The 115343-nt window shown below is 41.9% G+C and carries 99 protein-coding genes and 2 tRNA genes (1 of these 101 running past the window's edge); 32 read left to right on the top strand and 69 right to left on the bottom strand.

Annotated elements, in window-relative coordinates; translation table 11 throughout:
• Nucleotides 1-2030, bottom strand: the 5' portion of a protein-coding gene (locus M9899_07465) for an OmpA family protein (GenBank protein ID MCO5113997.1). Its footprint begins 154 nt before the window's first position; only the first 2030 of its 2184 coding nucleotides appear in the window; its start codon is at nucleotides 2028-2030; its stop codon lies beyond the left edge, outside the window.
• 259 nt (nucleotides 2031-2289) lie between these two features.
• On the opposite strand from M9899_07465, the gene M9899_07460 reads away from it, so the two are divergent.
• Both M9899_07460 and M9899_07455 read left to right on the top strand, forming a co-directional pair.
• Nucleotides 2290-3204, top strand: a complete 915-nt coding sequence (locus M9899_07460; protein MCO5113996.1) for a murein L,D-transpeptidase catalytic domain family protein — start codon at nucleotides 2290-2292, stop codon at nucleotides 3202-3204.
• Nucleotides 3205-3217: 13 nt separating this feature from the next.
• The gene (locus M9899_07455) at nucleotides 3218-3787 is read left to right on the top strand and encodes a hypothetical protein (protein MCO5113995.1); all 570 of its coding nucleotides are present in this window, start codon (nucleotides 3218-3220) and stop codon (nucleotides 3785-3787) included.
• A gap of 1 nt (nucleotide 3788) precedes the next feature.
• Here M9899_07455 and M9899_07450 read toward each other — a convergent pair whose 3' ends face one another.
• From M9899_07450 to M9899_07440, 3 genes are read right to left on the bottom strand one after another with little or no spacing between them, the layout of a single operon-like run.
• A complete protein-coding gene (locus tag M9899_07450) occupies nucleotides 3789-4088 on the bottom strand; it encodes a hypothetical protein (protein ID MCO5113994.1) in 300 nt (99 codons plus the stop codon).
• Nucleotides 4089-4096: 8 nt separating this feature from the next.
• A complete protein-coding gene (gene glpX, locus M9899_07445; GenBank protein MCO5113993.1) occupies nucleotides 4097-5083 on the bottom strand; it encodes a class II fructose-bisphosphatase in 987 nt (328 codons plus the stop codon).
• On the bottom strand, nucleotides 5053-5490 hold the full coding sequence (locus tag M9899_07440; protein ID MCO5113992.1) for an acyl-CoA thioesterase: 438 nt from the start codon (nucleotides 5488-5490) through the stop codon (nucleotides 5053-5055). Before M9899_07440 ends, glpX begins: the two co-directional genes overlap by 31 nt.
• A 91-nt stretch (nucleotides 5491-5581) precedes the next feature.
• On the opposite strand from M9899_07440, the gene pgsA reads away from it, so the two are divergent.
• Nucleotides 5582-6124 (top strand): CDP-diacylglycerol--glycerol-3-phosphate 3-phosphatidyltransferase, encoded by a 543-nt coding sequence (pgsA, locus tag M9899_07435; protein MCO5113991.1) that lies wholly within the window; start codon nucleotides 5582-5584, stop codon nucleotides 6122-6124.
• Nucleotides 6125-6163: 39 nt separating this feature from the next.
• A tRNA-Gly gene (locus tag M9899_07430) sits at nucleotides 6164-6239 on the top strand.
• Nucleotides 6240-6247: 8 nt separating this feature from the next.
• On the opposite strand, the gene M9899_07425 is transcribed toward M9899_07430, so the two are convergent.
• The 4 genes from M9899_07425 to M9899_07410 all read right to left on the bottom strand — a co-directional run bounded on the left by M9899_07425 (nucleotide 6248) and on the right by M9899_07410 (nucleotide 10074).
• The gene (locus tag M9899_07425) at nucleotides 6248-7708 is read right to left on the bottom strand and encodes a hypothetical protein (protein ID MCO5113990.1); all 1461 of its coding nucleotides are present in this window, start codon (nucleotides 7706-7708) and stop codon (nucleotides 6248-6250) included.
• 4 nt (nucleotides 7709-7712) lie between these two features.
• A complete protein-coding gene (locus M9899_07420) occupies nucleotides 7713-8240 on the bottom strand; it encodes a hypothetical protein (GenBank protein ID MCO5113989.1) in 528 nt (175 codons plus the stop codon).
• A 191-nt stretch (nucleotides 8241-8431) separates the two neighbouring features.
• Nucleotides 8432-8914, bottom strand: coding sequence for a hypothetical protein (locus M9899_07415; protein MCO5113988.1), 483 nt, complete (start codon nucleotides 8912-8914; stop codon nucleotides 8432-8434).
• A gap of 257 nt (nucleotides 8915-9171) precedes the next feature.
• Nucleotides 9172-10074, bottom strand: a complete 903-nt coding sequence (locus M9899_07410) for a class I SAM-dependent methyltransferase (protein MCO5113987.1) — start codon at nucleotides 10072-10074, stop codon at nucleotides 9172-9174.
• Between the two features lie 28 nt (nucleotides 10075-10102).
• On the opposite strand from M9899_07410, the gene M9899_07405 reads away from it, so the two are divergent.
• The 4 genes from M9899_07405 to M9899_07390 all read left to right on the top strand — a co-directional run bounded on the left by M9899_07405 (nucleotide 10103) and on the right by M9899_07390 (nucleotide 14266).
• Nucleotides 10103-10576, top strand: a complete 474-nt coding sequence (locus tag M9899_07405; protein MCO5113986.1) for a hypothetical protein — start codon at nucleotides 10103-10105, stop codon at nucleotides 10574-10576.
• A gap of 253 nt (nucleotides 10577-10829) precedes the next feature.
• Complete coding sequence (locus M9899_07400; GenBank protein ID MCO5113985.1) at nucleotides 10830-11726, top strand: hypothetical protein; 897 nt, start codon at nucleotides 10830-10832, stop codon at nucleotides 11724-11726.
• Between the two features lie 474 nt (nucleotides 11727-12200).
• Complete coding sequence (locus M9899_07395) at nucleotides 12201-13211, top strand: hypothetical protein (GenBank protein MCO5113984.1); 1011 nt, start codon at nucleotides 12201-12203, stop codon at nucleotides 13209-13211.
• A 5-nt stretch (nucleotides 13212-13216) separates the two neighbouring features.
• A complete protein-coding gene (locus tag M9899_07390) occupies nucleotides 13217-14266 on the top strand; it encodes a hypothetical protein (protein MCO5113983.1) in 1050 nt (349 codons plus the stop codon).
• Nucleotides 14267-14402: 136 nt separating this feature from the next.
• On the opposite strand, the gene lysA is transcribed toward M9899_07390, so the two are convergent.
• Both lysA and M9899_07380 read right to left on the bottom strand, forming a co-directional pair.
• On the bottom strand, nucleotides 14403-15617 hold the full coding sequence (lysA, locus tag M9899_07385; protein ID MCO5113982.1) for a diaminopimelate decarboxylase: 1215 nt from the start codon (nucleotides 15615-15617) through the stop codon (nucleotides 14403-14405).
• An 8-nt stretch (nucleotides 15618-15625) separates the two neighbouring features.
• Nucleotides 15626-16846: an aspartate kinase gene (locus M9899_07380; protein MCO5113981.1), complete on the bottom strand. Its 1221-nt coding sequence runs from the start codon at nucleotides 16844-16846 to the stop codon at nucleotides 15626-15628.
• Between the two features lie 130 nt (nucleotides 16847-16976).
• On the opposite strand from M9899_07380, the gene M9899_07375 reads away from it, so the two are divergent.
• The gene (locus M9899_07375; GenBank protein ID MCO5113980.1) at nucleotides 16977-17525 is read left to right on the top strand and encodes an asparaginase; all 549 of its coding nucleotides are present in this window, start codon (nucleotides 16977-16979) and stop codon (nucleotides 17523-17525) included.
• A complete protein-coding gene (locus M9899_07370) occupies nucleotides 17519-18346 on the top strand; it encodes a DUF1295 domain-containing protein (GenBank protein MCO5113979.1) in 828 nt (275 codons plus the stop codon). The genes M9899_07375 and M9899_07370 overlap by 7 nt, the downstream gene beginning before the upstream one ends.
• Nucleotides 18347-18364: 18 nt before the next feature.
• Here the strand turns inward: M9899_07370 and M9899_07365 are convergent, their stop codons facing one another.
• Nucleotides 18365-18964 carry a porin family protein gene (locus tag M9899_07365; GenBank protein MCO5113978.1) on the bottom strand — a complete coding sequence of 200 codons (600 nt, stop codon included), beginning with the start codon at nucleotides 18962-18964 and terminating at the stop codon, nucleotides 18365-18367.
• 108 nt (nucleotides 18965-19072) lie between these two features.
• Nucleotides 19073-19624 (bottom strand): DUF2799 domain-containing protein, encoded by a 552-nt coding sequence (locus tag M9899_07360; protein ID MCO5113977.1) that lies wholly within the window; start codon nucleotides 19622-19624, stop codon nucleotides 19073-19075.
• Nucleotides 19625-19717: 93 nt separating this feature from the next.
• Between M9899_07360 and M9899_07355 the strand changes: the two genes are divergently transcribed.
• On the top strand, nucleotides 19718-20740 hold the full coding sequence (locus M9899_07355; GenBank protein ID MCO5113976.1) for a glycosyltransferase family 9 protein: 1023 nt from the start codon (nucleotides 19718-19720) through the stop codon (nucleotides 20738-20740).
• Nucleotides 20737-22137 (top strand): hypothetical protein, encoded by a 1401-nt coding sequence (locus M9899_07350; protein ID MCO5113975.1) that lies wholly within the window; start codon nucleotides 20737-20739, stop codon nucleotides 22135-22137. The genes M9899_07355 and M9899_07350 overlap by 4 nt, the downstream gene beginning before the upstream one ends.
• Here the strand turns inward: M9899_07350 and M9899_07345 are convergent.
• Nucleotides 22131-27425 carry a hypothetical protein gene (locus tag M9899_07345; protein ID MCO5113974.1) on the bottom strand — a complete coding sequence of 1765 codons (5295 nt, stop codon included), beginning with the start codon at nucleotides 27423-27425 and terminating at the stop codon, nucleotides 22131-22133. The genes M9899_07350 and M9899_07345 overlap by 7 nt on opposite strands.
• Nucleotides 27370-28626, bottom strand: a complete 1257-nt coding sequence (locus M9899_07340) for a hypothetical protein (protein ID MCO5113973.1) — start codon at nucleotides 28624-28626, stop codon at nucleotides 27370-27372. The genes M9899_07345 and M9899_07340 overlap by 56 nt, the downstream gene beginning before the upstream one ends.
• A gap of 606 nt (nucleotides 28627-29232) precedes the next feature.
• Here M9899_07340 and M9899_07335 point away from each other — a divergent pair.
• Nucleotides 29233-30549, top strand: a complete 1317-nt coding sequence (locus tag M9899_07335; GenBank protein ID MCO5113972.1) for a hypothetical protein — start codon at nucleotides 29233-29235, stop codon at nucleotides 30547-30549.
• Between the two features lie 6 nt (nucleotides 30550-30555).
• On the opposite strand, the gene M9899_07330 is transcribed toward M9899_07335, so the two are convergent.
• The 8 genes from M9899_07330 to M9899_07295 form a co-directional block, all read right to left on the bottom strand.
• Entirely contained in the window at nucleotides 30556-30990 is a 435-nt protein-coding gene (locus M9899_07330; protein ID MCO5113971.1) for a hypothetical protein, read from the bottom strand.
• A 234-nt stretch (nucleotides 30991-31224) separates the two neighbouring features.
• Nucleotides 31225-33621: a hypothetical protein gene (locus M9899_07325; protein ID MCO5113970.1), complete on the bottom strand. Its 2397-nt coding sequence runs from the start codon at nucleotides 33619-33621 to the stop codon at nucleotides 31225-31227.
• Entirely contained in the window at nucleotides 33611-34999 is a 1389-nt protein-coding gene (locus M9899_07320; protein MCO5113969.1) for a hypothetical protein, read from the bottom strand. Before M9899_07320 ends, M9899_07325 begins: the two co-directional genes overlap by 11 nt.
• A gap of 102 nt (nucleotides 35000-35101) precedes the next feature.
• Nucleotides 35102-37336 (bottom strand): hypothetical protein, encoded by a 2235-nt coding sequence (locus M9899_07315; GenBank protein ID MCO5113968.1) that lies wholly within the window; start codon nucleotides 37334-37336, stop codon nucleotides 35102-35104.
• Nucleotides 37326-38660 carry a hypothetical protein gene (locus M9899_07310; GenBank protein MCO5113967.1) on the bottom strand — a complete coding sequence of 445 codons (1335 nt, stop codon included), beginning with the start codon at nucleotides 38658-38660 and terminating at the stop codon, nucleotides 37326-37328. The genes M9899_07315 and M9899_07310 overlap by 11 nt, the downstream gene beginning before the upstream one ends.
• A gap of 281 nt (nucleotides 38661-38941) precedes the next feature.
• The gene (locus M9899_07305) at nucleotides 38942-45670 is read right to left on the bottom strand and encodes a hypothetical protein (GenBank protein MCO5113966.1); all 6729 of its coding nucleotides are present in this window, start codon (nucleotides 45668-45670) and stop codon (nucleotides 38942-38944) included.
• Between the two features lie 443 nt (nucleotides 45671-46113).
• Nucleotides 46114-46914: a hypothetical protein gene (locus M9899_07300; GenBank protein MCO5113965.1), complete on the bottom strand. Its 801-nt coding sequence runs from the start codon at nucleotides 46912-46914 to the stop codon at nucleotides 46114-46116.
• 61 nt (nucleotides 46915-46975) lie between these two features.
• Nucleotides 46976-48562, bottom strand: coding sequence for a peptide chain release factor 3 (locus M9899_07295; protein MCO5113964.1), 1587 nt, complete (start codon nucleotides 48560-48562; stop codon nucleotides 46976-46978).
• Nucleotides 48563-48694: 132 nt separating this feature from the next.
• Between M9899_07295 and M9899_07290 the strand changes: the two genes are divergently transcribed.
• Nucleotides 48695-48937 carry a ferredoxin gene (locus M9899_07290; protein MCO5113963.1) on the top strand — a complete coding sequence of 81 codons (243 nt, stop codon included), beginning with the start codon at nucleotides 48695-48697 and terminating at the stop codon, nucleotides 48935-48937.
• Here the strand turns inward: M9899_07290 and M9899_07285 are convergent.
• The 15 genes from M9899_07285 to M9899_07215 all read right to left on the bottom strand — a co-directional run bounded on the left by M9899_07285 (nucleotide 48874) and on the right by M9899_07215 (nucleotide 64775).
• Nucleotides 48874-49797 carry an HTTM domain-containing protein gene (locus tag M9899_07285; protein MCO5113962.1) on the bottom strand — a complete coding sequence of 308 codons (924 nt, stop codon included), beginning with the start codon at nucleotides 49795-49797 and terminating at the stop codon, nucleotides 48874-48876. The two genes, M9899_07290 and M9899_07285, sit on opposite strands and share 64 nt — an antisense overlap.
• Nucleotides 49778-50263, bottom strand: a complete 486-nt coding sequence (locus M9899_07280) for a hypothetical protein (protein ID MCO5113961.1) — start codon at nucleotides 50261-50263, stop codon at nucleotides 49778-49780. Before M9899_07280 ends, M9899_07285 begins: the two co-directional genes overlap by 20 nt.
• Before the next feature lie 3 nt (nucleotides 50264-50266).
• Nucleotides 50267-51778, bottom strand: a complete 1512-nt coding sequence (scpB, locus tag M9899_07275) for an SMC-Scp complex subunit ScpB (protein ID MCO5113960.1) — start codon at nucleotides 51776-51778, stop codon at nucleotides 50267-50269.
• 45 nt (nucleotides 51779-51823) lie between these two features.
• Nucleotides 51824-53008, bottom strand: a complete 1185-nt coding sequence (locus tag M9899_07270) for a segregation/condensation protein A (GenBank protein MCO5113959.1) — start codon at nucleotides 53006-53008, stop codon at nucleotides 51824-51826.
• A gap of 118 nt (nucleotides 53009-53126) precedes the next feature.
• A complete protein-coding gene (locus tag M9899_07265; GenBank protein ID MCO5113958.1) occupies nucleotides 53127-53810 on the bottom strand; it encodes a site-2 protease family protein in 684 nt (227 codons plus the stop codon).
• A 10-nt stretch (nucleotides 53811-53820) separates the two neighbouring features.
• Nucleotides 53821-54966, bottom strand: a complete 1146-nt coding sequence (locus M9899_07260) for an acyl-CoA dehydrogenase (protein MCO5113957.1) — start codon at nucleotides 54964-54966, stop codon at nucleotides 53821-53823.
• A 112-nt stretch (nucleotides 54967-55078) separates the two neighbouring features.
• Nucleotides 55079-56281, bottom strand: a complete 1203-nt coding sequence (locus tag M9899_07255) for a hypothetical protein (GenBank protein MCO5113956.1) — start codon at nucleotides 56279-56281, stop codon at nucleotides 55079-55081.
• Between the two features lie 14 nt (nucleotides 56282-56295).
• Complete coding sequence (locus M9899_07250) at nucleotides 56296-56856, bottom strand: TonB family protein (protein MCO5113955.1); 561 nt, start codon at nucleotides 56854-56856, stop codon at nucleotides 56296-56298.
• A 74-nt stretch (nucleotides 56857-56930) separates the two neighbouring features.
• Complete coding sequence (locus M9899_07245) at nucleotides 56931-57752, bottom strand: hypothetical protein (GenBank protein ID MCO5113954.1); 822 nt, start codon at nucleotides 57750-57752, stop codon at nucleotides 56931-56933.
• A 10-nt stretch (nucleotides 57753-57762) separates the two neighbouring features.
• Nucleotides 57763-58500: a DUF3450 domain-containing protein gene (locus M9899_07240; protein ID MCO5113953.1), complete on the bottom strand. Its 738-nt coding sequence runs from the start codon at nucleotides 58498-58500 to the stop codon at nucleotides 57763-57765.
• A 10-nt stretch (nucleotides 58501-58510) separates the two neighbouring features.
• On the bottom strand, nucleotides 58511-58924 hold the full coding sequence (locus tag M9899_07235) for a biopolymer transporter ExbD (GenBank protein MCO5113952.1): 414 nt from the start codon (nucleotides 58922-58924) through the stop codon (nucleotides 58511-58513).
• 1 nt (nucleotide 58925) lies between these two features.
• A complete protein-coding gene (locus M9899_07230; protein MCO5113951.1) occupies nucleotides 58926-59552 on the bottom strand; it encodes a MotA/TolQ/ExbB proton channel family protein in 627 nt (208 codons plus the stop codon).
• Between the two features lie 12 nt (nucleotides 59553-59564).
• Entirely contained in the window at nucleotides 59565-60287 is a 723-nt protein-coding gene (locus M9899_07225) for an ankyrin repeat domain-containing protein (protein ID MCO5113950.1), read from the bottom strand.
• The gene (locus tag M9899_07220) at nucleotides 60284-63379 is read right to left on the bottom strand and encodes a TonB-dependent receptor (GenBank protein ID MCO5113949.1); all 3096 of its coding nucleotides are present in this window, start codon (nucleotides 63377-63379) and stop codon (nucleotides 60284-60286) included. Before M9899_07220 ends, M9899_07225 begins: the two co-directional genes overlap by 4 nt.
• Before the next feature lie 10 nt (nucleotides 63380-63389).
• Nucleotides 63390-64775, bottom strand: a complete 1386-nt coding sequence (locus M9899_07215) for a hypothetical protein (GenBank protein MCO5113948.1) — start codon at nucleotides 64773-64775, stop codon at nucleotides 63390-63392.
• 459 nt (nucleotides 64776-65234) lie between these two features.
• Here M9899_07215 and M9899_07210 point away from each other — a divergent pair, with 459 nt between their 5' ends.
• A complete protein-coding gene (locus M9899_07210) occupies nucleotides 65235-66155 on the top strand; it encodes a hypothetical protein (protein MCO5113947.1) in 921 nt (306 codons plus the stop codon).
• Here M9899_07210 and fghA read toward each other — a convergent pair.
• Together fghA and M9899_07200 are read right to left on the bottom strand one after the other, a co-directional pair.
• Entirely contained in the window at nucleotides 66139-66984 is an 846-nt protein-coding gene (fghA, locus tag M9899_07205; protein MCO5113946.1) for an S-formylglutathione hydrolase, read from the bottom strand. The genes M9899_07210 and fghA overlap by 17 nt on opposite strands.
• A gap of 15 nt (nucleotides 66985-66999) precedes the next feature.
• Nucleotides 67000-68115: an S-(hydroxymethyl)glutathione dehydrogenase/class III alcohol dehydrogenase gene (locus M9899_07200; GenBank protein MCO5113945.1), complete on the bottom strand. Its 1116-nt coding sequence runs from the start codon at nucleotides 68113-68115 to the stop codon at nucleotides 67000-67002.
• A 111-nt stretch (nucleotides 68116-68226) separates the two neighbouring features.
• Between M9899_07200 and M9899_07195 the strand changes: the two genes are divergently transcribed.
• Complete coding sequence (locus M9899_07195) at nucleotides 68227-69126, top strand: LysR substrate-binding domain-containing protein (GenBank protein ID MCO5113944.1); 900 nt, start codon at nucleotides 68227-68229, stop codon at nucleotides 69124-69126.
• Between the two features lie 20 nt (nucleotides 69127-69146).
• On the opposite strand, the gene M9899_07190 is transcribed toward M9899_07195, so the two are convergent.
• The 15 genes from M9899_07190 to M9899_07120 all read right to left on the bottom strand — a co-directional run bounded on the left by M9899_07190 (nucleotide 69147) and on the right by M9899_07120 (nucleotide 84668).
• Complete coding sequence (locus tag M9899_07190; GenBank protein MCO5113943.1) at nucleotides 69147-70376, bottom strand: HD domain-containing protein; 1230 nt, start codon at nucleotides 70374-70376, stop codon at nucleotides 69147-69149.
• Entirely contained in the window at nucleotides 70291-70596 is a 306-nt protein-coding gene (locus M9899_07185; GenBank protein MCO5113942.1) for a hypothetical protein, read from the bottom strand. The genes M9899_07190 and M9899_07185 overlap by 86 nt, the downstream gene beginning before the upstream one ends.
• Nucleotides 70597-70711: 115 nt before the next feature.
• On the bottom strand, nucleotides 70712-71491 hold the full coding sequence (locus M9899_07180) for a hypothetical protein (GenBank protein MCO5113941.1): 780 nt from the start codon (nucleotides 71489-71491) through the stop codon (nucleotides 70712-70714).
• 480 nt (nucleotides 71492-71971) lie between these two features.
• Nucleotides 71972-72622 carry a 50S ribosomal protein L25 gene (locus M9899_07175; GenBank protein ID MCO5113940.1) on the bottom strand — a complete coding sequence of 217 codons (651 nt, stop codon included), beginning with the start codon at nucleotides 72620-72622 and terminating at the stop codon, nucleotides 71972-71974.
• Nucleotides 72623-72725: 103 nt separating this feature from the next.
• Nucleotides 72726-74354 carry an ABC transporter substrate-binding protein gene (locus M9899_07170; protein ID MCO5113939.1) on the bottom strand — a complete coding sequence of 543 codons (1629 nt, stop codon included), beginning with the start codon at nucleotides 74352-74354 and terminating at the stop codon, nucleotides 72726-72728.
• A gap of 3 nt (nucleotides 74355-74357) precedes the next feature.
• Nucleotides 74358-77603, bottom strand: coding sequence for a methylmalonyl-CoA mutase family protein (locus M9899_07165; protein MCO5113938.1), 3246 nt, complete (start codon nucleotides 77601-77603; stop codon nucleotides 74358-74360).
• 32 nt (nucleotides 77604-77635) lie between these two features.
• Entirely contained in the window at nucleotides 77636-78403 is a 768-nt protein-coding gene (locus M9899_07160) for an enoyl-CoA hydratase-related protein (GenBank protein ID MCO5113937.1), read from the bottom strand.
• 14 nt (nucleotides 78404-78417) lie between these two features.
• On the bottom strand, nucleotides 78418-79275 hold the full coding sequence (locus M9899_07155; protein ID MCO5113936.1) for a 3-hydroxybutyryl-CoA dehydrogenase: 858 nt from the start codon (nucleotides 79273-79275) through the stop codon (nucleotides 78418-78420).
• 80 nt (nucleotides 79276-79355) lie between these two features.
• Entirely contained in the window at nucleotides 79356-80099 is a 744-nt protein-coding gene (locus M9899_07150) for a 1-acyl-sn-glycerol-3-phosphate acyltransferase (GenBank protein MCO5113935.1), read from the bottom strand.
• A gap of 23 nt (nucleotides 80100-80122) precedes the next feature.
• On the bottom strand, nucleotides 80123-81223 hold the full coding sequence (locus M9899_07145; GenBank protein ID MCO5113934.1) for a TIGR04552 family protein: 1101 nt from the start codon (nucleotides 81221-81223) through the stop codon (nucleotides 80123-80125).
• A 183-nt stretch (nucleotides 81224-81406) separates the two neighbouring features.
• Nucleotides 81407-82153, bottom strand: a complete 747-nt coding sequence (locus M9899_07140; GenBank protein MCO5113933.1) for a hypothetical protein — start codon at nucleotides 82151-82153, stop codon at nucleotides 81407-81409.
• A 38-nt stretch (nucleotides 82154-82191) separates the two neighbouring features.
• Nucleotides 82192-83145 (bottom strand): 3D domain-containing protein, encoded by a 954-nt coding sequence (locus tag M9899_07135; GenBank protein MCO5113932.1) that lies wholly within the window; start codon nucleotides 83143-83145, stop codon nucleotides 82192-82194.
• Nucleotides 83146-83322: 177 nt separating this feature from the next.
• Nucleotides 83323-83661: a hypothetical protein gene (locus tag M9899_07130; GenBank protein ID MCO5113931.1), complete on the bottom strand. Its 339-nt coding sequence runs from the start codon at nucleotides 83659-83661 to the stop codon at nucleotides 83323-83325.
• Between the two features lie 82 nt (nucleotides 83662-83743).
• Complete coding sequence (locus M9899_07125) at nucleotides 83744-84316, bottom strand: hypothetical protein (protein ID MCO5113930.1); 573 nt, start codon at nucleotides 84314-84316, stop codon at nucleotides 83744-83746.
• Nucleotides 84317-84464: 148 nt separating this feature from the next.
• Complete coding sequence (locus M9899_07120; protein MCO5113929.1) at nucleotides 84465-84668, bottom strand: hypothetical protein; 204 nt, start codon at nucleotides 84666-84668, stop codon at nucleotides 84465-84467.
• A gap of 156 nt (nucleotides 84669-84824) precedes the next feature.
• Here M9899_07120 and M9899_07115 point away from each other — a divergent pair, with 156 nt between their 5' ends.
• Nucleotides 84825-86132, top strand: a complete 1308-nt coding sequence (locus tag M9899_07115) for a threonine/serine exporter family protein (protein ID MCO5113928.1) — start codon at nucleotides 84825-84827, stop codon at nucleotides 86130-86132.
• 196 nt (nucleotides 86133-86328) lie between these two features.
• Here M9899_07115 and M9899_07110 read toward each other — a convergent pair whose 3' ends face one another.
• Both M9899_07110 and M9899_07105 read right to left on the bottom strand, forming a co-directional pair.
• The gene (locus M9899_07110; protein ID MCO5113927.1) at nucleotides 86329-88428 is read right to left on the bottom strand and encodes a DUF4105 domain-containing protein; all 2100 of its coding nucleotides are present in this window, start codon (nucleotides 88426-88428) and stop codon (nucleotides 86329-86331) included.
• A gap of 61 nt (nucleotides 88429-88489) precedes the next feature.
• A complete protein-coding gene (locus M9899_07105; GenBank protein ID MCO5113926.1) occupies nucleotides 88490-89164 on the bottom strand; it encodes a 5'-methylthioadenosine/S-adenosylhomocysteine nucleosidase in 675 nt (224 codons plus the stop codon).
• A 130-nt stretch (nucleotides 89165-89294) separates the two neighbouring features.
• Between M9899_07105 and M9899_07100 the strand changes: the two genes are divergently transcribed.
• Nucleotides 89295-89867: a DUF924 domain-containing protein gene (locus tag M9899_07100; GenBank protein MCO5113925.1), complete on the top strand. Its 573-nt coding sequence runs from the start codon at nucleotides 89295-89297 to the stop codon at nucleotides 89865-89867.
• A 6-nt stretch (nucleotides 89868-89873) separates the two neighbouring features.
• On the opposite strand, the gene M9899_07095 is transcribed toward M9899_07100, so the two are convergent.
• Nucleotides 89874-90272 carry an Rrf2 family transcriptional regulator gene (locus M9899_07095; GenBank protein MCO5113924.1) on the bottom strand — a complete coding sequence of 133 codons (399 nt, stop codon included), beginning with the start codon at nucleotides 90270-90272 and terminating at the stop codon, nucleotides 89874-89876.
• A 209-nt stretch (nucleotides 90273-90481) separates the two neighbouring features.
• On the opposite strand from M9899_07095, the gene M9899_07090 reads away from it, so the two are divergent.
• Both M9899_07090 and M9899_07085 read left to right on the top strand, forming a co-directional pair.
• A complete protein-coding gene (locus M9899_07090; protein MCO5113923.1) occupies nucleotides 90482-90919 on the top strand; it encodes a group III truncated hemoglobin in 438 nt (145 codons plus the stop codon).
• Between the two features lie 204 nt (nucleotides 90920-91123).
• Nucleotides 91124-91795: a hypothetical protein gene (locus tag M9899_07085; protein ID MCO5113922.1), complete on the top strand. Its 672-nt coding sequence runs from the start codon at nucleotides 91124-91126 to the stop codon at nucleotides 91793-91795.
• Nucleotides 91796-91958: 163 nt separating this feature from the next.
• Here M9899_07085 and M9899_07080 read toward each other — a convergent pair whose 3' ends face one another.
• The 4 genes from M9899_07080 to M9899_07065 form a co-directional block, all read right to left on the bottom strand.
• Nucleotides 91959-92393, bottom strand: coding sequence for a plastocyanin/azurin family copper-binding protein (locus tag M9899_07080; protein ID MCO5113921.1), 435 nt, complete (start codon nucleotides 92391-92393; stop codon nucleotides 91959-91961).
• A 279-nt stretch (nucleotides 92394-92672) separates the two neighbouring features.
• Nucleotides 92673-93752 carry a hypothetical protein gene (locus M9899_07075; GenBank protein MCO5113920.1) on the bottom strand — a complete coding sequence of 360 codons (1080 nt, stop codon included), beginning with the start codon at nucleotides 93750-93752 and terminating at the stop codon, nucleotides 92673-92675.
• A gap of 15 nt (nucleotides 93753-93767) precedes the next feature.
• The gene (locus tag M9899_07070) at nucleotides 93768-94325 is read right to left on the bottom strand and encodes a YceI family protein (GenBank protein ID MCO5113919.1); all 558 of its coding nucleotides are present in this window, start codon (nucleotides 94323-94325) and stop codon (nucleotides 93768-93770) included.
• Between the two features lie 179 nt (nucleotides 94326-94504).
• Complete coding sequence (locus M9899_07065; GenBank protein ID MCO5113918.1) at nucleotides 94505-95311, bottom strand: c-type cytochrome; 807 nt, start codon at nucleotides 95309-95311, stop codon at nucleotides 94505-94507.
• Between the two features lie 228 nt (nucleotides 95312-95539).
• Here M9899_07065 and M9899_07060 point away from each other — a divergent pair, with 228 nt between their 5' ends.
• The 9 genes from M9899_07060 (at nucleotide 95540) to M9899_07020 (ending at nucleotide 105800) form a co-directional block, all read left to right on the top strand.
• Nucleotides 95540-97414, top strand: a complete 1875-nt coding sequence (locus tag M9899_07060) for a DeoR family transcriptional regulator (protein MCO5113917.1) — start codon at nucleotides 95540-95542, stop codon at nucleotides 97412-97414.
• 101 nt (nucleotides 97415-97515) lie between these two features.
• On the top strand, nucleotides 97516-98091 hold the full coding sequence (locus tag M9899_07055) for a hypothetical protein (protein MCO5113916.1): 576 nt from the start codon (nucleotides 97516-97518) through the stop codon (nucleotides 98089-98091).
• Nucleotides 98092-98118: 27 nt separating this feature from the next.
• Nucleotides 98119-98535, top strand: coding sequence for a hypothetical protein (locus M9899_07050; protein MCO5113915.1), 417 nt, complete (start codon nucleotides 98119-98121; stop codon nucleotides 98533-98535).
• A gap of 68 nt (nucleotides 98536-98603) precedes the next feature.
• Entirely contained in the window at nucleotides 98604-99872 is a 1269-nt protein-coding gene (locus M9899_07045) for a TolC family protein (GenBank protein MCO5113914.1), read from the top strand.
• Nucleotides 99862-100983 (top strand): efflux RND transporter periplasmic adaptor subunit, encoded by a 1122-nt coding sequence (locus M9899_07040; GenBank protein MCO5113913.1) that lies wholly within the window; start codon nucleotides 99862-99864, stop codon nucleotides 100981-100983. The genes M9899_07045 and M9899_07040 overlap by 11 nt, the downstream gene beginning before the upstream one ends.
• 103 nt (nucleotides 100984-101086) lie before the next feature.
• Nucleotides 101087-104365, top strand: coding sequence for a CusA/CzcA family heavy metal efflux RND transporter (locus tag M9899_07035; GenBank protein ID MCO5113912.1), 3279 nt, complete (start codon nucleotides 101087-101089; stop codon nucleotides 104363-104365).
• Nucleotides 104366-104421: 56 nt separating this feature from the next.
• Nucleotides 104422-104742: a cupredoxin domain-containing protein gene (locus M9899_07030; GenBank protein ID MCO5113911.1), complete on the top strand. Its 321-nt coding sequence runs from the start codon at nucleotides 104422-104424 to the stop codon at nucleotides 104740-104742.
• A gap of 43 nt (nucleotides 104743-104785) precedes the next feature.
• On the top strand, nucleotides 104786-105406 hold the full coding sequence (locus M9899_07025) for an SGNH/GDSL hydrolase family protein (protein ID MCO5113910.1): 621 nt from the start codon (nucleotides 104786-104788) through the stop codon (nucleotides 105404-105406).
• Nucleotides 105399-105800, top strand: a complete 402-nt coding sequence (locus tag M9899_07020) for a hypothetical protein (protein MCO5113909.1) — start codon at nucleotides 105399-105401, stop codon at nucleotides 105798-105800. Before M9899_07025 ends, M9899_07020 begins: the two co-directional genes overlap by 8 nt.
• Nucleotides 105801-105885: 85 nt before the next feature.
• On the opposite strand, the gene M9899_07015 is transcribed toward M9899_07020, so the two are convergent.
• The 7 genes from M9899_07015 to M9899_06985 all read right to left on the bottom strand — a co-directional run bounded on the left by M9899_07015 (nucleotide 105886) and on the right by M9899_06985 (nucleotide 111035).
• Nucleotides 105886-106281, bottom strand: coding sequence for a hypothetical protein (locus tag M9899_07015; protein ID MCO5113908.1), 396 nt, complete (start codon nucleotides 106279-106281; stop codon nucleotides 105886-105888).
• Nucleotides 106282-106606: 325 nt separating this feature from the next.
• Nucleotides 106607-106683, bottom strand: a tRNA-Pro gene (locus M9899_07010).
• Nucleotides 106684-106732: 49 nt separating this feature from the next.
• On the bottom strand, nucleotides 106733-107131 hold the full coding sequence (locus M9899_07005; protein ID MCO5113907.1) for a hypothetical protein: 399 nt from the start codon (nucleotides 107129-107131) through the stop codon (nucleotides 106733-106735).
• 70 nt (nucleotides 107132-107201) lie between these two features.
• Nucleotides 107202-108644 carry a hypothetical protein gene (locus tag M9899_07000; protein ID MCO5113906.1) on the bottom strand — a complete coding sequence of 481 codons (1443 nt, stop codon included), beginning with the start codon at nucleotides 108642-108644 and terminating at the stop codon, nucleotides 107202-107204.
• Nucleotides 108645-108712: 68 nt separating this feature from the next.
• The gene (locus tag M9899_06995; GenBank protein MCO5113905.1) at nucleotides 108713-109501 is read right to left on the bottom strand and encodes a TatD family hydrolase; all 789 of its coding nucleotides are present in this window, start codon (nucleotides 109499-109501) and stop codon (nucleotides 108713-108715) included.
• The gene (locus tag M9899_06990) at nucleotides 109423-110184 is read right to left on the bottom strand and encodes a tRNA threonylcarbamoyladenosine dehydratase (GenBank protein MCO5113904.1); all 762 of its coding nucleotides are present in this window, start codon (nucleotides 110182-110184) and stop codon (nucleotides 109423-109425) included. The genes M9899_06995 and M9899_06990 overlap by 79 nt, the downstream gene beginning before the upstream one ends.
• Entirely contained in the window at nucleotides 110181-111035 is an 855-nt protein-coding gene (locus M9899_06985) for an Hsp33 family molecular chaperone HslO (protein ID MCO5113903.1), read from the bottom strand. The genes M9899_06990 and M9899_06985 overlap by 4 nt, the downstream gene beginning before the upstream one ends.
• 201 nt (nucleotides 111036-111236) lie before the next feature.
• On the opposite strand from M9899_06985, the gene M9899_06980 reads away from it, so the two are divergent.
• From M9899_06980 to M9899_06970, 3 genes are all read left to right on the top strand, one after another.
• Nucleotides 111237-111485 carry a ferrous iron transport protein A gene (locus M9899_06980; protein ID MCO5113902.1) on the top strand — a complete coding sequence of 83 codons (249 nt, stop codon included), beginning with the start codon at nucleotides 111237-111239 and terminating at the stop codon, nucleotides 111483-111485.
• A gap of 72 nt (nucleotides 111486-111557) precedes the next feature.
• The gene (locus tag M9899_06975; GenBank protein ID MCO5113901.1) at nucleotides 111558-113384 is read left to right on the top strand and encodes a ferrous iron transporter B; all 1827 of its coding nucleotides are present in this window, start codon (nucleotides 111558-111560) and stop codon (nucleotides 113382-113384) included.
• A 2-nt stretch (nucleotides 113385-113386) separates the two neighbouring features.
• Nucleotides 113387-114406 (top strand): hypothetical protein, encoded by a 1020-nt coding sequence (locus tag M9899_06970; GenBank protein ID MCO5113900.1) that lies wholly within the window; start codon nucleotides 113387-113389, stop codon nucleotides 114404-114406.
• A gap of 274 nt (nucleotides 114407-114680) precedes the next feature.
• On the opposite strand, the gene M9899_06965 is transcribed toward M9899_06970, so the two are convergent.
• The gene (locus M9899_06965; GenBank protein MCO5113899.1) at nucleotides 114681-115184 is read right to left on the bottom strand and encodes a hypothetical protein; all 504 of its coding nucleotides are present in this window, start codon (nucleotides 115182-115184) and stop codon (nucleotides 114681-114683) included.
• Nucleotides 115185-115343 lie beyond the last annotated feature (159 nt).

Raw genomic sequence — 115343 nt, 5'->3', positions numbered from 1 at the left:
CTCTCAAGACTGAGTCTTTCGTTATAGAGAGCGGCACCGCGACTGTCTGTGTGCCCCCAAATCTCTAGAGTTTTAAACTCATACTTGTTTAAGTAGTTCACCACATTGCCCAACACGGGATAAGACGAAGGCAGAATCAATGCCGAAGCCGTGTTAAAGTTGATGTTTTCAATGTTTAACACTTCCTCTTCTTCTGGAACTCTGTCTTTAAACACGTCCTCATCTGTATTGATGGTAAAGGCATTCGGGTTGGCTTCATATCCCGTGTACCCATCACTCACATCTTGAGGTTCTGCCTCAGGAGCAGGTGTTGCGGTATCAGGAGCATCAATCCATCCGTGCTCAAAGCCCAAGATGTAATCAGGGTCAGAGTTAAGCTGAGACCCGTAGTACTGGTCTTTACCTTTACCAGGCCCGTTACCAAGCTTACCTTGGAAGCCTGTGCGATAGCCCTTTCCGTAAATACGACGGTTAGGATCACCAGGGTAAGGCCCTACGGCATCAATGTAACCATCATAAAAACCTTCTGGGTATTCAAAACCACCATCTAAAGTTTGCCCATGCTCTGGGCCCATGCCGGCATAAGGTCCAATGCCATAACCTGCCTTATACCCTTCACGATAACCAGGGTTGTAAAAAGACTCTTGAGCCTCATCGTCCTGAGACGGCTCTACAAAACTGTCAGGAGCATCTAACCAACCTGTTTCAAAACCATCAGGACAATCTTTGCCGAGCTTTAACTGGGAACCATATTTTTGCCCTTTGTTGGCTCCAGGTCCATTGCCAAGCTTACCTTGGAAGCCCGTGCGATAGCACTTCGCCCAATTCGGTCGATTAGGATCCCCAGGAAGTGGACCTCCGCCATCAATATAGCCATCATAAAAGCCTTCAGGGTAATCCTGTCCACCATCATGAGTTCGTCCCTCTTCAGGACCCAAGCCCGCATAGGGACCAATACCATAACCAGCCATATAACCTTGACGATAACCTTCGTTATAAAAGGACTGACCAAAATCATCTGAAATTTCTGCCAGAGGTTTAGGTGGCTTTTTCTCTGCGACTTTTTTCGTGGCGGCTTTTTTCACAACAGGGCCCGAGCCGCCAAAGAGTGGACCAAACATATAGTTCACACCCACATACCCTCTGATCGTCGGAGTCGAAATCCCCTTATTGATCCCTTTGGTCACACCAAAATGAACATTGAGCTCTTCAGAGGATTCATACTCCTGCTTATAAATCCCGCCTAAAAGGGCCTCATAAGAATTTTCAGCGCGGTCCACGCCTCCCATATCTGCATTTGGCATCGCTGCCCATAGCTCCCCTAAACCAAACCAGTTTTCATTAAACTGATAACGAGCCGCTGCGGACATGATAAAGGAATCTCCCAGAGGTTGGAAATGAGTGAAACCTGGGATCTGAGGACCTGGAGACACCATACGGTATCCAATGTTCCCAGCAAGTCTCCACTGCCCTACAAGATGGTCGATTAAAACTTGAATATTAAAAGTTGGATCAGGACTATCCCCCACAAAAGGTAAATTTTTAGTTTGGTTCAGTCCCACAGAACCTAAAACCGCTAAACCCCCACCGCTTTCAAAGTTCATCAGTCTGTACTTTGAAAGTAAACGAATTTCAGTCATACCTTTTGTTTTGAACTGTCCACGCAACTGAACATCATCCACCGATTGATTGGCCATATAAGGGATCGACACCCCCACATCCCATCTGTCAGTCAGACCAAAACCCAAACCTAAAGTGGAGTAAAGAGCGCGGTCATCAATATCAGGGTTAATGATTGTAGGGTAAACAGGAAGAGTTTCTATGGAATAGTCTAAAAACAGCCCGACGTTAAGGTGATATTTTTTAACAGTGCTTGTGGAGTGCACAGTAGTAAAGTCTCTGCCTCCATAAACAGGGTTAAAGTTCTGCGTTGGTCCACCTTCAATGTTGGCGAAGGCTTGATGAAAGAACAGCAGCATTAACGTCAGTGAAAGGATCAAGAGTTTCGATATCCGTAGCATTAGTTTCATGAAAAGGTTACCCCCCCTAGGCACTACTTATAGTGTCAAAAGAGATGCCCTTAAGGTCAAGTCCACAATGCGTTTAAACCCTGATTCTTTGCACATTTGGCCCCATTCCAGTTTAAAAATCCACCCCCTTTCACCTCAAGCCAAATTCTTAAAATCAAAGCCGCAATTGTGCCTGTTTTTTCATCCAATACTTAGGTCCAGTAATGGTGAGCCTTAGAATATTTTGCTGCTAATTTCTGATATTTTTAGAACTATGAAAATGAATAAACTTTTTAACTTTCTAAAATCCACGACCCTTCTTCTTTTTCTTTTCAGCCACACGGCTGTCGCGGAGACGTCTGATGCTACAGGGGCCGCAACCACGACCACCCCTGTTCCAAGTGGTAGCTCAGACGTCTCTATTCCTTTAAGATATTTTGAGCAAAGTCCAGATGGAGTTGTGAATCACAGAGCCCGCGAAGAATTTGTTCAACTTTATAACAAATTTAAAGATAACGAAGAGCTCAAGGGGTCCGAAGTGGCCTTGCAAAGGGTCTTAGCCTTTTACGCTAAAAATAAAGACGGCATTCCCCGCTCTTGTGGTGGAGACTTAGATGCCACCAGCTCTCCCCGCGGAGAGAAGTTAGATGCCGTTAATAAAATCGACAATCAGGATTTTATCCTACTTGTGGATTACACTAAGCCCCACGTAGCTGATCGATTTTTTATTCTAGATATGAAATCAGGAAAGGTCGAAAGCTGTCCTGTGGCGCATGGATACGGATCAAATAGCAACTGTCCTCCCGAGCATCAAGTCCGATGCAACGGTAAGATCAAATGCAAAATCACCTCCGAGGTCAACAACCGCAGTGGCGGTGGGGCCACCTCCAGAGGCTTTTATCTTACTGACGAGGGATACAGATCCAGTCAAAACACCTTTAATAGCGGAAGCCCCAGAAGCAGCGGTCACAATGCCTTAAACTTACGTGGCCTGCTGGGTGGGGTAAATGACAAAGCTTTAGATCGAAGTGTCGTCTTCCATCGTGCGAGCTACGCTGAAAACATGTGCTCCAGCAGTGCGGGCTGTCCCGCCATCTGTCCGCAGCTTTTTGAAGATTACAAAGACAAGGTGAAGCGTTCATTGATGTATGTTCATACTCCTGAAGACGAAGAAAAGCCTCAACCCGATTGTTAGGCAAAGGATTTTTATGTTTAGAATTTTATCTTTCACTTTAGCTCTCATGGTTTCTGTGGCCGCCCACGCCAACACACAAAAGGCTTACAATAAAGCGCCCGCTAAGATGACTCCTTCTGCGCGACAGGCTCCTACAGGCAAAGGCCAAATGGATCGTCTACAAAAGCCCAATGCTCCTATGCGAAAAACTGCAAACGCTAGGTCTTTTGAAATTGTAAACATTCACTATACCCCTCAAGCAGGTAGCGCTAAAGTTTTCAAAGATTTATCCTTAAACCTCACTCCATTTGGAAACTTCATTAGTTTTTCTTCGGCTTTAGCTCACAAAAACTCACCCAAAGCGCCCATTCAAATGGACTGCTATGTCTCTGATGACGCCACAAAGTGGAATTGCTTAAGCTCCTGTGAAGGCGGCAAATTGACCATTGCCTTTCACGAAGACACCAGTTTTTCTCAAATCCGTATCGCGCCTTTTAAAATCCGTGACCGTGCTTGCGATGGCAACGAGTCCGAAGACGACAGGGTCCTTAGCGCTACACAAGCTCTTGTCTTTCAGATTGATAAAATGAGGATGAGTCAATAGCTTATTTCTTTTTAAACAATGCTTCTGCTTGCGCCAATAGATCTGATTTACTTGGAGTTGTCGAAGATGTTTCTCCCGCTACTCCCGTTTGGACTATATAGAAATCGCAGTAATTAGACTTTTCTTTATTCAAAATACGATCCGCAGAAGGGTCCTTGCACTCGTTGTAACTGCCTTCATCATAGTTCTGACACTGTTTGCAGCTGTGCAAATCCTGTCCGCAAGATTCGCATTCATCACGAAAGTGAACCTTATCAGAAATCTGATTGATCTTTTGGCAATGAAAACACCTTACCTGCAACTTACAACCTAACCTTTGTGATTTAAAAAATTAAAGCTCGAAGGCTTGCGTTCTAAATTGTGAGTGGCCTGAATTTTACGAATGGTGCCTGTTTGTGAGCGCATAACAATAGACTCAGTCATGGCTTTGCGTCCTGGCAAAATGCGAACTCCTTTAAGCAAAGGACCATCGGTGACACCTGTAGCGATGAACATCACCTCACCCCGTGCCAGATCATCAATGGTGTAAATTTGATTTAAATCTTTGACTCCCATTTTTTGAGCCCTAGATTTTTCTTCTTCATTTCTAAATTCCAAACGTCCTTGAAAATCTCCACCCAAACACTTCATGGCCGCCGCCGTAATCACACCTTCAGGTGCGCCTCCTGTACCCAGCAGCATATCAATACCCGAATCTTCCCACGCTGTTGCAAGGGCTGCGGAAACATCGCCGTCTCCAATGAGCTGAATGCGTGTGCCTAGAGCTCTTAAAGTTTGAATCAGCGTCTCATGACGAGGGCGATCTAAAACCACCACAGTGATGTCTGTCACATCTTTGTTTAACGCTTTAGCCACCGCTCGCACATTGTCTTCGACAGAGGCTTCGATATTGATGACACCACGTGCTTTCGGACCCACAGCAATTTTATTCATATACGTATCGGGAGCGTGTAAGAAGTTTCCTCGCTCGGCCACCGCCACAACAGCAAGAGCCCCTGGCTGACCGTAAGCACAAAGGTTGGTGCCCTCTAAAGGGTCTAATGCAATATCAATCTGTGGAGAACTGGAATCCCCACCGCCCACTTTTTCTCCGATATAGAGCATCGGGGCTTCGTCTCTTTCGCCTTCCCCAATCACCACTACACCTTGAAAGAACACCCCATCAAACGCGCGGCGCATGGCATCCACAGCCGCTTGGTCGGCCTTGTCTTTTTCACCTCGCCCCATATAGCGTGAGCAGGATAAAGCTGCGGCTTCGGTGACTCTTACAAATTCGAGGGCCAGGTTTCTGTCCATACTCCATCCTCCACATATTTTGCATACTCTTTAGGGGGGTGCTTTACGACCTTCAGATCACGATCTACACCAATATGCAATGTAAAACCAAGAGCACATAAAGTTTCCCCATTGTAAATCTCATACACAAATCTAAATTTTGACCCTTCTGAATACACCTTGGTTTTGACCTCGACTTCATCACCAAAACGGCATGGGCGTTTATGAATGCAAGAGGTCTGCAAAACTGCCAAAGTGTAATCGATATACGGAGCATGACACTCTTTGAGTGTCGTGTTTCGCAGTAAATCCACCCTCGCCTCTTCCATCCATTTGATGTAGTTGGAATGATGCGCAACACCCATCATGTCGGTCTCATGATACTGCACAAATTTTTTATAAGAATTTAGCTCTTTATTTTCCGTCATCTTCCCAGTTTTAACACCTTACGGCTTAAAGATAAAGTTCGAGTTACAAGAGTTGTCGTTTTTAAAAACAACCGTTATCTTTGATGGCACTATGTTTTATTTTATCAATGGACTGACCTTAGCAAGAATTATTCTTTCCCCTCTGATCCTCATGCCGTGGTACTTTTCTGGCGAGTGGACTTGGTACGTTTCCAGCTTTGTCTTTATCTGTTTGAGTCTCACTGACTTTTTTGATGGACACTTGGCCCGAAAGTACAATTTGACCTCTGATTTTGGAAAGCTCTTTGACCCGATTGGGGATAAAGTGATGGTGCTCTTTGGGATGGTGATTTTAACCGTCAGCAAAGAGGTCAATCCTGCTTTCATTCTTATTATTTTGTCTCGAGACTTTTTAATTAACGGCCTTCGTTCTTATGCGGCCAGTGTGGGCCGAGTGATTGCTGCACGTCCTTTAGGCAAATATAAGGCCACACTGCAAATGATTGCGATCCCACTCTTGCTTCTGCCTCAGGACGCCTTTGGCCTACCCACCGTCAGAATGGGCCAAGTTGCCCTGATTCTAAGTGTAGTCTTTAGCATCACATCGGCATTTGACTATGTTTTAAGCTATAAAAAAACCAGTGTTGACAGATAAAAAACTTATTTGCATACTCTGTGCTTCCTAATGCGACCTGCGGGAGTAGCTCAGCTGATAGAGCGTCGCCTTGCCAAGGCGAAGGTCGCGGGTTTGAATCCCGTCTCCCGCTCCATTCCTCAATTATTTTCTAGGGCGACAGTATCTTAATAAGTTTGTCGAGCAATGCAAATTGCCATTTAACCTATGAGGCTCTGCTGTATTTACAGTTCTTTTCTTTACGCCTATTTTTCGACTCAAATCTGTTAAATACTTGTCAAAGATTTTATTGTTGGGATCTGAATAGATCATAGTCCCATTGATATTCACCCCGTTTGTAGGGTTAGGAAAGATAGATACCGCATCATCATCTTGTCTGGCTGTAAACAACATCGGTACACGCTCAACCACATCTCCACATTGCGGGAGCTTGGAACCCATGGTTTTTTTCACACCCTCTGCAAAATTATCAAGTTTTGCACCAATTTCATTGTTACGAGAACCTTCTTCACTACGCTCAAGATTTCGCAAAAACTTTTGCGGTGTACAAGTTTTAAGTGGCTCACTAGATCCCTGTTCAGAACTCTCAGACCCACTTCTTCTATCTCTACCTTCTCGAGAAGGAGCTCGGCTCCCGTCTGGACCCTCTACACGCAAGTCTGCAAATGCACTTTGAGGCATTAAATACTGTAATAAGAAATTTTGAGTAGTTGTAGTAGAACTCCCACCACTTCCTGGAGAAAGATTCGCTTCAGTTTCAAAACCACAGACATTACTGGTTATGTCTGTAGGAGTTGGGATAAAATCCTCGTCCTGCGGAGCTGCCGCCATAAGCTCTTTAGCTAAATCTACTGATCCCACCAACACCTTAAAGTTACAAGGAGGTGGACCGCCTGTATGAACGGTCTTCATGATCTCATCTGTATGTCCCACTTTCATAAAACCTGTGGGCGCAACCATAATATTCTTTGCACCATTACACATAAAGGAGCGTTCGGCTTCTGGAACATTATCCCCAATCACACAGAAGTCAGGAGGCATCCCCTCAATATTTCCTCCCATGTATGGATTAGTGCCCCCTCTCCCTTCTTCATTTGTTTCAAAGCCACATTTTTGAATTCGCTCAGGAAGACCTTTATAAACCGCACGACCTTCCCCATTATAATACTCAGGATTAAACCTGACTACAGGCTGCCCTGAACTGTTCACATAACCTTGCATAAAATCTTGTTGCCAATTCCATTCACTCTCAGGGTTGCACTGAATATTACTCACCCAAAGAGCCCTTTTACTTGCAGGGGCACGCCTAGCTACTATTTGTTTTGCCCACGCACAGTCCGTATTTTTACCTGATATGATCACGGCAGGAGGCTTATCTGGCTGACTTGCAAAGAGCTGACTCACAAAGCTTCCCGCATGCACAGCACCGCCATCAACTTCAGTTGAAACTGTGGCCATCCTGACTGGATAAACTTCTGATAAAATTCCTGCTCCCTCGGGACACAGGGGAACACTAGGGTCACTCGCAGAATGATCCGCACAGTTATTTGCCAGAGATGTATTTATAAATATTAAAAATATACTTAATGAAAATATAATTTTCATATTTTTATCTCTTTGACTTCTTGTTTTGTAAGGACTTGATTTTTAAAGGTACGGCTTTTCGCTTAGGGGTCAAAGAGTTTATTTTTCTTTGATTGACGGCCTTTGACACCTCTAGGAGGTTCTTTTCGTTATATTCAAAAAAATCACAACGGATTTTGCTATACCCTTCAAATAGATAAAGTTCGGCGTAGTTTTTATAGATCACCAGATCCACATGCTCTTGCAAGCCTCTTTTTAAATCAAAAGACAAATCCTGGTTGCACTTGGCATCTGTACGTAAAGATTGCACACTGTATTTGGAAATCCCTCGACCTTTACGCTCATCTTTGATTTCTTGTAATTGCAAATCGCAAGCAAATTTACTTTGATTTACTTGGCCCACAAGGGACACATGCCCACTTTGGGTCAGAGAATAAGTGGCCCGAAAGTCCTTGTCGCCCACCTTACAAACTAAGGTTAAATTAGACCCTTGAGCCTGCGCGACACTTAGACTCAAAAACAAGGGCATTAAAAAAGAGATCATATATTTCATTTTGGAATCCTTCAAACTACACTATAAGTATGGAATATCATGGTGCCGAAAATCTAGATTTTTATCGGCTAAACTAGACCCTAGAATAAGACTCTAACAATAAAAAAGTTCTTTTATTTAGACCCTTACACATAATGATTAACCTTTAGACAGCCAAATCTTTTATATTCTATTTGGCTGGATTAGGATTTTTAATAGATCTTATAGAGTTTAAAACTCATATCTTCGACATCTCTGCCGTCTTCACAAGTCGTGGTGAGATTTAAAGTGAATGTGCTGTGATCAACAGGGTTATCGTAACTGTCATAACCAAATCCACCTTTGGTTTCACATACTCCATCAAATGTTGAGATCACTGTGAGTTCAAAAGACCTTTCGTGAAAAAGGAGTTCGTATTTAAATTCATTCCCAAATTCGTCAATATAAGTCTTTAAACCAGGACCAATCTCAGCCTGAATATCAATCACATAATTGATGTGATCCCCACCCCTAAGTGCGCCGTAACGAAATCTTAGAGTTTCGCCCTCACAGTCCTCAAAAGGATGATCAATATCAATGATCGCATTGGCCCCAGCGCCTTCAATCATTAAATACGTTCCCGCAGCTATAAAGCAGTTCTTAGCGTACGCCTGCGCAGGCAAAAGAAATAACAATAAATAGATTAAATTTTTCATATAGATTCTCCCCTTATTTCAAATCTGTGACTCAGACTACAAAACATTTTATGCCTTTAAAATAAACAACATCGTGCTCCATACACTATGTGTTTATATCTACATACAGAACAAATATAGAAGAGTTGGTGGCTCAAAGCGGTCTAGAGATTTATAAATCAGCAAGGACGACGTCAAATTCGCCCAAAGAACTCACAACCCTCTCTCCCACATCCTGTTGTGTTTCCTCTTTTATTACAAAAATAGGTTCTAAAAACTTAGGCTTGGCCTGAGACTAACCATACGCTGGCAGAGGCTTTGACCACTTCGTCTTCTTTTAACGATGAGGCGTAATAGTCGCTCAACATCTCAAAGGCCTGAGTGCGCACCTCATCGGTGTGTGCGGCTAACATCTGGGCCACGCTAAACATACTTAAAGAGAATCTGGCCGCTTCATGAGGACTCATGCCTCCCCCTATGGCCAAACGCCCTTCCCACTTTTGAGAGTTGATATTTTTAAACCCCGAGTGCGACAAGAGCTCTGTATATCGATTCATATCTGCATATCTAAAGGGACCTGGGCTATCTGGCTCAGGAGGTGTAATCGGAATCAATTTAGCCAAAATTTTATTGATGTCATCTACCCATGGGTTTTCTTCGCGTGGCCCCCACACCGCAAAAACAAATTGCCCACTTGGGGCTAACCACTTGTGTAGATTTTTAAAAGCCTTTAGTGGGTCATCAAAAAACATGGTTCCAAAGCGCGAAACCACCCGATCAAAGGGCGCTTGCGCTGGACACTGCGTTCCCACATCCATCACTTGAAATGAGATATCCAATTTTTGTGCTGCCGCCCTCAGCTGAGCCTCTTCGATCAGCTCAGGAGAAATATCAAATCCCATCACTTGCGACGCTACGGCAGAAGAAGAAGAAGATGGTGATGGTGGCTGAGGTGATGAAGACTGAGGCCATAAAGATAAAGCACGTGCGATCTGTAATGTTGTCCCCCCAGCTCCGCACGCCACATCCGCCACCACAAAATCCTTTGAGATATTCTTAGGAAGGTCTAGCCTTTTGATGAGAGGTTCATCTATAGGAGCCATCATCGCTTCAAGTGAAGCACTTAACTCCCGCCATTTTTTTCCACGATCTTTGGACCATTTTAAATTGCTCATTGTCATCAGGCTAATCTTATGATCTCATGAAGTCATGGGAAAAAGTAAACTTATCGTCGGAATTTTAATTGGATTTGCTGTTGTGATCAGTATTGGCTTTATCGCTTTCACCAAAGGCATGAAGGACTTTCAGCAAAAGACTGTGACTTCAGTTTATAAAACACAGGCCAAAGTGCTTCTGCTCCAACTCAGAACACACATTTTGATTCACCAAATCAGCACAGACTCCTTTGAAAACGTGGACTTTTCAAGTTTTTCACAGCCCGAAAAGGCCGACTTTGTTGTCGGTGTCGTCTCTACAGGTCCTGGCGATGAAGAAGGATTTTGGGCAGGTAAAACTGATGACCCCACACTTATCGAAAAGGCCAGAACACTTTGCCCCGACTGCACTATCACCTCTGAAGGTTTTAAGCTGATTGTTATCGGCAATCCAGGTGGAGAATTTTTAGCTCAGACCCTCACTCATGAGGAAGATGCAGAAATTCAAACTTTAGAAGTTCACAACTAAATTGACATTTATGCGCTCTTAGATAGCCCATTTAAGTCCAATCACAAAATTTTATAGTTTTGTTTTCTGAATTTTTTTCTCGCTCACAAATTTTCTAACACACTTCATTTTTCTCTCAGAAAAAACCGTGAAATGTCTTCACAGTAAGGCATTCAGGCACAGTGTCTGCTTTGAGACTGGCACACGGGGACAAGGGAACGAAAGGAAAACAGTCCCCCATATACATAACAGTACGTTAAAGGAGAGAGAAAAAATGATCACAAAAAACTTCGTTTTAAAAACAGCATTGAGCTTAAGTTTCTTTGCAACAAGTTTTACAAGCCATGCCGCTCAGTTAGTCTGCGAAGGTGTCGAGCAGCACGATATTGCCTATCACTTTACAAACAGTCAGGTAAATATCCTCACATCTAACCGCACTGAGGCTCGAAATATGGATGTCAGCAAAGCCGATCAGCAAAAACGTGTCGAGCGTCGCGTGAAGGCCTACCATAATGGTGTAAACGGTTACAGCACGAGCGACATCGCAGACCTCGTAGTTTGGGCCGCATCCTGTACAGGAAACGACTTTACTTATTTAGCTGGAGTATTAGAAACAGAATCTAGATACTGTCGTAATCGCCACAATACAGGCGGTGGAGATTCAGGCTGTGGGCAATTTACCACTCCTGCCATTAAAGAATTTAAAAGCCAAATGCGACTTCCTGGACAACAGGCTAAAAACAATGCGGTCAAAGCCGTCACTGATGGCCTACATAAAATGGCTAAAGACTGTTTTGCCCAAGCGGGAAACAGCAAACGTTATAATGACTTTATTGCCCTATTTTCAAAATCCCCTTCTGACCTACAAAAAAGTTTACGCGCGGGTAAAGACCTTGATTTAGATATTTTAGGTTCTGCCATATACCTTAAACTTATGGTGGCCCTTGCAGGCGGATATATAGTCCCTGGAAACCAACCTGGTGGTATTGCCAGGTACAACGGCGGCGGCAACAAACATTATGTTACAGAAGTAACAGGCGCAGTACAAAAAGTAGATTTCATGTGTTACGAAGACATTTACACCGAAGACATCCAGTCCCTAGCCTGTCAGCTCAGCAATGACCCCGACCAGTGCGTGGCCGAAGAAATCTTTGGCGAAATCACCATCTAAAAATTCATTTAAACTTTTCACTCATGTTATAAACCCTAGCCCCTCAAAAGAGGGGTTTTTTTATGACATAAAACAATCGAGTCCTTCCTCCTATTTGTCTTCTCTTTTAGGGTATCTCCTTGAAGGCGGACACGCCCATCCATGGGCTCTGCCAGCATTTGCCCCTTTGGGGCAAAGCGCGTCCCGCTTGCTGGAGGTCCACCTTCAAGGAGATACCCTAAAAGAGAAGACAAATAGGAGGAAGGACTCATCTTGGGCAAGAATTGTCTCTCTGCGACCCCCAAATACCCAAGCTAAGCTCCCTTAAATCCTAATCTCTTATTTATGCGACTTTAGCCCTCTATGGGCGGCATATTTTTTGAAATTAAACCTAAATACTTCATGATTTTTAGCATGTTAGAGATAAACCCTAAAGGAAAACCAGAGAGTAAAAAAGGCAAAAAAACTCTCAGAAGAGAACCTCAAAGGACCCAATTGAACACTAACCCCCATCCCCCCGCTTCCAAATATCTATTTTTACAAATCTGGGTGCTCACCAGTGTTTTGATCCTTACGGCCTGTCAACGCCCTCTTTTTCCTACTTACAATAAAAAAATCTGTACCCCACCCAGTTCCCCTATCTTTGAAGGCCTAACGGAAGGCCAAGAGGACTACAAGTCCTACCAAGTGGGTGACTCTTGGAACCGCAAGTCGATGGAAGATCCAGGTGAATTTCCCTACCAAGTCTTTCAACTTTTTAGAACAGGAATGGGACAAGTAGGAACAGGTTTTTATTTGGGAAAATTTGCAGACAAACACATCGTTATGACCGCGGGACATGTGTATGACGACCTGAACTCTTGCCACAATGAAGTGAACTTTTTAGTTCGATACAAATCCCTACGTTTTTATGTGACTTGTGATGACTGGCATTACAAATTTGCCGAAAACGACGCCATGATCTTTTCGATCACTACCGAAAACCCAGAGCACCTTAATTTACTTAAACCCGTTGAATTCAATACTGAACATCAAACAGGGGAAGCCTTAAATCTGATCAGCGTGGACAACGACTACGACTATAATTTTGATTGGAAAGTGGACGACCAAAAAGACTGCCGACTTTTAAGTACCGAAGAAAAAGTTTTAGAAGACCCCGACTGCAATGTCAGCGGAGCCCTTTTACAATCTTGGTCTCTACCTGTGGGATGCGACGGAAAGCACGGCGACTCTGGCGCACCCGTATATGATAAAAATTTACGCCTTAAAGGGCTTTTGTGGACAGGAAAGTTTCCTAAACTGAGTCAAAGCTCAAACCAACTGCTTTCTGACCTCAATGCACAGTCACCCACGTTATGGAAAGAGTACAACTATATCGTCCCCATGAGTGCTCTTGAAAAAGAGATCGACAAAGACTTATCCAGCAAATTTCATCTCAGTATGGATTCTAGAAACATTCTCAGCGCCCTTACAGAAAAGATCAAAGCCGACAACACCAAGGAATAATCATCATGACTCTTACAAAATACCTCTTTCTCTTTTTGTGCTGCACTTTTGAATTTGTCGTATGCGTCCCTCAAGCCCAAGGAGCAACCACAACAGAAGAAACCCCTATACAAATCAAAACTTTTACACCCAGAGACCTTGATGTGGCTTTGATCTACAAACTGGATCAAAAGCAACTCACCACCCTATATGTGGAGTTTGCTGAGCTTATTCGTGACTTGGGGTTTTCACCCGCAGTCCTTGATAAGGCTCAAAATATAGACACTCACAGTTTACTAAAACTTGCCAATATCAATTCACCCTCAGCACACCCACAGTGGGATCGCATAAAAGAAAATATAGTATTTTGGCAACAACTTCTCCCTGCAAACAAAGAGACTCACAAACTGTTTATCTTAGAGCAGTTCTTTTTAAAAACAGATCACTCCAACCCCTTTCATATCCTCAATATAGACATCCCTGCATGGACAACCTTTCTGGAGCTGATGCTTCACCTGCGCATTTTCTCCTCTATCAATGGTCCTGAAACACGTAGTTTTAGAAGTTATGTCCTTAGACACTGGTGGCTTGAGGGCGCACAAACCAGTAAAACCAGAACCTTAGACTACTGGCAAAACTGGTCGGGATTTTTTGCACACTCAAAAACGGACTTGAACAAGATTGGCGATGCTCTCTATGCACGTTTTTTTAATCCCTATAAAGACACTCAACATAATGACGGTGTACAGAGTTTTTACTTGGCTTTAAGACCCGAGCTTTATCACCTCATCCACAAATACCCTCACCTGATGACTCCCGAAGTGATCACTGGGATATTCACACTCAACCTAGCTCATGTGGCAGCAGCAGTGGAGCAACTAGAATCCTTACTTCAAGCTCAACAAAATTTAAAAATTTCACCCTCTCAAAAGACAAGGAACATACTCAGAGCACTTAATATTTTGATAGATACGGGTCGTCTGCCTGAACCTAAAAATTTAGAAGATCTAGTTCCCCAAACAAGATCCAAACGCCCTATGCCTACATGTAAAAAATATTTGTACGACTTCATTTAAATTTAGTCTGACTTGCAATCCTGAATCCTTATAAACTATAAAAAAGAGAGTGACCTAAAAGGCTCACCACACTACGAAGCCTGCCAACACCAAGGGTTTTTGCATACCATGGGAGTTTCTAAAAATTATTTTTCAATTATAAAAGACAAATTTCATGCGGCTTATCGTGCATGTTGTAATCACTAGACATCGAGTACCCATAAGCCCCTACATCCATCACCGCCAACCAATCCCCTTCTTGAGGTTCTGGTAAATATCTTTCATAACCCAAGACATCCGAAGATTCACAGATAGGTCCGACCACATCAAAGATGTTCTTTTTGGCTTTAGCATTTTCATTTAAAGGTAAAATTCTGTGATAGGCTTGATATAAACTGGGACGCAATAAGTGGTTCATCCCAGAATCCACCACAATAAAGTTTTTAAACCCATTGTTCTTGATGTATTCCACTTGAGTGACCAGCACTCCCGCCCTTGCTACTAAAAAACGGCCTGGCTCTAAAAGAATCTCGCCTTTGAAATCAGAAAAGATATTTTGCAAACCCTTACCATAGGCTTTTAGCATCTCAAGCTCCGCTGTCTCATCAGCGCTCTTGTAATCAATGCCCACGCCCCCACCAATATCAAGACTTGTAATGTCCTGATCATAAAACGTCAGGTTATGTCTGACACGCACTAAGGCTTTTGCGGCTTGCAGTAAAGGCTCCACATCTCGGATTTGTGATCCAATATGAACGCTTAAGCCCTGCCATTTTAACCAAGGGCTATACTGCTTTACGATCTCTAAGACCTCTGGAATTTGTTTTTCAGGCAGACCAAATTTATTTTCACGAAAGCCCGTTGAAATGTAAGGATGAGTGTCCACTTGAATATCTGGGTTTAAACGAATTCCAAATCGACATTCGCGTTGATAGACAGAGGCGATCTCACCTAATCTTTTCAGTTCCGATAAACTTTCTACATTTATTTGTTTGATCCCCAAAAGCAGGCTTTGTGTCAGTTCTTTTTTACTTTTTCCGACACCTGATAAGATGATGTCTTTGGGGTTAAAACCATGCTCTAAAGAATGCAGCATCTCGCCCAAAGAGACAGTGTCCACACCACACCCCTGTTGTCTGACCATCTCTAGGATGTGAGGATGGGCATTAGCCTTGACCGCATAATGAATTTTACTTTGAAGCCCACCTAAACTGGCCTTCAATTGGTCGATGCGGTTTTTTACAGAATGCAGATTATAAAAATACGTAGGATGAGGGTCACTAGGGAGCACCTCTAACAGATCAATCCATTTGCCTTCGGTGACCGCTCCTAATCTGTGATTCTTGTAGCTAAAACTTTTCTGTTCCATCATCTTAATTTTTATTGCCCTAAACTGAACTCGGCATGTAACGCCTGAACGATCTCATTGACCAAAGCCCTAGGGATCACCGCGCTCATTTTGATATCAGAAGTGGTGACAAGTTTTAAATCTACATCTCTTGCGGCAAGCACTTTAAAAAATCTGGCCGCAACACCTGAGTGTGAACGCATCCCCACACCAATAATGGAAACCTTAGCCATGTTTTCCAAAGTCGTAATACTTGTACTTTCAGGCACTAAAGACTTAAGAACGTCAAAGCCTTCCCCAACATCTTCATCAGAAATCGAAAAGGCCACACGCTGTCCCTTAATTCCTTGGGCTTGAGCAATGATATCCACGATGATCTCTTTTTCTGAAAGAGTATTAAAAAGATCGGCTAGGAACTCTACACCATTCGGAACAGGTTCAGCTTGCAAAATGGCCACCTTGCTATCATGAGTGACCGAAGAGACAACGGGGGATTCTAATTCCATGGCGGCGACCTCCTTTTGGATCATAGTGCCAGAGTTTTCTGAAAACGTAGACAAAACATGAATGGGAACATTGTACTTGGCCGCAATCTCTACACAGCGAAAGTGTAACACTTTTGAACCTAGAGCTGCCATCTCCATCATTTCATCATAATTTAAAACTTCAATCTTTTTAGCGTCTGGAACCAAACGAGGGTCAGCCGAATACACTCCCTCCACATCCGTATAGATCTCACACACAGACCCTTCAAGTGCTGCGGCCAGAGCCACAGCAGTGGTGTCTGAGCCCCCTCGACCTAAAGTGGTGATACGGTCATGATCATCTACACCTTGAAATCCCGCTACAATCGGAATTTCATTTTGCTCCACCATCGAAATCAATCTGTCGGCATCAATGTTTTTGATTCTAGCTTTAGAATAAATGGAGTCTGTAGAAATTCGCAATTGGTAAGCGAGCAGTGGTTGAGACTTCAAACCTCTTTTCTGCAAAGCTAAAGACAAAAGCGCAATGGACACCTGCTCACCTGAAGCAAGGAGCATATCATAAGCAGGGCCTTTAAAGCCGCTGTGAATTTCATTGGCCAAACGGACAAGACGATTTGTTTCTCCTGCCATAGCAGAAGCCACCACCACAAAACGTTCCCCATTTTGGTAGGCTTTGTACAGTCGGTCCGCCACATGTTCAATGCGCTCGATAGATCCCACAGAGGTGCCACCAAATTTCTTAACTCGAATATCTAATTTTGACATAAGGGCTAAAGAACTAACATGCTGTCTTATAAATGCAAGGCGAAAATGACTGAGAATCCGCCCTTGCCCATTGATTTTCCTAGGAAAAGTGCCAAAGTAGGCTCTAGCAATACAGAGCTAGGGGCGTGTTATGGAAAAGATGAAGGTCACCATTTTAACGACAGGTGGAACCATAGAAAAAATCTATAATGAAGACGACGGATCGTTAAAAAACAGAGACGTCTCTTACTCGTTAAAAACCAGACAGTCCCAGTTAAAAAATAAAATACTGACTAAACTCCGTCTGCCCCATACTGACATTTCAGTTTTTGAAATCATGTCTAAAGACTCTTTAGATATGGACGACAAGGATCGCCAACTGATCTGGCAGACCATAGAACAAAAGTTTGCCGAAGGTACCCCTATTCTGGTTTTGCACGGCACAGATACTATGGAGATCAGTCTACGTTACTGCTATGAGCAGTGCCCAACCCCACCTGTCGCTGTGATCTTTACGGGTGCGATGATGCCCATAGGTTTTGAAGACTCCGATGCCTTACAAAATTTTTGTGAGGCTCTGGCCCTTTGCCAAGTGGTCCCCGCAGGATTTTACATCTCCTTTCACAATCATCTATTCAAAGCCCCTCATGTGACCAAAAATAAAAAACGCCGCACCTTTGAGGAGCAAACTTCATGTTAAATCAGATTCTATGCTCCATCTTTCTTGCGGCCATTTACTTTTTTGTCATTTGGTTTGTGCTGCTGATTGTGAAACAAAGAGCGACACAGTTACAAGCTGGCACTTCATCACCCACGAACTCCCCCACCGTAACAGCTTTAACCCTTAGTCATGGGTTTTGGTTTTTAAGTTTTCTGGTTCCTTTTGCTCTGGATTTTTATCTTGATGGGATGAAACATGCCAACATCATCATGTTTGCAATGGTGTGCCTTTGGGCTCTTCGCCAAAGTCTCTTTCATTTTTTACGCTTAAGACACGTTCCTAAGGACTCAAGATACCAAGAACTCACACGCAAATGGCAGCCTCAGCATTTTAAAGCCAACTCTTTAGTTTATGTAATTTTACCTCAGATGATCGCCCATATTCTTTTGGCAACAGGTTTTTATATTTACCTGTCTTCACCTGATACAGGTTGGTCGTCGCCCGCTTGGAACGTGCCGCTGGCATGGGTGTTTTTATTTGGACTGATTTTACAAACACTTGCTGACTTACAACTTTATAGATTTAAGAAAGACCCCAAAAACCATAACCTCACTTACACAGGTGGGGTCTGGAGATGGATCAAATATCCCAATTACTTCGGAGAGTTTTTAATTTGGCTGAGCTTTGGACTTTTAGCTCTACCCTTTAAATACGGATATATAGGACTTCTCACCCCTATTGTGAGTCTCTTACTTCTGACTCGCTGGACAGGAATCGGTCTGCTGGAAAAGAAAAGAAGCACTCAAAAAAGTGCTCCTCACTTACGGCCTAAATATAACTGGATACCTTGGATCTACTAAAGAAAACTCGTACTAGGATTAAAGTTTAAACTTTAATCCCACCATCAGACGTGCGTGGGTGTAGTCTAACTCTCCCACATCTACTCCCCCACCGTCTTTGATATCAATGCTGATAGGTTCTAACAAACGAGCCTCTGCTGTTAAAGCCATAAACTCTTTAAGGTTAATGTCCACCCCTGCCGAAATCTGCCAGATGAAACCTTTCCCATCATAGTCATTATTATCAATGGTCACAATGGAATAGCCTAAACCCACACCCGCAAAAGGCTCTACAATCATCAAAGCAGGAAAGTGAAAGTAAAAGTTTAATAAAGCTCCAAACTGTTTCATATCATCACTGCCCCCAAGCATACTTGGTGGAAGGTCGGTCAACTCGGCAGTTTCGTAATTCACTTCCAAAGCGAGGGAAGTTAAAGGGGACATGTAAACCCCAAAACCCAACGTGATCGGGTAAGGAGGATCAAAGCTGGTATCAATGTCAGTGCCATCAATGCTTCCATCTGTTACAACAGGAAGTCCTACCTGCGCTTTAACATACATAAGGTCAAAGATCCCCGCGTGTGCCGTAGAGGCTCCCATGACTAACATCATCCATAAACTAAATATCATTTTTTTCATATCTACTCCCTGAAAATGTTGCGTACATGATAAACTAAGAACGTAAACTCCGTATCTTTATGAGGTCGTTCTATTTTAAAGAGCCTTTCTAAGGCCCTTTTGATTTTCTTATTTAGTGATTTGAGTTCGTTTTCTAGCCATCTCTTGTTCAATTTCAGCCACTTTAGCTTTTAAAGACTTGGACTGCTTCTCTAGCTTTTCCACTTCTTTATCGAATTTTCTGACATCCTTCTGAGCCTTTTCAAGAGACTTCTTTTTGCTCTTAAGATATTTATCCGTCTTAGCAATGTCCTTTTCTATTTTTGCAGCATCGGTGCCCCAGTTATAAAACTGATCAAAAGTGGGCTTGATCACCAAAGGGCAATTCTTTGTGGGTTTCTTTTTAGTAACGCCCATTTTATAGGCATTATCTGGGCTACAGTAGTCATTGATCCCCATGAGCCAGCCTTTTTTATACTGCTCTAAAGGAATCTCTACCCCTCTTTTCTGACAAGCTTCTTGGTCTTTAAGAACCTTATCTTCGGCTTCACCTTTGATTCCATACTCACGACCCACAGCAAACCAGTCGTTGCTACGACATTTAGATTCAGAGATCGCATGAGCCTCTGTCATCATAAAAAACACCAAAGCCACACACATCCAAACGCTCTTACTTGCCATTTTAAATACCTCCCAAATAAGACAATAATTAAAGTTAAAGATTACTCTTACATCATGACTTTTTCACAAAAAAAGTTCATAATGCAAGCCATTATGAAGGCAAAAAAAATCTTAATCCTCAGACTGTCGTCTTTTGGAGACATCATTCAGACTCTTCCTTGTGTGGACGCGCTTGCGGCAGAGTCTTATGATGTTGATTTTTTAACCAAAAAGGCCTTTTTAGCCCCCCTTAAGGCCCATCCCCAGATTCGTCAGATTTATACTTTTGAAACCCAAGGCTCTTCTTTATGGCAAGAGCTGCGTAAAGTAAAAGATTTGATCCGCACTCAAGAGTACGACTGCATTTATGATGCCCACAATAATTTACGTTCTACCTTAATCTTGATCTCTACCTTCTTTTTGCGTTTACGTCTTAGACTCTTTTCAGGTAAAGCACTCACCGTAAGGCGCCCAAAGTCTCGCTTTAAACGCTTTTTATTATTTAAATTAAGAATAGACCGATTTCCTTTGCCCTTTGTCAGTGCCGATTCCTTTTTAAATCCTCTTATAAAAAATAAGGTACTGACACAAAATCCTCAAGCACAGAAACTTCCCGTGAACGACACTTACAATCAGAACATTTTAAAGGCGTCTGCCTTCACTCATCCCAGACCCTACATCTGCTTGGCTCCTAGTGCGGCGTGGCCTCTCAAACGCTGGCCACTCACTCATTTTCAAAGCCTGATGGACAGCATGCCTGATTGGGACTTTATTGTGATCGGTGGAGCCGAGGACACGTTCACTCACGAATTGCAGACCCCTCGCTTGACCAATACCATCGGTCAGCTGAGTTGGGCCGATACGGGGAAGGCCATCAAAGAGGCTCGGGCTCTTGTCAGTGCCGACACTGGAGTTTTACACTGGGCTGACTATATGGGAGTGCCTAGCGTGGGCCTTCTAGGTCCCACCGCTTTTGGTGTGCCTTTTAGAAAAAGCACAACTATAATGAATCTAAATCTATCTTGTTCTCCTTGCACCAAAGATGGTCGAGGACAATGTAAGATTAAAGAGACACAAAAATGTTTAAAAGAAATTTATCCTCATAACGTCAAACAAGAGATCTTACACCTTTTATGATCCGTCTATACCGACCCCTTTATGCCTTTGTCTTAATTCTTGCATTGTTGCTGGGTCCTCTGTTTTCAAAAAAATTACGTCAATATTTTTTGATGCGTTTAAAACAAGGTAAGTTTACTCCGCCACCTCGAGATCAGTTTGTCATCTTGATTCATGCCGCCTCTGGTGAAGCGGAATATGCCTTCCCTTTGGCCAAGCGTCTTAAAGAAGAAATTCCTAATAGCTTTATTGTGTGCAGTTACTACTCCCCAAGTTATGTGGACAAGATTAAAACCCATCCTTATGTGGACTTGGCTTTACCCTTGCCTTTGGATCTCCCAGGGCCATTGCGTTTCTTTTTATCACAACTTCGCCCTCAACTGATTCTCATCAGTCGCACGGATGTGTGGCCCGAATTTTTACATCAGGCTCAAAGAAAAAAAATTCCCACTCTTCTGTTTTCACGCACCGAAGAGGCGACAACAAATCCATTTAAAATTTGGATCAAACGCTGGATCTACAAACAACTCCATAGCATTTCTGTGGTGTCCCAAGAGGACCATCAAAATGTGTTAAAAATTTTAGAGGGCACCCCCCTAGATCAACGCCCCCACGTGCTGACTCATGGAGACACTCGTTGGGATCAGGCCTTTAGTAAAATTTTACCCTTAAAGACACAAGCCTTTTTACCTCATCCCTTTTTTGTAGCAGGTTCAACATGGGACGAAGACTTAATGCCTCTGCTCAAGGCTTGGAGACCCGCCTATGGCACTCTAGTCATTGCTCCTCATGAGATCCATGAAACAGGTTTGCAAAATTTAGAACGACAACTAGAGAGTTTAAATTTAAGAAGCCATCGTTATAGCAAGTTCTCTTCAGCTCAAAACGGATTTGAAACCCCAGAGGGAGAAGTGCTTCTTATAGATCAGATGGGAATTTTATATAAATCGTATTTAGGTGCCTATGGGGCTTTCATCGGGGGATCTTTTAAAAAGAAAGTTCACAGTGTCATGGAAGCTTTGGTCTGCCAAACTCCTGTGATCGTAGGCCCCCATTACACCAACAACCGAGAAGCCACACAGTACAGCAAAATCCCTCTATACGATCCACCACTAACAGCGAATGCAACAGATCCCAACTTTAAACCATTAGAAAGTATAAACCCAAGCCAAGAGACTCAAACGTTAGAAGTGATGCGTGTCAGCCCAGACGCCCAATCATTAAGAGTTGTAAACCTATGTCAAGATGCCAAACAACTACAGCAACAGATCGAAGCCCTACATCAAAGATATATAAAGCTTCAAAAAGATCCCGCATCTTATTTGACAAGCGCGTGGGAGCATCCCATGTGTAAAGAGACTTTGAGTTCTCCCTCTGCGGACCTCACCCAATACATCACAAGTTCTTTTTATTACTGACAGCGAGCACTGGCCTTCATCACCTCACCTGGTGCTTCAGCGCCCCAAGGCCAAGTTCTTTCGTTGTACTCCTCTTCATCTAGTTGAGTGTACATTCCTGGGAAGGTCGGCATAGTACGATTGTAGGTTTTTACCATTTGATCAATCGGCCAATCTGTGCGTTTCGCGATTTTATAATGATCTGTGGGATTATAAGAACCTGCCATGCGCTGTTTTACGTTTTCAGCATCGTTCTGCCACATATCAAAGTAACCAATCATCTCTTCGGCATCTACAACTTCACGCTCTGTCTTATTACCCGCACCGTCTTGCTCATAAGACTGAAGTGCCAGCATAAAAGTATTGAACTCACGCACTCCACGCAGAGCCAGCAACCAAGGATGGTTATGAATGTCCGCAGGGTCTAACATATCCCCTTCAGTAAAATGCTGAGTGAAGTAGTAATATTTTTCTTTGACCGCAATAGGAGTATTTTCAACTTCACCACTACAGATCATCATTCCCGCAACGATATCTTCTGTAAATTCACCCTCAGAAAATCCAAAACGACGGTCTTGTCTTTCCACAAACACAGGGTTCCATCTTGCCACAATACACTGCTCATAAGATTTAAGTTCAATCTCAAACTCTGCGTTTTGCATCACAAGATAGGTTCCTTTGTTCACACCTGAACCTTCGTTAAAGCCACGGTCCCTAGCCATATTGTATGTGAAATCTAAAGACCCTAAAAGTAAACCAGAAATTTTTGATGAGAATGTCGATCCCTTTTCAATGATTCCAGTAATAAGTCTTAAAGGTCTGACTCCAAAAGCTCTTGAAACACGCAGTGAAGACGACAGTTTCACATCCTGTGTGGATTGAACGTTCATAGACTTACCACCTAAGAAGTAGTAACGACCTGTTTCATTGATTCTAAAGCGTCGCTCTAAGGCCAAAGGCTCAAGTCCTTTTGTCACATCATCTTTACAAGTTGTGGCCATAGCAAACAGGTTGGCTCGCAGACGGGCAAGCTTACGCTTATCATTGCCATACTTCTTATAAGCCTTAGGAGCAATCTCTCCGTATACAAACAAGTCACACATTTTAAATTGATCTTCTGGTGTGAACTTAGCATGACCCGAAGCTACCATACTTTGTCCTTTATAAGGCTGTTTGATGATCTTTAACAGCTCATCACGAGTAGGAGCCACATAATCCAAAGCCACATCATAATTTGTAGTCAGACCCCATAGACCAGGAGACTTGTTGCTCTCTTGGCAAACATTGCTCTGTACATTTTGGCAACGATCTAACCCGACGTTGTACTGCTCAGATATAAATCCGTAAGGCATCTCTAAGGGTAAATTGTGACCCGCCGAACGATTAGGCACTGAAGCTAAACTTCCCAATAAGTTTTGAAAGTTCGCCTCGTACTTATTTTTATTTTTATAATCTTGGTCGACAATGCCTTTGACCACTTCGGAATAGTTCTCAAAAAATCTATTCAGAGGAATATATCTTTGCGTGTCTTTCTTATAACAGTGAGAGCCTTTAAGCACGTTGTCTGTACACACCAAACGATCTGGAGCGATGTCTTTTAATGACAAGTAGGACAGATCATACGTGTCTAAAAAGCGTGTGAGCATACCATCGACTTGCGCACGAACCTCTTTGGCCGCCTTAAGCCTTTTGTACATGCTTTCAATACCTTCAATCACTTTGGTTTGCCCTGATTCGTCCACAAAAGTTTGATCTTCAAACACTACGTTTTGAAAATGGGCGATAGATCCATGGTAAGGAGACTTTTCATATTCAAAGTTTTCAATGACTCCGTACTGAGAGGCCAAAGATGTATTTAAAGAATTACAATCATCTGTCACACAATAAGCTTCATCTAAGTTGTCTGTAGGTCTTAAACTTCCTGAGTTGGTATTGTATAGGAAGGTCATTGGGCCCACAAAAGTACGACTTCGAATACCCGAGTCTTTATCATGTAACTTGTCTAAGTCAGACACGGGTCCAAATGCCGCAGATACAGTGAAGTCATTGGTTAAAATTCTATTGAGAGTGGCCTCATTTAAAAGATTTTTAAAGAACTGTTTACCTGCATCTTTAAAAGGCTGAAATTGCGACAGACGATCCGCATAGTTTTCAGGAAAAACACCTGTATCAAATGGGATATAGGCCATAGTCACAGGATCAATGTCTGCATTTTCTTTTGAAAGATCAAATTTAACTTCCCCTGTAGACAACACTTTAACAGGGTTTAAGCTCTCACACTGCCCTGCTGCACCTTGGGTGACAGGGTCCACAGCTTGACGTCTGGACTCTGCGGCAAGGCGTGCGGCTTCCGTAGCCACTTGCTCACGCTCCGCCAGCTCTTGATTTCTTTCGTCTACGACTTCTGAAAGTGTGTCATCAGTAACAGCGATCGTCGAGGCAATCTTAGATTCAAACTCACGCTTAAGATCAATCAAAACATCCTTAAGTAAGTATCCTAATTTCGAGCGCTCAAGATCATCCATAGCAGAGATCACCTTAGGGTCTTGAATGATCTTTTCAAGATCTTCGACTTGAGTGATATAAATGTCATCATCAATACTATCTGCAATAGCATCTAAGACTTTTTGCATTTGAAACTTAATCAGAGTTTGATCTTGTTCAGATAACTTAGCAAGAATAGGGCTGACTTTTCCTGTTTCAAATTGAAAGATCTTTTCAAAACGTTCTTTAACAATGTTCACCACTTGCAATTTCACTTGATTGACCAGTTGCAGTTGCACAAAGATTTGTGATCTGATTCTCATTAAACGTAAATCTTCAATAGAAAATTCAATAGGAGTAATGATTCGACCAGAGTTCACACGCACCAGTTTTTTAACAAAACTGATCGAACGTTTACGTCTGGGATCACCGTAAGGAATTCCATGCTGAGTTCCCACATAGTCATCTCCATACATAAGTTTACTGTCTCCAGGAGGAGCATCCACCACGATCTCACGCATGTCTCTTTCATCTAAAAGCTCTTCGGCGGCATCGACAGGTTCTGGTTGCAGAACATAGTCTCTGGCCGCAGGATCAAGATAGTCCTTTTGCAGAGCTGCCTTAAGAATATAAAATCCGTCACGAATGCGATCTACAGCATTGATCCCTTGCAGAATCGAAGAGTATCTAAGCACCAAGGGGTCTAACGTCAAAAGCACCGTCTTTTTAACGTTAAGATCCATGGATTTACCAATTTCATATCTAAAACGTAAAGTTTCATATCTGAAATTCCCAATAAAGAAACGTGATTCAATTTTTTCACGACCTTCAATATTTTTAATAAAGGATTCCGAGGCAATGCTAGCATCCGTACCAAAGGTTCCGAATCTTTCATCCCATGGGTTGATGTACATCTTAAGCTCTTGAATGTTCACGCCTTTTGAAGTGGGTTTACCCTCAACAAAATTTTTCACTTCTTCAACAAAATCAAAATTTCCAGATTCAAATTCAGGCTTCCATCTGGCAATAAAAACTCTTCTCTCAACCAACTTTTCACGATGGTAATACTTGTGAGACATTTTATCATACCAAAAGATTTCGCCATCACGATTCACACGACTAGGATCCTTAACGTCTTTGGCATTTGTGATCTTCATAAACTTCCACTTTGTTTTATCCGTGGGATTAGAAATACCTGTATGCAAAGACACAATTTCAAAAGGCGTATTAGGAGCTGCTGTTGAGCCTGTAGCTTCATCGTAAACTTTCGCACTGACTCTAAAGATCACAGTTCTTTGCGAAGCCGTTTCACCCGCTTCGACTGTACTGAATTTAATGTTCATAGTACCAAAACTGTAGTCTCTGATTTTATAAGCATAGCCATTATTGATGGCCTCATTACCACCTGTGGCTCTTGCTATATACTCATCATAGTTAAAGATTCTTTTAATCGTACGCTCATCGGGATATAAATCACCCATACGACCAATCAGACTCTTATAAGGCCCCAGAGTGTACAAGTAATCCACATAAGAAAGCTGATCTTCTACACCCAATGGGATCAAACGAACAGCTAATTTAATATTTCCTGTTGAAGGTAGATACGGGATAATCGCTTGATAGTTGGCAAATAACTTACCTTCAAAAATCTCACCTACAATGGCGTTCATATTAGGGGTCAGAATAATAGGGTCTGCACCACTTGATGGCTCAAGGACTAATTGGGATAAAACTCTAAAACGTCCATCCATTAAAGGTTTATTTTGAGTGACTCCCTCTGGAGTTTGATACTCATATTTTAAATTCATCTTAAGATCAAAGTTGAATTTCAGACCATCAATATTTTGTGAACTGTCGATGTCTTCATACACATACACAGCCTTATTGCCAGTGCCTTCCTTACGTAAGAAGGTAAAGTCACCTTCAAGACCCGCATCTTTTTGACGACTGACAAACTCGTTCTTACTGTATCTGCTGTACACCAAATTTTGAAATCTTAAACTGCCTTCTTCACGATCATCTAGTGACTGCTGAATGGCGGAGTCTGATCTCATAGCCACAAAGGGTTCAATGGACTGGATCACTTGCGTGCCAATACTATCAATGATCACTTTGGCTTTTTGTTCAGGGTTGTTACCAGAAATCTTTAAGGCTCCGTAAGGATCATAGCTTGCCTCTTTGAGCATCTTGGCTTGCTCTTCACTGAGGTTAAAAGTGATATCCCTCACTTCAGGAACACTTAAACCTCTTAATGTTGACCATGGATTGATCTCAAGCACTACGGTTCTTTGCCCCGTACGACTGCCTGTACCTTTGATCTTTCTTGCTAAAAGTGCAGACTGACTGTCGCGCTTAAAGAAATCGTAGGGAATAGATTCTGTCCAACGGATCTCGCTGGCCGCATTAGCGGTGAACTCACACTTTGGTGTTTCTCCAGTGGATCTTGCATCACACACGGGCTTCCCAGACGCTTCAAGCACCTCGAATCTAAAATCACGTAGACTTCGTCCTTGCAGACCGTCACGTAAGGTCACAATAAATTCATAATTTTTATAATAAGGAACTTTCCAACCTTGAGCTTTATATAAACTGTTCTCTTGGTTGAGGGGCCTTGCATCCACTTTTAAAATATCAAAGTCCGCATTGTCACCAAAGACCAATTCGGCTTTGACTTTAGGGTCATGAGTTTTATGTCTCATACATCCCGTAGTCAGCACAAGCACGCCCAGAATTAGAGCTGCAAAAATGTGTGTGTGTTTCAAAAGAGCTTTAGAAGAGGCGATCATAAGATGTCTCCAAATGTATCGTAATAATATCTGCATCATACTGACGGCCCGAAGTGTCTTTGTTAATCAAATCCGCTTTTACATATCTACCTGACACACGTACTTTTTTAGGAATCCACTCTAGACCCAGCTCCACAAAATTCCCTTTTCTATTTGTGTTTCCCATAACCGTAGATGTGTAATATCCAGGAACGGCGTCAGATTCGACAAAGTAATTGCCAACGTTAAAATCTAAGCCCAGATCAGCATTAAGACGTCTAGAGGCAAATACACGAATCATCTGCGCTTGGTTAAACGTATCAGGAGCGCTGGTGTTTTCTAGCATATCAAGACTAAACCCCACGGCGATGTCGCGGTTAAAATCGTATCTTCCCGCAATACCTGCCATCCAGCCTTCAAAACCAAAAATGAACTGACTGGCAGCCCCTGTCCCTATCACGCTGTTGCCTAAGAATCGAGAAGAGTCGGCCACCTTAGAGGGTAAATTGTTATAGCTAAAGCCACCAACGTAGGCACTCATATCATAACTTCTTCCGCTTTCATAAGTCGCACTGGCCACAGCAGAAAATAAAGTGGGAAGTTCTTCTTTAGCCACTAACTCTGTATTAAAAGTGTAAGACGTAGGAATCACCTGCTGCGTAGAAAACCTGTACAGCATTTTTCCGTCCATAGCTTTGATGTTCACTCTTTCCTCTAAACCAGGAAAAGATCGTTGAGCCATAACAAAACCCGAAAAGACTCTTCTTTGATCTAAAGTTCCAAACATCAGATGAAACATATCATCATTCAAAATATCTAAATCAAAATAACCATAGTGCAGGTAGATTCCGCTTGGAGTAAATTCTCCAAAGCGCGACTGCACACGTCCACTTCTAAATTGAACGTCAATGGTCGTGGTAAAAATCAAACGATCTAACAGGCGGTATTTGATCTCTGAACGGCCACCTACAGCATAAACAAAATCTTCATCAATCTGGTCAGCATAAGACTCACCCGCAGATCGCAAAGACCAGTTAAGCATTAAGCGATCGTCTTGATCAAATTTTTGAAAGTCTTTTCTGGATTCTCTGGAAAAAGAACTGGTTCTAAACAGAAAGTCATTGTAAGCCCATGACGTGGTCGCAGAGAAAGTGAGGGTAAGGAATAGGATTTTTGCAGGTGTGAGAAGGCCCTTAAAGCCATGCACCATAGCTCTAAGTTTAGGTCCCATAACAAAAGCGGTCCTCACTAGCGTTTTCAAGTCTCTCCCTCTTTCAGTCTTTATCTTAGATTTATGATTCAAGAAGTATTCTCAAGCCTTTAGCACTCAAATCGAATATATCCTTTTCTAAAATCTAAAATTGCCATTTTGAGAGTGACCCTTGCTTTTGAAGACAAAAATAGTCACTGCATGTACTCACAGACCCTATAAGAACCAAAAAAACCGTGAAAAATAAACCTAAAAAATTACATGATTAGGTTCTAAATTGTTGTTTTTTTAGGATATTTTAAAATTTGTACAGATTCTTAAAATCCATAAAATTAGACCAAATCAAATATATTAGATATGAAAGGCTATATAGCTTAATATATGCTCAGATTGAAATTATTACAGTATGGATACTTTAAGCAGGTCCTGACAAAATCATAATAATTTATGCTCGAATTATGGGACAACTTTAAGGGCTGTATTGATGAGCATTTTCACATGCTCCCTTAGGGCTTTGCCTGTGGCGCACTTAAGCTGTCTTTTATACTCAAATTCCAATATGGTGGTAGGAAATTTTTAAGAATTTATAGGTTGAATCTCGACTCAAAATCATTCAACTCATAGATTTGAACATGAGCACTTATAGGAGCTGACAATATGGCAAAGTTTAATCCCCTTAGACAACTTCCCCTTTCTGCAAACTATGGCCCTAAGGACACGCTTGTGGTGTTCGGTGAGGTTTTCAGTCGTGGTTACGTCAACGGTCTGATCGAAGAGGCCGAGCGCAAAGGCATGAAGGTGGTCTACACCACCGTAGGTCGCCGTGATGCTGACACCCAAAAGCTTCGCCCCTTAACCCCTGAAGAACTTAAAGAAAAGCAGCAGACCCCACTCGTCAATGTTCCTCTTGAAGCGGGCTTTGATCTTATTCCCTGGTCTGATGGACAAACCTTAGTAGACAAGATCTCTGGTTACAAGATGAGCGAGTGGGATAAAGTCGCTGTAGACAGAAAAGAGCTTGAAGACATCATTCTACAAAGTCGCAAAGACTTTAAAGCTCGCACAGCAGATATGATTAAAACCCTAGAAAAAGACATCCCTTTAGAGGGACACATTGTTTTTGCTCACACTATGGCAGGAGGCATTCCACGTGCGAAAATCATCATGCCTTGTTTAAATAAAATCTTTAAAGGCAGTGGTGACAGATACCAATCTTCAGAAGAGTTTTGGAATACGGATCTTGGATACCTGTGTGATCGTTCTTTTGATGAGGTGACAGCTAACACTTACCAAATTCTTATTGATGAAACCCAAGCTCTAAGAGAGAAAAAGACTAAAGAAGGCTTTAAGGTGTCTTATGTGGCTTATGGCTATCATGGTTGTGATACTTATGTGGAATCCAAAGATGATTACATCTGGCAAAGCTATTCTCCTTACCTGCAAGGTTGGGCGAAGATCAAATTAGAAACCATTGCTGAAGACTCATTAAAACAAAACATTCAAGCCTCGGTCTTTAATGCGCCAGAAATTTTAACTAACTCTAGCAGTGTCTTTTTAGGCATTGAGGTGTGTCTCTATCCCCTTCTTACGGCTTTAAGACATGAGGGACTCAGTCCTAGTCATCCGCTTTTTAAAGAAAGCCAAAGCAAACTTAAAGAAGGATACACTTTGCAAGACATCGAAGCTTATGTGCAAAAGTATTTGAATGCGGACACTAAAGATTTTGAAAGTGAATTTAACAAATGGCCTACTCACAATCAGCCTGAGCAAATGGACAGAATGAAACGCGCTTCAGCTGAGCTGATGGACATGCACACAGACTCTAAAAATCTATGCACTGCGGACTTAAGTGAAATTGTATTTAAGGCCTGCGGTGGCCTCATGTTAGACAAGTCTTATGACTTAGGTGATGCCGTCTGGTGGATTGGACACGACATTGTGTCCAAGTGGACCGTCGCTAGGCAGAACCTCTAAAAGACATTAGTGCTTCTTAAAGTAAAACGTGCTGCCAAAAATTCCGTATCTGACTTCGGCATTTAAGACTTTGCCCGTATAGAATAATTTGGCATCACCTTGATTACTTTTAATTTCTAAAACATTGTTCTTTAAACAGATGCTATTGATGGAAGACAGTTGCTCTTCACCTGCAGAGTAATCTCTACTTTTGATAGCGCCTAAGAGATCATTTTGGTTCTTGAATGTTAAAATTTTACTCTTCTCTGGATTTCTAAAGTTGATATCAATCAGTATTGGGTTTCTTTTTGCGATGTTTGTAGAGTGTTGATTTTCCACCTCGACCCAATGCTTGTTTCTTTGTAAAAATCCCTCAATCAAACTTCCCTGATTGTCACAGGCCCAAGAGCTGATTGGCATCATCATCAAAAGACTAAGTAAACATACTTTTATTGTTCCCATTTCTTCCTCCGTGCAAACTCTCTAAGCACATCCCTCTGGCTTAGAGCTTATATCTCTTGTCAGCTTCATAACTAACTGCGTGCTAACATAAGAAAATACAGAGCAATCCTAAGGCCGTTTTCAAATTTGCCTTAAACGTCTTTATTTTTGAAATGAAGGGGAATTGAATTTTATTCCTGTAAATCTCTTACAGAAGGAGGTGATCAAAAATGTCATCGAAGTCTGAAAAATGATCTAGTCCGCCGTACACGCGCCCACAGGCTCTTTGACGTAGAAGGTATTGTTAAGTTTATACTCTTCCCAAGCCAATTTAACAGACTGGCAGTACTCACTGGTGACCTTGCCACCTGTTCCTGAAATGGCTGTCAGTACACTGTCAAAAATTTCATAGATGTCTAAACGATTATACGGAGGAGGGTCAGTCAAGCTACGACTGCCTATAAACCACATTGCCGAATCCCAAGTGCCATCAGGTGTATAAGGCATTTTTTTGTCTGTGATCAGCTTACGGTAAATGTGCTCGACAACCATATCTGAAAGCTCTGTGCCCGCTTGGGCCTCACCAAGGCGTTTGACCACATCTTTGAATCTATCATGAAAAGCAGTCCACAACTCAGAAAACTCAAGCTCGTTGTTCTTCTGACGTGTAAAGAAGTACCATTCTGAAGCTTCTGTATCGTACACTTCAAATAGAGTTTCTATATATTGTAATAGAGCGACAGCGTACTGAACTTCATCAAAACTAAATGGAAGCTCGTTATTTTTACATGTTCTAACCATGCTAAAGTATTGGTTATAAAACTTATCAAAATCCCCTGCATTGATAAAATTTAAAAACCCAGGGATATGGTATAGATGCTTAGAATAATCTTTCTTAAAGTAGTCTTTAAAACAGGTGGCATCAATATAAGCGAAATTTTGATACTTCGATGTTCCAGGGATGGCACATCCACTGTCTAAAGCCCCACGATAAACATCTCGGGATGTCGTACTTGCCGAAAGGATAGAGGCAAACCACTGAATCCCTTCATACATATCAACTTTACTATCCCCATTGCCCGAATAAGAAAAGATATTGGCTTCCAAAAAGGATCTTGAACCCGAAGAGCATGACAGAGGATTGATGATCCCTTCAGCCACTGTAATCGGCCGGATATCGCGGTACACACGGTCCACTGTGTTTTCTGTCACCAGTTTATCCACTTCGTGCGCTATAGACTTTTGCTTTCCATAAGAGTCAAAAAAGAACGACACGATGTTGGCTAAATTACCCTGATAAAAGTGATTTAAAACACCATGAGTGGATGAACGAATACTTTTTTCTGGTGCACTTACAAAGTGAGATTTATAACTAAAAACATCACTGAACATAGGGTTATAAATTTTAGACTTTAAAACCACCTCTTGGTACAGCTCTCCAGCCACTGTATCAGGGTCCTTGATGTAATCAATATCATAAGTCAAATCTGTGTATTCTGACATAAAGCTTCTGTCATTATATTCTTCTAAAACCTTAGATAAAGTCAGCATCCAAGTGTTAAACTTATATTTGAAAAACAGCACGTCTTCTTTAGTGACACTCCATTTGTCGTCATACTGTGCAGTAAAGAGGTTGGCCCCCATCTTTCTTACAGCAGTCAAAAAATCACTGCGCGACTGAACATTTTTAAATAAAATTTTTGATTCATAGAGTCCCACCACCACGTCTTCGATGGCCTTTTGCTCTATAGGATTGTCCCAGTTCAGCTCGTGAGCATAGTCCACAGTATCCACAATAGATTTGATCACAAGGGCGTAGTAGACCGTACTGTTAGGTGTGAAGATCTCCTTTTCCATTTTTGATCTTCGAATATGAGCATTGATTCTTAGAGTCTTTTCAATAAATTTAAACGCATTAGACCAGTTCTTGGGCTGAGAAGAAGAAAAAGAGATATACAGATCAAATAGTCCATCAAAAACAGGTTTAAACCTTTGTAGGCTTTGCATACTCAAAATCTGGTCTTTGAAGAACAGAAGCTCTTCGGTGTTCATCTCCCCACCTGCGGCAGTCAATTTGTCTGTCAGATCACTTAGGGCCTGAGCAAATTGATCCTGCTTTTTGGTGATGGCTTTATGGTATTCTTTATCTTGATTATAAAAGTAATAGCTATCAGTCAGAAGTCTTGTATCTAAAATTGCTTGGCGAATGACGGGCCAGAGGACTTTCACCTTTTGCCACTCTTCTCTTTTAAAGTGCGCAGAATCCCCACCTACAAACATTCTTTTTACTAGAAGGAATCTCTGAGAGTACACATCACCTTCTTTAGTATCTAAAACAAAGGACTCTAGAAGTCTTGCAATCTCTTCGGCGTTGTAGCCCTTAGCTTTGTCCGACTCTGATGTTCTACGCATAAAATCGTCAATAGAACGCTCCACACAGCTAAAAAAAGTATTCACTTTTTCTTCCGTGACGGTAGAAGAAAAATAATCTTTTACAAACTCATTAAAGTCCACAAAGCAGTTCTCATGCTGACTGTCGACTTCTATGGCTTTGGCTTTATAACTTTCTTCACCCAACCATTTACATGAGGAAAACAGCAACACGCTGCTCATACTAAGAAGTAAGAGTTTAACACTTTGACTACATGGCATAGGTCATCCCAAATAAAAATCTGTCGTTGGCCTTTTGGTTGCCCAAAAAAGAACTTTCAGTGGAGTTGGTGCCCACCAGATCAAAACGTGAGTACAAAGTCAGATCCTTCTGAGCTTGGTATTCAATTCGAGGTGATAGCAGGATAGACTGGTATGTGAAGTCATAAAAAGCTTTGAACTGCATTTGTAAATTCCAAGGCTGATAGGCCGCAGCCACTTGCAATGAAAGGGCTTCGTCAAAATTAAAATCGTTGTACTCAAAATCTTGCAATACATTTAAAAGAGTCTGCTTCAGACGACGCATATAATGAAGCCCCGTTTGAATCTCCACATCGCCCAGTCTGATGTTCTGACGTTGCAACCCCATGTGCAGAAAAGAGCTTTCTCGTGCATTGGACTGCATATCATTGATCGTGGCCCCTTCGGTCATATCTTCTAGGTAAGATTCAGCAAAGTACTCTCCAGAAAGCACATAGTCCTCGCCGATCTTTTTATCAAAAGACACCGAACCCACAATACGATTCAAAAGTTCGGGATTGATATTGGCCACGACTTCCGTAGCCCCATTTCTCACTACTGCTGTCGGTCTTACATTCAACGTCCATCGTCTTGAAGGCAAAACCCCTGCATTGATATTGATGTCCACCGTGTCCCCAGACCACTCTACCCCAGTCATGGCGGAAAAACGAAAGAGCTTCTCATACTGATTGGAAATAGAAAGATCGTAGGTCAAAGGCACTTCATTCCCATTGACAGTCACCGTTCTAGGGGCCGAAACAAACCATGGACTCGTAGAACTGACAGCTCCGTTTTTCACATCAAAGCTTGTACCTAAATCAGGAAAGCTGACCACAGACGCAAAAAGTTTAAACTTCAGTGACGAAGAAAGGGACATATCAAAAAATAATCCTGTTAAACCCTGATGGATAGGATCAAGAGGGTCACCACGAAATTGAGACTCCATAGCCCCTAAGTTCCACACAGAATCTAACTTAAGATTTGAAAAGTACTTACGCCCTAGGCTCAAACGGGATTCATTTCCCAAAATGTTCATCTTACCCGAAGACAGGTAAGCTTCTCTCACCCAAAGTTGAAATCTCTCGTAACGCGAATAACGCCCACCCAAATCCCAATTGTAAAGCCCGCTGCCAAAATCCCCGTTGCGGCGTGAGTGCAACATAAAGATCAAGTCTTGATCTGATGAAATGACGTTGCTGGGGGAAGAGACAAAATTATCTAAACGCAAATCAACGGTTTCACCCAGATTTGAAGAGGTCGATTTATAAATCAGATTCTGAAAAGACTGCGCAAAAGTGGACGGCTGCCAAAGGGCGATCCCCGCTAAGATTATAAAAAAAGCGCGTCTGGTGTGGCACATAGTCCTCAGTTTTACCTTACCACCAGTTGGCTTTCATTAAAAAAGTGACCTAAAGTGGACTCAAAATAGAGCCAGTTGAAATTTTTACAAGCTCAAATCCAATTAAATCGCATTAGACAAAAATGCCAATATTTTCATCAACTTTGAACGGCTCGATGTGTACTCGCAGGTCGACACATTACTAGCAAGGGTGATTCGCCCTTGATCGTCCATAATGGTGCATCTTTGCACACGTTTAAGCCAACCATAAAGTTCGATGGGTTGACCAAAGACCTCTTTAGGTAAACGTCCATTGCGCAAAAAGAAAGAGTACACCGCAAGCAAAATCTGTGGATCGTCTTCAGCTTGGGTGCCTTGAATCTGGGGCAGTGCTAAAAGTGCCGCCTTAAAATTTTCAAAAGAGTTCACGGTCTCTTTAAAGTCGATCAGCTCGTCTTTGTTCTCGTCATACTTTCTTAAAAAGGCTTCGATGTATTGAGAGGCAATGCTGACAGCCAATAACTCCGAACGCTTAAAGGCTTGAGGCTGCTTGGTTTCTCTGGCCATCTCTTCCATTCCTTCAACCCACTCTTGCCACTCGGCAGTACTTAAGCCTGAACGCAGATAAGTTCCAAATTGAGGGATCATAGGTTGCCAGAATTTGGCAGGTGAATTTTTAATCCATTCTAAATCACACCGTTTATCATCTTGGGTGCAAGTTTTTCGCATCTCTTCTTGCTGCAAACCCGAAAACTCTAAGCCTGAAAATAAAATTGCAAAATAATCCACACCTTCAATGTAACTCAAATAAGAATCTGGTAGAGCCCGAGGCACAAATAGATTGGCTTCATTATAAATGCGAAACCACGCTCCTTCGTCTGTGTCTGATAAAATATCTAAAGCTTTTAAAAACTTCCACACATCGGTGTAACCAAAGCGCAACTCATCTAGGGTGACTCCAGTAAGCAAAGAACGACGAACAGGTTCGTCGGTGTACATCAGCACAAAGATTCTTGCTAAAGCTCTTTGCCAATTGAGCTTAAAAAGATTGCCGTAATTGGCTTCTACCATGCGAGGTTTAAGGTCGGTCAAAACATAGCCATCTTGATCGCTGAGCATAGGCCACATAAAATCTATGGCCCACTGGTTATGAATAGATAAACTTTGCGATAGACCTAAACTCATTAAACTCGAGTCAAAACGTCGACCATAGAAGACTTCAGTGTTGTGTTGAAAGTTTCTAAACTCATTCCACTCTACTTTAAGCTTACGATAATTTTTCAAATCCAGCTCGTCTTGTACTTGAAAAAAGCGAGTATAAAATCTGTCAACGAGCATCTCTCGAATTTCAGCATCAAGTTCTGGCATATCGACAATGTCGATCACAATCTCAGTCAGTTTCAAAATACGCGCACGTGTTAGCACTTGGCGATCTTGGTTTTCAATAAATTCACCCACTAAGGGGATGGCCTCTTCTACAATGGGTTCTAGATGAGAAAAGTTTGTAGGGTTTCGCCAGCCCGAGTCCAACACACCATACTTAAGCCTGATAGCCAAGAAGTAAACTTTTTCAATATACTTGTAGATTTTAGACCCTGGAGTCAAAGCAATGTCTGACTCTAACTCCTGCCCCAATATAATATTGATGACACTCCAGTATTTTTTTAACTCTTCAGGGTTGATAAAGCTCACATCAAAATGTTTGGTAATTCTTTGGATCACTTCATGGGCTCTTTGCACATCCACAGGAGTGACCACGGGTGCCGAGGCCTCATTTAGATTTTCTATGATTTGACCTAAAATCGAACGCAGCTCTGTAGCCTCAACAGAAGTGAACTGATGGGAAAGATTATGCTTGGGAGCGGGCTTAAAAAATAAACGATAAGCCACAGGAGTCAGGCGTGCTAGTAAAGGTTTTGTCTCGTGTAACAATGTAGATAGACTTTCTAACTCATGACGTGTGAGAATCTTAGAGTCGCCGCCTAAAATCCAAGTTTTGACTTCTAAAATATCGTCTACGATGGCCTGATTGAAATCTCTGGAATTAAAAAACTTTTGTAAAATATGAAAGACTTCGGTGTGAGTGTAATAGGTCGCATCAGCCCCTCTGACCCGTCTTAAAAAATAATCAATGGCGTCCCCAATGCAACTCACATCGGCTTGGATTGTTGAGGCCGACCCTCGGCCTTCAGACCACTTGGCGACACGATCAGCAAGTCCATTGAGACACTTGGAATCATAAGACAGCTGAACCGAAATCCCCTCACCCTCTTTTCCTTTATTGGAACAGGCCCAGAAGGTCACACATAGACCGATAAGGCTGAGTGTTTTAAGCACAGGTTTTAACTTAAAACACATAGGCCACTCCTGCCCATACTCGATCTAAATTTCTATATTGATAGATAAAACTTCCTTCAGGAGCATCTTTAAAAGGTTCGATGGCATCCACACCCAGCTCTATATATGTGTTTTTATTTATAGACCGCTTTACATTCAAAGTGGCAATGAAGCCTCTCTGGGTCCAGTCGTAAGCCACACTGCCTTCAGCCTCCCAAGACCATAGATTTTTTAATCCTAGAGTGCCCTTCACGGCTCTTTGATAAATGTGTCTGACGCCTTGGTGGACGAGGGCTGAACTAAGTTCCCCTACTGAACCTAGGTGGCCTCCATCACGCACCAGAACCCCTAAAGAGTAGGTGTAGTCATAACGCTCTTGACTAAGAATCAGAGAGTACACCGTTTGATCCGTAAACGTCTGATAAGTGAACTGATGAGTATCAAAACGAGGTTGATCAAAGACCTCTTGTAAGACAGAGGCTCGTAATCGGGTTCTTTTGCTGACCTTCCAAGAGGCTTCCAAACTTCTTAGCTCATGCTCAGCGATGCGCGGTTTAACGAGTACATCAATCGGTACATCGGGGTCAGAGGCATTTGCAGTAAAATTTAAATCCAGCAGCATGTGAGGATTGGCCTTTCTGACCCAGTTCATGCGCAAGTAAAGTTCTTTATTGGGCCAGTATTCAAAGGCCACCCCATAAGCAGGAACTTGTAAGAAACTCATGATGCGAGGTTCATCTAAACTGTAATTGGTCTGAAAACTTTCACCTTCATAAGGTACTGTTTCAGGCGGTGGTAAAAACCACGGGCTTTGCGAAATGACATTCCCACCTGCAAAATCATAATCAGGTCCCATGTGGGGTAAAAAATAAGGAGAGTACATGGCCGTAAAAGTCAGCCCCTCCATTTGCTTTTTATAGAAAACTCCAGGCAGTCCACCCTGACCCACTCGGAGTTTATTTCTCTGCATCTGTGGACCCCATTCTGAAGAGCCCCAAAAATCTAGGCCTTCATTCCAAGCTTCTTGGTGGATGCCCACGATCAGGCGTTCAATACTTCCTAAACTCACATTCAGATTTTTAATATTATAAAAGAGGGCACGCTCGTTACCACTCCACAATAGGTCTGCATCCATGACGTAAGTCGTACCAAAAAGAAAGGAAGAGCTTCTTAGCAATTGTGCTGACACCACTTGGTCACTACTTTGGCCTGATTCAGACACATTGATGTACTGATCTAAAGAGGCACTGAGTTGTGCCTTTTCAAAAGCATGGACTTGATGCCCAGTAAGTGACCATAGTCCCAAAAAGCAAAACAGAAATTTCATTTCTGTCTTAAACCTCATAACCCTCCCCCTCAAACTTATGAGCTTTAATCCAGAGGGGTCTAAACCCCTACTATGGTTTAATTGTCACATGTTTTTAAGGAAAAGGTGGCCTCGCAGCGCACAAATCTGGACGTCACTGACTCGGGGTGTAGACTCCTAAATGCTGGACTTATGTCTTGATAATTGGTGCGGATTAGAAATGATTCCATTGAGAGCGTCAAATTTTTATCATCTCCCCACATTTATTATATGTGGGGAGAACTTCTATTTTCAGCCTCTAGGAGTGAGCCAACGACTTTTTAGCCCTCATCTTCTGGCGGATCGTTGATGTCTAAATCAGGATCAACAATCAAGAACGGGATAGGATCCATAGTCCATATGAGCTCAGCAGGCGGAGGGGTATCATTATTAAATGACCAAGTCATTGGGAAGAGCGCTCGGTTTCGAAGTTGAGTTTCGGTCAATCCATTATTACTCCCCGAAGCACCGCACCCCAAGCAAGCTTGAGCAGGGATACCACTGGCATGCCCATACCTTGTATCTTGAATGTGACACTTCGCTGGCCCTTGATTGGTTCCTGTGGAAACCCCTATCACTCCAGACAAGTTGACCATATCCTCTGGAATATCAATTCCATCTACCGGTGCGCCATAGGATCTTCTAAGATATACTACCTGTCCACCGCGATTCACATTCCCCATGTTACAACGACCCATAATAAAACCTAGCGCTGATGTGCTTGCCGCTGTCTGCGGTAAGACATAGGCCGCATGCGAGTGAGTGTTCTCTACAAGGAATGAATACTGCAATGAACTTCCTCCACCAGTGTACTCGTTATTATCCCGACGTTGATACTCACCAATCAACCCACCCATAATGGTATTAGGAGCTGTGGAGTTCAAAGTAGCCATCTCAGAGACAAAGGATCTACGAAGTCTGGACATATTTGACGTGTTGCTTAAGGCATGGGGCTCAATCATCTGTCCAATCAGTCCACCCACATAGTGTTCCCCATGGGTTCCGTAAGATGAGATGGTCGCGTAACCATCCACAGCCACACCAATCATATCAAAGCCTTTAGATTTATCACTGCCAGATGGGTTTCGAGTGTAGGCCATACGCCCAATGGCTCCACCAATCTTGTTTCCCGCACAAAGAGTCCCATTACAACGAGCAATGATCTGAGAATTTAAACCTGAAATATAGGCGATGCTCATACCAAATCGAGAAGATGAACTTCCACTATAACTGTTGGCATAAACAGACCCAATCAGTCCTCCCACATGGTTTCCTCTATTACTGATAGATTCCACTTTCATAGCCGCAGACTGCACATGAATATTCGAGAACAGAGGAGCCACAATGGTCTCACCAATCAGACCACCCACATCATGCACTCCATTGTCCCCCACCACTCTCATGGCTAGCTCAGGTATATCGTAGATCGGTTTACCAGTGACAGGGTCAATAGGTGGATCTTCAAGATCTTGTGGTAACTCTAAGTAAACTTTATCCATTACCAGACTAGCGTTAATATTACTGCCTAAAATAAATCCGACTGTATGTCCCGTATTTCTGTGAGTGTTATCATCCACCGTTCCCCAAAAGCTCCCCGCCACATTTGTGGTGTTGATCCCTTGAATAGAAGATTTATCAATCACACCTGCACCCGACTCACCAATCAGACCTCCGACCCTGTGTCCATTGAGTCCTCTTTCAGAGCGCTCCACATAAATGTCCCCTACAACAATGGGGGCCACAATTCCTGGCTCAAAAGAGTTTTCAGTAAAGACATAGTTGTTACTCATAGCCGAGCTTGTGGCGTTAAGTCGGCCGACAATACCACCCACTCTGTGTCCCGCTTTACCGTAGTCGTTTTCGTAAATATAAATATACCCACTCACATCCATTCGAATGGCGGCGTTTTGGGCCTTGTTGTTACTCATATTCCCGATCATGTCTCCGACAAAACCACCCACACGATGGCCTTCTTCACCATTGTATCTAGTGTTGATCATTCCTGAGACTTTGATCTCTGTGACTTCATCATCTTGGCCTGACTGCGCACTTCCTTCACCATTGATGGTACAGTTTCGCATCGACCCCTCTAAGAATCCTGCAATACCTCCTGCACGCACACCTACAGAGTTGCTCGCACTTCCTCTTACAGTAATCTTACCTCGAAGATGGACGTTATCTATCGTTGTACCGTCTTCACCGTATCCAACAACAGCACCCACATACTGCTTACCTCTTACGTCCACATTTTCTAAAGTGAGGTTCTTGATTGTAGCCCCATCAGCGGCACCAATAAGTCCAACATCTGTAGTATCTTGGCGGTTGATCTTTAAACCAATAATTTTTCGACCAGCACCATCAATACTGCCCGTAAACGGTTTGATGTAAGTTCCCAAAGGCTCCCAGTTACTGTTACTAGGTGCTGTGATGTTTTTGCTTAAGCGGTAATGACATTTTCTATTGCTTAAAACACGAATGTTATCCAAGCATGAGTAAGTCCCAATCAGATAAGGGTTACTCTCTTTACCACGACCATCAATAGAACAGTCTTTCATCACATTACTTCCACAATGAGAATAAGAAGAATTTGTAGAAATCATTACGGTGATCTCACGGAAACCTATATTTCCTGAAATGTTCTGTTCCGCACGAACGATTAAGTTTTGTTCCTCTTCTTCTTCCTCTTCACCAGGTTCTTCTGGGTCTTCTGGATCTGGTGGCTCAGGTTCAGGCAAGGTCACCACAAAGGCATTAGCGACATAAGTGCCCTCATTCGTACAAGGTGTGGTGACAGGGTTTGCCAGTCCCGTACCCGATACGGTGACGTTGTATCCCGCTGTACAAGTTCCTGTGATTTGCACCGCAGAACCCGATTGATGAGACGAGTTATCTTCAGGATCAGAAATGGTCACTTGTGGATTCACTGGAATAGCTACGGTGTTAATCTTAACTGAGTCCGTCGCAATATACCCTGGAGCCACGTTCTGTCTCACTGTTACATTTAAATTATTTGCTACGACATTCACCAAATTCACACTGGAACCAAAGCGACCATCAACTCCACAACCCGTTGTGGGGTTTCCTAGAACCGCATTCCCAGTGATCTCTACGGTCACCCCAGGTCGACAGTCGCCATCTACTGTAATACCCACTCCACGAATGAAAGAAGAACCAGCAAGTGGTGATGAAATATCCAAGGCTGGAGTTTCAATAATATTAAAGTTTCTAGAGGCCGTACCCACCTGTCCCGCAATGTTAACCTGTCTTGCAGTCAAGGTTTTAGCACCTATTGCCGTAGTGATTGTAACCTGTGTGCTGAATGTTCCGTTAGCTAGACATCCTGTTGAAATAGAAGAAGTGATAGCTGTTCCATAAAGGTCCACAGCCAGTCCTGTAGAACAGCTTCCTGTCACCGTCACTTTTGTTCCCTGTACAATCGTTGAATTGTTCGCAGGTGTTGTAAAGGACACCACTGGTGGCACAGGCACTGGAGGACGCTGTACATGCACCACATTAGAAGCATAAGACAACGCACCTGAATTGATCTGAATCGCAATCAAACTTGAATTCAGTTGTGTATAAGGCACTACATTTGTGTTGATAGAAAAAGAGTTCGCGTTACAAGCTGTGGTGATCGTTTTTCCTATTGCAGATCCCAAGATATAAACGGCCGATCCCCCTGTCACACACACACCTTGAATAGGAATATTTGCCCCAGCATCAATCACTGCAGAAGGTGCAGGGTTTACAATGCTGATCTCAGGAGCTGGTGGTGGCGGTTGAGAAGACACATTGACTCGCACAAAAGCCGAATAGAGACGCCAGAAGTTGTCTCTTTGGGTCGCCATAATCGTGGCATTGGTAGCTGCGGAGTTTCTTAAATTTGTGATCAAGCTATAACTTCCACCAGAAGGACAAGAGACCCTACTGCTTCTGGCTAAAGCATTCCCTGAAATAGAAACCTGATAACCTGGAATACATTGCCCAGCCACAACAATGATCCCTCCACGGCCATAAGTTTCATTTGCAATCGGAAAGTCTACAGTCAAGCTAGGAGGATTAGGGTTAGGCACAACATAAACATTTACTGTTCTTTGAGCCACACCCACATTGCCACTCTCATCTATTTGGTAAGCAATGATATCCAGATCATCACCACCAGAACTTGAAGCCATCACACCTGTCGTGTAAGACCCACTGCTGCAATTAGCCACCGCACTATCAGCAAGTGCTGACCCTGTTACAAAAACAGGTATACCGCTTTGACAGCTTCCGCTGATAGTGATCACTCTGCCGTTTTGATGCTCAGAGTTTGCCGCAGGATTGGAAATCGTCACATTAGGCGCAATAATATCTGGATTAAATCCCACATCTACAGTCACAGTGGATTGCCCTGTATTATTAGACGCATCTTTTTGGGTGGCCACAATCGTGCGGTTGACAGCTGCCACATTGGAAATCGAAAGCACTTTACTGAAAGTTCCGCTCAGTTGACAATCGACATTGCCCCCAGAGGCCAGTGCTGTACCCGTAATGGCCACGTTCAATCCCCCTTCGCAGGTTCCTGTCACGACCACATAACTGTTTCTATTGATCACTAGTCCATCAGTAGGAAAGGTGATCTTTACATCAGGAGCTGTATTGTCAGACGGCACAGTGATACGAATATTTCGACTGGCCACTTTAAAGTTCCCCGCCGCATCGCCTTGAGCCGCAATCACACTTAAAGAGTTTCCACCAACAGAAGTTGTAGGAACTAAAGCGGAATAATTTCCCGCCGTACATGTTGCCGTATGAAATCCCGACAACGCCGCTCCCATAATATTCACATCAGAGCCATTTTCACAGGCCCCACTGACGGTGATCACACTAGATGCTTCGTGACTGCTATCATTAGACGGAGCAGAAATGGTCAGGTTAGGTGGATTTACGTCTTCGGTGTTCTCTACAATATTTAAATTGGCCAAGTCCATTCCTACTTCACCAAAATTATTGACTTGCGTGACTACAACTCCTGCATGACTTTGTGGTGTCGAAATCACTTGTAAGATTTCAAAGAAGGTTCCTGCACTTGTACATGTGGCTTGAGTGGTCGCAGTGAGTGCTGCACCCGAAATATTAACTGGTAAACCATAAGCACAAGTTCCCGCCACTAAGATCTGACTGCTTATATTGTAGTTCGTACCATCTACTGGTGACATCAATTTAACTGGTGGAGGTGAAGGATGAGTCGGTGCTGTCAGAATGTTAATAGGTGTGGAATAATCTCCAGTGTACACACCATCATTTTGAGAAGCGATAATCAAAAGCCCTTCTCCTGGTTGTGCCGCCACACTGGCTGTCACACTGTAAGTCCCTGCACCCGTACATGGTGTCGTGTATTCCGTAGCTAAAGCCATCCCCGTGATAGACACTGAAAGATTAGCAGTACATACCCCACTGATCACAATAGGAGCACCCACACCATAATTCGAACTGGCTAACGGAGACGCAATGGTGATGTAAGGGCCATTGCCAGGTTCTGGATTGACCACACGAATTCTAACTGAGTATCTGCCTTGGTTACCAGAAAGATCGGTCTGTCGAGCTTCCACTGTTAAATTGTTACCTGTGTTTTGGGTGATAGTAACGTTAGCCATGAATACACCCGCAGAACTACAAGTTACATTTACAGGACTTGCAAGAGCATTCCCCGATACCTGTAAAGGAAGATCAGGATCACATAAGCCCGTCAGTCCGAACAGCTGGCCTTTGACTAACTGATCGCCCGCAGACAGGTTAATAAAGTTCAATTCAGGCGGAGTGTTGTCTGGCTTTTCAGTGATTTCAATAGTAGTGCTGCCAGTATAACTGTTACCAACAAAATCTGTTTGAGAATAAGTGATCGTAAGTGGTCCGAATTCATTAGGCATATTCATAGAACGACTGTAAGAGCGACCAGAACAATTTAAAGTAAAGGTTTCACTGCCTACTTTTAAAGTGACAGGAAGTCCTGTTTCACACGCTCCACGAAAAGTCTGCTGCACTCCCGCTCTAACCCGTGCTCCATTGGCATGAGAAGTCAATGTGACATTTGGTGGTTGAGTGTCCAAACGATAGGACTGATTGGTGTTTAAACAATTATTGGGGCTTGCTACACCGTTTGCTCCCAAAGCTCTAGCATAGTACCTGTGAATGCCATCATCTGAACCATCACTGGCATAACTTAGTATAGTGCTTAAGGCTCCTCCCACAGGAACTGTGATGCTGGTTTTAGGAATGCCTGAACAATTAGAAACTTCATAAACGTGAACTCTTCCGTTATCCGCACCCACAACACTTCCCGCTAGTGAAGGAGATGTATCTGTTGAGATCACAGGATTGGCCGCGGTGTAAGGATTGGTCACAGTGAGTGTAAGAGACGGATTACTAGGAATTGTGTTATCAAAAGTGTAAGTGGCGTCGACAGTTCCCACGTTTGTAGCAAGGTCGACTTGGGTCGCAGTTAAAGAGCGTGAACCTTCAGCAGGTTCTAAGTTCATCACCACGTTAGCAATGAACTGTCCGTCCGTACAGGGTGTGGTCACAGATCGGTTCATGTCACCAGAAAGTTCAACAGGCAAACCCGACTCACAAGTTCCTGAAACATAAACGTTACTTCCAATCACTCCACTTGGAACAGGAAAGGTCACATGCACTTCTGGTGGCACGTTATCAAAAATGATGGTGGCTTGGGCTGAAGCTCCAGCTTGATCTACAACCACAGTGGTCTCTTCTTCGTGTAAAGGAATCGTTGCTGTATAAGCTTTGTCTTCACAAAGAGCATCTAATGGCGATGTTGCAAAGTTACCTGAAAGGGTGACAGGTTCTTCTTTTCGAGGATCACATTTTCCATGGACTTCAACAGAAGTTTGATTGGTGTACATGGGCGCTACGATGGAAATCAGGGCTCCCACTTTACTTGCGCTAAAGCCACCACATCCCGCTAAACTTAAAAATAATATCCCAAGTCCTAAACTTTTTACGTTCATAAAAAGGTCCTTTTTTTTAAATGAAATTTGGGTCAACAAAATACGTCCCATCTTTAAAACACCACATTATTCTATCGGTGAAAGCCTTTGGTATCATTAAGTTTTTACATTTTTAGACCGCATAAAGCAGGACTAAAATCGAATTTAGTTTACAGCGCATCCGATGGATCAAAAAGGAACAAGCACCAGTACATTTTGAGACAGTCCTCGCCTCACCTTAGGACAAAAGTCGGGGTCAAAAGCAACATAAATGGAACAATAAACCTGCAATAAGAGACTAAACAAAAAATCTCTTATTCAGATTCCAAAGCTAAGTTAGAAGCATACATTAGCACCCTTAGGGACATCCGTTCCTAAGCACAGACTCCCCGAGTATTTAACCACATATATGGCAAAAGAAGATATCCCTCCGTCACTGACAACGAGAGGGCTTCTCTGACTCTTTAGTTTAACACCTTATCTGGTAAAACTGTCGGGATTTCATTCTGTGTAGGAATTTGACCCGAAGTTCTTGGAGTTGCTGTGGGCTTTCTACGCACTGGACGAGGGCGATACTTAGAGTCCACCCAAACTAAACGAAGATTTTGCGGCACCAAGAAAGACTGAGAAGCACCCACTGTACGAAGTGAATTGAAATGACGACTTTGTGTAAGAGGGCTTAGCTCTACAACATCTACTTTTGCCAGTTTGAACTCATAGCCTACTGAGTTCAAAGCCTTAGTGACATCTGAAAAAAGTTGTTTGTGATCCACCACTTTAGTAACAAAGGCATCGGATAGTTTTTTACGTTTCGCCTGAGGGGCTTTGCTGTAAGACTTCCAAGTTTTAGACTGAGTCATCATTCGAGCAAGTCGCTGTTCGGATTGCACATCATCCTTTGAAGTCATACGCACATATCTGATCTTAAGCTGACAGGCTTCTTTTAAAGACTTCGCCATCGCGTTGAACATCAATGGCGTGTACTTGGCCTTATCTTCGGCACACACTTGTCTATGAGTGAGCACACCAGACTCCACAGTCCAATACACGTTACAGTTTGCCATCTCACCAGCCACATTACATCTACGAGGATCACTTTGACCTGAGCTGATAGAAAATGTGGGCATCTCTTCGACGTTTTTAGCTTTTTTAGGAGTGGTCATCTGACAAGAGCTCACACAAAGTGCGGCACCCATTACAAAAGCCAAAGTTTTTAAAGGATTCATGCGGATAAAATTAAGATGGATTTTAGGTGTTGTTTTCATACCCTTAATTAAACCTTGGTCTTCCTGAAAAAAACAACCGCAGTGCAGCTAAAACTCCCATTTAGCTTAAAAGGGCTGAAAGCGAAAACCTTAGATCTGGGTTGTCTCGTTCTAGCCATTTTAAATCCCATTCATTTTGCAAAAGCACAACGGGGTTTTCAAAATTATCCAGATATAAATCATCCACACCTTTAGGGGCTTCACGGTAAAATTGCCCTTCAGAATCAAACACCCACCGCGCCAGCTCATAGGGCAAACGCTCAAGTTTCACATCCAACCCGTACTCATCTTCTAAACGATAAAGAAGCACTTCAAATTGCAGCTCCCCAACCACACCCAAGATCGCATCTTGTCGACCGATAGAAGGATGATAAAAAAACTGGATCAGTCCCTCTTCTACAAGATGCTGGATGGCTTCGTGCATTTTACGACGCTTTAAAGGGTCTTTGACATTCAGACGACCAAAAATTTCTGGAGCAAAACGCGGGATCGGCATAAATTTAAAGTCTTTGCCCGAAGTTACCGTATCCCCAATTTGAAAGTTCCCTGTGTCAGTCACGCCGACAATGTCCCCGCTAAAAGCCTCATCTACGGTTTCTCGCTCCTGGGCCATAAATTGGTTGGCATAAGATAAACGAATTTCACGTTCTAAACGAGTATGAAACACCTTCATGCCTCGTTCAAACTTGCCGCTACATACCCGAATGAAAGCCACACGGTCGCGGTGTTTTCTGTCCATATTGGCTTGGATTTTAAACACAAAACCTGAAAACTGTTTATTTTGTGGGTCTAACTCTCCTGTTGTGGTCATTCGACTGATGGGGGCGGGGGCCTGCTCGCAAAATAAACGCAAGAACACATCCACTCCCCAATTGTACTTCGCACTTCCAAACGTCATGGGACTGATCTCACCCTTTAAAAAGGCGTCGTGAGAAAAAGGTTCTAAGGCTCCCTCTAAAAGTTCAATGGTTTCAGCAAAAGATTGGTAAAGTTCCTCGCCCACCTTATCTTTAATCACGGGATCATCCCAACCTGTGACATCAATGATTTCAGGAAGCTCTTCCCCTTTGGTGTACAAGTAAAGTTTATGATCCAAACGGTGATACAGACCTTTAAATAAAGACCCCATACCAATAGGCCAAGTCACTGGAAAGCAAGACATCCCTAAAGTCTTTTCCACGTCATCAATCAAGTCCAACGGGTCTTTGCCTTCTCGGTCCATCTTGTTGGCAAAAGTAAAAATCGGCATCTTACGACGGCGGGCCACTTCATATAATTTTTGTGTCTGGGTTTCCACACCCTTGGCCGCATCAATAAGCATCGCCGCACAGTCAGCAGCATGCAAAGTACGATAAGTGTCCTCACCAAAATCTTTATGGCCTGGGGTATCCAAAAGATTGATACGCAACCCCTCAAAATCAAAGTTCATCACACTAGAGGTGATGGAAACTCCACGCTCTTGCTCTAAAGTCATCCAATCAGAAGTGGCGGCCTTTGTTCCTTTTTTACCACGCACCTCACCTGCTTCACGAATGACTCGTCCATTATAAAGAATCTTTTCGGTGATGGTGGTTTTACCTGCATCGGGGTGGGAGATGATCGCAAACGTGCGACGGCGAGCCACTTCATCTTCAAACTTCAGAGCCATAGTTTATCCTTACGCTAAAAGCTCAGTTTTAAAACTTATTTCAAATAATTTCAAATACTTAGCATTTTTTCATAGAATTTACATTTAGAAAAATGCTTTGCCAAGTGCTGCGGTCTGTGGGAATTCCTTATTATGGCCGACAAAAATGACAAATACGATGAAAACGCCAAAGGGAAGTTCTATGTCGATCGCTCTTGCATTGCCTGCGACGCATGCTACACGACGGCCCCCGACAATTTTCAAATCACCGAAGATTATGATCACGCTTTTGTCATGAAACAGCCCGAAAACGAAGAAGAGTTAGAGCGTTGTCAAGAGGCCCTTGAAGGGTGCCCCGTAGAGGCCATCGGACTTGATGGTGCGGAAGAAGAGTAAGACTTCGGCCACTCTTTGGGTCGGAACAGCACATAGGCCAAAAGCATTTTTGAAGAGAAAAACCAAAGCCCCATAAAGCACGCAATAAAAAAGTGCATCCCAATCCCTGTCCAAATCCAGTAGGGTTTGGTTTTACGCCCAGTAAAACCAAAAGGGGCTCCAAGTTCAAAAAATAGAACCCACCAACTCAAAATTGCACTCACCATAGGTGACAAAGAGAGCAGATCAAAACTCCAGATCACCATCTGTTCATTCTGCATCACCAGTCCAATAGCTGAACCTTCAATCCAAGTTTTTCCTGTCAGCTTGGCCAGAGCTGAGACAAAGTACACCACAATCAATTGCAACTGGGCTGAGGCCAGCAGCATCTTATAAATGTTCTGATTTTTGGTTTCGCTAAAAACATAGTAAAAATAAAAAGCATTTAAAATAAGATCGCCACCGTATATTCCTGGTAAATTGCGATGAAAGAACATCAGATGTAAAAACCAAGCCACGGCTTTGACAAGCACAGGCAAAGGCCTAAAGGCTGAAGCCAAAAGGATCAGCGTCATCAGAACGTACATCACTATGGCTCCCCATTGAGATTCGGGGAAGATGTACACCCAAGGTCTGACGGCCTCAGGAAAGTAAGACAGCGCGAAGTCTCTGGGCACAAAGGTGTGTGAGCCATACAAAATGTCCCAGTCCTTAATTCTAAAAAGACTGTACACAAAAGTCAGAGCCCCAAAGCCTCGGGCATAGGTTTGCAAAGCATTAAGCTCTTTAAAAGGAAATAAAAACTTTAGTCCCCAAGCTGCGCTTAAGAGGGCTTTAAGTTTAGGATGACAGAAGATACATCTATTTTTGAACACTGCCACTGTCCTCACTGCTACAATCCAGCATCATATCACGGGTCAACATGTAGTTTTGGCGATCTAGTTTAGCCCAAGTTTTTAGAGTCCAATATCCCCCTGTTTTGTTTCTGCACGCTACGGGTTCAAGCTCTTTAAAGATTCTCTCATCTGAAGCTAAAAAATAATTGTAAACATAAAAACGTCGAATTCTAGAAAGACTATACAATGTCCCTTCGGGCTGTTCGATGACGATTTCTGGTGGACTTTTAAGATTGGTAAAGTATTGCAGCTCAATCTTTTGCTCAGGCGCAGGATCAGGCGCAAACATATTCCACGAGTTTCTTAGACCCATTTGATTAGTGTAATCCAAAATAAATTTCGGCAGCTTGTGATAAAAGATGGTATTAGGAATAGAGATGATAAAGATCGTGGCCATGTGGACAGCAATCAAAGTACAAATGAAAAACTCTCCCGCCTTTTTAACCGACATTCCTTATAACAAATCCAAAGGATCTGACTCCTCAGACTCTTCTAGCTCCTCAGTCAAAGTTTCATCTTCATAAGTGGCAAACGCAAGATCTTCTAAAGTCGAATCCTCTGTAGCACTGTCGAAAGATGCTGATTCCACGTCGACGGCTGCAGCAGGCTCTTCATTCTCTTTGCTGCCTGCCACTTGTGACACGTCATCTAGAATTGGATCGTGACTGACGTCTGCTTGTGCGGCACTGGCTTCGGCTTGTTCTAGTTCTGCTGCCAATTTCGCTTCGTACTTTTCAAGCCATTTTAAATCTTTAGGATCGACCTCATCACCGAGGGCGACAGCTTCTTGTAAGGCTTCCGCACGTTCACGATCTTGCTTTTCTTTTTGTTTACGCTTTTCTTCTTCAAAAAATTCGGTGTTCGTAGAAATTCCCGCGAGCTGTTCAGTGATTTTACCTAATTCATCTTCAGCCACAGAATAGTTGCCTTCGTAATTTTCAGATAACTTTCCTGTTAAATCACTTAGGGTTTCTTTTTCCTCTTCTTCGCCAATGCCTTCAGGAAGGAGTTCTTCCATTTCTTTTAATGTAGGAAGCTCGTTGATATTGCGCAGGCCAAAAATTTCTAAAAATTTACGTGTGGTCTTATAAAACATAGGCTTGCCAGGTAGGTCGCTCTTGCCTGCAAAGGCCACAAGTCCTTTATCCATAAGTGCACGCACCAGGTGTCCCGACTCAACCCCACGCACTTCATCCACATCGGCTTTAATGCAAGGTTGTTTATAGGCAATTACAGCTAAAGTTTCTAAAGACGGTCCCGTAAGTTTAAACACACGTGCTTTGATGATCTTTTTAATATAGATTTGATTGTCCACTTTTGTGCGCAGTTGAAAGGCCCCATCGACCTCTTCTAAACTCACCCCACGACGAGTTTGGGCTAAATCCCCTTGCAGTTCAGCAATCAAGGTCTTGATCTTTTTGGTGGTCACATTTGTGCCCACAAAAGCATTTTTAAACGTGGTCATTCCCACTGGTCGATCAGAAATGAACAACAAAGACTCAATCACTGACACGGCTTCGTCATCTGTCAACTGTACAAGCTCTAAAACTTCCCCATTTTCATTCACTTCAGCCACAGGCTCATCTTCGTTTTCTTCTTCTGCTAAAACCGCCATGCTGTCTTCATCTGAAACTTCTTCTTGTTCCTCAAAAGCCGTTTCCAGTTCAAACTCGTCCTGAGCTCCTAACTCCATTTCTAGATTTACGTCGTCTGCAGTCTGTGCTTTAGCTTCTGCATTGGCCGCCTCTTCAGAGATATTATTGTCATCAATATCCTCAGCAGCATCCCACAGGTTTGCTTTTTTCTCTGTATCGGCCGTCCCATCAGAGAGAGCTAAAAGTGGGTCCCCAGCTTCTACACTGAACTCCACGCCCTCAAAATCAAGAGCAGAAGATTCGCCCTGAACGGCATTGATCTCTTTGTTCTGAGTTTTTTTATTTTTAGCCTTTTTGTTCTTTTTACTCATGCTTTCTTTCCCTGTGCGATTTTGTCTTTATCACTCACGCTCTGATTAAATCTCTAAACCTAATTTACGTTCTTCATCCTCGATCTCTTCGTCTGTAGCGGCTTCTTCAATGAATCCTTCTTCAAGCGCCGCATTCTTGTCGGCCTCAAATGCCAGTTCACTGCGCTCGCTCTGTTCAGAGAGGTCTTCTGTATCTGAATCGAAATCGTTAAACTCTTTAGAAGAGTCATTAAGATCATCTAAGTCCAGTGCCCCTTGCAGGGAGGCTTCTGAAGTCTCTTGCAAAAGGTCCGCAGTGGGCTCTTCAAAATTCATATCCACTTGCTCTTCGGCCATGCTCTTCGCAAAAAGCTGATTGGCACTGTCTTCTGTGTCTAAAACTTCGTACTCTTCCACTTGTGAAATCACATCTTTTTCTACGGACTGTAAAGTCTCGACATGGATGTCGCCATAGGTTTCAGACTGAAAAAGTCTCACAAAACCAATCTTTCCTAATTCTAGCAAAGACAAGAATGTGATTAAAAGTTTGGTCTTCTCTGGGCCATCAGCAATATACTCGTACTCTTCTGCCAATGTTTCGCCATTTTTTTCGGCTTGAGCCCGACGTTCTTTTTGTGCTTGCAACTCTTGGCGTGTGACGTCCATCAATTCAAAAAAGCTCATCCAACTTCCTGGCTTTAGATACTCTTTGATCTCTAAGATTCGTGAAGCCACCGACTGCATACGACCCGCCACACGATGGACCGCCTTCTTCACTCGTTTGACGACTTTTCTATAACTTAGAATCATGGAAAAAAGAGGGTTTTCATCCACTTCAATCAAATCATCGGGAGCTTCTGGCAAAGGCTCTTTAGCCCCTTTGATCCACACATCACGTCCTAAGAGAGGGCGACCATAAAGATCTTGAGAGGCCTCTTTATAAATTTGATAGTCCAAGAGTTTTTGTACGAGTTCTTTACGCGGGTCTTCTGCGGGTTCGTCTTCGTCTTCAGAATAGTGAGGCAAAAGCATTTTAGACTTGATATGAATCAGAGTCGCGGCCATTGCCACAAACTCGCCCGCGTTTTCTAAATCCAAACTGCCCATGTTGCGAATATAGGTCAGATACTGGTCTGTGATTTGACCAATATTGATGTTCATGATGTCCATCTCTTCTTTGCGAATCAAATACAAAAGAAGACCTAAAGGACCCTCAAAATGATGAAGATGTACTGTTACACCTGCTGCCACTCACTCCACCTCTCTACAGTGATTATTGAACCAAGGACCTCGGCAAAGATCAAAGATCAAGATTAAAAAAGGTAGTTTTTTCAGCCCACTAACGCGCCGAACAATTATGCAATCGGACCTAAATGACAAAGGTAAAAAAGTAACCGACCGCACCCACCAAATTTTCATATAAAAATCGCACGGGAGCCCCAATAAGAGTAGACCCGCGACCCGTTAGGCCATCCAAAATAATTAAAGCTAAAAGGGCTACACCCAAAGTGGAGCTATTATTTTCCAACCATTCATTAGCTGATGAGGGTAAAAATCGCGCCAAAATTTTACCTCCATCCAAAGGATGAATGGGGATAAAATTAAAGACCATCAAAGACAGATTTATGATGATAAAAAATTGCAGAATCTTCATGATGGCGTCCGCATAATCAGGAAAGGGGTTAAACCGCGCATTAGCCCCTAAAAGAAAAGCTGCAACCACAGCTAAAAACAGATTAGACAAAGGCCCCGCAATGGCAATCCAAAACATGTCTTTAGAGGGCTGTTTTAAGTTCCTCACGCTGACAGGCACAGGCTTGGCCCAACCAAAAAAGAAAAATCCACCTGACAAAATGGCTAACATCGGAAACACCACCGTACCCAAAGGATCAATATGGGGAAGTGGATTGAGGGTCAGTCTCCCCATCATTTCAGCCGTAGGGTCCCCCTTAAGGCGAGCCACCAAAGCATGGGCCCATTCATGAAAACAGATTGCAAACAAGAATGGGATGAAAAATAAACTGATCTTAGAACCAACTTCAACTAAATCCATGACACTTCACTTATGAAAGTTCTAACTTTGCAATGGTTTGCAATTGCATATTAGACGTCCCCTCATAAATTTGCCCAATTTTAGCGTCGCGATAAAACTTTTCAGCGGGATACTCAGAAGTAAAACCATTCCCACCAAAAAGATCAACTGCCATAGATGCCACTTTTTCAGCCGCACGAGACGAGAAAAGCTTAGCAATGGCAGCTTCTTTAACAAAAGGCTGACCTGCATCTTTTAAGCGAGCTGCATTGTAAACTAAAAGTTTAGCCGCCTCGATCTGTGTGCGCATTTCTGCTAATTGAAACTGTACCCCTTGAAAACTAGAGATGGACTTTCCAAACTGCTCACGAGTCTGCACATAAGATTTTGCTGCCTCGTAAGCCCCTTGAGCAATCCCAATCATCTGAGCACCAATACCAATACGACCCTCGTTTAAAGTTTCAATGGCCACTTTATAACCCTTACCCACTTCACCTAGGATATTGGCTTTAGGCACTTCACAATTTTCAAAAAGCAACTCGCAAGTAGAGCTAGCACGAATGCCCAACTTCTCTTCTTTTTTACCTACGCTAAATCCAGGAAAGTCACGCTCCACCACAAAAGCGGTGATCCCTTTATAACCTTGGCTAGGGTCCACGTTAGCAAAAACGATAAACACCTTGGCCTCATTAGCACTGGTGATCCAGAGTTTATTGCCATTAAGGATATACTTATCACCCTTGTCTTCCGCTCTTAACTTTAAAGCAAAGGCATCAGAACCTGAGGAGCTTTCACTCAGAGCATAAGACCCCACCCACTCTGTCGCCATTTTGGGCAAATACTTTTCTTTAATCGAGTCACTTCCCCATTTTAACAGCGCATTGGTCACTAAAGTGTTTTGCACGTCCACCAGAACACTCACCGAGCCGTCCACTTTACCTAACTCTTCGACGGCAATACAGGCGGCGGTAAAGCTTGAACCTAAGCCCCCGTAATTTTCAGGAGATTCAATTCCCATAAGGCCCATCTCAAAGCATTTTTTTACCAGATCAGGGTCCATTTTGGCCTCATGATCCATTCTGTTTACAATGGGTTTGATTTCATTTTGTGCAAAATCGGCAATGGCTTCACGGAAGGCCACTTCATCTTCAGAAAACAGGCTTAAAGGCTGACTCATAATTCCCCCATAACAGTTAAGTTGACGAGGCTAATCTACCCTAAAAACCAAAGCCTTGAAAAGCTTTATTGCAGAACAATTTACTTTAGAGCCATAACCATAAGCAGCAAAATCAAAAACTCGACTTCTGCTCTTTACTATGACTTTCAGACAAGGTCTTTCTCAGCAGGATCGACTTTTCCAAAAGCTCTGGTTTTTCAATGGCGACAAGGTATCCCAGAGGTTCTTCCACTTGCCCCACGCTGATCAATGAATAGGCCAAGGCATATTTAACCTCATCATCTTTAATCAAATCGGAACGTGATATTGTGGGCTCTAACGAGGCTAGTAACGAATACTTATTCATGTCTACATAAGTGGCCACCCTCTGCTTTAACCTCTCTGTTTCTTCACCGATAAAACTATTTAGAAATTGGGCACGTTGATATTTTTTAATTTGCCGATTGATCTCAGCTGCATGGTAAAAGTACTGCCGATCCGTTAAGGCCGCGCGAGCAAACCCTTCTTCAGCTGAAAGCAACAGGCGTTTTTGAAATAAAATCTGCGAAAATGTCAAATTGATATCTAAATCCTGCGGGAAACGAACTCGGCTCATCTCCAATAACATCAGGGTTTCATCCATTAGACTCTTTTTATAAAATTGTTCTATTAAGCTTAGACACTCTGTCACTGTAGAAAGATTCTCTTCCAACCACTTTTGTGAGGCGCCCAAAGCTTGTCGATATAGGCCGAGTTTTAATAATAACTCCACCCTTGCCTTTGCCAGTTCAAATACTGGGGTCGCCTCAATTGCTAAGTTTAACATTGCAAAGCTTTTTTCATAATTCTGGACTTGATATGCACATTCTGAATACATCAAAACATCTTCATAAGCCCATGAAGATATCCAAACATGTTGTGTCCCGTCATCTTGAATCAAATCCGCCCTAGATGAGTTAAGCCCCGAGATAGCGTTGTGTGAAGCTTTATTGTAGGCGTCTAAACATAGAGAGTAATTCTTCATCTGAAAATAGGACCTCCCCAAATACTTAAGGCTCGCTTGCGAGGACAATTGTTTGAAGTACCCAATAGCACTCTCCCATTGATTTTGAGAAAAATACCATTTTCCTTGTAACAATAAATACCGCTGAGGATTTTGAGCTTGTATTGTGGATTTTTGCAGCTCCAGCAGAGCCAAGTCGTGCCTTTTATCCTCTATGAGCATATCTACCAGTTCATAGCCCTCATACTCATCATAGGCTGGATCTTTCACAAAGCCGTAGGCACTGACATGTAAAAATAAAACCCCGATGATTAACTTTAAAAAATGGTACATACAGTTACGTTTCCTTAATTCAACTCAAATCTAATTTTTTGCGACGTCCATGCCGCAGCAAATTTTCCTTTAATCATTGCTGGTTCAAATCTCCAACTTTTTACCGACTGTATTGCCGCACGATCAAATATCCCTCGAGGCTGACTTTCTTCAACCTCTACGTTTTGCACAACACCGTTTTCTGAAATCAATATTTTTAATATCACATAACCAGAAATATTTTTCTGTCGAGCTTCAAGCGGATACTCTAACTGTCCTTTTAACATCACTCCTGGGGGTCTATTCATTTCAGCTCTTTCCTGTACAAGCTGAGACATGTCGGTTCCAAAACCACCACTTCCACCTACACCAGGTCCTCCTGCACCAGAAAAAGATACGCCCGCACCATAATCTTGTGGCGCAAAAGAATCAGGAGCCAAACTGGCAAGTAGCGCATTATTCATCTCAATGTTTTGTTCTTTAGCAACCTGTTCAACAGGAGTGGGTGGCACATTCACCTGAATGACTGGAGGTCTGATGTCTTTTGTCTCTTCTTTAAAAATCTCTGACGGGTTTAACGCCAATAATGTAGCCAAAATTACTACAAGTGTACCTGTCGTAAACGTAATAAAAACACATTTCGCAATTATTGTTTTTAACCTTAACAACATCAAATCCTCATCATTGCCATAAACAGTCCTAAAACCATCAGTAGTAACATACCCAAAAAAAGAATAGGGCTTAAGTCAGCTATGAATTCTAGTACACCAGCATTTTTTTTGACCTTGGCCACTTTATTTAGGCCCTCAAATACAAACAGATTCATACCAGACTTAGTCGCCATATCATCTGTTAATTCTAAAGTTTTTAACATTCCAAAACCATCTGGTCCTAAAGCATAATGCTCACCATCCACTTCGCCTATGGCGACTGACAGTCCCACTCTAGTAATGGTACCATTTACAAGCTGATCATCATTAAAAAAAGCTGCCGCAAATGTTTGCGCTTGAAACGAGGATCGCAATAAGCTTTGTGCCTGAGTGATAATATCTGCAAAATCGTCAATGCTGACATCATTAGGTACAATAATTTCCGTTTGCATATCCAAACTTCTAAAATTTAATCTTGCACTCAATTCTTTTAATGTTTTATTAGATTTTTTATATAAGTTCTCTAGTGACGAATATCTTTTTTGCAAATTTCTTTTCTTACTTTCTAAATTCGATAAATACTCTTGTTTCTCATCATTTTCAGCACTTAACCATACTAAGTTTTTTTGCATTTTTATGATTTCACTTTTTATAGAAGAAATATCTAAATTTAGTTTTTTATTTAATTGCTCTTTTTGTTTTAACAAAACCGCTTTTTGAGAGGTTAAATACACATACTCATTTTGAAATGCGTCTTTTAAACTCTTAATATTTTCGTCCGTATTTTTTGCATGTAAAGCTAGTGGCAATAGAAATAGCATAGAAATCATTATAGTTTTCATATTACAAACCTCAAATTGAAACAGGAAGCGTATATATTCCTGTATCTACTTTATTTTTTAAGTTTTTTACCAAGTGCAAAACTGATGACCTTGTTTTTGCGTCTTCAATAAGTGTCCACGACCATTTATCACCAACTGGTATAGCTTTATAAGCCTTCCCCTCAGTTGTAACGGCATACAACTGAGCCAATCCCAACCTAGCAACTTCAACTTGTTCATCTGTATCTTTGATTGTGACATTCACAATCTTATATTCATTGGTATGTGCCAATTTGATTTCACTTTCCACAAATACCCAAAAGTCAGACAATACTAACTCCAGAGGCTCACGTTTTTTATCTAATCTACCCAGAATATCAGTCAAAGTTGCTATTCTGGACTGATGTTCAAAAGGCACTGACGCTTGCACAACAGACTGAAAGCCTGTCACCCATTTAACAACTTTTTCATAGGCATTGGGATTTGTCTTTTCTGACTGTTTAACTTTTAATTCCAATCTTTTAAGCTTCTCATCAAATTGAATTTGACGAAGATTTTCTTTCTCAATTTGAGCTTCAAGTTCATTTTTTTGCATTATGAGTTGATTAAGCTCTGACTGTTTAAGACTCTGAATACTATCAATATCCTGACTTAAAACCTCTACCTCTGATCTCTGTTTTGTTAAATCTTGAGTTAACTTTTCCCACGATGTTTCAGCATATACACTACACCCAAACAAATACATCCATATTATAAAAATATTCTTCATACCTACTACCTCAATGTGTTACTGGTTTATCTGTGGTCACCGCAAAATTTTTAACACCAGACGACTTGATCCAATCTAGTACCTTTATTACTTGCCAATAAGGTAAATTCTGATCGGCAACGACAATGGCTTGCACCTCTGGGTTCCTTTCAAATTCCTCTTTTGCTAGTAACTTCGCCTCGTCTTCATCTACCTCTTCGTTATTCAACAGCACCATACCCTCAGCAGTGATCGCCACATTTAAAAGACTTGGTGTGGTTTCGTCTCCAGAGGCCGCTTCGGGTAAATCCACTTCTATGCTAGGTTTAATCAGAGCGGGGGCTGTCACCATGAAAATAATAAGCACCACTAAGATAATATCAATAAGTGGTACCATATTGATGTCAGAAATCGTCTCAGAACTTCCACCTGCTTTTGCTGCCATACTAATGCCCCTTCATTTTGGCATAAGCCACAATCATATCTTTAGCCCCTTCAACACTTCCAATAATACCAGCCACCTGTTTTTGAAAGTAATTATACGCAACCACATTAGGGATCGCCACCATCAGTCCAGCAGCAGTGGCAATTAAGGCCGCAGATATCCCTGCCATAACCGTTTGTTGACCTGCATTGGTAGCGTGTGACATATCATAAAATGACTTCATAATTCCAAGAACCGTACCAAAAAGTCCTATATATGGAGCATTTGAACCTACTGTAGCTAAAAAAGCTAAGGAACGTTCAAGCTTTGGTTTTTGAAATTTCAAAAAACTATCAAATGTTTCATTTAATCCTTTTAAGCCATTTTGTTCGATATGTTCAAAAGCATAGTTTAAGACTTTCCCTTCTAAAGACTGAGAATCTAGGTCCAACTCCTCTAAGTTACCTATTTTTACTGACGTCATTGATTCTTCAAGCTTCCGCCTTTGTTCAAGACTTTGCCTTGATATTTTGGACAACTTGATAAACCTTTCCACAATAATAAAAAGACTTAATATTGTTAAAGTGACTAGCAGGTATAGCACTGCCGCGTCTGCATAATGTGCTACTGCAAAAATTCTATCTTTCATGTTTCCCCCCCTCTATTCCTCAGCTGATAAAGCTTGTAATGCCAAAATGGCACGTCTAAAGTTTGTTTCTAATGCAATTGTTAATGGTTTTTTATCTTCCATATTTGGCAAATTTATATCCACAGGCGTTAATCCTAACTCAGGATCAGTCCATCTTATTAAAGTTGTCACAGCCAGAGATTTCTTTTTAATAGCCATAGTAAGTGGCGTTTCACCCATGTCAGTGTCCATATAATTTGGATCAGTCCCAGACTCTAAAAGTCTCTTAACTTCACTAGCCACATCATCACTATCTTCAATGATTTTCAAAAACAGTACGCTTTGAAACTGTATTTGCAAATCAGGATTAAGCATTAACTGGGCCCTGTCTTTTTGCATTTCTACTGCATAATCTAAAGCTGTCTTCCCTTGAGTATCTGTTTGATCTATATCAACGTCCTTTTGCAATAATAAGTAAATAAAATAATTACTTCCAGAAATTACAGAATGGATTAAGGGGGTTCTTCCATTTTTTAAAAGTACATTAAACTGCGCTTCATCTTCTTCCAAAAGATTTTTAAACTCATCATCTTTGTTTTGATTGACAGCTTCTTCAAAGCGATCTGGCCAGTTCACTGCTGCCTCACCGCCCGCAGCATTGACCTGTCTAACATAACCAAAGTTCTCAATGTCATGCTTGCCACAATGAATACAAGAAACAGCAACAAGTAAAATACTGAATCTATAAAAGATCAAAATACACCTCCAACTGTAAGTGCAAAATCTCTTCCTCGTTTTAAAGAACGCACTATTTCATCATTTTGAGTTGCAACCACATTAGGATCTAAAAGATTTCGCGCTCTAATACTTAATGTCCAATTATCAAGAATTTTTTTGGAGGCTACAAAATCAAGCTGTCCTGCTGACTGTTCATAGGTATCAGGAATTCCATTAACACCGACTTCAGTTATTCTTTTACCAATAATATTATATAAAAGAGTTGCAGAAAATCCCCAGAGAGGACGATCGTATTGCAGTTGCATGTTGAACACAAATGGAGATTGTCCCTGCAAAGGCCTGGAATCACTGCTTTGTGTACTTATATTTCCCTGACTCATTTCAATTTCTGATTCAATAAAACTCACATTTGTCAGTAAAGTTAGTCGTCTGAGTGATCTTAAAAGATGTCTACCACCTATACGTCCTTCAAATTCAATACCATAGTTATTTGCTGCTAATGCGTTTTGAAAACTTTGTATTCGATTAGGCCCAGATAAAAAAACCGCTTCAATAGGGTTTTCAAAATGCTTATAAAAGACACCCACTGATGCGTATTCATCTGCCGTAAAGTAATACTCCCATCTATGGTCCACATTTTTAATGACTGTACCTTTTAAGTTTGGATTTCCAGAAACTATGTATCCAGTTTCATCATCAGTAAAACCCACTGGAGACATTTCACGAAAATCTGGTCGAGCCAAAGTTTCACTATATGTTAATCTGGTTCTAATTTTTTCAGTAGGTTTCCACACTACTCCATAAGCAGGCAAAAAATCTCTCATAGTAATGATCGAATTTGAAGAGTCCACTTTTGGATTTGTATAATTAAATGTGCGTACCTTCTGTTTGGACACTTCATGTCTCATGCCCAATTGGAATGACCACTTATCAAAAGGTGACAGATCAATCATGGCGTATTGAGCATTTATGGTCTGCTCACCCAAATAGTTATCTGCCTGAGTCGAGTTTGCAGAAATATTATTCAACAAAAAACCATTTGTTCCCATATTTTCAGGACTATAAGCAAGCTCGGCTGAATTATACCCTGTCACTGAACCTTTATTGATGAACATAAATCTGTTCATATCAGAGTCTCTTCTTCGATCTAAAGAAAGTGCCCCAAATTTAATCTTGGCAAAGTCTTTTTTATTAGAAAAGTTTATCGGTAGTGTAAAATTAATAGCTCTTTCTTCGCTTCTATCAAGTAGCGTGGCAAAAGACCTTCTAGCAGAATCATTCAATAAGATTCTATCAACACCTGAAACATCGTAAGCAACTTCTCTGCGATCTTTACTGTCTCTTGTAGCATCCGCAAATCCCCAACGCCAATCTAATGTCAATGACTCATTCCAGACATTGGCAATGTGATGTTCCCCTTTTAGATGTCTTGTCCAAAGTTCTCTTTCAACAAAATCCATTACGATTGAATCTGTAGGATTTCCGCTTACAAAATCTGTACGACTATCCTGAGCCAGATGAGTCGTATTTCTTAACATAAACGAACTAATCTCGAATTTATGATTTTTAGTTTCAGCATGTAATCCTAAACTACCAGCTAGTCGTGTTTCAATTTCCGTATAATCAGAAATCTTACGATGATCTTCAACTAAATGATTTCCTTGTCCTACTACCAAGGACTTTGATGTTCTTTCCACTTGATCAGTAGATTGACCGTACAAAGCACTCAGAGAAGTACCTAACTTTAGTTTACCAAAACTTTCACTCTCAACTCTCCAACCATTTCCAGTAGATATCGAGATCCCAGGCAGCGACTGAGCTTGTTGTTGCTTTAACTCATAGTTATTTGACATGCTTTGGCTCATCTGCACAAGTTCTTCTTCACTCACTCCACCATCAAAGCCAACTGTATTGATCTCCAGTGCCCGTCCTTGGTTTACAGCGTTTTGCAGAATCGAGGGCATCTTTCTAGTTCCATCATCCATCCCCAACCAGTCTAAACTCCCCCCTTGATAACTTGGACCCACTCCAAGATTTTCATTGGCAGCCGATACCGAGGCCCTAAAGTAAAATTTTTCTGGTGTACTTTTTGTTTGTAGCTGAATGATGCCACCACCAAATTCTGCTGGAAGATCTGGAGTATAACTTTTTTGAACTATAATACTTTCCATAATAGCGGTTGGAAACAGATCTAAGGGAACTACTCTACGAGATGGCTCTGGACTTGGCAGTGAAAAAGCATTCATTTGTACACCAGAATAGCGCTCACCCAGCCCCCTAACATATACGTACTTACCTCCAACTAATGTAAGCCCTGTCACACGTCTTAATGAGGATGCTGCGTCACTATCTCCAGCTCTACGCATCTGTTCCGCACCCAAAACATCTGTTACTGCAGAGCTTTTTTTTCGAACCTCTACCAAAGAAGAAAAATTCTCTTTCATTTTAGGAGCTAACACGATCATATCTTCAAGAAGATTTTTAGTTGATTTTAATTCGAGGTTTAATGACTTAGTGTGGTTTGCTAACTCAACATCATAAAGATTTAAAGCCTGATAATCATCATGAAAAATGCTCACATTATAGAAACCTTCAGAAAGTACGATCTCTAACTGACCTTTTTGATCAGTTTGAAGCATCTCCTCCTTTTCACTTAACAATACTTTTGCTTTTGCAATTGGCTGTCCCGTTGTCGATTGGATCTTTAATCTCAAAATCTGTGTGTTAAGGCTTTTGTCTGCATACCTTTTTTTTACAAACACGTGAGGTTCTTTTATTTCAACACTAAAATTATTACCCAAATGAACAACGACCTGTGTCTCTTTATTGTTTAGGACATTAACATTAAATTTTTGTTTATTTTCCAAAATAGTAAATTTTTGGTTTTTTTGTGCAGATAGGGCAACTGAAATGAATCCTTCCGACGTTGTTTTAACCAATCCTATTGGTGTTTGAACCTTAACGTCCGAAGCAGGCATTCCGTCTCTGAAAACAAAAATCAGTACTTGTCCTTTCAATTCAGTCTGGACATTGGCAAAACAAATGTATGAGTAGGCCACAAGACCTACCCATACAGCTAATTTAATAATTAGTTTTGTGTAAACTTTCATATTCTATGATTTATTCTAATGTCCAACCATCAGTCCATTTTTGTAAACTGCTTCCAAACGCTCCTACGTAATCTACAGGAATAAACTCGAATCCACCTGGGAATATATCTTCTGGAGGTAAATATCCTGTTTTAAGAGCTGGACCTTGCGCTAAAGGCGTTACACCATCCGCATCAAGCAAATTTTCTGTAGGAGACTTAACGTAGTTATTTTGCTCAACAGATGCATAAAACCACTCTTCAACAGACCAAAGGTCTTTAGAGTCTTGAGCGATTTGATTTTGATTGCACTGTAAAATTATATTTTCCATAACAAGGCCAGTTTGCTGAACTTGTCCGTTTACAATTTCTCCGCCGTTTCTGAATGTCTCATCGCTATCAATGTTTAAGCAATTTTGGAAGTTACCAGCGACAAGTGTATTATAAATTCTACCACCAGTACCATGTCTAAGCATGATCCCATTAAAAAGCTTAGGATTTTTCCCTTTTCCAATAATAGTAATGTTACTCAAAGTGGGGTTTGATCTTGGCGTTACAGAATGATTATCTTTAAAATTGTCTGCTTCTATTCCATTTGGATCTTTTTCACTAGCATTCTCTAAAGTAATATAAATAAATTGCGCAGCACCACTCCAGCCTTGATCCCAATCAAAACCATCGTCATCATTATCAGTAGAAACAACATATCTAAGATTTACAGTTCCACCAAATAACTCAACACCGTCATCCGCACCTTTATAAGCTTGAATATATTCAACTTTAGTTTGGTTACCTACTGCGTAAAATGTAATAGCATTAAGTTCGCTATCAGTTCCAAAAGTATATCCCGCATATTCTACCCTTAAATACTCAATTGAACCCGAACTATCTTGATCATTTGGACCACCATACCTTGGCGCAATTTCAGAAGCCACACCCTCAATAAATCCTTCACAAAAACCTAGAGTACTAGTCGTCTTGCAATTGTTAATACGAGCGTTTCCAGTGATAACCACACCACCCCAGTAACCTGGTGTAGGATTAACTTGATCTAAGGCAGTAAATACTACTGGTTGAGCAGCGGTACCTTTAACAAAAATTTGTGCATCACGGGTGATTGTAATAAAAGACTGCGGGCTTCCATAAACCACCGTACCCGCTTCAAGTGTTAAGGTAGCCGCAACCTTATCCGTATTATTTTGTCTAACCGCACCCGTACCAAATCTTACATCACCTTTTAATACCCACGCATAATCTGGCGTAAGTACTAGATTATGATTGGCATAATTGCCTTCGATGACACAGATCTCTTTTCTATCAATTTTACCACTACCGATAGTTGTTCCTGATGGGCAAGCAGCATAGGCTTGGACTGCAGATAACGCAAACAATAGTACACTAAAAAAATACTTTCTCATATATTCTCTCCCTTTATTTTTACTGAGCTTCGTTTTTTCTATTTCCTAACAATTTCTTGTCATGATTCAGGATCAAAGTACGGCTCAAGTACAGCCCTATAATTGCAGTAAAAAGCTATAAGTAAAGTTAGAAAATTGTCAGGGAACAAACCTAACAAAATATGAACAAACTATATTTGTTATATGTATAAATACAAATATAAATATTTTTATATTATTATCTGACTGCGCATAAATATATTCCAGCAAACCGTCTATAATATAAAATCACCAAATAAGGCACAGTCGTTGCATTTCTTTTTTATACTTTGGTGGGTGTCAATTTTTTTGACACTTACTTTAGCTTAAAACGATTTAAATTCAGTTTGAATCTTAGTTTTAAGATTGTGTTAAGGTGTAACGGGGCTCATTTTTGTTAAAAAAGGTTTTTTTTATACAAAATAAAAAAGGGAAATCACATTGAAATTGCTTATACTCTTCTTTCTTATTTGTCAGATTTCTGTTTCAATACACGCTAAGCAGTGCGTCCAATTTCTATCCTCTACGCCACAAACTCTACTTTTTAGATCCAACAATGAATCCTTTAATAGTTATTTTACAGGCAAAGCTACGTCTAAATTTATTGGTTTAGCAGTAAAAGACTCTCATGGTCTTACCCACACCCTTCTCGGTCCCATCATCGCCTCAGGACATCGAGTCCTTTTGGAGCAAATTGAAAATAAGGTGTCTCAGCAAAACGCTGAAGTCCGTGAAGTGTTATGGGCTGGAGAGCTTCATCTACAACTGACTCCTCAAAAAGTAAGAGTCTTAGAGATGAACGAAGTTGCAGGCATGAACGCCAATCTGCAAAACAACTATTTCCCGCATCTGATCAACTCATCGAGCGTAAGAAATGCTGTCGAAATTTTAAATCAAAATCCAATTTTTGAGATCACAACTGCAACCAAAATAGAAGTCTTTGACCCCAATCGTTCGCAGCATATTTTAGATTATGTGTCTGCCAAAGACTTTCGCCATGAGATGGGCAATCAGTTTAATGTGATGATGTTTGTCGAGATGATTCACATGGGACGTTCTTTAGGCCCCAGCACCAAAGACTCAATCGTTGAATCTCTGGTCAACAACATGCTCACCATTATTAACTTCACCAAGGTTTATAAACAAGAAGTGGGACTGCCTCTTCCCGCAGAACATCAGGTTCTTATTGACCGACTGATCCGCCTTGAGCCCGAAATTTCTAAAATTAAAAATATCACTGACCTTGAAGGCTACGTCAAAAAGACCCCACTTTTACACGAAGCTTTGTCAAGCGCCTATAAGTTATTTGCGGGTCAACTTACCTCTGAAGCCTTAGTGGATATCTCTAAATTGACCTTTTAATAAATTGAGCGTGATGCTTAATATGAGATTCTATAAAAGTTGAAATAAAATAATAACTATGATCGTATCCCTCTTGTAAATGCAGTTGCACAGGTTGATCATGGTCTTGGCAGGCCACTTGAAAATGCTCTGGCAATAACTGTCCAGATTTATAAAACTCATCTTGGGTGCCTTGATCAATCAAAATCAATTGTGGGTGTCGCTTGCCTGATTGCACTAAAGCTGTGGCATCATAAGTTGTCCACAAAGATTCCGTGTTACCTAAATAACCCAAAAAAGCCTTTTGTCCCCATGGACAAAAAATGGGGTTAGCAATCGGAGCAAATGCAGAAATAGACTGGAACTTATCAGGGTATCTAAGACCTATCACTAATGCACCATGACCACCCATTGAGTGTCCCATAATCGAAATCTTATTTTCTGCAATACCAAACTGCTTTTGGATTAAAGAATGGAGTTCCTCACTTATATACGTAAACATCTTATAGTGATCTTTATATCCTATCGTAGTCGCATCTATATAAAATCCAGCACCTGAGCCAAAATCATAAGACTCATGCTCTTGCGGTAAATCCAGACCACGAGGCGAGGTGTCTGGACAAATCACCATAAGTTCCTGCTCTTCTAGGTACTTTTGTGCTCCTGCTTTAGTGATGAAGTTCTCTTCTGTGCAGGTCAGTCCAGATAACCAGATCACACACCCCTTCACGGCTCCGCTGGGAATAAAAGTGGAGAACTTCATTTTTGTCGCGGTAGACACAGACTCATGCTCCCAAAACTGAGTCAGTCCTGCGCAAGTCTTATGGGTTTTTATAGGTGTAAGATTCATACTTTTACCTCTTCTTTAATCTGCCATCTTAATGACAGTACGAATGCTTTTCCCTTCGTGCATATAATCAAAAGCTTTGTTGATGTCTGCAAGAGGCATTGTGAAAGTGACCATATCATCCAAGTTGATCTCTCCAGACATATACTGGTCGACATACTTAGGAAGTTCAGTGCGTCCTTTAACTCCACCAAAAGCAGAGCCTTTCCAAACCCGCCCTGTCACAAGTTGAAAAGGGCGCGTGGAAATCTCTTGCCCTGCACCCGCAACTCCAATGATGATGGATTGTCCCCAGCCTCGGTGAGCACACTCCAATGCTGCACGCATCAGTGACGTGTTGCCTACGCATTCAAAAGAGTAGTCTACTCCCCACTCTGTCATTTCAATAATGACTTCTTGAATCGGGCGATCATATTTTTTAGGATTTACAAAATCTGTGGCACCTAATTTTTGGGCCATCTCCCATTTTGCATCATTTATATCTACGGCAATGATACGTGAAGCTCCCGCCATACGAGCGCCTTGAATCACTGAAAGACCAATACCACCCAAACCAAACACCGCCACTGTAGAGTTTTGTTCAACTTTAGCAGTGTTAAGAACCGCACCTATGCCCGTGGTCACGCCACAGCCCAGTAGGCACACTTTATCTAGAGGTGCTTTGGGGTCTACTTTTGCCAGAGCAATTTCTGGAACCACCGTGTACTCAGCAAAAGTAGAACACCCCATATAATGATGAATCAATTTACCGTCTTTAGAAAACCTAGAAGTCCCATCAGGCATCAATCCTTTACCTTGAGTGGCACGAATGCGCACACACAAATTGGTTTTTCCAGAAGTGCAGAACTTACACTCTCTACACTCAGGGGTGTAAAGTGGAATCACATGATCTCCCTTTTTTAAGGTCGTAACACCTTCACCTACTTCTTCCACAATCCCCCCGCCTTCATGTCCTAAAATGACAGGGAACAATCCTTCGGGGTCTGCACCTGAAAGTGTGTAAGCATCCGTGTGGCATACTCCTGTGGCCACCACCTTAATTAAAACCTCACCTTCTTTTGGACCTTCAAGTTCCACCTCTTCAATTGACAAAGGGGCTCCTGCTTGCCATGCCACTGCGGCTTTAATTTTCATAACCACTCCTTTTAATTTAAAAACTTTATCTTTAAACAGATCACTTTAGCAGATTATATCGAGCCCTCTGAGTCTTGACTAGAGCCTTGCGGGGAATAATAGTGTTTCTCTATGGAAACAATGAAGTCTTTTAAAGGTGTGATGGTGTTCGTAAAAGTCGCAGAGACAGGAAGTTTCTCGCGTGCAGCAAAAGAGCTTGAAGTTTCAAAATCTTATATCAGCAAACAGATCGTTCAGCTTGAATACGAATTGGGACTGAATCTTTTTGTCCGTTCGACACGCAAAGTAAGCCTTACAAACTTAGGACATCGTTACTTAGAAAGCTGCAAACTTGCACTGGCTCACTTAGAAGATGCGCAAAAAGACATTTTAGATATTGCTCAAACACCACAAGGTAATCTACGCGTCACTTTGGCCGGAATTTTTGGTGAAGAGTATATTGCACCTGTTCTCATTGAAATGGCAAAAAAATACCCCAAACTCAAAGTCGAATTAAATTTTAGTTCACAAGTCATAGATTTGATTGCTGAAAAGTTTGATATCGCCATTCGCATTGGTCATTTACAAAACTCTACCTTGTTCGCACAAAAAATCGCCTCTCGCGTAGAGTATGTCGTGTGTTCCAAAAACTATCTACAAACAGCCCCACCACTGAATGAACCCAAAGATTTAATTTATCACAACTGTCTCGGCGAACGCACAGCTTGGACTTTCAAAAAGCGAGGCAAAAGCATTCACACACCAGTAAAAGGAAACTTCAAAAGCAATAACCCTAGAGTCATCCAAAAGGCCGCATTAGCGGGCTTAGGCGTAGCACGCCTGCCAGGTTCTTATACTTTTGAAGAAATCAAGAAAGGAAAATTGATTCCTGTTTTAGAAAGTTACAGCGAGGATAAAAAAGACATCTGGATTGTTACCCCAACAAGAAATACAAAAAACATAAACGTACGCATCTTCATCGAAGAACTAAAAAAACACATCTCTAACGACTACCCCAACGTATATTTCTAACGTAAAGACGGGTCGCGTGATTAGCGGCCTGCTTTTATGGGTGTTGGAGACTTGAGTTCGCTTTTAAGGCGTTCTTTGAATTTGTCTAGGATTCCCTTTTTTTCTAGTTTGTCGTAAGTCGTGGGACTGACATAAATTCTTGGGATAAAGTTTTTTACTTCAGCAAGGAAAGAGGTCAGTGCACTGTCGCGATCTACTAATAATTCTAGGTCGCCAGAACGGGTTAGGATTTTTACTCCTTCACTGCCATACAATGGATCTTTATATTTTTGGATCAGTTCTTTTTTGGATTGAGTAAATGAAACATCTCTGTTGGGTAAGTCTGTGATCACCCAGTCTTCTGGAAATTCATCGGCCATAATTTCTTCTAGCCACTGAAAGGCTTTATTGACGTTTTCTAAAAGTTTATCACGCTCTTCCTTACCTCTGACAAGTGTGGGCACCACTGGGGCAATTCTGATCTGCGCGGGCGGTACTCTTTGTGTGAGCATCACACTGAGTTCACTGATCATAGGATGTTTGATTCTTCCTGCCAGATACTCGTTGATCTTAGCCATAAAATAGGAGTCATTAAAAGTGAAATACTCCATAGGCTTTTGTGAAACTTCATTGATAAGATCTTCAAAGGAGTGAGCTAAGCCGTTTTCTAAAAAGTATTCGTAAATTTTAGCGGCCACTAGATCAAACTTATAGTTCGTCCCATCACTGATAATTTGTGAGTACCAAAAGTATCTGTTGACCAAAAAACTTTCCACAACGTGCATGGCCTCTTCTTTAAAAGCAAGGACCGTATGTCCACCATGGTTGACCAGCACCATATTGCGAATCAGAAAATCTATGTCGTAAATACCAAGTCGTACACCTGTGTGGTAAGCATCCCGTAACAAGTAATCCATACGATCGGCATCAATATCTGAATGCACCAACTGATTGGCCAAAGTGTTTTTAGATGTACCTTTGATGATATTGGAAAGTTCTACAGGATCGACTCCCCCTTCTTTTAAAATTCGAGTAAGTCCCCCATCAAAATCTGTTTGACATAAAACATGGCTTCCTAAAGTTTCATGATTATGGTCTATCCCCTTATACCCATTCTGTTTGCGCTTTTTCCAATGACGAATGTACGCAAGCTCTGTGGTGTGAGATAAAGGAAAGGTTCCTATATCATGCAGAAGAGCCGCTAACCGCATAGTCTGATGAAATTGTCTTTTTTTCAGAATGACTGACAGGTCCCACAGCAAAAAAATCATCTTCGCTGTAACAGCTACTCCTAAGCCTCTTAAGAGCTCGGCCCATCACATGCAAAACCCCAAGAGTGTGAGCGTGACGAGTGTGAGTCGCTCCAGGGAAAACATAAAAAGCCAAGCCTAGTTGTTTGATCCACCTGAGTCTTTGGTAATAAGGACTTTGAATGATTTTAGACTCAAGGGAGCTGAGTTGAATATTGCCATGGATGTTGTCAAAGATCATTTTGCTGCTCATATCTATATTATTCCCCGAATCTTAACAAAAAACAAAAAGAAAAAGCCCCTAAACAAGTGTTTAAGGGCGTAGGTTACATAGGTTCTTCAGAGTTGATAATATTTTAGTTCAGCACAACTGCGGTAAATAAGTTTAGTAACCCACAGAATAAAGTGTTACAAGCGGGTTGAGTAGGCTGTTGAGGTTGGCTAGGAGTAGATGTGTTGCCACCCGTGTTGCTGTTGTTACCAAGATTACCTGTGATCGCACCAATCACTGTACCAAGGATGTTTCCTAACCAGTTTCCACTGTCTTGGTTTTGGTTGCCACCATTGTTTGTAGTTCCACCAGTGATATTGTCTACGATAGGAGTCACGATCGGCTCAAGGACTTGACCTAAACCAGGATCGATTTGGCTCATAGCATAGTTATAGATACCAGAGATCACTAAACGAAATACAGTAGATAAAACAGGGCCGCCAAAAAAGGCTTCTGCTCTTTGCGCAGGCAATAAGGCACTGGCTGTATTTGAGCTACCTGTAAGGTGCATCAAGCTATTTAAAATGATCTCTTCTAAGATGTCGCTACTTCCTAAGTCTTCAAAAGTCACATCACGACCGTTAATTCTAAATGCGATTTGACCATCGTTGATAATTTCAAGCTGAGCTACATTACCTAAAATTTCAATTTCAACAGAACTTCCATTTAATATATTTTCACGGATAGTAATAGGCGCATCAAAGTTTTCTGCTAGTTGATCTAGAGTAGCTTGATCCTCTTCAGATAAGTAAGGTTGTAATGTACCTAGAACCTCACTTGATGATTTTTCGATAGTATTAAAGTCTCCACATGCTGTTAGCATTAAACATGCTGCTGCTGCGATTGTTGTTAATAAAGCTTTCATTTTTGAACCTCCTGTAACGTTCATACATGAAAGTTATCGCCACTAGACCATAGACCTGTTATTGTGCCAGAAGATGTCCAACTTTTTAGCAAGCTTTAATAAATGATTTGAAATGAAACGCATTTTTTTAAAAATAATTTTTTAATGCCAAGCTCTTTTACAAAAACTGCCTTTGTAAAAAACTTCCTCATGATTTTAAACATTGTTTTTTCAGAAGAAATTCCAAGCATTTAGAAACCAAAACTTTGGTCCTGCAAATAACTTGGTCATTTTTGTAAATTTTTATCAGGCTGTGTTTTTTCAAAAATTTTTTTTTAACAATGTTTTTTGTTTCATAAAAAAAAAGATTTGTGTTTATTCTCTAAACACAAATCTTTGAAAGTTGTTGCAATGGACCGCAAAAAACCCGACCCAGGTCTTAGATTTTTTTACTCTTAGGGCTTAAAAAAACCTAAAACCCGAACTCTTTGGTCTGCTCAGTTAGGATTTATCCCCGTCTGCGGCTGGAGTTTCAGTGGCTGCTGGTGTAACGGCGGCAGCTTCAGTGCCTTCTGCAGCTGGAGCAGGTTCAGCATCAGCTTGTTCTACGTGCTCACTAACAATCAAAACGGTCTCTTCGGCGTCTGTAAGTAGACTGACTTTAGGTGGCAGCACCAGATCGCTCACCAAAATACGATCATCAATATCTAGGTGCGAGATATCTACGTGAATAGACTCAGGAATATCTGAAGGTAAACACTCCACTTCAATCTCTTCTAGAACTTTATTCACAGCTCCACCATGTTTTAACCCCACAGGTTCACCTTCAAAGTGTAGAGATACAAACACTGCGATTTCTGTATTCGCGTCCACGGCATAAAAGTCAGCATGGATGACTTTATTATTTAAAGTGTCCATATCAATGTTTCTGGCCAAAGCCGAGACCACTCCTTTAGGAGTTTTAAGCTCAAATAGAGCATTCACGTTTGGAAACACCGCTTTTCTGAAGTTTAAATCCTCAACACAGGCATATTGGTTTTCTTTATTATTTCCATAGATCACCACAGGAATCAGCCCTTGGGCTCTTACTTTTTTTACAGCTCTTTTTCCTGGTTCTCTGGGTTGCAAATTCAATTGAATCTTATCCGACATATTTCCTCCATGATTTCAGTCTATTTTATAAATGACGCATCAATAATACAAATTGTGTGCAGTGTTTGTGAAATAATCTAGACGTCCAGATAAGCACCAAAGGCTACGGCGTCTTTGTGTTTTCACCCATGCAATTGAGGAGGTTCCACCATAAAAAATGAGAACTGTCTGGGCAATGGGATTTCACCCACGCTAAAGGCCGGACCCACTCATACACATAAATGATCCCTAAAGAGTCTAAAATATGGGTGGAAATCTGAGCGTTAAGCTCTTGTTTTTTTTGGAAATCTATTACAGTCGATTTAGTTTTAAGAAGTGCATCTAATTTTTTGTCATTCCAACTTTGACTGTTATATAAACCTTTGGAAAAGAACACCTCATAGGGCCACTGATCTGTATGATCCAAAAGACTTTCTGAAATCAGAATTTGATACTTTTTTTCTTGTAAAAGCTTGGCCATTTTGGACTCGCCCACAGAAATAAGATTTAAAATCACACCCCATTTTTGCGCCTTCTCCTGCCAAACCTCTAACCATTTTCGATCCTGATCTAAGACATAGTGCACATTCAACGCACTTTGCGCCCCCGCAGATCCATTTGATTTTAAACAGAAGGTGGCCACATCTTGCAAAATCCCCGCGGATAATTGATCTTGCTGAGACTTGATGCGCTGACTTTGGGTCTTTAGCACTTCCTGTGGGGCAGTGAACAATTTTCTTTGTCTTTCGCTCCACTCAAACTCTATTCCTTTATAATCCAGTTTTTTTAACTGCTCTGGTGTAGGCAAAGTGGCTAAAAGGCATTTGCGAAAATCATAATTTTTTAGGCGTGAATCTAAAAAATTAAACACTAAATTTTTAGCCATCTTTTGTTGATAGAGGGGCTTATAATTTTGAGGCGCAAGTTCTAGCTGTCCATAATCCACAAAAGCATCAAAACGCTCTTTTTCTAAACCTCTTTGAATGACACTTTTAGATAAAGCCTTTTGCATGACAATATCCATAGGCAGATCTTTACCACCAAACACTTGGTCTTTAGGAGACCACTTGGAGGTGTACCACCAAGACTTAGAATTCTTACCTAGTCTCCAAGATTTTGTGGACGAAAAATTTTGAACTTTATAAGGTCCCGTATTTTTTAAAGTTTCCACATTCACCGTAGAACCTGAGGAGCTATCAGAATCCAAAACTAAAACCTCTTCCAATACTGACGCGGGTAAAAGACGGGCCATGCTCAAAATCTGATTCCACACCTCAAAACCCTGTGCGCGATGTAAAGAGAGGGTTAAGGTGTTGTTTTCAAACTCCACTTCTTTGATAGGATCAAACACCCCTTGCCAATGAACAGCTTTAAGTTCTTTATATTGGTAAAAACTAAGACTAAAAATAAAATCTTGGGCTGTCACCTTAGTTCCATCACTCCACACCAGGTCTGGAACCACTTTAAACGTCCCCACTCTAAAATCAGACGAGAACTCCCAACTCTGCACAATGTTTTTTTCCCACTGTCCTTCTTTGTTTAAGACGATAAAAGGGTCCCAAACCAAAGATTGCAGCCCCCAGACTTTTACGTCTGTAGCATAAAAGGGATTCATGTGAGGAATTTCACCGTAAATAGACCATGTTTTTACAGAGGTGGTTTTAACAACTGTGTCTTCTGAATTTGAACGTGTACACCCTAAAACTAGGCCCACAAGACAGCAGGCCCATAGAATATGTTTTAGCTCACTCATGGCTTAAAGATTACGACGGTACTGACCGCCCACTTCATATAAGGCTTCTGTCATCTGATACAAAGTGCAACATCTTGCCGCTCTCATCAAAGCTTCAAACACATTGCCATGTTCAAGCGCTGTTTTTTTAAGGTGCGCTAAAGCCTTCTCAGCTTCCACAGCATGAGTCTTCTTGTACTCATTGGTGCGATTAAGTTGTAGATTTTTTTCATCTAAAGAGGCACGAGCAAGTTCGATCTTAGGAGGTTTAAATCCTTCTTCTAAAGTTTTGGGATCAATAAAGGTGTTTACACCCACCAAAGGATAAGTGCCGTCATGTTTTAATGTCTCATAATACAAAGACTCTTCTTGAATCTTTCCTCTTTGGTATTGGGTCTCCATAGCCCCTAACACCCCACCACGGTCACTGATCTTTTGGAACTCTTCGAGTACGGCTTCTTCTACTGCATCGGTGAGCCACTCATAGAAGTAACTTCCTTGCATTGAGTTTTCATTTTTAGCTGTACCAAGTTCTTTATTGATGATGAGCTGGATGGCTTTAGCCCTGCGCACGGACTCTTCAGTCGGGGTGGTGATCGCTTCATCATAGGCATTAGTGTGTAAAGAGTTGCAATGGTCCACGATAGCTAAAAGAGCTTGCAGTGTAGTTCTGATGTCATTGAACTGAATCTCTTGGGCATGCAAAGAACGTCCACTGGTCTGAATGTGATATTTAAGTTTTTGCGAACGATCATTAGCCCCATACATGTCTTTCATGGCAATGGCCCAAATTCTTCGCGCCACACGACCTAATACGGAATACTCAGGGTCCATACCATTACTAAAGAAGAACGAAAAGTTAGGAGCAAACTCATCCACACTCATCCCACGCGACTTATAGTATTCAACATAGGTAAAAGCATTACTCAGCGTCAGTGCTAGTTGAGTGATGGGGTTTGCACCTGCTTCAGCGATATGATAACCAGAAATACTTACGGAATAAAAATTTCTGACCTTTTGATCAATAAAATACTTTTGTATATCGCCCATCATCTTCAAAGCAAAATCAATAGAAAAGATACAGGTGTTCTGCCCTTGGTCTTCTTTTAAAATGTCGGCTTGCACAGTCCCTCTGACATTTTGTAGAGCATACTCTTCAGCCTGCTTTTCTTCTTCTAAAGTAAGGGCGCGACCTACCTCTTGGGCCATCTTTTCTTTTCGTTGATCTATGGCTGTGTTCATAAAAAAAGCAAGAATCATGGGTGCGGGGCCATTGATGGTCATACTCACACTGGTCATAGGATCACAAAGATCAAAGCCATCATAGAGTCGCTTCATGTCCTCAAGGGTGGCAATGCTTACTCCACTTTCGCCAACTTTACCAAAAATATCTGGACGAAGATCAGGGTCTTGACCATACAAAGTCACACTGTCAAAAGCCGTGGACAAACGCTTGGCTTGCTCACCCTTACTTAAATAATGAAACCGCTTGTTGGTGCGTTCTGGTGGGCCTTCACCTGCAAACTGACGAGTGGGATCTTCACCTTGGCGTTTAAGAGGAAACACCCCAGCGGTGTAAGGGAATTCTCCAGGACGATTTTCTAATTTTAAAAAACGATAGCGATCGCCAAAAGAACCAAGCCTTGGCACCACCACTCTAGGAATCAACGTGCCCGCCAAAGAAGGGGCACGCAGATTTTGTTTCACTGGTTTATTGCGAACTTCATACACAAGTTCATCGCCACTGTACTGTTGCACCAGTTCATCCCATGTCCTAACAGCCTTTAAGTCTTGAGGGTCTAACTCTTTTTCTAAGCTTTGAATTTGGGACGCAATCTCAGCGTTGGATGATAGGGTTTTAGAAACAAGTTCCAAAGCCCCTAACTGTTCAAATTTCTGAGCTTGCTTTTCTACATCTTTTTTATAGCGTCTGACCGTAGTTGTAACTTCTGAAAGATAATGTTGTCGGTCTGCTGGCACAATCACTTGTTTTTGTGCATCTAAAAGCATTTGTTTTTGCTCGTCTTGAATCTGCCACTTGGATTCCTCAGTTTTATCCTTAAGCACGTCCGTGATATTTAAAAATAAAGCATTCACGCCTTGATCATTAAAATTAGAAGCCTGGGTCATGTGCACAGGGACTTTCACGTTCTGATCAAAAAGTTTACGAGAACGTTTATACTGTTTGCTCACGTCTCTCAGAGCATCTTCAGAACCACGACGGTCCGCCTTGTTGATCGCCACAAAGTCGGCATAGTCAATCATATCAATTTTTTCTAACTGGCTTTGCGCTCCAAACTCTGAAGTCATCACATATAAACTTAAATCACACACTTCTGTGATGGCCACATTGGCTTGACCAATTCCCGAACTTTCAGCGATCAAAACATCAAAATTTAAAGTTTTTAAAAAGTTCAAAACTTGAGGTAAAGAACCAGAAATCTCATTACCTGAACCTCTTGAGGCCAAAGACCTCATAAATGTATTTTCACGACTTAAGGAGTTCATACGAATACGATCCCCAAGTAAAGCCCCCCCTGTTTTTTTCTTAGAAGGGTCCACACACACCACACCTACATTGACTGCGGGGTACATATTACGAAACCTCTGCACCAGTTCATCAATCAAACTGGATTTTCCCGCCCCCCCTGTTCCTGTCACTCCAATCACAAGAGGCGAAGTCGTACCTTGGGGCAAGGTCAAAGTTTTCATCACAGCATCTGAAGCTTCTTGCTCTACGGCGGTGATCCCTAAACCAATATCTCGAAAAGAAATAGGTCCTAAATCATAAATTCCTTCAGGACGCGTCCATTTGATTCCTTTTGCGGCCTCTAGTAGTGAAAAGTCGCAGGTTTGAACAATGTCCGCAATCATTCCCTCAAGACCTAACTTGCGTCCATCATCAGGATGATAAACTCTGGCAATCCCGTAAGCTTCTAACTCGGTCTTCTCCTCGTGGATGATCACTCCACCGCCACCACCAAAGATCTTCACATAAGGCGCACCATGTGCGTCCAGTAAATCCTTCATGTACTTGAAGTACTCCATGTGCCCACCTTGATAGGAACTCACGGCAATGCCTTGCGCTCCTTCTTGTAAAGCGGCTGTCACCACATCACGCACAGACCTGTTGTGGCCTAAGTGAATCACCTCGGCTCCAAGGTCTTGTAAAATTCTTCGCATGATATTGATCGAAGCATCATGACCATCAAACAGAGACGCAGCCGTGACAATTCGAATAGCGTTTTTAGGTTTATAAGATTGACTCATTTGATCCTCGTTAAAAATAGACTCATCAATAATTAAAATTTAGCAGGACGTTTCTCAATAAAAGCCGTCATCCCTTCTTTAGCTTCAGGTCCCGCAAATAAACCCGAGAACACTTGGGCCTCTAAGATTAAACCTTGCTCCAGACTTTCATCAAAGCCCATTTGAATGGCACGCTTACATGCGGATACCGCTTGTGGACCTGTCTTTGATGCAATGACTTTAGCTACACTTAAAACTTTATCCATCAGTTCTGCTTGGGGACACACATCAATCACAAGGCCTCTAGATTTTAGCTCTTCAGCACTGACCATACTGCCTGTTGTAGTTAAGTAAGTGGCATAACTGATTCCTAAGTTTCTAGAGAGCCTTTGTGTGCCACCAAATCCAGGAATTAAACCCAATGTCACTTCAGGCAAACCAAACTTAGCATTGTCAGAGGCAAAAATATAATCACACGCAAGCGCCAATTCAAATCCGCCGCCTAAGGCAAACCCATTCACGGCCGCAATCACAGGGACACTTAGTTTTTCTAATTTAGAAAACACACTTTGACCTTGTCTTGCAAAGGATTGGGCATTTTCAGAACTTAAATCTTTCATAGCAGCAATATCAGCACCTGCCACAAACGCCTTATCCCCTGAACCTGTAAGTATAAGAACTCGAAGGTCTGACTTAGATTTTAAATCTTCAAGTTTTGACTCTAAGGCTTCTAGCACTTCGGCATTTAAAGCATTAAGCACTTTAGGACGATCAATTGTTAATACATATATTCCATTTTCTTTGGATTCGAGCAAAATCATGATCTACCTTCCTGTTATTGATTGTTGTAAGAGTAAAAGCCACGTCCTGTTTTACGACCTAACCAACCTGCTTCGACATACTTCACAAGCAGTGGGCAAGGACGATACTTGGTATCCCCAAGACCTTGGTGCAAAACTTCCATAATGGCTAGACATGTATCAAGTCCGATAAAGTCTGCTAAGGTGAGAGGACCCATCGGCTGGTTGGTTCCCAGCTTCATGGCTTGATCAATCCCTTCCACGTCAGCAATGTTTTCGTATAGGGCGTAACAGGCCTCGTTGATCATAGGCATAAGAATTCTATTTACAATAAATCCTGGCATATCTCGGCCTTCGATAAAAACCTTATCTAAAAATCCTGCAAATTCTTTCACGGTAGCAAAAGTGCTGTCAGAAGTTTGAAGACCGCGAATGCCTTCGACTAAAGCCATTAACGGAACGGGATTCATAAAGTGCATTCCCACCACTTGTGAAGGCCTACTTGTTGCACCCGCAATTTTTGTAATAGAAATCGACGAAGTGTTAGAACATAAAAGAGCTTCTGGTTTTACAGCTTCATCAAGTTGTTTAAAAATTTTTAATTTCAAATCTAAATTTTCGGTGGCAGCTTCGATCACTAGGTCGCAGTTTTTAAGATCCTTCATTTCTGTGGTCGGGGTGATCTTTGCCAGCAACTCTGCTTTTTGGGCCTCAGTCATTTTTTCTTTTTTGATCAGACGATCACAACTGCCCGCAATGGTCTTCATCCCACGATCTAAAGACTCTTTTGACACATCTAACATGACTACATTTATATTTTTTGCGGCCACCACTTGCGCAATTCCATTGCCCATTTGTCCTGCACCCACAACACCTACGGTTTTAAAAGACATATCTTTCCCCTTATTTTTGAGTTCCATTCTATGTAGTTTTTGCGAATACAAAGTAACAGATTCTAGGGCAGAGAACCAGACTAGTGGGGTGGATTTTTAAGCTGCTCTTCAAAATACCTACGAAGTTCTTCCATTTTGGCTTTACGATTCTCATCCGTCCAATCTTGAGTGCTCATTTTAGGGCAGATGTGCATATGTATGCGACCTGTCATTTTCCGAAGGTTGGGCACTAGGTCTTCAGGAGGCCACAGGTCTTGAGTCCCCCACAAGATCACAGGGACAAGATCGGCCTGACAAGACATGGCAAAATAAAAAGGACCCGACTTAAAAGGTCCCATGCCCTCTCGCTGACGATTGCGCGTGCCTTCGGGGGCGACCATAAACTGTTCCCCCGCTGCTAGTCGCGCCTTGGCCTTTTCATACAGTGCAATAGACGCCTCAAAGTTCTTTCGGGGCATCATCAAGGTACCTGCTGCGCGAATGCACCAGCCCACCACAGGAATCATGCCCAATTCTTTTTTAGCCACATAGTTTACAAACTTATTTGTTCCCAAAACTAGAACAGGAATATCTAAAAAACTCGAATGATTAAAGAGGTACACCGCACCCGTTGAGGGGATGTTCTCTTGACCTGTCACAGTCAAACGCCCCCCACACACCGTCACAAAAGCCCATGACCACAATTTTTGAATGGCAAACATTCCTTGTTTAGAACATTTAGCAAAAATAAAAAAAGGAATCATACAGACTAAGGCCACACCCGCAATCACAAAGATGGCAATGACACTTTGAAGACATCGAAAAGGAAATAAAAGATATTTCATAAAACTAAATCCTTGCCGTCTTGTTACACATGAAGCAGTCCAAAAATTCGTCTTCGAGCCGATTCTTTTTGACGTTGCTTATAATCTTTATGAGCCGCTTGCCCACCCTCATTCTGATCAAAAGTGTTTTGATCTAAAATTTGCACTTCAAAAGGAAAGAAGAACGTCAAAGGGCTTTTGCCTTCCCCGATATTGATTCTTAAAAACTGTCGATTGATAAATTTTAAAAATTTAAATTCGGAACTACTATAAGGGTTCTTCTCGGGGTCGACTTGCAGATTTAGACTCAGCATCTCTTCTTGCAGCATCGCTTCAATAGCCTCAGCATCAAAAACACCCTCTTTACTCACATGCTTTTCCATCACTTCTGTGAAAGTCTTTGCTGAACAGATGGTATTTTTAGATTGAGACGAGATCACGTGAGGATAGCTGATCAGATGTTTGTCCACCAGATATTGAATGACACGAAAGATATCGACCACGTTTTTAGTCACAAAGCGCATGCCCACACGATCTAAGAGAGTCATCGCCAAGGTGTTTTTGCGTGTCAGAATCTTAATGGCCGCAGAGCTAGTGTGTTTAAACGGTTTTTCAGAATACGCCACAAGCTCAATGGCCTCGTCGTCTTTTCCTAAAAAGGTCTTTTGCTCGACGTGGTAGATATGGTCCTGAATGGGTTTTAAAATCTGATATTTGATGTCGTCAGTAAAAGAAGTAAAGAGATCGTTATCAAGGTGAACCAGAACATGCATCACTCTGAGGATAGCACAGGCCCAGCGTTGAGGACTTAAGCTCTCTAGGGTTTGGACTTCAGAGTCCCCAGTTTGTTTCACGCTGGCGATCACCAAAAGTTTTGTGATGTCCTCTAGCTCCTCGCGGGTCTTTAGGCTATCGGGGATATTTTCGCCTTCGTGTAGAATGTCGCTTTCTAAAAACTCAATGGCTTCAGCAAAGTACCGCCAGAGCTTTTCTTCATCTTGTTTGCGAGTGATCTCATAACCATAAGTGCGGATAAATAAAGCGGCCTGATCTCGATCTTGGATTTGCAATTGCGGTAAATCTAGGGAGGTGGACTCTCCTAAAACAGAACCTAGAATATCAAAATTAAAATTGGGCGCTTTCACGCCCTCCATTTGAACAAGAACGCCTCCAAAAAACAAGTCTTTGGAGGCGGAAGTATAAAGTTAGATTGGGAGCTTATGACCTGGGGGGTATTTATAAGCCCCCAATCCAAGGTAAATGAGTCATTGCGTAAATCTTTTGCGTCTTATTTCGCCGTTCTTAATGCTTGTCCCATAAGCACCGTCTTAAGAACACTTAAATAAGTTGCAAGCTCCAATTTTAAAGTTACCAATTTGAGTCCAAGTTGCTGTACTTCCCTGTAATTTAGATTGATAAAAAACAACACCTTCTGTGTACATAGGTGCCCCAGATACAAGCGTTCCAGAAAAAGCGATGGCACCATATTGATCTATTAAATAAAGCTGGTAGGAAGCCTGTCCAGTTTCGATCTGATACTCAAATGCGATGTTACCATTATAACCTGAGTTTAAAGCACCAAAATAAAATGAATAAGGCTCAATAACAGTCCCGTTGCTCCACTGTCCTACATAACTATCAAAAATCCCAATATACAGCTGTATTTTATTAGGCTTGGTTTTTAAAGATTCAAAGTAAGCATTAGCACCAGAGGATAAGCTTAGATTATCTGCTGAATGCAAGCGTCCTTTAAACGCAACACCAGTTCCATCTGGAGATGTCACCGCTGGGCTTACGTTCCCTAGCAATGGAGTTACACCAGGTGTTGTTTGCATCATCAACATTAACTTCTGTCTAAATGCCTCTGGAAGCTCATTAGAGTGAATACGTCCCCAATCTGTGGCTTGAAGATTCTGCACATCAAGATTAGGAATATCTCCTGCAGGTACAGGTAAACCACGATTACCGTCTTTCATACGAGAGACACTCATGCCTTCGTCGTTGCTGTCTAAGCTACATGCTGAGAATTGTAATACAGCTAAACTGCTGATTAGTAGAATTTTAACCCATTTCATTTTTACCCCCTAGTTAATGAAATATGTTTCTTTATTTTTTAGTTGCTGCTCATCTCCATTGGAAAAAAAGTAGATTCTGGATTTTGAGCATTCAATAAAACAGATTGAGCTCTTACTGGTCTATCTTGTGCACCAATAAGATTTTGCATTTTAGAATGTGCCATCAGCACATCTAATTGTGGCAAATCAGGATAATTCCTTTTTGCAAGCACCACATTTTTTAAGGATTCAGGCACTTTATAATAATTGTAAAAACAACCTTTGTTCTTCTTAAGTTTTGCAATCTGGCCAAAGCCTCTTTTGACTAAGTCTTGGGTGAAAGAATGGCTTTTGCATAACATGCTTTTCACCTCAGGATCAGCGCAAAGTCCTGTATAAAAATCAAAACGATCACGACCTTTAATCGCTCCCCCTGTAGAGCGCACGACCATATAACCATCGTGCACACTGTTGTCAGGAAGTTTTAGACCTTTCAATGCTGGGAAATAAAGTACCGTACCTGTTTTGTGATAATGGTTGTCTGCTGCAACAGAACGGTAAGGATCCATACATACAGAACGGTTATGCTCTTTGCTCCACACGCCATATCCATAAGGACAGCGACTAGAGTCCACTTCGGCATACACCTCTACCCCTCTTTTTTTCTTAATAAAGTTATAGCCTACAAGTTTTTGTCCCTTTTTAAGGAAACACACACCTTGCATGTCACAATGTCTTTTAAATTCACATGGAACTTTGGCTAAGGTTTTACGATTTTCATCTAATAAACGACATCTTCCACCTTGTTTAACAATTGGTGTGTGAAACACTGTGGGACTAAACAAACGTTGCCCGCGATGAATGGTGGCTTTCTCGGCGCAAGACTCTTGTTTTGACTCTTCAGTAGATTGAAAAGTTAAACCAGGTAGCTCAAATAAGGACGCAGCTTCAGCAAACTGATAACTTGATCCACATAAAACAGATAGAAAAATATAAGTTGTAGTCCTTCTCATGCCTCATATATAGGCAAATATGAGGCCAATAATTGTCACTTTTAAACCATTTTAATACGATCTGAGCCTCAGAACCCCTGTATTTCATGTGCATATGCTCATAAATTTTACATAGGATAAGCTATAAGCTTTGCTTATGAAGATGTCTCAAATTTAGGTCATTACAAATACACCTGATTATCTTTCGGTGTAGTAGGTCTCTAGTTCTTTAACTTCAACTGAAAAACTACAGACCGAAGGGTCATAGTAAGGTTTTGCGGTTTCAGATAGAGCCTTAATAAAAGTTTGCTTTAACTCATCGGATCGACCCGCAAGCAGCAGAAATGTAATATGCAAAAGTTGGTTCTTTTGGCCCGTTCCAAGAACGACGTTGTGGCTGACACAGGTTCGAGTTTTTAAAGCCTCTATTTTTATGGTTTCTTGTTGGGCCATGGTAGCATGTAAATCCATAGCTAAGTTTTTAAGTTGATCCTCTGAGCCCAAGTTGTCTGAATGTTCAATAATAATATGAGGCATAAAATTCCTTTTTGAATCTAAACTCTGTCGAGGCACAGCCCATGAAGCAAAATCCTAAATCACCCAGACATCATGATAGATATTAAATAGAGATGCAATACTCTCTTTGTAGTATCTTTTTAAAAGCACTCACTTTAGGTTTGTGCTTAGGTTTGCAATTAAATTTGTATATGGGTTCTTCCAAAGGGTAGTGAACTATAATTTGGTTGGTTCTATTCCTAGACCAATCTGCGAAAAGCATATTCTTTTCGGTAAGTATATTTAATGGCATAGCATAAAAACAAGATCTTCTATATTTCCCAAGAACTTGAGATACCGTTTTGTTTAAGGGCTTTTCATCAAAACACTTAATTTGATCTAGAGCTCCATCTGCTGTTTTCATTGTAAAAGGCAACTCCGCCTTTTCGTGTGTTGAACCCGACACAAGTAAAACTCCGTAGCAATCAAGCTCTACAGTCTCTTGGTCGTCCTTGGGTAAGGCCAAATCAGTCATCGCTAAACGGTGAACCTCCATACCTTTGTATTCTTCTGCCGATGTAGAAAAACGCTGAGCCATTTTAGGCGCACAAGTTGGGCCCTGTTTGATGCCCCCGTCATAGACTACAGGTAGGCTATTTTTGGTGTTTTCTGTCGCAGCAAAAACTATAGGACTCATAAATAAGATTATAAATAAAGATTTCATTCTGCGATAAAAGCAAAAGAGCCTTAAAATCTCAACTAGAAAAAACTTAATGCGCACTGACGTTTGACAGCCTATAAAAATATGAAAGGTGAGTTTGGTAACAACTATGGATAAGACGAACCTAGTGATAAGCCTCTGTGAATTCGGCAAGTAGACTTTCGGCTTCGACGTATTCGGATTCGTTCACAAGCACTAAGACTTCGTTTAGAATTTGGGTGTAGATGCTGTGGGTCCCCACAATTTGAACCGTTAGGCCATGACTTTCAAGGTAGGTCTTTAATGCGAGTGCCTCAACGTGAGACACTCTTTCTTTTAATACTCTCATGATATGTCCCTTAAATTATCTTAGTAGTGTTGCTCTTAATGGCCTTATCGTCAGATTTCATTTTTCATTAACGGCATCTGTGAAGATTTTTTCTGATTCAGTTTGATTTTGTTTTCCAGACTTTACTTTCATTCCTAATCCAACCATAACTAGAGTATGACTCTTGAAGACAACAAAAAGATTTCTAGCCAACAACGCAAACTGCTTAACGACTTTGAACGCTGCTCACTTAGGCTGGGAGCCTATTATTTGCAAGTTGGCGGACCTACAACCCGTCTAGAGGAAAAAATATGGCGCCTAGGGCAAGCCTATCATATCGAGGCCGAGGTTTTTGCCACCCCTTCCGCTCTTATCATCTCAGCTTTTGACCAAAAAGAACGTTTTGCCACCACACTCAGGCGCATCAAAGAGTCTGACATTGACCTCAACGCCCTCTTTAAAATTGACCACCTCTTTGAGCAACTTATCAATAAAGATATCACTTTAAAACAAGGTCACAAAAAGGTCCGCACCCCAGAGTTCTTAGCTCCCCTGTACTCAAACATTCTGGTGCTCATCTGTTCTTTTGCTATTGGGTTTTTAGTGAGCATTTTAGAGTTCTCTAACTTCTTAGCAGCCTTTGGCAGTGGAATCCTTAGCTTGATCTTAATCATGCTCATTCAACCTATGATGAACGTGCTGTCCTTTACGCGTATCTTTTTTGTGTTTTTTGGCTCTTTGTTTTGTATTGTGATCTCTGCCATTTTATCTGTGAATTTCAAAATTCCTATCGAATCCGTGTTTATTGGCCCTTTAATCAACATGGTGCCTGGACTTATGCTCACCACCGCCGTGTCAGAACTGGCCGAGCATAACTTTGTGTCTGGAACAGTAAAAATGGCGCAAGGGCTTTTGGTTCTTCTGGCCATTGGAACGGCTCTGTTCTTAGGCGTAGATGCCTTGGACACCTTAGGTTACTCTGAAACTCAGCTCAATCTTAGATTTGCGGGAGCCCACACTTTAGGCTTTAGCATTAACCTTGTGGCCACCTTTGCGATTGTGACCGCCTTTGCCATACGCTTTCAGACTCCTGCTAAATATATTATTTTTTCTTCGATTTCAGGCGTTCTAGGCTGGGCCACCGTATACTTATTAGGAACAGACCAAAACTATGTGTTCCCCACATTTTTAAGCTCATTGATTGTAGGCCTAAGCAGTCTAACCTTTGCCCGCATGTTCAAAATTCCCAGCCAAGTCTTCTCCGTCCCAGGCATCATCTCTTTAGTCCCTGGAGTATTGTCTGCTTCACTTTACAACTACAGCGATATCGGCATCGAACACGGCCGCAATACACTGACTACCGACACCACCATTTTAAAAATCTCCCTGATCACAGCCTCAATCGTGTTCGGCCTAATCACCGCCCGCTTTCCTTACCGCATTTACCGCAAGATCACAGGCGATATCCAAATCCCCAACGACTAGGCTCTGGATTCGGACTTAGATTTATAACTTAGAATTTCTGAGTCTTTTTATTATATATGGTCGAAATGCGAGTTCGGCTTGGCGTGATTTTGCGAACGCAAAATCATGACAAACGTCACTGTCTGAGCATTTTGAGTATATATAATAATAAAGACTCAGAAATTCTAAGTTATAAATCTAAGTCCGAATCCAGAGCCTAGTTGTTGCTTAGCACTTTATCAACGATGGGTGTGACAAGGTTTGTGGCATCGGAAGATTGTAGGCTTTTGACCATTTGTTCGATCTGTTCGTTAGCACTTTGTTTGAAACTGTCGTTCACGCTGTCTTGGGATAAGCAAGAAATTGGAAGACCCAAGATATAAAAGTTAAAGCGGATGTCCATGTCGATGATTCGTTGGGTTTCTAAATCCATGTTCACTTTAAAAATATTAAAGGATACGAATTTGCCTTCAAAAATATAATCTACAACGGAATAGCCTGTGGCTTCTCCTGCAAATTTCCCTTCTAGTCTTGGTGTTACAGCCAAACGGCTCTCGCAAAATCCAGAATTCATAATGGACATTTGCCCATAAGCTTTAGGTTGCGTTCTGGCTTTTAACCCACCAAAAGATCCAAACTCCATATTGAACTGAGGTACACTTTTATCTTGCGGTGTTAAAGTCACATTCAAAAGCACTACGGGCTGCTCGGAACGACGTGGAGCTTCGGGAATAATAAAACTGCTGATGTTCACTTGAGGGTTGGCCACAGCTAAGGTTTCATTTCTCTCATTCAATCCACCTAACACCTGCATAGAGACCGACCACGCATCTTTTTTAAGATAAAACTGCAAAGCAATGGCGTAAGCCTGAAGACCAAACTCAGGAATGCTTTGAGTTTGAGTGGCACGCGCAATGCCCGCAGACACAAGTCCAATATCTTTATGACTGATCTGATAAAAATCAAAAGGTAAACGGGCTTGCATGCTGCTCACTGTATTCAAGTTGACCTTTTGTCCTCCACCCTGCCAAGGCACAAGGTAGGCCACCACTTCTACAGCTTGCTCAGGCAGACTGCCATTGATCTTTTGAATGCGCTTTTCTAAAGATGAAGAGGCTTCTTTTAAGAATGTAAATAAAAAATCTCTGGAATCGCCTTGCGCTAACATCAAAGATGAACCCACTAAGTGTAAAGCTCTAGGGACCGCTTCATAGGTCAAAGCTTTGATCTCTTGTACGGCTTGCAGCTGCTCTACGGATAAAAGTCGTTCTTCAGGGCTAGAGATCACAAGCGAATAAGGATGATCTTTAACATAAGGTAAAAAACCAGAACTTGTAGAATTGATGCTGGTTTCAGGCTTATAACCACTGATCCCTTTCATCAGTTCTTCATCTAAATCTGCAAATCGTGCCTTTAAAATCTTTCTTTCTTGTAGGGCACGGATAGAGGGGCCCGCAACAGGATCGTTAGATAAAACGGTCAAAAAAGGTTCTGCACGGCCTTGCATAGAACTTAGTGCATCTAAAATTCCAAAGGCATCCGTAGTACAGTTCTCACTGACTGTATTATAGAAACGTGAAAACCCGTCACGAGAGGATTTTTCAATTCCAAGCAGAGCAATGTGAAGTTTTTCTTCTTGGGGGATTTCAAGTTCGTACTGTTCTGTGGTGTTCTCTGTGCTTTCTGCTAGTCTTTGATGGCCTGATAAAATACGAGCCATAGACACATAGTTGTCCACAGCCCCTAAAGCAAAGTTATAAGGAACATTCACAGGACGACCCGCTTCAAAAGAGATCACCAGATCAAACACCTCTGTGGTCTTTTGTGGATCAAGTTGAGAGACCAGCTTCAATGGGCTTTGGTTGGAAAATTTAATTCTTAATTGAGTGTGCGCAGCAATGACTCCAGAAATCGCTTCAAAGCGCACCACATGGAAAAAAACTTGATCCACCACGGCGTTTAAAGACAAAGCCGCAGTCCAGTACTCATCTAAATGTCGATAGTTAGAAAATACGATCTCGGATTTGTTTTGATTTAAAATTTCAGAGTAACGAAAACGGTCTGTATCCACACACTCATTACCATATTTTTTTGACCCCTTAGAAATACGGTGAGGACGCTCAAAAGGGTCACTAGGTGACAAAGCACAAGAGGCATCCAAAGTGGCTGCATCTTCTAACACCAGCATATCGCGTGTCAGTGTTAAAGGTGATGTGGTTGGGGCCGCATCAGCCCACGCACTGGTTGTACTTCCTAAAATACAACCCCAAAGGATTGCAACGACAACAACAAAGTTCTGTTTAAGATTCTTACCCATCTTCTATCTCCCCTCTTAAGATAGGCTCCTATAGCAGCTTTTAGGGCAGAAGTACACTGGCTCAGATCAAGATTAAAAGAGCTTGGGCCAAATTTTTCATAGCAGGCTTAAGGTGGATGGCAAAATCGTTTAACGTTTGGGCATTGGCAAGGTCTGTGATGGCTCTAAGCTCCACAAAGTCTACGCTTAGGCCCTGACAGGCTCGTGCTCCACCCGCCCCTTCCCAGGCTACAGCCAAGGCCCCTGTCTGTTCGTAAAGTTCCCTTGCTCGCTCTTCGCTTACAATGTCCTCATCGCCACTAGCAATACTGCCAAATTTAATTTGTTTTGTATTTTGGGCTTTATTTTTCAGTTCAATAAGAAGAGACTCTGAGACTTGAAACTCTGGGTTTTTATGGTCCAAAGCGCTGGATTTAAAATCATGCTCTGTGGTCTTTTCCGCCAAGATGACATCACCCACATTTAAACTCGAACTGAGAGCCCCCGCACTGCCCACACACCAAAGTTGTTTCACTCCAGAAAAAAACTGTAAGGCTCGCGCGCAGGCCAAAGCAAAGTTCACTTTCCCATGTCCCCCCACCATAATGGCCAGATTCTTTTCTGGAAGCAGATAGATCTTTTGTCCCTGTGGACCTCGATCCTCTTGCACAAAAACGCCGACCTCATCTTGGAGAGCTTCTACAAGAAACTTCATTTCAACTTTAAGAGGGCATAACACCAAAGTTCTAACTTGCATCACGGCGTATCCTGCCACAGATTATAGGCAAACTCATTATAATTTGTTAAAACCAAAAGATTCTAGGGGCTTTCACGCTTAAAACTCCCCAAAAGTTTTTAGATGTAAATCCACTCACCAAGGAGACACAATGTCAGACTACAAAGGGCCTTTTCCACTTCCGCAAGCATGGAAAGATGTCATTCGCTTTTGGTATGAAGAGAGTACTGAGCAAGACTGGTTTACCAAAAACCCCGACTATGATGCAAAGATCCGAGATCGTTTTTTAGGCTTACACACTATGGCCAAAAACTGTGAACTTGAAATCTGGCGTTCTCATCCTCTGGGGGCTTTGGCTGAGGTGTTAGTTTTGGATCAATTTTCAAGAAACCTGTTTCGTGGACAAGCCGAGTCCTTTGCGCACGACAGTTTAGCTCTAGCCTTAACACAAAGGGCCTTAGAAACAGGGCTTGCCGATCAATTGAGCCAAAAAGAAAAATGGTTTTTACTTATGCCTTATATGCACAGCGAATCTAAAGTCATTCACGCACAAGCGATGATCCTTTTTCAAGAACTCGGTCTGCAACATGTTTTAGATTTTGAAATTGCTCATAAAAAAATCATTGATCGTTTTGGACGCTACCCTCATCGCAACGAAGTGTTAAAACGTCCTTCGACAGAAGAAGAGATAGTTTTTACAAAGAGGAAAAATAGCTCTTTTTAAATGTCTTTACGAAGTCAGATCATTGAGAGTTTTGCTGGCTAAAGAATCCAGAAAAGAATTGAGAGCCTCGTTTAAAGTTCTTTGCAGTTTGCAGTTCTTAACAAAAGAACAATCACACTTGGTATCCTTAGTAAAACAGACGGCAATATTAAATCGCTTTTCTGTTTCTACAATAATGTCTTTTAAATTTCTTTTGCCCATATTTTTATTTAAAATTAAACCGCCAGAACGGCCCTTTACGGTTGTGATAAAATCGGCTTTAGCCAACTGGTTTGAAACTTTAATCAGATTGTTTTTAGAAATATTTAAACTTTCTGCCAGTTCATTCAAAGTCACCAAAGTCTTTTTTTGGTTCAGATACATAAGAACACGTATTGAGTAATCCGTATGATCTGTTAAATGCATTAACTGCTCCTTAGCTGAGTGTGCTTTATCAGATCGCTCTCGTAATGTAAATTGCCAGACGATCCCGTCCCTATTCTGGCAAAAAAAAACATACCTTTTGGTGCCAAGATTGACGACTTAAATTTAATGTTGTATTTGCAAGACAACATTATGGTAAACTCTACAATCATTCCATAGACTTTCAAATAAGGTCTTAAAAGCGAGGATTTATGCCCCCTCAAAAGCCAGAACCGCAAACCTCAATCCTTGTCTACGGTGTAGCTTTTACCCATCTTGAAATTTTTCAAGTTATCGACGATTTCTATACCCGCATACAACAAGATCCTATTTTATCAGTTCCCTTTCAATCTGTGCACGATTGGCCTCATCATATTGAACGTCTGACACATTTTTGGTGGATTCGTTTTGGTGGAAAGCCCTACCTTTTTAGTGATTACAATCCCGTACTCAAACATTTTTTTGCAGGCTTTAACGACATGCTTTTGCAAAGATGGCTGGGTCTATTCCACGCCACCATTGATGAGCACTTAGACCCCGAACAGGCTGAACTTTGGAAGAACGTCTCTTCACGCATGGGACAGGCTTTAAGTATGAAAAACGAGATGTACAAACAGCAGCACAACGCCCAGAAAAAAGAGCAGGAATAAAACTTTGTGAAAGAGACTCACTTGGGTCCCCAAACTACACTGGGGCCAACAGACGGATCTCTTTTCAAAAAAACTGACCTGTCTTTATCCTCAAAAGCGATAAAACGGTGCTAGAAAAAAAATCCTCACTTTTTTACAAAATATCTAAAGTTTAGAAACCTTTACGTTTATCTGTGGTTGCAGCTTTGATACCTTGGAGGACCTATGAAGCGTATTTTTACTTATTTAAGCCTATGTCTTTTGATCACTGGGGGCTGTCAAAGCACACAAACATCTCAAGCCTCCCCCACCACTTACTTTCCTGACGGGAAAATCTTTATCTCTAAACAGATCAATTCAGACTTTTCTAATGACTTGCACAAACTGGTTGAACTCCATTTTTTTAATAACAACAAAGAGTGGGTGGAATTAGAAAATGTCACCGTGCAACTCTCTCCAGATTTCAACGGCGTCCTTATTTCCAAACCCGAACATATCGAAAACTGGGTGGAACTCAGAGCCAACACCATCATAAACACTTCAACCAAAGGGTATCAGTCCGCAAGCCTAGCCTTTGCCGCTATTGGACTGGGAGCCTTGTTTGCTGAAGTTGCATCTAATAGATACACGGGAGCATCAGATGCGTTCCTTGAGACCTCTGACATTATGAGTGACGCCGCTTACTCTGCTGAAGATGATGCTCATAGAAAGGTCAAACGTGTTTTAAAAAGTGGGCCACTGGAAGACCGACTGGTCCTACCCCCTGGACAGAGTGTTCGTCGCTGGGTGCTGATCAACACCCCTGACAAACAGGCCCCACAAAACATTTATCTTTCATACACAGGCAAAGGAATGATCTCTCAAAACCAATTAGAAAGTCACTTCGTCATTCAATAATTATTTTTACCAATGACACCCTAAGTTCTAGCCCCCCCTAGGTAGGAAACTTTAGGTCCAAGCTCACAACATTAAGTAGACTTAAAAAAATAAAAAAAATCCTCAGTGTTCAGGTGAGGATTTTTTAATGAAAAAAACTAATTTGTGAGACAAACTTAGAATTTTATTTTGTGACTTTTAAGATGCCCTTCATGATGGAGGCATGGCCTGGGAAGGTGCAAAGGTAAGGGTAGTTGCCTGGTGCGGCTGGGGCTGTGAAAGTGATAGTGTCACTTTTTTTACCGTCTACCATTTTTGTATGAGCTAAAACATCAGGGCCTGTGGCTAACCAGCCTTTGCCAGCTCCAGCAGCAAGACTGTCTTTAGCGACTTTATCTTGTGTGCCTGGTTTTACTAAAACCCAGTTGTGAGGCATGCCAGTAGAAGCATTGGTGAACACTAAAGTGACCTTTTCACCTGCTTTGACTGTCAACTCAGCCTTATCAAAAAAGAGCTGTTCACCTTTTGTTGAAATGTTTAGCGTAGCAGCTAATGCACTACTGCTGAATGCGAATACGCCTAAAAGAATCAAAGTCTGAATCTTTTTAATATTTTTCATAGTCTTTACTCCTTATAATATGATCACAACGACCTTTAAATATTATGACGACGTCTACTGATGAGTCTGCTCACATCTTTGACCCGAAATCACATTTCAGCTTTCAAATCCAAGACCACAGTCAAAAGTTAGATATGGTATCTAACTTAATCCTCATAAAGGCGATAGGCAATTTAAATTCACAAAATAGAAGAGGGCCAAAGCAAATAATGGCCTAATTGCAAAAAAACTAAGAAACTTCTAAGCTACGGGTGCAACAAAATGCACCACATGCCGTAATTATAGGTAATAATGCATCAAGAGCCAGGCGTAGTCGGCGTTTTTAACATTGCGGCTTAAAACGTTTTGTTTTGCCCAAACCCCTTGGATCTCTATATGAGGACGGGGAAAGAAAGTAAAACCCAAGCCATAAAAGTTTTGAGTGGTGGCATCAGCAGATAAATCTTGTTTTCTTAAATCTTCCAAAATAAAGACATGCACACCCTTTTCAATTTCGTAACCTAATTTAAGGAAATGATAAAAATCATTTTGTGATGAACCAAAAACATCACGTCGCTGAAACACATTGTCTGACAACAGATACATGTGTTCTGATAAGCCTACCATCGCTGAAAGACCCAACATGGTGTTGTTTTGAGCTTTAAAGTGTCGTCCTAAAGACACTCCTAGCTGTAACTTCTCTGTGAATAAATAATTAAACTGTCCAAATGCCGCATCGGCTGGATTGCCGTTTTCAAGTTCACCTTGACTGACGGACAAGGACACGTCAAATTTTTCTTCAGTATAGATCATTTCTGCTGTATGACGTTCGGCCTGTATACCAAATCCTATCCCCGCTCTGGATGACAAAATATGATCGGGCATTCTTAAACCAAAACGAGGAATAAATTTACCCACACGCACATTGAGCTTTTCCCATAAATTCACCGCCAAATAATAGCCAGGCAAATACCATCTAGAGCCTTCTTGTAAAGTGTCAGCCCCTGCCTGCACACTTAAAGCCCATCTGTCTGTCTGTGCGCCGATTTCCACCTGCTGTTGCATTTCAATAAAGCGCCCCATAGCCATAATTTCATCTTTATAATGAGACTGTAGCGCACGATAATCTCCTCCCACACGCAACCATGTGGGAGTCTTTTCTTCGGATAATGCTCCATAATGCCACTCTTGTTCACCTTCATACCCCCAAGTGCTGACCAACTCTTTAGCTAAAGCACGTCCGTAAGGAGTTAAAGCCCCTCCCCCTGAGGGAGCCACATGACAAGTGGTGCATCTTGCATAACCATGACGAATCATATCTGGAAAAGCATGGGCAAAAGGGCCGTATATAAAAGTAAATATCAAAAGTTTCCACATCATAATTTTTAACATCCACTATAAAGTTTTAATTTTGCTCTCGACGTTGACCACAACTTCGTCTGCCACTGTCACTTTCATGAAAGTCGGAAGATCAATTTTAAAATCGGTAATTTTAAGATCAAATTTTGCTGTGATCTTTTTACTTTTATCAATAGAATATTCAAGAACGACAGGTTTTGTAACATTGTTAAGTGTAAGAAGAGCCTGTGCCTTTTGGGCTTTGATGTCTTGCACTCCGATCTCTGCACCCTCTGGTAAGGCGACATCTTTTAAGTGCAGTTCAATGTAAGGATGCTCTGCCGCTTTAAGATACGTCTCTTTAAGATGCTTATCTCTTAGCGCAATACCCGTCACCAAAGAATCCACTTTCACCTTTAGTACGCCATTAAGCTTATGACCCTCAACCTTCACTTCACCTTCTGGACCTTCACCTTTACCATTGATCTTTAAAAATCCTGGATTACCTGTAGCCAAAAACTGAGTCTTGCCCTCTTTTTTGTTAAAAGACATTACACTAGCTTGAGCCCATGTGAAGATCCCACATAGACACATCAAAAATAATATCGCTCTCATAAACACTCCTTTGTTATTCATGTTTTTGTTCATTTTTTTATCTGATCTTTTTTTGTCATTTATATTCATATTTTTAATTCGTTTGTTATTTGATTTTTGTATCTGTATCCATATTTTTAATTTACTATCTTTAGTTTAAAATTACCTTTTTACTGCGCATCTTCTTTTTTTCATTCCACCTATCTTGGCTTACCTAGTCTGACCCATCGTCTTAAGGTTTCCACTTCCACGTCTGAAAGGGCTGGTCTTGGCCTTGGAGGCATACGTCCACGCTGGATCTCCTTAAGGCCATCCTCGATCTCTTCTCTGACATTAAAGTAGGTTTCTAAATTTACACCTCCACGGTTATTGCCCGCATCGGAATGGCAACCCACGCAGTTGGGTTGTAAGATACGACGACTGATCAGCGCGTAATTGATGTCTGCATCTGGTGGGACTTGGGTTAAGGTGGTCTCCACAACAGGAGGAACTTCGCCTCCGCCGCCATCACCACCAGTACCTCCTCCTCCAGATCCCCCAGTGTTATCAGAAGGAGAACATGTGGTAGTAGCAGCAAGGTCTCTGGCTTCTAGGGCTCCTTGAGCAACCCATGCCGAGATCATACTTTTTTCGTCTGCTGTGAGTGTCGCTGAACCTGGGGGCATGATCCCACGCTCTACGGCAAACTGAATCTGTGACGCTCGAGCCTTGGCAGTGGCAAAAGTAGAGAGGTTGACTCCCCCAGAAGGACGCCCCGAAGAGTGACAGGACACACAACGCGCATCAAAGACTTGCGCCTTCACCGTCTCATAGGTGATGGCGTCTTCGGGAATTCCGTTTCCACTTGGCATTTCATCTGAGGGTGTACACTGAGCATTAAGATCATCAGGTCTGCCACCACCACCTGGACGTCCTCCTTGAGGGTTTTGAAGTTCCATATAATCACAGGCACAAAGTCCCACCAGCATGAGACTGAATACTAAAAACCTTACTGTCTTAACTCTCATCTTTAGGTCCCCCTGACTTAGAACGCCTTACCTTACGTAGCGACAAGTTAAAGCTGGCCATAAAATGCGGGAATGGACGTGTCCTTCTCCCTCCGCATTGTAGTGCCAAGCCGACATCTGCCTGACATTCTTAGAGTCCCTCTCTTTAGCTGCTTTGACCACAAACACCTTTAAGCAAAAATGTGGTGATTTGTTGTGATTTTTAAAGCTCCATGTTAGCCTTAGGTCATGCTTAAGAAGGCCCAAAGACTGTATTTGAACTCCCAATTTGAAGAGCTCTCGGCCCTTCCCAATGATTCACGCATTGTGGGGTATAAAATGGGGGCTTTGTTTTTTTTAGGAGAACACGAAAAACTGCGCACTTTATATAAGGCCCATGTTCATGAAATGGATTTAGAGCAAAAGATCTTAGCCCATTTTCACATGGGATTAAGTTTCACATCCACGTCAGAGTATAAAGCCAGTCAGAAGTTTTTTAAAAGCAACCTTATACTTTCAAAAACCCACCAGCTGACTAATTTTAACACCTACTTTGTCTTTCAAGGGCTGAGCTTTTTTGCCTACTTCTTTTCCAAACATAAAAAGAGCCAAGCCTTAGCCAAGAAGGCTTACTTTTATCTTTTAAAAGAACCCAGGGAGGCTGCATTTTTAGAAATTCTTAATTTAGAAATTCAAGGCTATAATGCGTTCCATCTTGGTGAAATCAACGCAGGCTTCAAACATTTAGAAAAGGCCTTACAGGTTTCAAAAGTTCATCCACATCTCAAAGCCTTTGGTCAGCCCATCGAGTTTGCACTCTTAAAATTTCAATGCGAACACTCGGTGGATTTTATAAAAAATATCTCTGTACTGCTGAACGCCCAAAACTCACCTCATATTGATGCCGTTTCTCGTATTGGGCTATGCCTTGCAACGGCAAAAATATATTTTTTCCTGGGACAGTATAAAAAAGCGCACAACTATTTAACGCAGAACTTTCATTTTATTTACAGCTCACAGAATTTGCGTCTGATTGCTGAGTCTAATTTATTTTTAGCCCGACTGCTCTTGCATAAAGGCCAGCCCCACGAAGCCTTAGCCTTTATCAATACCATTAGAAGTAATCTTAATCCCTTTGTGGACAAAAAACTGATCCTGTCTTTGTTGCAACTGGAATTTAAAATTCTAAAACTTTTAGAATTGCCCTACCAACACATATCAGAACAGATCACATCCTTACGCACAAATATTGACTCTTACCAAAACACCCGCAGTCACTTAAGGGATTTAGGACAGAGAGGAACTTTTATCCATGGACAAGACTCTATGGGTGATCTTTTGGACGAAATTCAATTCCATTGTGGCCCTCAAACTCTGGATAAGATTTTAGACCTTAAGGCTTACCATTTGCTTTTTAAAGCTTTAAAACTTTCAGAGCAAAAAAATTATATTCTCATTCATCACACACAACTTCTGCTCATCTCTTCAGATGAGATTTATCACAGCACGACTAAACTTTCAAAAACTCTGATTCGTATGCTTCATGAACTCTCTTCACCTTGTGACAAACAGCATCTGATCGAAAAGGTTTGGGGCTACCATTACGATCCTTTACGTCACGACTCTTTAGTTTATACTGCTCTCACCCGTCTGAGAGTGGCACTAGAACCCATGAGTCACTGGATCATCAACGACGACACAAATTATCAACTTTTATCTGATGTAGAAATCCAGTTTATCCAAGCCGCACCTCAGACTCTATCTACCTTAGCCCAATCTCACGCTTCTACTTTTTTGAAGATGCCTCATGCTGCTTCTTCTGCCGCTACATCGTCTCACTCGTCGGCTTCTTTGGCACCGACTCGTACTGCGGCTTCGGCTCCATCACTTCAACCTCTCACCTCAGCATCTGACCCCACACTCCCGCTTTTAGAGATGGACCTGAATCTGCGACAAATTCAATTTTTAAATCTTAAGGACTCTACGACGGTGAACGTAGAAACTTACGCCAAACACTGGAAGGTGACCAAAATGACGGCCTTAAGGGACTTAAAGAAACTATGCGACCTAGGATATTTAAAGCGCCTAGGAAAAGGCCGTGCCACAGAATACTACCGTCTATAGAAACGCGATCTGCAATTTAAGCCTTACTGGCTGATTTTTACGAGTTTGAGCTTTGACATCTGCCCCTAAAATATTGATATAGTGAGAAAAAGGGGTGTCCTATGCACACAAAGCAAAAGCCTTTTCCCACTCTGATGTTTGCCGCCATATCTACCGCCGTTCTTACAGTTTTTACGTTATCGTCTTTAAACTCCTTTGCCTGTGCAAAGACCCGAGAAGGCGTTTATGAAATTCCTTCTGAAGACCCTGCTTTACAAGCCGTAAATCAGTTTGTCGCACGTATCAAATACAGCAAAGATCTGTTAAGAACCGATGAGATCGAAGTCAGACTGCCTCAAGATATGACAGGAGTTTTTAACGAGTTCACACTCAAAAAGATCAACAATCAATGGACCACATCCGCAGACATTATTGACACCATCGACTGCGAAATCACAACCGAATTTACTTGTGCTTTTTTATTTAAAAACACCTCTGTTATGACTTCCACCACTCCAGAAAATTTTGTCACCAACACGGTCACGCCCAATAACCCTTTTATGATCATTGACCTTCTGCGCGCAGAACAATCTATGGTAGATCAAGGGCTTGATCCTTTAATGATACAACAAAGATTAGCACTCATAGAGCAATTTGCCTCTGAACCACGAGGAATCTTAAGATATCCCTTGAAATAGCCGAAAAGAATGTAGGATAATATGAGAATGAAGACTTTCTTTTCCATACTGTTTGGGCTTTCTTTTCTGGCTTTTCAAGTCAATGCTGGGCAGTGCGTTGTGGACTGTCTACCAACCCAAGCCGAACACCCACAGATGGATGAAGAAGCCGACCACTCTTGCTGTGAGGGTATGGCCAGTCACGATGAAGAAGAACAAAAAAACTCTCATCATTGCAATGAGACTCATTGTTTAAGTGCGCTGACTTTTACATCTAAAGCTTTGGCATTCTCGTCTACGTCTTCATCTCAGGATGACTTCCAAGGAGCACTTGCTCCTCAAGATTTAAATTGGAGCCTTGCCTCGAATCTGACAGAGCCTCATCCTTCCGATCTGGATTTTTGGCTTCTCCCCACTTCCAAACTGGGGCTTTACATTGTTCTAAAACGCCTACGCGTTTCTTGATATTTCTCCATACATCATTGGTTTATGTCTGAAGTTTAGAGTTTCACTCTTTCTTAAGGAGAAATACTATGCGATGTCTTATGATCGCAACTCTCATCGTGTTCTTGCCTATGGCCACCCAAGCGCGCAGTGGAGAATTCAAATCTCTACATGACTTGGTTCTTATGGCTTATGAAAAAAGCCCTGAGGTGAAAAGTTTTGAATTTGAAGCCAAAGCTCAAGAGGCCTTCATCACAGCCGCTTCGGGATTAGACTCTCCCATGGTGGGCCTATCCATGAATGACCAAAACGGAAGCTGGTCACAGTATCTGACTGTATCGCAACAGGTGCGATTTCCTAATAAATATTTTCTCAGCTCCAAGGCGCAAAAGGCAGTGTCCAAAAGTGCTTCTGCACTTTTAACCGAAGCACGTTTGCGAGTGCGCAGCCAAATTTCTGTTTTATATTATTCGCTGTACTCCACACAAAAAGAAATTCTGCTCACAAAAGCCAATATGGAATCCGTCAGAGAGTTCGCTCGTGTGGCAGAAAAAAAGTACGCAGCAGGAAAAACGGCACGATCAGATTCTATGAAGGCTCACTTTGAGTTGACTCAACTGGAACTTGAGATGATCCGCCTAAGACAAGAAGAAGAGGCCCTTCAGGCTAAGCTTTACGCCGCCATTAACGATACAGCATGGACGCCTCTTCAACTGGCCTCTAAAGAATTAGCACCTCCAGAGTTTTACGAAAACAGAGTGCAAAATGAAAAAGAAAAGTTAGAAGACCTTCTCACTTCACATTCCCCCACATTACAAGCTGCAAGTTTTAAACTTGAAGAAACTCAAATTCGTTCACGCTTAGCACAGTGGGAGTATGCGCCTGATTTTCAACTCCAGTATCAACACAGAATCAAGGGAAATGCCATGGATCGCAGTATGTTTGGTGTGGGGGTCAGCATTCCACTTTGGTTTTGGAATCAGAACTCTAATGTCCAGGCCGCCAAATCCCAAAAGCTTGCACAAGAGCATAAACTTAAAGACTTAAATTTAAAACTTTCTGCTGAAGTTTTGGATTTACTGGGAAAAGTCAAAACAGGACTGAAGACTTTGAAAGTCTATCAAACCAGTCTGCTTCCTCAAGCTCAAAGCACTTACAACTCCAGTCGTCTAGCCTACCAAGCCAACAAAACATCTTTTTTAGATTTGCTAGACAGTGAACGCTCTTTGTATCGAGTACAAACTGGATACTATAAATCCTTAAGCCTGTACGTCACAGCTCTCAGTCAGCTTGAAAGTCTAATGGGCTTTGAAGTTTCTAACCTTGCCACAACCAAAGGGGTCTCTTATGAAAAATAAAATCTTAATATTTGCTGTGATATTCGCCCTGCTGATTGGCCTTGGGTTATGGTGGACACAAAAACAACGTTCCTCCCACAATCATACTCACCACCACACTTCTGCCGAACATGAAAAATACATTTGTCCCATGCACCCTCACATCACTTCAAACACCATGAGCACTTGCCCTATCTGCGGCATGGATTTGGTCTTAGCAAGTGAAATGGATGAAGATGAAGACTACGAAGGTGAGAGTGAGGGCGAACAGAACACTCAGGTCAAACCTCACACCCCGCAAGGTCGTGCTCCTGTTAGGCTTTCTTTAGATAAACAACAGATGATTGGCGTTAAGGTTGAAAAGGCGCAAAAGAAAAATCTTTTTAAGTCCATTAAAGCTCCAGGGCGCATTGCTTTTGACCCTGAACTTTACACTGCACAAAGCGAATACCTAGAGGCCTTAAAACAATGGAAGCGAGTACAAAACTCTCCTCTAGCTGAGGTGAAATCTAACACCCAACAGATGATCAACTCTTCAAAGATCAGGCTTAGGGTCTTGGGACTTTCTGAAGAGCACATCAATGCACTGACTCGAAGAGGCTCACAGTCAGAAAGTTTACTGGTCGGAGGACAAGACAATATTGTCTATGCCGACATTTTTGAAATTGATCTTCCTTATATAAAAGTAGGACAAGCCACACAGATTACAGCTGGATTTTTACAAGAAAAGTTTCTGCCTGGTAAGGTCACCTCTGTAGACCGAGTGATCAATCCCGAAACTCGTACAGCTAAAGTCAGAATTGAATTGCTTAAAAGTGATCCTGCTATTCGACCTGAATCCTATGTGAACGTCACCATACTGGCTCCTTTGGGTGAACATCTCTCTGTGCCTCTTGAGTCCATCCTTGATACAGGAGTGGACGCCTTTGTCTTTGTTAAAAAAGGGGAAGGACGATTTGAACCTAAAAAAGTTCAAGTTCTCTTAGAGACCTCCACGGATGCCGCTTTAGTGGGAGACATTAAAGAAGGAGACCTTGTGGTTGTTGGCGCCCAATTTTTAATGGACTCCGAATCGCGTTTAAGGTCAGTGATTCAAGACGGATCAAGTCCATCACAAGAGCACGACCACTGACCACTTCTTAGGATGAATTTATGATTTACAAAATGATTCCACAACGCTTAGCCAGCTCATCCTTAAACCTTAAGGGCAAGGTTACACTGCAAAGGACAAAGTTATGATTTTAAAAACTATTGAATATTGTGTGAAAAACAAATGGATCACTCTGCTTGCTGTGACCTTGGCAGCCATAGCGGGATGGATGAGCATGAAGCGTCTTCCTATTGATGCCCTGCCAGATTTATCTGACACACAAGTGATCGTGTACTCGACATGGGATGTGAGTCCCGACATTGTGGAAGATCAAATCACTTATCCTATAGTCACTAGTCTATTAGGAGTTCCTAAGGTGAAAGACATCAGAGGGCTTTCTACTTTTGGTGCATCTTATGTCTATGTGATTTTTGAAGATGGGACTGATATGTATTGGGCACGCTCAAGGGTGCTAGAATACCTTTCCACTCTCACACCTCAACTTCCTGAAGGTTCACAAACAGAACTTGGTCCTGACGCCACAGGTGTAGGTTGGGTGTATCAGTATGCCCTTAAAGACACTTCTGGCAAACACAGTTTAGCTGATCTTCGGTCTTACCAAGATTGGTTTTTACGTTACCAACTGCAAGCCCTTCCTGGTGTGTCTGAAGTCGCAGCGTTTGGAGGGTTTCAAAAACAGTTTCAAGTCGACGTTCACCCCGAATCACTCAGAGCTTTTGGCATTCCCCTTTCTAAAGTCAGCGAGGCCATTCAACAAGGAAACTCCGAAGCAGGAGCCCGAGTTCTTGAATTTTCTGGCATTGAATACATGGTACGCCTTAGAGGCTACGCCAAAACCAGACAAGACTTAGAAAACATTGTCATCGGTGCCAATAAAAATGGAGTGCCTATTTATGTCAAAAACGTGGCTAGGGTTTCGCAAGGTCCTGAAATGCGCCGAGGAGTGGGTGATCTTGACGGTATGGGAGACACCGTGGGTGGCATTGTGGTCATGCGCTTTGGAGAAAACGCCAGTCAAGTGATACAAAGAATAGAAACCAAACTTAAAGAACTTAAAAATTCGCTACCAGAAGGGGTGGAAATTGTAGAAACCTACAATCGTAAAGATTTAATCGAACGATCCATTCAAACTCTGACTCATGAACTGATTCTTGAGATGCTGGTTGTGGCTCTTATCATTTTTATCTTTTTACTTCATATCCCCAGTGCTCTGATTCCCATCATCAGTTTACCTACGGCTGTGGTGATCTCATTCATTCTGATGTACCTGATGGGAGTTTCTGCCAACATCATGTCTCTGGGAGGAATTGCCATTGCCATCGGGGCCATGGTGGATGCCGCCATTGTGGTCGTGGAAAACTGTCATAAAAAATTAGAGGAGTGGCGCACTTCAAAATCCCAAACCTCCATGGAACACGTGATTCTTTTGGCAATCAAAGAAGTCGGACCTGCAAGTTTTTACTCTCTGTTAGTGATTGCAGTGTCCTTTTTACCTATCTTTGTTCTTGAAGATCAAGAAGGACGGCTATTTAAACCTCTGGCCTACACCAAAACTCTTGCGATGCTGATTGCCGCTATACTCTCTATCACACTGGTGCCTGCATTGCTGATGATCTTATCTCAAAGCCGAGAGTTTAAAAAAGGTCCTACATGGTGGACCCAAACGCTTAACTTTATTTTTAATCCCAAAGTCAAAAGCGAAGAAGAGCATCCCATCAGTCGTTATCTTTTTAAAGTCTACGGTCCCTTAGTAGATATGATGGTGGATCATCGAAAGAAAGTTGTTAGCGTGGCTCTTCTTATGATCTTAACAACTTTACCTATTTATTTTAAATTGGGTTCGGAGTTTATGCCGCCCTTAAACGAAGGCACCATTCTTTATATGCCTACCACAATGCCAGGAATCTCTGTCACTGAGGCGCAAAAACTTCTACAAAAGCAAGACGAGATTTTAAAAAGCTTTCCTGAAGTTTTAAGCGTGCACGGCAAAGCAGGACGCGCCAGCACCGCCACTGATCCCGCTCCTCTTTCTATGATGGAAACTGTGATTGTGCTTAAAGACCAAAGACAGTGGCGCACACAAGATCGCTGGTATTCTTTTTTGCCTCATGTTTTACAAGTACCTTTTAGGTGGATCACTCCCAGTTATATGAGTTGGGAAGAGTTGATTTCAGAAATGAATCAAAAGATGCACTTCCCTGGAGTCACCAACGCATGGACTTCACCCATTAAGGGGCGCACGGATATGCTCACCACGGGCATCAGAACTCCCATTGGAATTAAAATTTCAGGAGGTGATCTAAAGCAGATCGACCACATAGGTCTAGAAATCGAAAGACTTCTTCCCCAGGTTCAAGGCACACGAAGTGTTTTTGCTGAACGCGTGACTGGTGAATTCTTTTTTGATTTTAATTTTAATCGAGAAGCTTTAGCAAGACATGGAATCTCCGTGGCTCAAGCTCAGTCCACACTGGCCACAGCTCTTGGAGGACAAAACGTCACGACCACGTTGCACGGACGAGAACGCTACTCTGTCAATGTTCGTTACGCCAGAGCTTTTAGACAAGACAAAGAAGACATTAAGAGAATTCTTCTGGATTCCCCCAAAGGGTACCAGGTTCCTTTGTCTGAAGTAGCCACTATAGAAATCTTAAACGGACCAGGAATGATCCGAAATGATAATGGTCTTTTGACAAGTTATGTGTATGTAGACATCCAAGACACAAACGTTGGGGATTATGTTCAGCAAGCCAAGAAATTTATAGATGAACATTTAGATTTACCCGTGGGGCATTCCATCAGTTGGAGTGGACAATACCAAAACATGGAACGGGTCAGGGACAAACTTAAAGTGGTGCTTCCCATCACTCTGTTGCTAATTTTAATATTGATCTACATGAATACAGGATCAGGAGTCAAAACAGCGATTGTTTTACTGGCCATTCCTTTTTCTGCCATAGGGGCTGTGTGGCTGTTATATCTTTTGGGATACAACATGAGCATTGCCGTGTGGGTGGGGCTGATTGCCCTCTTAGGTGTGGACGCAGAAACGGCAATCTATATGCTGCTGTATCTGGATTTGTCCTACGAAAAACGAAAGTCTGAGGGGATGTTAAATTCTTTTGCCGACTTAAAAGAAGCCATACACGAAGGAGCCGTCAAACGCATTCGTCCTAAAATGATGACCGTGCTCACAACATTTATAGCTCTGCTTCCCATTATGTTTGCAAGCTCAGCCAGTAGTGGAGCTGATGTGATGAAAAGAATGGCCGCCCCCATGGTGGGAGGAATCTTGACCTCTTTTCTTCTCGAACTTTTAGTCTACCCTGCTATTTTTGCCCTTTGGAAAGAAAGAAGTCTGTTAAACGCAAACTCAGAACACACAGCAGAAGAAAATTTTTAACTAGATTGAGAAAAATAAAATCATAAACTACACTAATAAAATTGAAGGAGAACATTATGAAAGCTGCCATACTCGCTCTTATTCTTATGATCCTAGGTCCTGCTGCTTGGGCGAAAACCGTGAAGGTGAAAGTCACTAAAAAAGGATTTGAACCTGCACGAATTGAAACCAAAGCAGGCGAAGAGCTGACACTAAAGATCACCAGAAAGGTCAAAGCCACTTGCGCCAAAGACATCACGGTTCCTTCTATGGATATTCAAAAGCCACTGCCCTTAAATGAAACTGTCACTGTCACACTTAAGCCTACCCAAAAAGGGGAAGTCATCTTTGGCTGTGCTATGCAACAGATGCTGGGTGGTCTTATTATTGTGAAGTGATGAAAGAAAGAACATGACTCTTAGATTCACACAGGCGCTCTTTATGACCCTGATATATCTTTCGCTCACGGGATGTGGTTTGTTTAAAAACTCCACTCCCAAAATTAAAAACTCTCACTCTTACAACGAAGGTCCCATTGTGGTCTTTGGTGACAGTTTGGCTTATGGACATGGAGCCACATCAGAAGAAAAAACATTTACAGGCTGCTTCCGCAATGTATATGGAAAGACAGTGATCAATATGGGGCAAAATGGGGCCACCAGTTCAGATGTTGTAGGACGCATAAATCAAGTGACACAACTTAAACCCTCAATGGTTTTTGTCAGCTTAGGTGGGAACGACATCTTACGTCGTAATGCTTCTGAAACCACATTGAACAACATGCGCAAAATTTTTAAAAGCTTCACTGAAGAAGGCAGTCTTGTTCTGTACCTAGGACTCAATCCCCCACAAAGTTTTTTTATGGGTAAATTTATAGATGTTAAAAGATTCCGACAGATCAAAGACATCGCCAAAGAGGAAGGCGTGCTTTTTATCGACGACGCCTTTAAAGACCTATGGAAAAAATCAGAATACATGTTTGATGACATCCACCCCAACGACAACGGCTACAGCACCATCTGCAGCCGCCTGATTGGGTTATTGGAACCGCATTATGACTAGTAAGGATGATATGTTCTTAAGATTTGTCGTAGGTGAAATTGACCATAGAAGCGGCAGAGAGAAAGGTATTTTTTCAATCGCCTATGATATTTTACGTTTAGACCAAGCACCTGAATATGAATTAAATGAAATTAAAAAATCCTTATTTTGGTTAGAAACACATCTTCCAGCAGCAAAGAAATTTAGTCGCAAGAAAAATATTGGCGACAAAAATACTCAAGGTATTAGTTGGATAAAGTCCGATGCAAATGAGATTGTCAAACGACTCTATGAACTCAAAGACATCATTGAACGACACGGCTATCAAGTAGAAGTCATCAAAACCCAAAGACCTGGCTATATTGTATACGAAGATAGGTTTCAGATTGTTGCAGAACCATTTCGAGAATCCTAAAGTATAGTCCTATTATTTAAAAAATTCACTAAGTTGATGGTCTATAATGGTCCGCATTCCTTCTATAAAAAACAGTAATTTAAAACTAAAAAATAAAATCGCAAAGGTAACCGTCGTGAGCCCAACCCTGAACGGTAAGATTTTTAACCTTACTTAGTGGTCTACCGTATTTATCTACAGATCTGTAAGCATCTACAACGCGAACCCAACTACCATAACGTTGACTTGTATCCACAACCACAATGGCTAAGCGCTCTAGCTTACGCTTTGAAGCACATGAGGTATCAGCACAAGCACGGATTGTTAAAAACCCATCAGGCCCATTCACATTACAAACCATGGCGTTCTCTAATCCTGGAGAGTTCAAGTGCCATGAATTACGAGCCAGACCCGTTAACCAAACTTGACCATAAGTGCGATTTTCTGCCATTGCACTAAAACTAAATAATAATAATCCAACTGTTATTAAAATATATTTCATATCTTTTCCTTTTCTCTCTAATTTAGTAAGCGTCATAGATGAATTAACAGCGAAAGACAAGAGTTAACACTAGAAAGTCTTTGTGGAATATCTAAAGGCTAAAAAGGGCCAAGAATATCCTGACCCTTTGTAATGAACCAAAACTCAAGCACCTTAAGACGTTATTTGTACAAAGATTTTAAAATTCAGATGATGATCTCCATAGAAGTAGTCCTCCAGCAAACGGATGTGTTTTGCCCCAAAGGGGCAAATGCTGGCAGAGCCCAGGAGGGGCGTGGCTACTTCTATGGAGATCATCATCTGAATTTTAAAATCTTTGTAAAACTGGTCGGACTGACTGGATTCGAACCAGCGACCTCAACCACCCCAAGGTTGCGCGCTACCAGGCTGCGCCACAGTCCGACACTAAGAAGAACAGATCGTCATCTTAAGGTGGTTTTAGTATTAAGTATTATTCTGCAGTTTCGCAAGTGAAACTTGCCGCTTCAAGGTTAGTCTGAATCTTTTCAGCCACTCTTTCCACATAACTGCCATCATTTTTAGCATAAGCGATGGTCTTCTCTTCGCCGTTTTTCTTATAAACGACACTAGATGGACCTTCAGGGTCTTGAACGATAGAGATCTCACGCTCATCATTGTTCAGCTTGCACACCACTTTTTTGCTTACTGTTCCTGCTAAATCAGGGAAGTTGGGCTTTTGGTCCGCTTCATCAGTCACAGGCTCTTCAGCCTGAGCAGCAGATTCATGATTGTGTGTTGCCGCGCTTTCCTCAGTGGTCGCCGCATCGCCTTGGGCCCAAACCGAAAATGGCATGGCCAACAAACAGCAGATAAAAAACATTTTTTTCATAGTTGGTACTCCTTTACACATGCCTATTTAGTGTAAAGGAGCTGTCTTTGAAATCAACCCAAGTTTTGTGTTATTTTTGTGGTCGAAAATTGATCTGTTGGAACACAGTATCTATAACATTAAGCACCTTAGCATTGCCTACTTTTTGTGCTGTCCCTCTTAACAGCAAGGCCATAGGAAGAACCTGTGACCAAGAATCAAACCCCGCACGAGTCAATTGAGCCATCAAGGCATTTTGCACCTGAACGGCCAAAGTGTCAGGAATATCGCGACCTTGAAGCATTTCGTTCACAATATACATAAAGTTAGCGCGAGGGCTAGAGTAAGTGGCTTGCAATCCAGAAGCGTCTCCAGCTTCAAGACCCAGCCAGTATAAAGTCTGTTGGAACAAGTCGGCCTGAGCAACTTGGTTGTTGCTGTTTAAAACTTGGATCATCTCTTTAGCTTTAGTCACATCCCCGTAGGCCACCACAGCATAGAACGTCGTCATGCAATGATGAACTTCAGTCTGACAAGACATCACTAAGGTTTGTAAGGCTTTATCCATATCAAGACCTGCACCAATCTGAGCATAACCCCACAAAAATAAGTTGTGAGTGTAGTGCCAGTCATAAGTCAAAGGCACATTATTATCCGCAGCCCATGTTTGGTGAAGATCATCAGCAATTACAAATTGCGCAGAAGCTTCTAACCAATTTCCAAAAATAGGAAGGTTATGCCCATACATGTGTTGAATATGAGAAGACTCTGGAGAGTAAAGAGCCGCTAGACGTCCATACTCTAAAGCGTCTTTCTTTTCGTCTAAAGCCTCTGCAACGTGAGTCATATAATGAAGAGCGCCCACATGTTTAGGATTTAGAGAAATTGCTTTCGTGTAGTTTGTTTTTAAATCATTTAATGAAATCACATTAAGATCAGACAGCATGTTTGCACCTAATACGAGATACTCAACGTCTGTGTTCTTTAAAGTGTAACCCGCATAAATATCTTGAATGCGCTCTTTTGAAGGAAGCGAAAAGTCCACACCCAATAAATTTTCTAGGTACACACCAAAAAACTGCACCCAAAACTTTTCTTCCACAGTGCCACCGTTAGCAAGCATAAGACGTTGAGCATTTTGGTACTCTTTATACGCCGTCAAAGCTGCATTTTGGTCGCCTGCAAGTTTTAAAACACTGATAGCAAGACCTAGTCTTGGCAAAGTGGCGTTGGGTTGCAAAAGCATAGCTTGGTAAAAGGCTCTCGTCGCATCAATATAGTGAAACACGTGATAAAAACCCAAACCTTCATTAAGCAAAGTTTCGTAAGCCGCATCTCCTGCGCCCACCGCACCCGCATAATTCCAATGTGCCTCACCTACATTATAAACCTTAGGAAGTGGAGCATTTAAAAAGGCTTCAGAAAGTCCACCCATAGTCACTAGACGTTCTACTGAGGTTTGCGCTTGTGCTACTCCTGCCCCAAATAGAAGGCTTGAAATACAATACATGGCTACTAAAAAAGTCTTTTTCATACACACTCTCCCATAATTTAAGTGGTTCAAACTTAGTCGGTTTGACCTCAAAAAACAAGCCTAAGCTGTCACTTGCAAAATTCCGTGGGCAAATGTGTAAAAAACTGGGTTTTAAGTTCATCCATAGGAAGCTGCGTCCACTGGGATAGCCCCTCATACAAGTCCACAATTGAAATAGAGCTGTCATCTGTTTCTAAAAAAAACTGCCCCCATGGAATCTGTGATGAACTTAAAAGCCTGTGCAGGAGCCACTGATGAGCTTTGGTCTTAGGGTTTAAAATCTTAGAGCCCAAACTGACCACATGCCCCAAGTCTAACAGACGTTTTCCTTCTTCAACACTGCCATTGTAATCATGAAATATAGCCCGCCCTTTAAAGTTCTCATCTTTAAGAACTTTTAAAATGTCATTCTGGGTTCGCACACAATGCAGAACTAACCACGAAACACCTAAGTCTTTAGCTCTTCGAACTTGAGCAACAAAAACATCAAGTTGTCGCTGATAGTTTTGAGAACGCGCTTTATCCAAACCTATTTCACCTAAACCTACACACAATTTATGATTTAACATCTCTGACAGCAATTCATCGCAATGGTTAAGGTCCACCACATCAACATCCCAAGGGTGTATACCCACCGTAAAAGGATTTTTCAGATCAGACATGTTTTTCAAATGAGAAACGGAAATGTTTTTTTTAAAATCATTTAAACTTAAACTATTTAATCGAAAGATCGTCTCATCCCAGGAAAGATCATGAGTGTGAAAGTCCACATAAGGAATCACTCCTCTAACTCCTTCATAAAATGTAAGATCACTTGCTGGGTCAGAAGCATTCCCATACTGGCAGTCACATGACATAAACTGCCCAATCCTGTCTGACAGTCTAAGCGTCCACTGGATTCCCCTTTAGGCACTTCACACACAGATTTGGATTCAGCAGAGAACACGCAGGTGATCTTGAATTTGCGTTTCCCACGCGGGAAACCATGTTTTTGTCGCAGTCGTTTGCGCATTTGGTGCAATAGATCGTCTTCGTAGGTGGTGGCCAAATCACTGACTTTTAATTCCGAAGCCAGAAGTTTTCCTCCTGCTGATCCCGAAACCAATAAAGGAATCTTCATCTCTCTGGCTGTAGCCGCTAAAGCACACTTCACGCCTAGGCTATCAATCGCATCTAGAATCATATCAGGTCGATACTTTTCCAAATACTCTTTAACATTGTCTTTTTGTAAAAAATCAGCCACCGCTTCCACTTCACAGGCAGGGTTAATAGCAAGCACCCTTTCTTTAAGCACTTCCACTTTGGATTTACCCACGGTGCTTTGTAGAGTGTGAATCTGTCTGTTGGTGTTCGACACACAGATGTCATCTAAGTCCATCAAAACCAATTTGCGAAATCCACTTCGAGCCAAAGACTCCACTGCCCATGACCCTACTCCCCCTAAGCCCACAACAAGGAGGATCTTAGAAGTCATACGGTCATAGGTCTTTTGACCTACAACTTTTTCAACACCTTGAAATGCTAAATTCTCGTCACTCATGCTTGTTTGTCTAACTCGATATCATAAACTTGCCCACAGTACTCACAAGTCACTTGCGCTTGATCCTGATGGTGGTCTTGATCTTTTTGGTTGGCAAAAACTAAAGCGCGCTGGGCTCTTTCTTCGTTGCACGTGCATTCAAAAAATACTTTTTTCTGAGACACTTCCTTACCAAAAGTTCCCAAAGTGATCTGAGCCATACTTGTCGTGGGGTCATTCGAGTCAATGTTCCACTTGGACATATTTCCAAGCTCCTTAAACTTCTCTTCCCAAAACATAGCAATCATATCGCGCTTAAAGGCATCATCCATGGGCAGAAGCTCAACCAGATATCCCCATGCAGCTTTAAGTCTTAACTCATCACTGTCGGTGTCAAACTGAATCCAGACATTCATGGCGCATTGTCGTTGCTCTGATTGTTGTAAATACCCTAACGTGTCTGAAACCACATCCCCTCTTGAGTCCACAATTCCCGTGTGTTTGTGAGCTTGATTCACACTGGCACCCTCACGGATCACTTGTAAAACTCCTTCACCTAAAGATTCGTTGAGTTTACCACCAAAAAATTGCGGATGAGTGATCGTTCCTCTGATCCCCCCATTGTCATTCATATCGACAAACAGATTCCCAAATGAACCATCCACAGACCATTGCATGCTGAGTTTGTTCTTTTGTTTCTCGCCATAAATTGACTGCATCAAAAGACAGGAGAGCAAAGCTTGCCCCAAATGAATACCCGCAGGAGGCAAGCATCCCACACGTTTTAAAGATTCATTCACCGCCATTGTGGCATCCACAAAAGAGAACACCACGCTATTGTCATGACTCATATATTTTTTAAGAATATCCATAAGGTTTTACTTATAGTGGTTTTTATCCCCAGTTTCGACCCTTTGGGGCAAAAACCTCAGCCAATGACGCACCGTTATGTTGGCGGCACCTCTATCATAACTTTGACTCTCAAGTGACTTTCAATAAGTTTGAAAAACACTTAAATCATTGAATTTAGTCTTAAAATTTAAGACATATAGGTTTTGTCACAGGAGGTCATTTTGCTCACGCTCTGGGATCTTAAACCCCTACACACGGCTCACATCCGTGAAGTGAAAAGTCATGCAGAAACGCAACGGCTCTTCACTCTAGGGCTGATGCCTCAAGCGCAGATCACATGTTTACAAAACACAGCCTTTAAGGGCCCCAAAGTGTATCAAGTGTCAGACCAAGTCTTATCACTTAGCCAAGAGATCGCAGAACTGATTTTGATTGAACCCACAGAGGATGAAGATGGGCCACAGTCTTAAACTTAAAACCTTATGTTACATTTGCGCTCAGACCGCAGATCTTCTTATTTTTTGCAAAAAGGGGCGTAATCTATGAATCATATTTATTTGATTGGACGTCCTAATGTGGGGAAAACTTATTTATTTAATAAGATCACGGGTCAAAACCAAAAGGTGGCTAACTTTTCTGGTGCGACTGTAAAGCGGGCCAGCACTTCGTTAGACTTACAAACTCAAATTGTGGATTTACCTGGAGTTTATTCTCTTCAAGCTCATACAGAAGATGAAACAGTGACTATTGAAACTCTTAAACAAAGTGCTCCTGATGATTTGATATGTCTTGTCGTGGAATCTTTAAAACTTCAAAGCCAATTCCCTTTTATCCTCAACGTAATTGAATTTGCCCGCACAAATTTAAAACCCTTAATTCTATCTATCAACATGGCAGATGAGGCCAGTAAAAATAACATTCTTATTGACGAGAAAAAGTTAAGTCAATTACTAGGAGTTCCTGTGTTTTTGACCTCGGCAAGAACAGGGCAAGGGCTCTCAGAAATCAAAACTTATTTTAGTGACCGTGTTTGGAATACGCCACAAACCACTTGGTCCCCTTCGACCTCAGTTTCTGAGTTGCAAAAAAATATCTTAGGACAAATTTTAAAAGGCAAAACAGAAGAGACTTTAGGTTTACAAATTAAAGCTGACAGCTTTCTTCTTTCTCCTTTTCTGGGATCTGTGTTTTTTTTATTTTTAACATTCATTATCTTTCAGTCTATCTTTACCTGGGCCACGCCAATTATGGATATTCTAGAAGGTGTGATCAGCAGCTTGGGTGCTCTGGTGGCAGGCTCTATCACATCCCCTTTTTTAAAGTCCTTTACTGAAAACGCAATCTTTGCTGGATTTGGAGCCTTTTTGGTTTTTACTCCTCAAATTTTTATTCTTACTACCATAGTTGGTTTATTAGAAAAAAGCGGTTACATGGCCAGAGCCACAGTGATCTGTCACAAGTTTTTTAGTTTCTTTGGTTTAAGTGGCAAAAGTTTTATTCCTTATATGACAGGACATGCTTGCGCCATTCCTGCCATCTATGCTGCACGCACGATTGAAAGCCCATGGATTAGAAATCTCACTATCTTGACTGTGCCACTGACTTCTTGTTCTGCACGTATTCCTGTGTACGCTTTACTTATCAAAGTTCTTGTCCCTGATCACACTATCTTTTTTGGGCTAATGGGATTACAAGGTTTGGCTTTTTTCTGCATGTATTTCTTTGGAATCTTTATGGCTCTACTGGTGAGCACTTTGATTGATACCTTTGCCCGCATTAAAACTGGGGCTCAAGAAAAGATGAATCGTTTTTTTGTGATGGAGCTTCCCCCGTACAGACTTCCAGGCGTTAAAGAAGTGATTTTAAAGGGCTTACAAACCACATGGTCTTTCATTCGAAACGCAGGGCCTATTATCTTTATGGTGAATTTAGCGATTTGGTTTTTAAGTTACTTCCCCGCAGGTGAAAATGGATTTTCGGAGTCTTATATGGTGCAGATCGGGAAAGCCATTGAACCTGTGTTTACTCCTTTGGGTTTAAATTGGATTCATGGGGTGGCGATCTTGATGTCTTTTCTTGCACGCGAAGTCTTTGTCAGCACCCTAGGTTTACTTTACGGATTTCAATCTGACGATGTGGACGAGCTGGTTCAGCAACTGACTTTGAATGACTTAAGTCCTGCCGCAGGATTTGGGCTTTTGATCTTTTTTGCAGTGGCCCTACAATGCGCAAGTACAGTGGGAACGTTGCACAAGGAAACCTCAAAGAAATCATGGGCTTATGCTGCGCTCGTGGGGTATTTGTTACTTGCCTACGCTTTGGCCTTTGTCACATATCAAGGTCTCAGCTTTATTGGCCGATATGTTTAATTGTGAGACATACCTTAATCTTTATTTTTTGTGCGTATGTTGCTAGTGCTTTGGCAATATCTGCGCATGCGCAAAACTCAAAATCAGTTCCCACAAAAACAGGAACTGTCGCGGATAAACCTAAAGTTTCACACTCTACAGAAACTGCAAAAGAAACTATTCCAGATTATGGCTCTGTGAAAGGTAACGGAAGCAGCCAAGACGCCCTAAGCTTTGCGACTCAAGATTACTCCAACTTAGAAATGGACCGCATTAACCGTCAACAGTATCTTGGCCCCTATGTCTCACTGCCCACAACTCCTACCCCTGAAATGGAAACTGCTCCTAAAGATCCGACTGAAGCTGAATTTTGTTTATTCTGTGCCCTTTCACAAATGCAAATCCCACCGATCAATATGAACGGAACCTTAGGAGGCTCTGGAGGCGGCAACGGGCAACTTAGTGGTGGAATTCCCTTAGGTTCAGTCACCAGCTACAGCAATCTCAGTCCAGATGAAGCCATGAAAAAGGCCATCAAACAGATGTGTGACTACGTAAAGAAAAACCCAAGTTGTGGGCCCAATAAATATGCCATTGTCAGCGATGCCTCAAGAGGCTCATCCAATATCCGTACTGCCATTATTGATATCTCAACATGCGGAACCAATGGTGATGCCAAAGTTGCTGACATGTTCCCTACTGGAGGAGGATCAGGCGGGATAGGTAACGTCTCAGGAAGCCACGCCACTCCACCTGGTTTTTTTAAACTGACAGAGTCAGGACGCAATACCAGAAAAAATTGGCCTACATGTACTAACGGCAACTCCTTTAATTACTTCATAATGGAAGGACAGGGCTGTAAATATAAAATGCCTGGAGAAAGCTGCCAAAATACAAACGCACGCGCCAGAGAAATTCTGTATCACACCTGGCCGCAAGTGGGTGCCTCCACATGGGGCTGCACAGGTGTTCCACAAGATAGATTTTGTTCTTGGGGCGACAAGATTAAAGGCTCCTGCCTCTACAACTACACTGGTTCATAGGTTCGGTTCATAGGTACACAGCCCATAAGACTTCAGGATGTCCACCAAGCTCGTCCGTAATTTACAGATTTAGTTTGGGAATTTATTTTTTCATTGTGTATGGTCGAAATGCGAGTTCGGTTTGGCATGATTTTGCATTCGCAAAATCATGCCAAGCCGAACTCGCATTTCGACCATACATATCCAAAAACCTAAATATAAAACCCAATCCCACCCCAATGAGGAAATGCGCTCAGTGAGCGAAGTGCTCAATCTTGTTTGAGACTGTTATTCTTTACTTTGTGCTGTTGTGGACGAAGTGTTTTAGGTAGTAGCGCACTAGGTATTGAGAATTTATGGGTTTGGATTTGTTGGTCCAGATCAATTCGCCGAAGGCTCCCCATTGGGCTTCGATCACGCTGTGAGCTGTCATTGGTCCGCCCTCTTTAGACTGTTCGCCCATAAAAGGGGTAGCAAGGTGATGGAATTGAATGACGATTTTACCTGGCTCGCTCATAGAAAAAATAAGTTTATATCCATTTCTAAAGAGCATGAAATCAGAGTGAGTTTTTGAAATTCCATAAATCTTGATTTGTCCAAGATTGGTGTTCTTAAGTTGATTAAAAATCGTGGCATTGCGAATGAATTGGGCCTTTAGGCTTTGTAAGAACTCAACCGTTCCTTTAAGCAGAATGTTTGCAGGGTCAAATGCAGGTGAAAAATCAATCACACCCGCTTCTTCCATTTGCTGTTCGCCACGAACTAGATCTTTGATCCAATCAATATTGCTTTGATCCAAGGCTCCCTCCTGCACACTCTCCTTAATTTTTTGGTCTGTTACACTTAAAGTCAAGAAGAGAGCGTAAATTAGCTGATTTGTGAGTCTCCATCTATCCATGACCAAACAAATAACGCAATACAGCGCACTCTGGCGCAACTCCTCTTTGGCTTGAGGTTA

This window comes from Pseudobdellovibrionaceae bacterium (assembly GCA_023954155.1).
Classification (GTDB): Bacteria; Bdellovibrionota; Bdellovibrionia; order Bdellovibrionales; family UBA1609; genus JAMLIO01.
This window is presented reverse-complemented; position numbering and strand designations above follow the sequence as displayed.

Coding starts and splice junctions, on each gene's coding strand:
- M9899_07095 (MCO5113924.1), bottom strand. CDS start 90,272: ATGCATTTAACAGATCATACGGATTACTCAATACGTGTTCTTATGTAT.
- M9899_07115 (MCO5113928.1), top strand. CDS start 84,825: ATGACTCTTGAAGACAACAAAAAGATTTCTAGCCAACAACGCAAACTG.
- M9899_07240 (MCO5113953.1), bottom strand. CDS start 58,500: ATGAAGAATATTTTTATAATATGGATGTATTTGTTTGGGTGTAGTGTA.
- M9899_07390 (MCO5113983.1), top strand. CDS start 13,217: ATGACTCTTACAAAATACCTCTTTCTCTTTTTGTGCTGCACTTTTGAA.
- M9899_07440 (MCO5113992.1), bottom strand. CDS start 5,490: ATGACGGAAAATAAAGAGCTAAATTCTTATAAAAAATTTGTGCAGTAT.
- M9899_07315 (MCO5113968.1), bottom strand. CDS start 37,336: ATGTGTTTTAAGTTAAAACCTGTGCTTAAAACACTCAGCCTTATCGGT.
- M9899_07405 (MCO5113986.1), top strand. CDS start 10,103: ATGGGAAAAAGTAAACTTATCGTCGGAATTTTAATTGGATTTGCTGTT.
- M9899_07085 (MCO5113922.1), top strand. CDS start 91,124: ATGAAGCGTATTTTTACTTATTTAAGCCTATGTCTTTTGATCACTGGG.
- M9899_07200 (MCO5113945.1), bottom strand. CDS start 68,115: ATGAAAATTAAAGCCGCAGTGGCATGGCAAGCAGGAGCCCCTTTGTCA.
- M9899_07125 (MCO5113930.1), bottom strand. CDS start 84,316: ATGAGTCCTATAGTTTTTGCTGCGACAGAAAACACCAAAAATAGCCTA.
- M9899_07000 (MCO5113906.1), bottom strand. CDS start 108,644: ATGAAAAAGACTTTTTTAGTAGCCATGTATTGTATTTCAAGCCTTCTA.
- M9899_07455 (MCO5113995.1), top strand. CDS start 3,218: ATGTTTAGAATTTTATCTTTCACTTTAGCTCTCATGGTTTCTGTGGCC.
- M9899_07300 (MCO5113965.1), bottom strand. CDS start 46,914: ATGAAAACAACACCTAAAATCCATCTTAATTTTATCCGCATGAATCCT.
- M9899_07290 (MCO5113963.1), top strand. CDS start 48,695: ATGGCCGACAAAAATGACAAATACGATGAAAACGCCAAAGGGAAGTTC.
- M9899_07370 (MCO5113979.1), top strand. CDS start 17,519: ATGTTAAATCAGATTCTATGCTCCATCTTTCTTGCGGCCATTTACTTT.
- M9899_07080 (MCO5113921.1), bottom strand. CDS start 92,393: ATGAAAAATATTAAAAAGATTCAGACTTTGATTCTTTTAGGCGTATTC.
- M9899_07460 (MCO5113996.1), top strand. CDS start 2,290: ATGAATAAACTTTTTAACTTTCTAAAATCCACGACCCTTCTTCTTTTT.
- M9899_07330 (MCO5113971.1), bottom strand. CDS start 30,990: ATGGGAACAATAAAAGTATGTTTACTTAGTCTTTTGATGATGATGCCA.
- M9899_07365 (MCO5113978.1), bottom strand. CDS start 18,964: ATGAAAAAAATGATATTTAGTTTATGGATGATGTTAGTCATGGGAGCC.
- M9899_07140 (MCO5113933.1), bottom strand. CDS start 82,153: ATGAAATGGGTTAAAATTCTACTAATCAGCAGTTTAGCTGTATTACAA.
- M9899_07415 (MCO5113988.1), bottom strand. CDS start 8,914: ATGAAAAATTTAATCTATTTATTGTTATTTCTTTTGCCTGCGCAGGCG.
- M9899_07020 (MCO5113909.1), top strand. CDS start 105,399: ATGACTAGTAAGGATGATATGTTCTTAAGATTTGTCGTAGGTGAAATT.
- M9899_07335 (MCO5113972.1), top strand. CDS start 29,233: ATGGCAAAGTTTAATCCCCTTAGACAACTTCCCCTTTCTGCAAACTAT.
- M9899_07280 (MCO5113961.1), bottom strand. CDS start 50,263: ATGTCGGTTAAAAAGGCGGGAGAGTTTTTCATTTGTACTTTGATTGCT.
- M9899_07105 (MCO5113926.1), bottom strand. CDS start 89,164: ATGCAAGTTAGAACTTTGGTGTTATGCCCTCTTAAAGTTGAAATGAAG.
- M9899_06990 (MCO5113904.1), bottom strand. CDS start 110,184: ATGAGTGACGAGAATTTAGCATTTCAAGGTGTTGAAAAAGTTGTAGGT.
- M9899_07090 (MCO5113923.1), top strand. CDS start 90,482: ATGCCCCCTCAAAAGCCAGAACCGCAAACCTCAATCCTTGTCTACGGT.
- M9899_07215 (MCO5113948.1), bottom strand. CDS start 64,775: ATGAGAAAGTATTTTTTTAGTGTACTATTGTTTGCGTTATCTGCAGTC.
- M9899_07295 (MCO5113964.1), bottom strand. CDS start 48,562: ATGGCTCTGAAGTTTGAAGATGAAGTGGCTCGCCGTCGCACGTTTGCG.
- M9899_07165 (MCO5113938.1), bottom strand. CDS start 77,603: ATGAGTCAATCTTATAAACCTAAAAACGCTATTCGAATTGTCACGGCT.
- M9899_07155 (MCO5113936.1), bottom strand. CDS start 79,275: ATGTCTTTTAAAACCGTAGGTGTTGTGGGTGCAGGACAAATGGGCAAT.
- M9899_07360 (MCO5113977.1), bottom strand. CDS start 19,624: ATGGCAAGTAAGAGCGTTTGGATGTGTGTGGCTTTGGTGTTTTTTATG.
- pgsA (MCO5113991.1), top strand. CDS start 5,582: ATGTTTTATTTTATCAATGGACTGACCTTAGCAAGAATTATTCTTTCC.
- M9899_07310 (MCO5113967.1), bottom strand. CDS start 38,660: ATGAGGTTTAAGACAGAAATGAAATTTCTGTTTTGCTTTTTGGGACTA.
- lysA (MCO5113982.1), bottom strand. CDS start 15,617: ATGATGGAACAGAAAAGTTTTAGCTACAAGAATCACAGATTAGGAGCG.
- M9899_07180 (MCO5113941.1), bottom strand. CDS start 71,491: ATGAAAGCTTTATTAACAACAATCGCAGCAGCAGCATGTTTAATGCTA.
- M9899_07030 (MCO5113911.1), top strand. CDS start 104,422: ATGAAAGCTGCCATACTCGCTCTTATTCTTATGATCCTAGGTCCTGCT.
- M9899_07320 (MCO5113969.1), bottom strand. CDS start 34,999: ATGTGCCACACCAGACGCGCTTTTTTTATAATCTTAGCGGGGATCGCC.
- M9899_07235 (MCO5113952.1), bottom strand. CDS start 58,924: ATGGCAGCAAAAGCAGGTGGAAGTTCTGAGACGATTTCTGACATCAAT.
- M9899_07230 (MCO5113951.1), bottom strand. CDS start 59,552: ATGAAAGATAGAATTTTTGCAGTAGCACATTATGCAGACGCGGCAGTG.
- M9899_07070 (MCO5113919.1), bottom strand. CDS start 94,325: ATGAGAGCGATATTATTTTTGATGTGTCTATGTGGGATCTTCACATGG.
- M9899_07400 (MCO5113985.1), top strand. CDS start 10,830: ATGATCACAAAAAACTTCGTTTTAAAAACAGCATTGAGCTTAAGTTTC.
- M9899_07120 (MCO5113929.1), bottom strand. CDS start 84,668: ATGAGAGTATTAAAAGAAAGAGTGTCTCACGTTGAGGCACTCGCATTA.
- M9899_07355 (MCO5113976.1), top strand. CDS start 19,718: ATGAAGGCAAAAAAAATCTTAATCCTCAGACTGTCGTCTTTTGGAGAC.
- M9899_07420 (MCO5113989.1), bottom strand. CDS start 8,240: ATGAAATATATGATCTCTTTTTTAATGCCCTTGTTTTTGAGTCTAAGT.
- M9899_07325 (MCO5113970.1), bottom strand. CDS start 33,621: ATGCCATGTAGTCAAAGTGTTAAACTCTTACTTCTTAGTATGAGCAGC.
- M9899_07305 (MCO5113966.1), bottom strand. CDS start 45,670: ATGAACGTAAAAAGTTTAGGACTTGGGATATTATTTTTAAGTTTAGCG.
- M9899_07170 (MCO5113939.1), bottom strand. CDS start 74,354: ATGAGTGAGCTAAAACATATTCTATGGGCCTGCTGTCTTGTGGGCCTA.
- M9899_07425 (MCO5113990.1), bottom strand. CDS start 7,708: ATGAAAATTATATTTTCATTAAGTATATTTTTAATATTTATAAATACA.
- M9899_07035 (MCO5113912.1), top strand. CDS start 101,087: ATGATTTTAAAAACTATTGAATATTGTGTGAAAAACAAATGGATCACT.
- M9899_07195 (MCO5113944.1), top strand. CDS start 68,227: ATGGAAACAATGAAGTCTTTTAAAGGTGTGATGGTGTTCGTAAAAGTC.
- M9899_07190 (MCO5113943.1), bottom strand. CDS start 70,376: ATGATTTTTTTGCTGTGGGACCTGTCAGTCATTCTGAAAAAAAGACAA.
- glpX (MCO5113993.1), bottom strand. CDS start 5,083: ATGGACAGAAACCTGGCCCTCGAATTTGTAAGAGTCACCGAAGCCGCA.
- M9899_07260 (MCO5113957.1), bottom strand. CDS start 54,966: ATGAGTCAGCCTTTAAGCCTGTTTTCTGAAGATGAAGTGGCCTTCCGT.
- M9899_07135 (MCO5113932.1), bottom strand. CDS start 83,145: ATGAGAAGGACTACAACTTATATTTTTCTATCTGTTTTATGTGGATCA.
- M9899_06995 (MCO5113905.1), bottom strand. CDS start 109,501: ATGTCATGTGACTGCCAGTATGGGAATGCTTCTGACCCAGCAAGTGAT.
- M9899_07410 (MCO5113987.1), bottom strand. CDS start 10,074: ATGACAATGAGCAATTTAAAATGGTCCAAAGATCGTGGAAAAAAATGG.
- M9899_07065 (MCO5113918.1), bottom strand. CDS start 95,311: ATGAGAGTTAAGACAGTAAGGTTTTTAGTATTCAGTCTCATGCTGGTG.
- M9899_07255 (MCO5113956.1), bottom strand. CDS start 56,281: ATGTACCATTTTTTAAAGTTAATCATCGGGGTTTTATTTTTACATGTC.
- M9899_07175 (MCO5113940.1), bottom strand. CDS start 72,622: ATGTCGGATAAGATTCAATTGAATTTGCAACCCAGAGAACCAGGAAAA.
- M9899_07005 (MCO5113907.1), bottom strand. CDS start 107,131: ATGAAAAAAATGTTTTTTATCTGCTGTTTGTTGGCCATGCCATTTTCG.
- M9899_07100 (MCO5113925.1), top strand. CDS start 89,295: ATGTCAGACTACAAAGGGCCTTTTCCACTTCCGCAAGCATGGAAAGAT.
- M9899_07185 (MCO5113942.1), bottom strand. CDS start 70,596: ATGATCTTTGACAACATCCATGGCAATATTCAACTCAGCTCCCTTGAG.
- M9899_07245 (MCO5113954.1), bottom strand. CDS start 57,752: ATGAAAACTATAATGATTTCTATGCTATTTCTATTGCCACTAGCTTTA.
- M9899_07110 (MCO5113927.1), bottom strand. CDS start 88,428: ATGGGTAAGAATCTTAAACAGAACTTTGTTGTTGTCGTTGCAATCCTT.
- M9899_07045 (MCO5113914.1), top strand. CDS start 98,604: ATGCGATGTCTTATGATCGCAACTCTCATCGTGTTCTTGCCTATGGCC.
- M9899_07055 (MCO5113916.1), top strand. CDS start 97,516: ATGCACACAAAGCAAAAGCCTTTTCCCACTCTGATGTTTGCCGCCATA.
- M9899_07375 (MCO5113980.1), top strand. CDS start 16,977: ATGGAAAAGATGAAGGTCACCATTTTAACGACAGGTGGAACCATAGAA.
- M9899_07380 (MCO5113981.1), bottom strand. CDS start 16,846: ATGTCAAAATTAGATATTCGAGTTAAGAAATTTGGTGGCACCTCTGTG.
- M9899_07050 (MCO5113915.1), top strand. CDS start 98,119: ATGAAGACTTTCTTTTCCATACTGTTTGGGCTTTCTTTTCTGGCTTTT.
- M9899_07040 (MCO5113913.1), top strand. CDS start 99,862: ATGAAAAATAAAATCTTAATATTTGCTGTGATATTCGCCCTGCTGATT.
- M9899_07130 (MCO5113931.1), bottom strand. CDS start 83,661: ATGCCTCATATTATTATTGAACATTCAGACAACTTGGGCTCAGAGGAT.
- M9899_07345 (MCO5113974.1), bottom strand. CDS start 27,425: ATGATGCAGATATTATTACGATACATTTGGAGACATCTTATGATCGCC.
- fghA (MCO5113946.1), bottom strand. CDS start 66,984: ATGAATCTTACACCTATAAAAACCCATAAGACTTGCGCAGGACTGACT.
- M9899_07160 (MCO5113937.1), bottom strand. CDS start 78,403: ATGATTTTGCTCGAATCCAAAGAAAATGGAATATATGTATTAACAATT.
- M9899_07265 (MCO5113958.1), bottom strand. CDS start 53,810: ATGGATTTAGTTGAAGTTGGTTCTAAGATCAGTTTATTTTTCATCCCA.
- M9899_07220 (MCO5113949.1), bottom strand. CDS start 63,379: ATGAAAGTTTACACAAAACTAATTATTAAATTAGCTGTATGGGTAGGT.
- scpB (MCO5113960.1), bottom strand. CDS start 51,778: ATGAGTAAAAAGAACAAAAAGGCTAAAAATAAAAAAACTCAGAACAAA.
- M9899_07025 (MCO5113910.1), top strand. CDS start 104,786: ATGACCCTGATATATCTTTCGCTCACGGGATGTGGTTTGTTTAAAAAC.
- M9899_06975 (MCO5113901.1), top strand. CDS start 111,558: ATGAATCATATTTATTTGATTGGACGTCCTAATGTGGGGAAAACTTAT.
- M9899_07150 (MCO5113935.1), bottom strand. CDS start 80,099: ATGAAATATCTTTTATTTCCTTTTCGATGTCTTCAAAGTGTCATTGCC.
- M9899_07060 (MCO5113917.1), top strand. CDS start 95,540: ATGCTTAAGAAGGCCCAAAGACTGTATTTGAACTCCCAATTTGAAGAG.
- M9899_07015 (MCO5113908.1), bottom strand. CDS start 106,281: ATGAAATATATTTTAATAACAGTTGGATTATTATTATTTAGTTTTAGT.
- M9899_07075 (MCO5113920.1), bottom strand. CDS start 93,752: ATGATGTGGAAACTTTTGATATTTACTTTTATATACGGCCCTTTTGCC.
- M9899_07350 (MCO5113975.1), top strand. CDS start 20,737: ATGATCCGTCTATACCGACCCCTTTATGCCTTTGTCTTAATTCTTGCA.
- M9899_06985 (MCO5113903.1), bottom strand. CDS start 111,035: ATGGATATTCTTAAAAAATATATGAGTCATGACAATAGCGTGGTGTTC.